Here is a 115,343-nt window from a genome sequence, read left to right on the forward strand (position 1 = left end):
TAATCAAGTCTGAAGAGCTAAAAGCTGATGACGAGAAAGTGAAAGCGATTATCGAAGAAATGGCGACAGCATACGAAGATCCATCTGAAGTTATTGCTTACTACGAGCAAAACCAACAGATGATGGACAACATGCGTAACGTTGCTCTAGAAGAGCAAGCTATCGACGCTATCATCGCTAAAGCACAGGTTTCTGAAAAAGAAGTTAGCTTCAACGAGCTAATGAACCAGCAACCAGCTGCTTAATCAGCAAGTTCTCGCGTAGAAGGTTGACTTAGCGTTAACTATTCTGCTAACAATGGTCCGCATGATAATAATCATCCGGGCCATTTATTTTAGGGACATAAGAATATGAGCTACCAAGAAAAAAATGCAATGTCGCCAATTATGAACGCACTCGTACCAATGGTGGTTGAACAAACTTCCCGTGGTGAACGTTCTTACGATATTTACTCGCGTCTGCTAAAAGAGCGAATCATTTTCTTGACTGGTCAAGTCGAAGACAACATGGCGAACCTAGTGGTTGCCCAACTTCTTTTCCTTGAGTCAGAGAACCCAGATAAAGATATTTTCCTATATATCAACTCGCCGGGTGGCAGTGTGACTGCGGGTATGTCTATCTACGACACTATGCAGTTCATCAAACCGAACGTAAGTACCTTATGTACTGGTCAAGCTTGTTCAATGGGTGCTTTCCTATTAGCGGGTGGTGCACCAGGCAAGCGTTACGTCCTTCCTAACTCTCGCGTCATGATTCACCAACCACTAGGTGGCTTCCAAGGCCAAGCATCTGATATTCAGATCCACGCACAAGAGATCTTGTCTATTAAGAGCAAGCTGAACACGTTGCTTGCAGAGCACACTGGTCAACCTATGGAAGTGATTGAACGAGACACGGATCGCGATAATTTCATGTCTGCAGAGCAAGCAGTTGAATACGGTCTGGTTGATGCGGTATTAAGCCATCGCAGCTAGGAATTGATAGTAATTGTTTAGCGCAATTCGGCTTAAATTGATATACACTCAAATCATAAAGAGTAAAGGCTAAGAGGTTAGCGAATGACAGACAAAAGCAAAGAGAGTGGTAGTGGTAAGCTTCTTTACTGCTCTTTCTGCGGTAAAAGCCAGCACGAAGTTCGCAAGCTAATCGCCGGTCCATCCGTCTATATTTGTGATGAATGTGTCGACTTATGTAATGACATTATTCGTGAAGAAATCAAAGATGTTCTTCCTAAGAAACAATCTGAGGCACTACCAACGCCAAGAGAGATTCGTGAACATCTAGATGAATACGTGATTGGTCAAGATTACGCTAAGAAAGTGCTAGCGGTAGCCGTTTACAACCACTACAAGCGTTTACGTAACGGAGATACGACAAGTGAAGGTGTTGAGCTTGGTAAAAGTAACATCCTTCTGATCGGTCCTACGGGTAGTGGTAAGACGCTATTGGCCGAAACACTGGCTCGTCTCCTAGATGTACCTTTCACAATGGCAGATGCAACAACACTTACCGAAGCGGGTTACGTTGGTGAAGACGTTGAAAACATCATCCAGAAGCTTCTGCAAAAATGTGACTACGATGTAGCAAAAGCAGAGCGTGGCATTGTGTACATTGATGAGATCGACAAGATTTCACGTAAGGCTGAGAACCCATCTATTACGCGTGACGTATCGGGTGAAGGTGTTCAGCAAGCGTTACTAAAACTTATCGAAGGCACAGTTGCTTCTGTTCCACCACAAGGTGGTCGTAAGCACCCTCAGCAAGAGTTCCTACAAGTAGATACATCGAAGATTCTATTTATCTGTGGTGGTGCGTTTGCAGGCCTTGATAAAGTGATTGACCAACGTGTCGCGACGGGTACTGGTATTGGCTTTGGCGCAGAAGTTCGCTCTAAAGACGAAAGTAAGACGGTGGGTGAGCTATTCACTCAAGTTGAACCAGAAGATTTAGTGAAATACGGTCTTATCCCCGAGTTTATCGGTCGTCTGCCAGTAACAACAACACTGACAGAGCTGGATGAAGATGCACTAATCCAAATTTTGTGTGAGCCTAAGAATGCACTTACTAAGCAGTATGCGGCATTGTTTGAACTCGAAAATGCAGAATTGGAATTCCGCGAAGATGCACTGCGAGCTATTGCGAAAAAAGCAATGGAACGTAAAACAGGTGCACGTGGTTTGCGTTCTATCTTAGAAGGCATTTTGCTTGAAACCATGTATGAATTGCCATCAATGGATGACGTCAGCAAAGTAGTTATCGACGAGTCAGTAATTAAAGGTGAATCAGATCCACTTCTGATTTACAGCAACTCTGATAACCAAGCTGCAGGTGCAGAATCTTAATCAGATTCACATAAATTACTAAATCAAAGAAGGAGGCTATCAAATGCCTCCTTTTTTTTATTCTTTCATTGAATCCAACCAATTAGCCCCCATATACTGCTCATAAGACTAAGCGGAAGAGAGAAGAATATGAACTTGGAACGTTCCGAACGTATCGAGATCCCCGTACTGCCTCTAAGAGATGTAGTCGTTTACCCGCACATGGTAATCCCTTTGTTTGTTGGTCGAGAAAAATCGATCGCTTGCCTAGAGGCAGCAATGGATAACAACAAGCAAGTGCTGCTAGTAGCTCAAAAAGAAGCAGAAACAGATGAGCCAACAAAAAACGACCTTTTTGAGGTAGGTACTGTCGCGACCATTCTACAGTTACTTAAACTGCCAGATGGTACAGTGAAAGTATTGGTTGAAGGTCAGCAGCGCGCTCAGATTCATCAATTGACGGATGACGAATTCTTTGTTGCAGATGCAGAGTATTTAGTAACAGAACAGATTGATGAACGCGAAGAAGAAGTGATTGTGCGCAGTGCGATCAATCAATTCGAAGGTTTCATCAAGCTCAATAAGAAAATCCCACCGGAAGTTCTAACTTCTCTTAATGGCATCGAAGGTGCAGCTCGTCTTGCCGATACAATTGCTGCGCACATGCCTTTGAAGCTTGTTGATAAGCAAACTGTGCTTGAAACATTAGATGTTGGAGAGCGTCTAGAGTTCCTAATGGGACAAATGGAATCAGAAATCGACTTGCTACAAGTTGAGAAGCGTATTCGCACTCGCGTTAAAAAGCAGATGGAAAAATCTCAGCGTGAGTACTATCTGAATGAGCAAATGAAAGCGATTCAGAAAGAGCTGGGCGAAACAGAAGATGGTGTCGATGAGTTTGAAGCTCTGAAGCAAAAAATTATCGACTCCAAAATGCCGAAAGAAGCGCGTGAAAAGACAGAACAAGAGCTACAAAAGCTTAAGATGATGTCGCCGATGTCAGCGGAAGCGACGGTTGTTCGTGGTTACATCGACTGGATGGTAGGTGTTCCGTGGAACAAACGCTCAAAAGTGAAGAAAGATCTTGCGAAGGCAGAAGACATTCTTAACGAAGACCATTATGGTCTAGAGCGTGTTAAAGAGCGCATTCTTGAGTATTTAGCGGTTCAAAACCGTATTAATAAGTTGAAAGGTCCGATCCTTTGCCTTGTTGGTCCTCCGGGCGTAGGTAAAACCTCGCTAGGTCGCTCAATTGCGGCAGCGACTGGCCGTAAATACACCCGCATGGCACTGGGTGGCGTGCGTGACGAAGCAGAAATCCGCGGTCACCGCCGTACTTACATTGGTTCTATGCCGGGTAAGCTAATCCAAAAAATGTCGAAAGTTGGTGTGAAGAACCCACTGTTCTTGCTTGATGAAATCGACAAGATGTCTTCAGACATGCGCGGTGATCCGTCATCTGCTTTGCTTGAAGTCCTAGACCCAGAACAAAATAGCTCGTTCAATGATCACTATCTAGAAGTGGATTACGATCTGTCAGACGTTATGTTTGTTGCTACGTCTAACTCAATGAACATTCCAGGACCTCTACTGGATCGTATGGAAGTGATTCGTCTTTCTGGTTATACAGAAGATGAGAAGCTGAATATCGCTAAGCGTCACCTTGTTGATAAACAAATTCAGCGCAATGGCCTAAAACCGGGTGAAATTGATATCGATGATTCTGCGATCATCGGTATTATTCGCTACTACACACGAGAAGCGGGTGTACGTAACCTTGAGCGTGAGATCTCGAAGGTTTGTCGCAAGGCGGTTAAAAATATTCTTCTGAATAAGAATATTAAAACGGTCAAAGTGACGATGGATAACTTGAAAGAGTTTTTAGGTGTTCAGCGTCATGACTACGGTAAAGCTGACGAAAGCAATCGCATTGGTCAAGTTACTGGTCTTGCTTGGACGGAAGTAGGCGGTGATTTGCTGACAATCGAAACCCAGTCAATGCCGGGTAAAGGTAAACTTACTCAAACGGGATCACTTGGCGATGTTATGCAAGAGTCGATTCAAGCTGCGATGACAGTGGTTCGTTCTCGTGCTGAAAAACTGGGTATTAACTCTGATTTTTATGAAAAACGTGATATTCACGTCCATGTACCTGAAGGTGCAACGCCAAAAGATGGCCCTAGTGCGGGTATTGCAATGTGCACGGCATTAGTGTCTAGCTTGACGGGCAACCCTGTTAAAGCAGAAGTTGCCATGACGGGTGAAATTACTCTACGAGGCGAAGTGCTTCCAATTGGTGGCTTGAAAGAGAAACTGCTTGCGGCACATCGTGGTGGAATTAAAACGGTGTTGATTCCTAAAGACAACGAACGTGACCTGGAAGAAATCCCTGATAACGTCATCGCAGACCTGAAAGTTATTCCAGTACAATGGATTGATGAAGTCCTGAAAGTTGCGTTGGAACAAGACCCTACAGGGGTAGACATTGCGCCTGTAAAATAGTGATGTGTAGCAAAAATAAGTAAAAGATTACGCTGATAACCTGAAAAAGGCTTGTCAGCGTTTTTTTTGAAGGCTAACGTTAGCCACTAAAGCTTCAGGCCTTGTTGTGTAAGGGATTGTCGCTAATTTGAAATGAAATGGAACGAAAAGCTACCGTGAATAATTACAACAGGTAGCGCAAAGGGGAATCACAGTGAATAAAACACAATTAGTAGAAAAAATTGCAGAAAACGCAGATTTATCTAAAGCATCAGCTGGTCGTGCTCTTGATGCATTTATCGACGCGGTAGGCGACACTCTACAGTCTGGCGATCAGGTTGCTCTAGTGGGTTTTGGTACGTTCAGTGTACGTACTCGCGCGGCGCGCACAGGCCGTAACCCTAAAACAGGTGAAGAGATCCAAATCGCAGAAGCGAAAGTTCCTTCATTCAAAGCTGGTAAAGCTCTGAAAGACGCTTGCAACTAATAGAATCGCACAATTTAGCGTTTTTAGAGAACCTTTTTAATTTATGCGCATCATACTGATGCGCATTTCTTTTTCTGATATTATCGCGCTATTCATTTTTGGTTTTAGTATTTAGCATTTTCAATCAGTGTATTAAGGCTGAGTTGTTATGCGAGCGGAGAGTAGTTTAAGTATGATGGATCGATTACGCGAAGGCGTTAACAGCATCGCGGTTAAAATTATCCTAGGACTTATCATCCTATCATTCGTATTTGCTGGTGTTGGTAGCTACATCGTTGGTGGTACTGGTAACACTGCAGCAAAAGTTGGCAATGTAGAAATTGGTCGTGGTGAGTTTGAGCAAGCGTATCAAAATGAACGCAATCGCATGCAAGCCCAGCTAGGTGATTATTTCTCAAACCTATTAGCAGACCCTAGCTATGTAGAAACTTTCCGCAAGTCTGTGTTGGATCGCATGGTTAATGACGTTTTGCTTGAGCAGCATGCAGAATCTTTAGGGTTACGCGTCAGCGACAGTCAAGTACGCAAGATGATTCTTGATATGCCTCAATTCCAGGTTGATGGAAAATTTGATCAAGATATCTATCAAACATCGCTGCGTCGTGCTGGTTTTAACCCTGAAAGCTTTGCTGAATATTTGCGCCGTGACCTCGTGCGTAATCAACTTCTCACTGCAATCCAAGCAAGTGATTTTTCACTTCCAGGGGAAGTGGAACTTCAGTCTAAATTGCTGACTCAAACTCGTGAAATCAAGAAAGTTACATTACCTCTTGCAGATTTCGCAGCTGATGTTGAGCTATCAGAAGATGACATCAACGCTTTCTATGAAGAAAATGCTGAACGTTATACGCGCCCTGAGCAAGTTAAAGTTGCGTACATTGAGCTTGCTGCTCAAAAACTAAAAGACAGCATCAACATTTCCGAACAAGAGGCGAAGCAGTATTACGAGGAGCACCTAGACAAATACTCTTCAGCAGAGCAGCGTAGTGTAAGCCATATCCTTGTAGAAGGTGATGACAAAGAAAAAGCACAAGCTATTCTTAATGAACTTAACGCAGGTGCAGATTTTGCTGCATTGGCCGAAGAGAAGTCAGATGACTTTGGTAGTGCGTCAGAAGGCGGCTCTCTAGGCTTCATTGAACGTGATGTCATGGACCCAGCTTTCGAAGAAGCCGCATTTTCACTACAGAGCGTTGGTGATATGACGGGTCTAGTTAAGTCAGGTTTTGGTTACCACATCATTAAGCTTGACGAGATCAAAGCGTCTGTTGCGAAGCCATACGCTGATATGGTTGCTTCTATCAAAGCAGAGTTAAGAAATCAGAAAGGGGTTGACCAGTTTTACGAGCTTCAAAGCGAGCTAGAGAAGATTGCATTCGAATACCCTGACTCGTTGGATGATGCAGCTCAAGCAATCGACGCAGAAATCACTACAACCGATTTTATTTCTCAAGTCGATGCTCCAAAGTTACTAAGTTCTCCAGCAGTCCTTCAAGCAATTCTTAGCCCTGAAGTTAAAGAAGACGGCTTGAACTCTGAAGTTATTGAGGTTGCACCTGAGCATGTAATCGTTGTGCGAGTGGAGGATATCCGTGAGGAGACCGTTCTTCCACTAACTGAAGTACGCGATGAAGTAACAGATACGTTAGCGAAAGTTAAAGGTGAGCAAGCGGCTATTGAATTGGCTGAAAAACTAATGGCTCAACTGCAGGAAGGGAAAGAAGCATTACTGGCGGAAAACAATCTGTCTTTTGGTGAGAGTGAAGTTATTGATCGTAGCTCGAGCCTAGCGAGTACAGTTTTCTCCATGCCTAAGCCTGCTGCTGGTAAGGCTGAATACGCGCAAGCTAAAGAATTGAACGGTGACATTGTGCTTGTTGAGCTGACCAAGGTAAATGAAGAAGTCGACTCTCAATTTAATAAACAGGTTGGCGAACAGCTAATGCAGATGAGTGCTCAACAAGAGCTTTCAGGTTTAATTAGCATTTTGCGTAAAACCATCGATATTGAGTACTTTACTGTGAGTCAATAGCATTTAATTATGTAATTGATATATCAAATATTACGGGCCGCATTTGTGGCCCGTTTTGTTTTTATTGGGATAACATTTTATTCGATAGGGAGGTCAGTATTCTGGCTCAATTGAGTCAATATTGAAGAAGGTAAACCTCCATGTTAAACAGATTATTGCTACTACTGACACTTACTTTTGCCGTTCCTTTTGCCATGGCGCAGAGTGATGTGACAAAAGAAGAGAAATACGCTGGAATTGAGATTACAGTAAATGTTAACCAAGCGTCGGCACAAGAACTTGCTGATCTGCTTTCTGGTGTGGGAATCAAGAAAGCTGAAGCTATTATTGAGTATCGTAAACAAAATGGTGACTTCAAAAATGCTGATGACTTAGTCAATGTAAAAGGCATTGGGTCAGCTACTCTAGAAAAAAACCGAGAGCGAATTGAGTTATAACTAAATACAAGAGCGCCTGGCGCTCTTTTTTGTATCTGCTACAAATCCTTCCTAGCACCAAGGTTCGATAACCTCTATAATTTCTCGCCGAATAAGATCAGCATGTGCGCTGAACAATAACTAAGGTGGAGTTAAACATGTCCTCTCATACGCCGGTCGTGACCGTTGATGGACCAAGTGGTGCGGGTAAAGGCACTCTGTGTATGCTTCTTTCAAAGAAGCTTGGTTTTCACTTGTTAGATTCGGGTGCTATTTATCGCGTTCTTGCACTAGCAGCAATTCACCATGGTGTGGATCTTGAGTCTGAAGATGCACTTGTCCCTCTAGCTACCCATTTAGACGTACAGTTTGTGGCGGAAGGAGACTTAGTCAAAGTCATCCTTGAAGGTGAAGACGTGTCACGAGAATTGCGCAAAGAAGAGACAGGCATGGCCGCATCAAAAGTGGCGGCACTTCCTCGTGTGCGAGAAGCTTTACTCCGCCGCCAGCGAGCATTTGCAGATGGCGTTGGACTAGTGGCTGATGGTCGCGATATGGGTACGGTTGTTTTTCCTCAAGCCGAAGCTAAAATATTCCTAGATGCGAGTGCAGAAGAGCGAGCTAATCGCCGCCTTAAACAGTTGCAACGCAAAGGGTTAGATGGTAAATTTGATGACCTTTTGTGCGAGATCCAAGAGCGAGACGACCGCGATCGTAACCGCCCAGTGGCACCATTACGCCCTGCAGAGGATGCTTTATTACTCGATTCGACCTCTATGAGTATCGACGAAGTGGTAGAAAAAGCACTACAATATATTGAATCTAAGCTAGTAGCCTAGGCTGCTAGGTCAGAGCGTCGGTCGCAAGGATGATGACTGGCGAAGTTAATAACCCCATGCGGTAGGACACCCGTGGACGTTTAATTTATTGAAGATTAAATAATGACTGAATCTTTTGCTCAACTCTTTGAAGAGTTTCTAAACGAAACAGAATTCCAACAAGGCAGCATCGTTAAAGGTACTGTAGTAGCTATCGAGAACGGTTTTGTTCTTGTTGACGCTGGTCTTAAGTCTGAATCTGCTATCCCTGCTGAACAGTTCAAGAACGCTGCTGGCGAACTTGAAGTTGAAGTTGGCGCTGAAGTAGACGTAGCTCTAGACGCTGTTGAAGATGGTTTCGGTGAAACTCAACTTTCTCGTGAGAAAGCTAAGCGTCACGAAGCTTGGATCGTTCTTGAGAAAGCTTACGAAGAAGCTGAAACTGTTGTTGGTATCATCAACGGTAAAGTTAAAGGCGGTTTCACTGTTGAACTAAACGGTATCCGTGCTTTCCTTCCAGGCTCTCTAGTAGACGTACGTCCTATCCGTGACACTGCTCACCTAGAAAACAAAGAGCTAGAGTTCAAAGTTATCAAACTTGATCAGAAGCGTAACAACGTAGTTGTATCTCGTCGTGCAGTTATCGAATCTGAGAACAGCGTTGAGCGTGATGAGCTTCTAGAAACTCTACAAGAAGGCGCAGAAGTTAAAGGTATCGTTAAGAACCTTACTGACTACGGTGCGTTCGTAGACCTAGGCGGCGTTGACGGCCTACTACACATCACTGACATGGCTTGGAAGCGTGTTAAGCACCCTTCTGAAATCGTTAATGTTGGTGACGAGATCCAAGTTAAAGTTCTTAAGTTTGACCGTGAGCGTACTCGCGTATCACTAGGTCTTAAGCAACTAGGCGAAGATCCATGGGTAGCAATCGCTAAGCGTTACCCAGAAGGTCACAAACTATCTGGTCGCGTTACTAACCTAACTGACTACGGCTGTTTCGTTGAAATCGAAGAAGGCGTTGAAGGTCTAGTACACGTTTCTGAAATGGATTGGACTAACAAGAACATCCACCCATCTAAAGTTGTTAATGTTGGCGACGAAGTTGAGGTTATGGTTCTTGAAATCGACGAAGAACGTCGTCGTATCTCTCTAGGTCTGAAACAGTGTAAAGCTAACCCATGGCAATCTTTCGCTGAAGCGCAAGCTAAAGGCGACAAAGTTACTGGTAAGATCAAGTCTATCACTGACTTTGGTATCTTCATCGGTCTAGAAGGCGGCATCGACGGTCTAGTTCACCTATCTGACATCTCTTGGAACGTTCCAGGTGAAGAAGCAGTACGTGAATACAAGAAAGGCGACGAAATCTCTGCAGTAGTTCTAGCAGTAGACGCTGAGCGTGAGCGTATTTCTCTAGGCGTTAAGCAAATGGAAAACGACCCATTCAACGCTTACGTTTCTGAGAACAAGAAAGGTGCTCTAGTCAATGGTACAGTTACAGCAGTAGACGCTAAAGGCGCAACTGTAGAACTTGAAGAAGGCGTAGAAGGTTACATCCGCGCATCTGAAGTTGCTCGTGACCGTGTAGAAGATGCTTCTCTAATCCTAAGCGTTGGTGACAGCGTTGAAGCGAAGTTCACAGGTGTAGACCGTAAGAACCGCGTAATCAACCTATCTATCAAAGCTAAAGATGAAGCTGAAGAGCAAGAAGCAATGGCTTCTCTGAACAAAGCAGACGATGCTTCGTTCGGTAACGCTATGGCTGACGCTTTCAAAGCAGCTAAAGGCGAATAATTTAATCGCTTTTTAAAAAAAGGAGCCGAAAGGCTCCTTTTTTATGTTTAGTCCTAAGTGAGTAGTAATACCAATCTGCGCAAATCATTTTTCAGAATTGTATTTTAGTCTAGGCAAGTTGCTCAGTTTTTGACTAAAATTAAAGGCAAGTGTTTGTTGGAATTGGTATTACTTACTATAATAAGTGATAAATTACTCTATGAGGGAAACTATGACTAAGTCTGAGCTAATCGAGAGACTCTGCGCTGAGCAAACCCACCTTTCAGCAAAAGAGATTGAAGATGCTGTTAAAGATATTTTAGAGCATATGGCTTCAACATTGGAAAGCGGAGACAGAATAGAGATTCGTGGGTTCGGTAGTTTCTCTCTTCATTACCGTGAGCCTCGTGTAGGGCGTAACCCAAAAACTGGGGATAAGGTAGAACTAGAGGGTAAGTACGTACCTCACTTTAAGCCAGGTAAAGAACTTCGTGAGCGAGTTGATATCGGCTAGATAGTAAAATTACTGATAAAATAGCGGCATGCGTTAGTCATGCCGCTTTTTTATTGACTAAATTTCAGAGATAGGCATGGTTTGTTTTGTGGTTTTACTGCATAATCGTAGCAGCAGAAACATGCTTAGGTGATGGAACATGAAAATTATAAAAATCGTTGTTGTATTAGCTCTATTTTTGATTGCACTAGCTTTAGGTTCACAAAATCAGGATGTCGTGAACTTCAATTATCTGATCGCGCAAGGTGAGTTCCACCTTTCAACGTTATTAGGTAGCGTATTCATTGTCGGTTTTATCTTAGCTTGGATTGTATTTGGTAGCTTACACCTCAAATCGCAGCTTCAAGTGCGCAAGTTGAAAAGACAGCTTAAAAAGCTAACACCCTCTGCAAATGAGTCTGAGCAATCTAAAGCTTAAGCGTTAGTGATAGGCAGGCTTCCCACTAGATGTTAGAAATACTCTTCTTGTTATTACCAATCGCTGCAGCATACGGTTGGTATATGGGTAATAGAAGTGCCCAACAAGACAAGCAGAATCAATCCAATCAAATATCCCGTCAATATGTGACGGGCTTGAACTTGCTACTGTCAGATCAGTCTGATAAAGCAGTTGATCACTTTATTGAGCTTCTTCAAGTCGATAACGAAACGATTGATACGCATCTCGCGTTAGGTAATTTGTTTCGTTCACGTGGGGAAGTTGATAGAGCTATCCGTATTCACCAGAACTTAATTTCTCGTTCTGGTCTTACCATTGACCAAAAAAATATAGCCCTTCAGCAATTAGCGAAAGACTATATGGCGTCAGGATTCCTTGATAGAGCTGAGAAAATATTTGAACAATTGGTCGAAGAGCCGGATCACAAAGAAGCGGCTCTCGGTCAATTAGTGTCTATTTACCAGCAAACTCGAGAGTGGGCCAAAGCCATTCATTACGCTTCGTTGCTTGTAAAGTTGGGGCGAAAACGGATGAAAAACAGCATCGCGCATTTTTGGTGTGAGCTCGCTATGCAAGAAAAGGCAGAAGGCAATGATGCTAAAGCTTTGCAGAATTTTAAGAAAGCGCTTGTAGAAGATCCTAAATGTGTTCGCGCCAGTATGGCCCTGGGGAAAATATACCTAGAGTCTGAAGACTACTCGAACGCGATAAAGTATATGGAGATGGTGCTTGAGCAAGACAGCGACTTTGTCAGTGAAGTTCTTCCTACTCTTGCAGACAGTTATTACCACTTAGGCCAAGAAGACGAGTTATTAGAATTCTTGCGCCAATGTATAGTGAGCAAAGCAGGGGCGTCAGCGGAGCTTATGTTGGCACAGCTAGTTGCACAGCACGAAGGCGCGGGAGCAGCCCAAGAGTTATTGACGCGCCAACTGGTGAAGAACCCAACGATGAAAGGTTTTTACCGCCTGATGGATTATCACTTGGCCGAAGCCGAAGAAGGGCGCGCGAAGGCAAGTCTTGATACATTGCAGAAGCTAGTTGGAGAACAATTAAAAGTTAAGCCTCATTATCGTTGTCGAAAGTGCGGTTTTTCTACGCATTCGCTGTATTGGCATTGCCCATCATGTAAAGGATGGGGGACGATTAAGCCTATTAGAGGGCTTGATGGTGAATAAGTATTCCGGTTGGTTTATCCAATCATAAAATGGCAGCGGTGATCCCGCTGCTTTTTTTAGGCACGTTACATGTAAGTTAGGAGATGAAATGAACGACCAAAAAGTTATTGTTGCACTAGATTACGACAATCAAGCAGATGCACTTGCTTTTGTCGATAGAATTGATCCAAAGTCTTGCCGCCTTAAGGTGGGCAAAGAGATGTTTACTTTGTTTGGTCCAGATTTCGTTAAAGAGCTACACAAGCGTGACTTTTCAGTATTTTTAGATTTGAAATTTCATGACATTCCAAATACTTGCTCAAAAGCAGTACGCGCGGCAGCTGAACTGGGCGTTTGGATGGTGAATGTCCACGCAAGTGGCGGTGAAAGAATGATGACTGCTTCACGTGAAATCTTAGAGCCATATGGGAAAGATCGCCCACTGCTTATCGGTGTGACTGTACTGACTAGCATGGAGCAAAGTGATTTAGCAGGGATTGGTTTAGATATTGCCCCTCAAGAGCAGGTTATTCGCCTAGCAGCCTTAACTAAAAACTCAGGTTTAGATGGGGTGGTGTGTTCTGCACAAGAAGCAACAATGCTTAAAACTCAGCTTGGTCAAGAGTTTAAATTAGTAACTCCGGGCATTCGTCCTGCAGGTGCTGCAGTTGGCGATCAAAAACGTATTATGACCCCAGTTGAAGCTGTTAACTCTGGATCGGACTACTTAGTTATTGGGCGTCCAATCACACAATCTGAAGATCCAGCTGCAGTTCTAGCTTCTATTAATGACGATTTGAAACATAATTGTCACAAATAAATCTTCTGAATATATGCACCTAAACAAGCATGAAAAATGACGTAAACGTTTAGGTGTATTTAAATTTGGTTAAATACTCTAAAAATTTAAATATCCCCACCTTTGTGGTCCTTTTCTGACCAAAATAAACACTAGATTTTCTTTAAAATATCAATATTCTTGAACTCTATAGCTGTTTGCGACTCCTTTAGCAGAGTAATGTGTATTTATCATTTAGTTCAGTTACGCAAAGTATGAACTACGTCGATAAAATACAAGGTGTTAACTAATAATAATTCTATAACTGCTGGTTATGATTTAAGGTTTTCGTCGCTCAGATTCTAAAAACCACATATATTAGAACAGTTTAAAATTTATTCGGTTACAGGATGTAACTTATTTATAGTAATTGGTACGGAGTACTTCCAATTGTTAGCATATATATTACGGCGTCTATTGTTAGTAATACCTACATTCCTTGGTATTACCATCCTAATCTTTGCCATCACTCGTTTTGTTCCTGGCGGTCCAGTTGAGCGGATGCTTGCCAACATGCAATCCGTGTCTGAAAGCGCATCAATGAATGTCGCAGGTAGCAGTTCCGCATTATCTGAAGACCAAATAGCAGAATTAAACGCGTTTTACGGTTTAGATAAACCTGTTCTTGAATCATATTTAGAATGGTTATCGAAAATTATTGTATTGGACCTTGGCGAGTCTACGCGATATTACGAGCCTGTTAGCGAGATGATAGCTGAGAGACTGCCTGTCTCACTCTTTTATGGCGGAATGACCTTTTTTATAAGCTACTTTATTTCCATTCCTCTCGGTTATTACAAAGCTATTAAACACGGGTCTGTATTTGATTCCTCGTCCTCTGTACTGATCTTTATAGGTTATGCTCTGCCTGGGTACGTCGTTGGCGTCTTTTTAATTACCGTATTTGCCTACAACCTTGACTGGTTTCCTATGGGTGGTTTCGTTGGTGATGATTTTGATGACTATGAAACGTTCTTAGAGCAGTTCAAAGACATCATGTGGCATGCAATCCTGCCTTTGATTTGTTATCTGATTGGTGATTTTGCCACGCTAACAATGACGATGAAGAATAATCTGATGGAGAATATTTCCGCCGATTATATTAGAACTGCCATCGCCAAAGGTTTACCTTTTAAAACTGCTGTACGGAAACATGCGCTACAAAACAGCTTGATTCCTATCGCCAGTCATTTCGGTAACTCCTTACTCTTTTTCATGACAGGTTCGTTCCTTATTGAAGTTATTTTTAATATCGATGGAATAGGTTTATTGGGATATGAATCCATAATGGAAAGAGACTATCCAGTGGTAATGGGGATTGTCGCTATCAACGCGGTAATGTTGATGATTGGTAATATCTTATCGGATCTTTGTGTGGCTTTAGCAGATCCAAGAGTGAGGTTCGGTTCATGATTATCCAATTGACTCCTTTAACTCAGAAAAAAATCAAACACTTTAAAGAGATTAAGCGTGGATACTGGTCGCTAATCATTTTAACAACCTTATTGGTGTTATCGCTATTTGCAGAGTTGTTAGTCAACAGCAAAGCACTGGTGGTTAAATACGATGGCGAGTGGTCGTTCCCTGTATTTAGCGATGTTCGGACAGGTAATGAGTTTGGGCTTAATTATTCCAGTGAAGTGGATTACCGAGCACTTAAAATACAGTTCGAAGAAGATGATGGCGATAACTTTGTATTAATGCCTTTGGTGCCATGGAATCCCTATGAGCAAGACTTTAGTGGCGATTATCCACCATTAGCGCCGAGTGTCGACACACAGCACTATTTGGGTACAGATGTGATTGGCAGAGACATATTAGCGCGTCTTGTGTATGGATTTCGCATTGCTATGGGCTTCGCGCTCCTAACAATGGCCATTTCTTACGCAATCGGTACGGTAGTTGGCTGCTCTATGGGCTTTTTCGGTGGACGATTTGACCTGTTTGTCCAGAGGCTAATAGAGGTCTGGTCGATGGTGCCATTCCTATATGTGATCATGATTTTGGTGTCGATTACACAACCAACCTTTACTTTATTTGTTGCTATTAACGTGCTGTTTGGTTGGATGGGGATGACTTGGTACATGAGAACCATGACCTACAAAGAGTCGGCTCGTGAATATGTTATGGCTGCCAGGGCGTTAGGCGCTTCTACACTCAGAATTCTGCTAAAGCATATTCTACCTAATACTATGGTTATGATCGTGACGTTAGCGCCTTTTACAATTGCAGCCAATATCACAGCACTAACTGCATTGGATTATTTGGGGCTGGGATTAATGCCACCAACGCCAAGTTGGGGAGAGTTACTTCAGCAAGGAAAATCAAACTTAGATGCACCATGGATTGTCACTTCCGTTGTGACGTCAATTGTCGCGGTACTAGTAATGGTGACCTTTATTGGTGAAGCAATCCGCGCCGCATTTGACCCGAAAAAATTTACACGATACGTGTAACACAAAACAAGACAGGGAATTCAAAATGAAGAAATTATTAGTTGCTTCAATTTTATCAGCGCTGGGAACAAGCGCTTATGCAGCAGACCTTCCGCAAGGTCTTGATTGGCAAACGAATTGGGATGAGCCCTTATTCGCGTCTGCTGAAGCAAAGCGCGGTGGTACGTATCGAACCCATATTCTTAGCTTTCCGCAAACATTAAGAAGTGTGGGGCCTGATTCTAACTCCGGTCTAAGAGCATACTTCTTGGATGACGTACCAAATCTAGTCAGCAAACATCCTGATACATTAGAGTGGATTCCTTCGCTTGCGAACGAATGGGCTTTTGGTGATGACAACAAAACGGTTTACTTCAAGTTAAACCCAGCCGCTAAATGGTCGGATGGCAAGTCTGTGACGGCGGATGATTTTGTATTTATGCTGAAGTTTTATCGCTCAAAAGACATTATCGCGCCTTGGTACAATGAGTATTACAGCAACGTTATAGCGGAAGTGAAAAAATTCGACGATCTTACGTTCTCGGTAACCAGTGGCATCGAGAAAAACCCAGAAGATCTACTCTATACGCTTGGTAGCTTAGTACCTCGACCCGCTCATTTTTACGCGAACCCTTCAAAGGACGAAAACGGCGACGGTATAGATGATAATTTTGTCCGTAAGTATAACTTTAAAAGTGAACCAACAACTTCCGCCTACTATCTAGACAAGGTGAAAAAAGGTAAGCAACTGACCTTCAAACATGCAGGTGATGATTGGTGGGGCTACAGCAACCGTTATTATCAGAATCGCTATAACGTAGACAAAATACGAATTAAAGTGATCCGAGATAACGATATTGCGATGAAGCACTTTGAAAAAGGCAACTTAGACGCCTTTAGTTTGTTATTACCTTCACTATGGCACGAGAAAACAAGCTCAGAGCCTTATAAGCAAGGCTATATCCATAAATTCTGGGGCTACAACCAAATGCCGCAAGGTGCTGGTGGTTTGTGGATGAATACTGCGCAGCCGCTGTTGTCAGATGGTGAACTGCGTAAAGGCATCATGCTTGCCACTGACTATGATGGCATGATCGAAAACATTACCCGTGGGGATTACTCACGCAAACCGCATGCGATGGGTTTTGGTCACGGAAACTATGATCTGCCTAATCCGAAGCCATCAAAGTTTGATCCTGAAAAGGCAGCCGAGCATTTCGCGAAGGCGGGATTCGATCAAATTGGCCCTGATGGCATACGCGTAAATGCTAAAGGAGAGCGCTTGAGTTTTGGCATCACTTACGGCCGCAACTCTTGGACGCCTCGGATCGCATTTCTTAAAGAGCAGGCTAAATTAGCAGGGTTGGAATTTACCCTGAATCTTGTCGATGGTTCAGCGGCCTTCAAATACATCCTTGAAAAGAAGCATGAACTGGCATTTCTGAATATGGGGACTGCTGATGTTCCGGCCTATTGGGAATACTTCCATAGCGTTAATGCGAATAAACCACAGACAAATAACCATACGAACTTTAGCTCTCCACGCCTCGATAAATTAATTGAGCAATACAAAACGGAGTTCGATCTCGCGAAGAAACAAGGTTTGTCTCACCAGATCCAGCAAGAAATTACCACAGCTAATGTGATTGTACCTGGTTACATGGTTCCGTATGCGCGTGAAGCTCACTGGCGTTGGATTAAGTTCCCAGAGCAAGCAATGACTAAGCGAACTGCCAACATGTTCCCGATTGACCGTACTTTCGGTCTGCACACCTTCTGGATAGATACAGAGGCGAAGAAAGAGACCAAAAAAGCCATGAAGCAGGGCAAAGCGTTCCCTGAGGTGACGGTAGTGGATGAACGATACAAGCTATAGCTTGCGAGGATCAGGAAGATGAGCAGTGAAGTAGTACTGAGTGTGAAAAACTTAGAGACTGAATTCTTAACAGACAATGGACCAGTTCAAGTCCTCCACGGTGTGAGTTTTGATGTCAAGAAAGGGCGCACACTGGGATTGGTTGGGGAGTCTGGATGCGGTAAGAGCGTTACCTCAATGTCCATAATGGGTTTATTGCCTAAGCCATATGGCCGGGTGGTTGGCGGTGAAATCTTATACCGTGGTAAAGATTTGGTTTCTCTGCCTGCTGAAGAAATGTATGCCATGCGTGGTGATCGCATTTCAATCATCTTCCAAGATCCGATGACGGCTTTGAATCCAGTGCATACAGTGGGCAAGCAGATCATGGAAGTACTTGAACTTCATCGCCCTGAGCTAGCAAAAACAGAGCAAAGACAATATGCCTTGAAGATGCTGGAAAAAGTCAAAATACCTATGCCGGAAAAGCGCATTGATGAGTATCCACATAATTTATCTGGCGGTATGCGACAGCGCGTTATGATTGCGATGGCCTTAGCGTGTAAGCCAGATATTCTCATCTGTGATGAGCCTACCACCGCGTTGGATGTGACTGTACAGGCCTCTATTCTGGAGCTTATGCGAGAGCTTCAAGAAGAAACAGGAATGGCAATGATCTTCATTACTCATGATCTAGGGGTCGTGGCGGAAATTTGTGATGACGTGGCTGTCATGTACGGAGGAAAAATTGTCGAAAAAGCTGATGTGTTCGATCTATTCGATAATCCACAGCACCCATATACCAAAAGATTAATGGGGCTTATGCCGAGTTTAGAACATGAACCCAAGCAAATGATCGATATACAGCCGATTGATCCAAGTATGTTCCAGAGTAATTAGGGGTGAGTGATGCAAGAAGTATTAAGGATTGAAGGCTTAAAGCAGCACTTTGTTTCTGGAAAAAGATTGTTTTCCAAAGGTTACACGGTCAAAGCCGTTGATGGTGTTTCTTTTTCTTTAGAGCAAGGAAAGACCTTGGGTTTAGTGGGTGAGTCTGGTTGTGGGAAAAGTACTTTAGGGAGAACAATACTAAAGTTATTTGAACCAACAGCAGGCAGTATTTATTTCGAAGGAAAAGATATTACCAAACTGTCTCCGAAGGAGATGCGCCCTTTGCGTAAAGATATGCAAATTGTATTTCAGGATCCAATGGAATCCCTTAATCAAAGGCATACCATAGGCATGATCTTAGAGGAGCCTTACATTATCCATAATATGGGAAGTGATAAGGAGCGAAAACAGTGGGTTTTGGAGTTACTGGATAAGGTGGGCTTACCACGTGAAGCCATTAATCGCTATCCACATGAGTTTTCTGGTGGTCAGAGGCAGCGTATTGGTATCGCTCGTGCGATAGCTTTAAAGCCAAAACTATTAATTTGTGACGAGTCTGTATCCGCACTAGATGTTTCAGTACAAGCTCAAATAATTAATTTATTACTGGCACTACAGAAAGAAATGAATCTTGCCATTATATTTATTTCACATGACTTATCCGTAGTAAGGCAAGTTTCCGATGACGTGGCAGTAATGTATTTTGGTAAAGTCGTCGAATATGGCCCTGCGTTAGAAGTATATAACTCGCCAGAGAATGAATATACAAAAAAACTATTATCAGCAATACCTATAACACACCCTAGCCAAAGACAACGACGCTAGGTATAAAAATAATAAAGTAAAAATTAGCTTTTTCGCTTGAGAAATATTTATCGGAAATAAGGAGAATTATTTCTGATGGTTGTTATTTGCCTTTATAAAGCAAATAACACATGGAACGCTCGTAATGAGTTTAATATTTCATGGAAGTAATCTATGCAACACACAACAAAGTGGGACAAAAGAGTAACTGCGCTCGCTGTCTTAGCTTTATTTTCCTCATCTGTTTATTCTGAGGAAAATAAGGTTAATAACGGTGAGCAGCACTCAATATTAGATAATATTGGTGGTAGTTTCTCTCTTGCTTACAACACAAATATATATAGCCCTAACGACTACCGCTCCGTAAGAAGTCTCTCATGGAATGGAAGTTTAAATTATGGGTTCACAGATAATATTACCGGATATATTTCGTCCGGAGGGTACAGAGCATACGAAAACGAAACAGGAGATTTTGCAACAGATAGCATTATTGGCGCGAGTTATTCTAACTTATTCACTTTTGGTGAAACAGGAAAGGTTGGATTACGCGGACAATTAACGATACCGACTTCTGAAACATCTCGCGATACGGAGCTTTATACATCGCTACGAGTAGATGTACCGATTAGTTTTGAAATGCTAGGCGGGAATTACTCAGTTTCTCCTCGTGTTAGAAAAAACTTTTATAAGTTCAAAACTATGAACGGTCGTGTGCTTACAGAGTGGGTGTATTCGCTTTCAGTTGGTGCGAATTATCAGTTTGACAAATTGACTCTAGGGGCGTCAGCGCTTGGAGGAAATGGAATGAGTTATAAGGGGAACCGAAGTAAGCAATTTACTTATGGTGCTTCTGTATTTAGCTCATACCAGCTCGCCGATAACTGGTCAGCTTCTTTATCTGCTTCCACAGCAGGCTTCTATACAGATGCTGAGCGCGGCACGTTGGGTGATATCGATTTATTTGATGAGGATAAAGCGACTTATACCGCTCAACTTAGTTTTTCTTTCTAAGGATATAAAAATAACAATAGGATGACATTATGCATTTTAAGAAAATAGCATTGGCAACGGCTATATCCAGCATATTGGCTGGCTGTGGTGCAGATGACCAAGCGTACGACACATTATCTAAACCAGAAAACTCGTTCCGAAAAACGGACGTTAAAACCGATCAAGTTTACCTGTACATGCCTTCAATGGCGAATGCGCCAAGGTTTGCTGGCTCAATGGCACCTTTTATGCAGGGGCAAGAAAAGTTAGTTACGCTTTCCTTTGAAGCGGGACAAGACAACTCTGATTCCGGCGAGCTAAAAGTTCGCATGGTCAGTCCTGATGTGATCAGCCAAGGTGAAATTGACGAAGGTGAGCTAGGGCGTTGGATTGAAAGCCCAGATGATACAAGTCTTGTATTATCCATCCCGGTTGATTATGTCGATTACCAATGTAAAGAGAATGACTATAACGAATGTACTAACAAAGAAGAGAAAGTCGACAACAACGAGACTCGTTGGCAAGACCGTCGCTTCTTCGAGCCTAGTTTTGAAGATGTCAAAGTTGCTGAAGCAACTTGGAATGACCTGTTTACATTCGCAAATGGTTGTTACACCAAAGTAGGTAGCCCTAGGGTTGCTGCGAACCCAAGCATCTCCTGGAAAGGTTACGAAGTAACTAAAGATGGCGTGATTAACTTTGAAGTTAAACAAGACTACCGCATTACAAATAACTGGCGTTGTATGTTTAACGCTCTTGAGAAGACAGACTATGATATGGATAAGTTGTCGTTTACGGCTTCTCAGTTCTATTCTCTAGTTCCGCTTGATTTGGTTCGTTCTCCGTCAAATGAGTATGAACCAATTGTTTATGCTAAAGGTGATGAAGATACTTTCGGCTTCTTTGCCAACGAAGTAGGTCGACCTGATCCTTCCTATGTCGGTGGTAACTTTGACCAGAAGTTTAGCTACTTACACCGTTTTAACCCAAACCTAGAGTTCATCGACTACCATTTAGCGAACAACTTTGATCAAAACGATGAAACACGATTCTTCAAGCAAATTACTAAAGACGTAATTGATCGTATTAACCCTCAGTTGGAAAAAGTGGGTGTACCAAAGATCCGCCTCCATGAGCCATCAGGTAAATTGTCTGGTGACTTGCGCTACAATGTTATCAATCTAATTGATGAGCCACTAGACAATGGTTTAGCGGGTTACGGTCCTTCGGCAGCAAACCCACTAACGGGCGAAATTGTTCACGCACACGTTAACCAGTATTCAGGTGTTCTTCGTTCTATCTCAGACAGACTGTGGGATCGCATCGCTCTTGACTACAATGAAGATCGTGTACAGCTCGTTAAAGATCCAAATGCTGTAGAGACTGAGACTGAGACTGAAGCTAGCTCGGTATCGTCAAGCTCCAGTCCTGTTCAAACACAGCAGGTGACTGCTGATTCAATCACTTCTGATGTCGGTTCTGTGGTTGAGTTTGATTATGCAAAAATGGAGACTGAAACTCTTGCAGACGTAATGTTGGCTGTAAAAGAAGAGCTGGAAGTTGCAGAAGAGGACTTAACTCTTGAAGATATGAGCGCATTGCAAGAGTTGGAAACCCGTCTGTGGGCTGAAAACAATATGTATCCAGTTTCTTCTCTGCGCGCGGGCGTAAAGCTTAAAACATTACCAACGTCTATTGGTGGGAAAACATTCAACTACCAAGACCCATCACTTTGGAATGGCACTGTCGGTGAGGTTGGTAACCTCAAAAAGTGGGATGAATTGACAGAAGCTCAGCAAGAAGAGATTAGTTTATTCATTGTAGGCGTATTCTATGCCAAAACTCTTGTTCACGAACTAGGGCATAACTTAGGTTTGCGTCATAACTTTAAAGGTAGTAATGATGAACCTAACTACTTTAAACCTGAAGAACTGGAAGATCATGGCCTGAAAATTGTGCCGCGTTATTCATCAATTATGGACTACAACCCATCAATGATGAATGCACTGCCAGTATTTGGTCCATATGATTTGGCTGCACTACGTTTTGGCTATAAACGTGAGGTAGAAGCTACAGCGCAGGTCACCACCACTGATAACGAGGTCAAGAACGAAACGATCTACCTTGACGCAGGTCAATACGATGCAAGCTTGCGTGCAGATGTTTTAGACCCATATAAACAACCTTCTGCGTTATTGAGCGATGGTACGGTTAAAGCTCTAAAAGCTGAATATCCAGTGACTCCAATGCGTGACTTTGACTTCTGTACTGATGGAAATGTTAGCCTAAACGATAATTGTAACCGTCACGACGAAGGGCGCAGTGTCGAAGAAATTATGGATTATAAGCTAGAAGCTTATAATGATAACTACTATATCCGCACGATTCGTGGAATGAGTAATGACTTCGATGAGCAAAGCATCATGGATTATGCAGCTTCACGAGAGCGTCAATTCCAAGACTGGAGAAACTTCCTTCACAATTACGATCGTTACCGTGAGCTCGCACTTGGCTTTGAACTTACACACGCTCAAATGCTAGGTTTACCATTTATCTTTACCGATGTATGTCAAGGGAATCCGACGCAATGGCCATACACAGTGTATTGTGGCGCACCAAAAGCGGTTGATAAAGCTCGTGACGCGCTGGTGAATATCTTGATTACACCAGACCACACGTGTGAAATCGAAAATGCGGATGGTTCATTTACGTATAAGAAACTTGCAGATATCATCTCAAACTACTCTATGCGTAATAATTTCCCTGTGAACTATGTTCCTACATCATGTTTTGATGACACGGTAATTGCGTCTCTAGCTGCTGGGGAGAAAGTGATCGGTGAAGTGGGTAAATTCCTCAATAGTGGTAGTGCACCTCGCCCAGCCCCAGTGAACAACTACTCGAACTACATTGACTACATTGGTCATTGGCCGGATAAGTTGGCAGCAGCGAGTGTTCTTGTGGATAGAATCGGCACACGTCGTTCTACATCGCGTTCTATCTCGTCTCTTATTGAACTCCCAGAAACGACGGGGGTAGATAGTCAAGGGTTCTTTACTGTTTTCCCTAAAGGTGATTTATTGCTAGATACGCTTATCCTCGGTACTGGTAATTTATATAAAAACTTCCAAGATGCAGAAGGTAACTACCGCCCAGCGGAGGGTGATTTCACCGCAATTACATGGGATGACATGATTGAAGCAATGCCTTACTACGATAGCTTCCCTATCAGGCATAAGTTTGCGTTACCACGTTTCGGTAAAACGCCACTAAACAAAGCGATTTTGACTGCAATGACAGTAACTGCAACTGACCAGACGAGCGACCAGCGTGATGAAGTGTTTGCTCGCAAGATCACAATGCGCAGTGAACCTGTTGGGCCATCAAATTCGTTACGCGAATTCAAGCGTTCAAATGGTGCAACGTACTATGCAACGCCAGAAAACACTTATGCATGGTATATGCTTGGGTTTAAGGCTGACCTTGAAGCTCTGCGTATGGCTGAAGCCGCGAATGAAGATTTAACGTCTGTTGAACTTTCAGTTATTAACCTAGCAGACTTCCAAGGTGTTGAAAAACGTAAAGCGTTAGACAAGCAGTACGCTTACCAGCTTCAATCTTTGGAAAACCTACCAGTTTATAACCGAATTAATGATTTGAGACATGACCTAAAGGCACACTAAGCAAGTTAAGATGTACACCTAACTAAAAATCCCCCTGTAATAGGGGGATTTTTTATAGTTAAAGCCAATTAGGCAGGTACACCGCTATGGAACTTAAAGTCGTTATCGGGGGATGAAATCAGCTCAGCTTCTAATTTGCCAAAGTAATTCACTCGTTCAGAAATATCTTTACCTGCGATTTCTTCGGCAAGAGTCAGGTAGTCTTGGTAGTGACGTGCTTCAGAGCGGAGTAATGACACATAAAACTTCGCAATGTCTTTGTCCATATGCGGAGCAAGTTTCGCAAAACGCTCACATGAACGCGCTTCGATGTAGGCGCCGATAATCAGTTTGTCGATCAACGTTTGTGGCTCATGAGTGGTCATTTCTGACAGTAATCCCTTTGCATAACGACTTGCTGGTACAGGCTCGTAGGCAATGCCACGACTCTCCATGATCTCAAGAACCTGATAAAAATGGTGCAGCTCTTCTTTAATAAGCAATACCATCTTATCGATTAAATCTTGACTGTAAGGCGAATTAGATTTTGCCATGATTGCTTTGGAGATATTGCTTTTACCCTTCAGCGTCTCTAGGCTGCCTGTTTTGCGGTAGGCAAAATCTTCATACGGCTTAAACCAGTCTAGAAGGCTGTTAGCGCTACTTTTATCCACCGCGTATTTACGGATCAAATACATAGCCGATTGACCCGCCTTCAGCTCACACAGCAAGTGATCAATGAGGACGGTTTTCAGGTTTTCGGGCTTTTTCGCTTCATTTACCCAAGCATCAGGCGTTGAGCATTGTAGGAAGGCGTTGATAGGTTCTAGTAGGGAGTCGTAGGTTTTCAGGTCAATCATGCTGTCACTTTGTAAATAGAAAAGGCCGCCGTAGCGACCTTTGAAACGAAACGTTTGAAATTATATTACCACTTTTTCTTTTCACCAAAGATAACATCCATATCGTCACGACGTTCTTTTTGGGCGATTTGATGAAGCTCTTCAGCGTTTTTATTCTGGCGTTTTTGCTCTAGTTCATCATGCATGGCTTGCAACTTCTCTCGTGCTTGATTGGAGTAGTTATCATTTTTAGTGCTAAGCGCATCAATCCCTTTTTTCAACAGTTGAAGTGCTGTACCCGGCTGCCCGCGTACAATCGCATCGTTAGAGCGTTTAATGACATTTTCAATATTGATACGAATCTGAATGGTTTCTAAACGTGCATTTTCTGCCACATAAGCTTGAGTTTCAAAGCGGCCTTTATTGTGTTCGCTACGAATGGTATCTCGCAGTCTTTTCACAAGCTTAAGCATCATGATGGCTTGCTTATCGCTGCTTGGTACTTTAAATGCAGCATTGTCGTTGCCTTTAAAAGTTTCTTCAAGCTGGGTGATCTGTTGTTTAACGTTATCGACGCGTTGCTCCAAATGTTTATTCTTTGGATCTAGGTCAAGCATGTTTTGCAAGGCATCTAGGATGCGCGTGTTCAAACATACTAATAAATCTTTACTGTAGGGCAGGTGGTGAGCATGGCCAATGAGTTCTTCTGTTGCATCAATGATTTGAATGTAGCGTGAAGACTCGTGCTTTTTTGCCGCTTCTACTTTGACCTTGTACTGCAGCATGATGTTATAGCCAAGAACCAAGACCAGTAAGATGGCAATTAAAGCTATGATTAAACCAATATTCATAAATTCCGTATCTTATGTTTTTTTGATGGCTAGCAGACTAGGATACACGATACTGCTAACTCTCTACACCGATTTTCCGCATTATGTCTTACTCGACGACATTTCTTAATGAAAAATGTCAATTGGCTAGTGAGAATGAGTAATTGATTGCAAAACATCCTATTAGAACGATCAAGTTACTAGTTTAGTCACGCTAATTAGTCATTGGACTACCAATTTTTATGCAGAGGCATTATAACTAAATATTATAAAATATGATGTAATACTCGTGATGTATCGCTAAGGGAGTGCGGGTTAGGAATGAAATTACAGCAATTGAAGTATATTGTTGAGGTCGTTAATCACAACTTGAACGTATCAGCAACCGCTGAAAGCCTGTATACCTCTCAGCCAGGGATAAGTAAGCAGGTGCGTTTGCTTGAAGACGAACTAGGCATTCAAATTTTTGAGCGTAGCGGTAAACACCTAACGCAAGTGACGAATGCTGGCGAAGATATCATCCGCATTTCTCAAGAGATTTTGAGCCGCGTTGAAAGCATAAAAGCTGTTGCTGGTGAGTATACGCATCCTGAAATGGGTACGCTAAATATCTCTACCACCCATACGCAAGCCAGATACGCACTTCCCGAGGTGATTAAAGGCTTCACCGCTCGTTACCCCAAAGTATCATTACATATGTATCAAGGCACGCCTTCTCATATGTCTGAAGCGATTGCGAAAGGTATCGCTAACTTTGCCATCGCGACTGAAGCACTGCATCTTTATCAAGACGCGATCATGCTGCCTTGTTATCACTGGAACCGCTCGATTGTCGTGCCGAAAACTCACCCATTGGCGCAGAAAGAGCATGTTAGCATCCAAGATCTCGCATCTTATTCGTTGGTTACGTATGTAATTGGTGCATCGGGTCATTCTGAGTTAGATACGGCTTTCCATAAACATGGACTGACACCGAGAGTAGTCTTTACCGCAACCGATGCGGATGTCATCAAAACGTATGTTCGTATGGGGCTGGGTGTTGGTGTAATTGCCAGTATGGCTATTGATACTGAGAAAGACACCGATCTTGTGGCGATCGATGCAAGCCATATATTCGGTGTGAGCACCACAAGCATTGGGTTCCGTCGTGGTACTTTCTTAAGATCCTACATGTATGACTTTATCGAGCGTTTTGCGCCTCACCTTACTCGACCTGTTGTGGAGCAAGCTTTGTCACTCAAATCAAATGCTGAAATAGAAGCGATGTTTAAAGATATCGAGTTGCCAGTTCGCTAACCTCTATCAAACGTCTCGACTTCCCTCTAAAATACGCGCGCAGTTAGGGGGAAGCATGCAACAGCGATTTAAAACACTCGATACACTTTTACAAATTCAACAAGAGCTTTGGCGCTTTGAGCCATTTTTTCAGAGTTTAAATGATCAGCTTCCGTGGGCAGAACAGCACCCTAAGCTGTGTGATTGGCTCAATTCGTTAACCAGTGAGCAAATTGACGAGCTGAAAGGTGATACACCTAAGCTGGTGGATTCTATTGCAACGCACCTTCCAAACATCCATTCTCTTATTTCACTGAGCAACCTTGAGCGTATTTCTCTAAAAGGAATAGAATTAGAGCGGGGTGTGGACTCCGGTGTGCCTGGTCGAAAGTTGACACAGATCGTTGCTATGGGGGAGGCGGCACTAACCCACCATAATGGGAGCGAGTGGCTAGAGTGGTGTTCAGGCAAAGGATTTCTTGGCCGTATTTTAGCCAGCCAAAGCCAGCAAAAAGTGACAAGCTTTGAATATCAACAGCCGCTATGTGATTCAGGCCAGGCTCAAGCAGACAGCCAAGGGTTGCCGATGACTTTTGTTCAAGGTGACGCGTTAACCGAGTCGGCTGAAAACGTTCTTAATCAACATCAACACGCGGTGGCTCTACATGCTTGTGGCGATCTCCATGTGTCACTCATCAAGAAAGGAGTAAGCCGAAACCTGCCTGCAATGACAATTTCTCCGTGCTGTTACCACCTCATTCAATCCGACCAGTACGAAGCGTTATCGCAATTGGGTAAAGCATCCAAGCTAAAACTCATTAAATCGGAGCTGCGAATCCCGCTTCAAGAAACCGTTACGGGCGGGGAACGCGTAAAAAGACATCGTTTCGAAGAGATGCGCTTTCGTCTCGGGTTTGACTTATTACTCCGTTCGGAGTGTGGTTTTGAACACTACGAGCCTGTGCCGAGTATTAAAAAGTCGATGTTATCTGAAGGGTTTAAAGCGTTTTGCCAATGGGCTGCGGCGCAAAAGAAAATTGCTCTGCCAGACGTGGATTTTAATGCGTATCTGGAACAGGGAGAAAGGCGCTATTGGCATATGGAGCGCCTAAGCCTAGTGCAGCAAGTCTTTAGAAGAAGCATAGAACTTTGGCTGGTCTTAGATAAGGCCATGTACCTAGAACAAGAAGGCTATCACGTGACGGTTAAAGAATTTTGTTCTAAATCGGTTACGCCCCGCAATATATTGATTCAAGCTGAAAGAGAGTAAAACCGCGAGAAGTTACTTTTGTTGTGATGTTGTTAAATCCTGCTTCCCTTTCCTGCAACTTATTGGTAATAATGATTGTTATGAACACTAAATGTGCAATTTAAATAATAAATCTACAAATAATATCGCACACAACATCACAACAATTTGCTGAATTCAAGGAGCTAAGATGAAAGCAGGAAAAGTTATTGCGACCGCAGTATTAGCAGGGGCTGCACTTCTCTCTTCAACCAGTATCATGGCTAAAACAGCCAAAGTTGCTGTTTCACAGATCGTAGAACACCCAGCGTTGGACGCTACCCGTCAGGGACTCGTAGATGGTTTAAAAGCAAAAGGATACGAGCAGGGTAAAAATCTAGAATTTGACTATAAAACGGCGCAGGGTAACCCAGCGATTGCGGTACAGATTGCACGCCAATACGTGGGTGAACAGCCAGATGTATTGGTTGGTATTGCAACCCCGACAGCGCAAGCATTGGTGTCTGCGACTCGTTCGATTCCCGTTGTGTTCACTGCAGTTACCGATCCCGTAGGCGCGAAACTGGTGAAACAGCTTGAACAACCTGGGCAAAATGTTACTGGTCTTTCTGACCTTTCTCCTGTTACTCAGCATGTTGAACTTATCAAAGAAATCTTACCAAACGCTAAGTCTATTGGTGTGGTCTTCAACCCAGGTGAAGCTAATGCTGTCGCGTTGGTGGATCTCCTTAAACAAAGTGCGGAAGCGCATGGTCTGAAAGTGGTGGAAGCAACTGCGCTAAAAAGTGCTGATGTCCAATCAGCGACACAAGCTATTGCAGACAAATCTGATGTGATTTATGCCCCAACTGACAATACAGTGGCAAGTGCGATCGAAGGAATGATTGTGGCGGCAACTCAATCGAAAACACCGGTATTGGCAGGTGCGACGTCTTATGTCGAAAAAGGTGCCATTGCCGGCCTAGGTTTTGATTACTACCAAGTGGGTGTACAAACAGCAGAGTACGTAGCTGCGATTCTTCAAGGTAGTGAGCCTGGCTCGCTAGATGTGAAAGTAGCCGAGGGTTCTGATCTGGTTGTGAATAAAGCAGCGGCAGACAAATTGGGTATGACTATCCCGCAATCTGTACTTGATCGCGCAACCAGCGTGAAGTAATCCCCCTAAATCAGGAGAGCACAGGTCTGTGTTCTCCTGTCCTCTAGCAGAAAAGGGAGTTTGTATGTCTGCTTTTGCATTTTTTGGGGCACTGGAAATTGGGTTGTTATACGGCTTGGTTGCTCTGGGTGTCTACCTGACTTTTCGCGTTCTCGACTTTCCTGATTTAAGTGTTGATGGCAGTTTTCCAATGGGCGCTGCGGTGGCGGCAACCGCCATTGTTGCGGGTATCAACCCTTGGGTCGCGACAGGCATGGCCATTATTGCCGGTGCTATGACTGGTTGGGTGACCGCATTTCTTGCCGTTCGCTGCGGTATTCTCCATTTGCTTGCATCTATCTTAACCATGATCGCGGCATTTTCGATCAATATTCGCATCATGGGACGCCCTAACGTCGCGCTGCTGGGTGAAGAAACCATTCTGACACCCTTTGAAACCATGGGTGACCCAATGCTAATACGTCCCCTCGTCGTGGGACTTTTAGTATTGATCTCTGCTTGGTTTGTCGTGCGTCTACTCAACAGTGATTTCGGCCTAGGCCTGAGAGCAACGGGTGTCAATGCGCGGATGGTTAAAGCACAAGGTGCAAGTACAGCTTTTTATACTTATTTTGGCTTAGCACTTTCTAACGGTTTTGTTGGGTTTTCCGGGGCGTTGTTTGCACAAACAAACAGTTTTGCTGATGTAACCTCTGGGGTTGGGACGATCGTTGTGGGCTTAGCGGCGGTGATCTTAGGTCAAACGTTGATTCCAGGACGCAAGATTTGGGTTGCTGTGCTCGCGGTCGTTCTCGGCTCTGTGCTTTACAGGCTTGCCGTTGCGTTTGCTTTAAGCTCAGGCATGTTTGGTTTGCAAGCGTCTGATTTGAACCTAGTGACAGCCGTTCTGGTTGCATTTGCTCTGATCGCACCAAAAATCAAAGGTAACTTGAAAGCAAAAAAGGCTAATACTCCTGTTAAAGAACAACAGGCAGTAGAGGGAAGTAAGAAATCAGGAGATGTTGCATGATTCGGCTGGAAAATATTCAAGTTACTTTTAATCCGGGCACCATTCTTGAAAATAAAGCGCTTAGAGGCGTCTCGCTTGAAGTCCCTGAGCATCAATTTTTAACGGTAATCGGTTCCAATGGTGCGGGGAAGTCGACACTGCTTGGTGCCGTGACGGGTGAAACGCCCATGGTCGGTGGCAAGGTGATCATTGATGAGCAGGATGTGACACGGCAAAGTGTCGATCAGCGAGCCAAGCAATGTGCACGAGTTTTCCAAGATCCTTTAGCGGGTACTTGTGGTGAACTAACCATCGAAGAGAATATGGCGCTCGCTTACATGCGTGGTAAAAGACGTGGCTGGAGTTTGTCATTATCGGCCCAACGCAGAAAGCTCTTTCAAGAACGGATCAGTATTCTTGGTCTTGGGCTTGAAGATAGGCTAGGAGACAGTATCGGTTTGTTGTCTGGTGGGCAACGCCAAGCGGTGAGTCTTGTCATGGCAACGCTCTCAGACAGTAAGCTTCTCTTGTTGGATGAACACACGGCTGCGCTGGATCCTCGCATGGCGGCTTTTATTATCGACTTAACCAACACGATCGTGAAAGAGTTTAACCTGACGGTAATGATGGTGACGCACTCGATGAAAGACGCGCTCGCATGTGGTGACAGAACCGTGATGCTCCACCAAGGCGAGATTGTTTTGGATGTAGCGGGGGACCAGCGAGCAAATATGCAAGTGCCGGATCTACTGGAGATGTTCTCGAAAGTCAGAGGGGAAGAGCTGGCCGATGATAGCCTTCTGCTTAACTAAAGGAATATTGTCCTAATTAAAAGCAACAAGCCCATCATTTCAATGATGGGCTTGTTTTATATCGAAGCGGACAAAGTGAAACTCGCTTTACGCTGCGGCCAATTGCTTTTGATACTCGGTAATATGTTCAACAATCGGCTCTGCTTTATTGAAGGTTCGAATATCACGGAACAGGGCCGCCGCTTCAGGGTACTCTTGGCGTAAGTAAGAGAACCACTGCTTAACGCGGTTTGGATAGTAAAGGCCTTTATCGCCTTTCATTTCGTATTGAGAGTAAACCAGCAAGAGCTTCACAACTTCCGGCCAAGGCATCGCAGTATGGTTATGCTTTACCACATTGCCTAGGTTGGGAACGTTAAACGCACCGCGGCACACCATCAATGAATCCACCCCGGTGGTGTCGATACAAGCTTGCCCATCTTCGTAGTTCCAAATTTCACCATTGGCAATCAATGGAATGGAAAAGCGTTGGCGAATTTGGCCAATATAGTCCCACTTGATCTCACTGGCTTTGTATCCACCGGTTTTGGTGCGCGCATGAACCGTCAGCTCATTAGCACCGGCTTGCTCCACGGCATCAACAATTTCGAAGCAATCTTCAGGGTTTTCCCAACCAAGGCGGATTTTCGCGGTCACGGGAATATTACTCGGAACGGCGTCACGACAGGCTTTAACGACACGATGAATAAGCTCTGGATGCTGTAGCAGTGCCGCGCCACCTTTGCTCTTATTCACAAGCTTAGCCGGGCAGCCAAAGTTCAGATCAATACCTTTTGCTCCCAGTTCAGCTGCTTTTATCGCATTTTCTGCCATCCAGTGTGGGTCTTGCCCTAACAGCTGGATATGAACAGGGACGCCAGATTTGGTTTGGGATCCTTGAAGCAGTTCTGGGCATAGACGGTGAAATACGTGATCAGGCAGCAACTGATCGACGACCCGAACAAACTCAGTGACACACAAATCATAGTCATTGATATCGGTTAAGATCTCACGCATCAAATGGTCTAATACGCCCTCCATCGGGCCAAGAACTACTCGCATATAATAAACGCCTTTATTCACGGAGGCGTGATTTTAGAGGTAACGCAAGCAAAAGTCACTGAGTAGCGAAGATCTGAGCGCAAATCTTTTCTTTATCTCTCGATAAGCCAGCCAGTGGCCCGAGGGCTTACATAAGGTTATAATGCGCCGTTATCCGTGAATCACTAGAAGTAAATAATGAAGTATCAACTACTGACACTGCCTGAGTCATACTGCCAAGAGTCACCATATTTTCTGGAAGGTTTAACATTAGCAGCCAACATGACAACCAAGCCGCTTGCGCCGGAAAGCTGGCTGGCCAATGTGTTTGCAGAGCATGCTAATGACGTAAGAAAATTGGTGGAAGAGCACATTACTCATCAATACCACGTGTTAAAGAGAAATGAGTACTCACTGACTGAGCTGCTTGACTCACAAGAGAAACGTGAACAACTTGCTGATGTCGCGGAAGGCTTTATGACATTGTGGCCAACGGTTGAAGAGCAGTGGCAAGATGTGCAAATCGGTGATGGCACTGTGCGTATGATGCAAGCTATGCTGACCTCATTTATGCTGGCGATTGACGAAGAGCAAACTCAAGCACAAATGAAAGCATCTGGTATTGAAATACCACCATCGCTGACGGATTTTGTTGACCAGCTTGATCTTATGATTGCAGAGGTGGCTCACGCGGCTGATGAAGTGATGGTCGGTGCGAAATCGCAAAGCGTTAACCCTTTTAAAGACATTGGTCGCAACGATGAGTGCCCATGCAGCAGCGGTAAAAAATTCAAGCAATGCTGCGGGAAATAGAACAAAGTTAACTTTTCTCGGTCAAACTTATCCGTAATAGAAGCTATAAACGCGTTATCTGCGTCTAAAAAGGATACAAATAATGAAAAAACTAGCCGCGTTGCTATTGATGAGTTGTTCAGTTTTTGCCGCACCTAAAGATGAACTGAACCAACGCCTACAACAAACAGAAGGCTTCAGTGCAGACTTTTCTCAGCAGGTGATAAGCCCAGAAGGCGATGTTGTGATGGAAGGAGAAGGGGAGGTCGAAATTTCTCGCCCAAGCTTGTTCCGTTGGACAACCACGACACCGGATGAGAATGTACTGGTTTCAGATGGCAAAACGCTGTGGTACTACAGCCCGTTTATTGAGCAAGTCAGTATTTACTGGCAAGAGCAAGCGACAGAACAAACCCCGTTTATCTTATTGACCCGTAACCGTGCCAGTGATTGGGAAAACTATCGTGTCTCTCAACAAGGCGATGTATTTACACTGATACCAACGGCAGTCGACTCAAACCAAGGTAAGTTTGAGCTCGAGATTGATAAAAAAGGGGCGGTGAAAGGGTTTAGTGTCATCGAGCAAGATGGCCAAAACAGCACGTTCAAGTTCAATAATATTGACCTAACCAAGCCGAAAGCAGATCGTTTTACCTTTACTATTCCAAACGGTGTTGAGGTAGACGACCAAAGGAATTAACAGTGAGTAACTACTCGTTAGACTTTTCAGGGGACGAAGATTTTCGTCCCCTTGCTGCTAGAATGCGTCCACAAAATTTGGAGCAATACATTGGGCAGCAACACATACTTGGCCAAGGTAAGCCACTGCGCAGAGCATTAGAAGCGGGCCACATTCACTCAATGATCTTGTGGGGACCGCCGGGCACAGGTAAAACTACCCTGGCAGAAGTGGCCGCGAACTACGCGAATGCAGAGGTAGAGCGAGTCTCAGCCGTGACCTCTGGCGTGAAAGAGATCCGCGCTGCGATAGAGAAAGCGCGTGAAAACAAAATGGCTGGGCGACGCACTATCTTATTTGTGGATGAGGTGCACCGATTCAATAAATCCCAGCAAGATGCGTTTTTACCGCACATTGAAGATGGCACCGTGACATTCATTGGCGCGACGACAGAAAACCCTTCTTTTGAATTAAACAACGCACTGCTTTCTCGTGCGCGTGTGTACAAACTGACTTCTTTAGCCAAAGAAGACATCAGTCAAGCCTTAGACCAAGCGATTAATGATACCGAGCGTGGCTTAGGTCAGGTGAAGGCCGAGTTTGTCGACAATGTCCTCGATAGGTTGTCAGAGTTGGTGAATGGTGATGCGCGTATGTCGCTGAACTACCTAGAACTTCTGTACGATATGGCTCAGGAAAATGATCAGGGCGCCAAACGCATCACGCTGCAGCTCCTAGCCGAAGTGGCTGGTGAGAAAGTATCCCGTTTCGATAACAAAGGTGATATTTGGTACGACTTAATCTCAGCGGTGCATAAATCCATTCGTGGCTCAAACCCTGATGCTGCTTTGTATTGGTCGGCGCGTATGATTGCCGCAGGCTGTGACCCGCTCTACATCGCTCGCCGATTACTTGCGATAGCATCTGAGGATGTAGGCAATGCGGACCCACGAGCGATGCAAGTGGCGTTATCGGCATGGGATTGTTTTACACGTGTCGGCCCTGCAGAAGGTGAACGCGCCATTGCCCAAGCGATTGTCTATTTAGCCTGTGCGCCGAAAAGTAATGCGGTATATACCGCTTGGAAACAAGCACTAAGCGATGCTCATAATCATCCAGAGTATGAAGTACCACCGCATTTGCGAAATGCACCAACCAACTTGATGAAAGATTTGGGCTACGGTGCTGAGTATCGTTACGCGCATGATGAGCCCGGCGCATACGCGGCGGGTGAGCAGTATCTCCCGCCAGAAATGAGCGATACGCGCTACTATTATCCGACTAATCGTGGTTTAGAAACGAAAATTGGCGAAAAGTTAGATTACTTGGCTAGTTTGGATGCAAAAAGCCCACAAAAGCGCTATGAATAAGCGCCTTTTTTGGATACATTTATTTGGTAAATTTTTTTAGCGTATGAGCATGATGCTTATACGCCACTTCACAACTAAAAAGCATAGGATTAACAATGCTGGATTCTAAATTACTTCGTACAGAGCTGGATGAAACAGCTGCAAAACTGGCACGTCGTGGCTTCACGCTAGACGTCGAGACAATCCGTAACCTTGAAGAACAACGTAAGTCCATTCAAGTAGAAGTTGAGAATTTACAATCCACGCGTAACTCCATCTCCAAGCAAATCGGCCAAAAAATGGCGGCTGGTGACAAAGAAGGTGCAGAAGAGATCAAGAAGCAAATCGGTACACTTGGTAGCGATCTAGACGCGAAAAAAGTTGAACTTGACGCAGTAATGTCTCAACTTGAAGAGATCACTCTATCTGTTCCAAACCTGCCTGCTGATGATGTGCCAGACGGTAAAGATGAAGAAGACAACGTTGAAATCTCTCGTTGGGGCGAGCCTAAAACTTACGACTTTGAGCTTAAAGATCACGTTGATCTAGGTGAAATGGGCGATGGTCTAGACTTTGCTAGCGCGACGAAAATTTCAGGTGCTCGTTTCATCGTCATGAAAGGTCAATTTGCTCGTCTACACCGTGCAATTGCACAGTTCATGCTAGATCTTCACACTGAAGAGCACGGCTACACAGAAATGTACGTGCCTTACCTAGTGAACTCTGACAGCTTGTTTGGTACTGGTCAGCTACCTAAGTTTGGTAAAGACCTGTTCCACACAGAACCACTAGAAGAAAAAGTGAATGACGAAGAGCCACGTAGACTATCGCTTATCCCTACGGCAGAAGTGCCAGTAACGAACATGGTACGTGACACGATCTCTGACGAAGCCGATCTACCGCTTAAGATGACGGCGCATACACCATGTTTCCGCTCTGAAGCCGGTTCTTATGGTCGTGATACTCGTGGTCTGATCCGTATGCACCAGTTCGACAAAGTTGAGCTTGTACAAATCACCAAGCCAGAAGAATCAATGGATGCGCTTGAAGAGCTGACAGGTCATGCTGAGAAAGTTCTACAATTGCTAGAGCTTCCTTACCGTAAAGTGGTTCTATGTACGGGTGACATGGGCTTCGGTGCTCGTAAAACTTACGACCTTGAAGTTTGGGTTCCAGCACAAGAAACGTACCGTGAGATCTCATCTTGCTCAAACATGTGGGATTTCCAAGCTCGTCGTATGCAAGCGCGTTTCCGTCGTAAAGGCGAGAAGAAACCTGAGCTTGTTCACACTCTAAACGGTTCTGGTTTGGCGGTAGGTCGTACAATGGTTGCGATTCTTGAAAACAACCAAGAAGCTGACGGCCGTATCGCTATCCCAACTGCATTACAGAAATACATGGGTGGCGTAACGCACATCGGTTAATCGCAAGATTGGTTTTTATACACGATTAGCTAAAGTAAAGGCGACTCTTAGGAGTCGCCTTTTTAGTCTAGGTCTTAAGGGGGTAAAGACGCTAGCCTAATGGGTTACGACGCTTGATAGAGTGCTTGCATCGTTTCTCTTACCACTTGCTCTGCGGGTTTCGGGTTATGCCCGAGATGCTCGATAGAGTCTTGTAGCTCAAAGATAAACTTGTGCTTGAGTGTGCGCTTTACATTACTTCGGATGATTCTTGGACGGGTGTTCGTTTTCAGTGCTTCCGCTTCTGCTTGGTCGACCAAAGCATAAATCTCTTCTTCATTCAGGAGCTTCGGCGCAATCAAATCAGGGTTCACTTCGCGTGCAATCTCAATGATTTTGTCTGTGGTTACGGTTTCTGTGTTCGCTAATACGTAGCGCTTTCCTTTGACGCCATATCGCGCTGCATTGATCATACCTTTTACTACGTCATTGACGTCGATCGGACTTAAGTATAATTCGTAAAGAAAAGGCATTTTCCCGTTTACGATGGCGGAAAAAGCGTCCAAAGATTCAGTGCTTGGTTGGTACTCCCCACCTAAAATTGTTGATGGAAGTACCGAGACCATATTGAGCTCCAATTCTTGTGCCACTTTCCACGCTTCTTGCTCTGCTAAGGTTTTGGCGCGGCAGTATGGATTGATTTGATCTGATACATTGTAGCCTTCAACGATGATCTCGTCAGAGGCATTGCGTTTGGTTTGCTCCAATGCGGCGATAGAGCTCACATATACTACGCGCTTTACGCCAGCCTCTTTCACGGCCTCAAGGATGTTGCGGGTACCGACGAGGTTTGGCTCAACAATTTCCGCTTCTTCATCTTCTGCCCAGTGCTTAAATACGGCAGCCACCTGATACAAGGTATCAACACCGTTAAGCGCTCGGAGCAAAGAGTTTTTATCGAGTAAGTCACAATACACGATATCGCAATCCACCCCTTGTAACGATTTGGCTTTGTCCGTGCTCCTGACACCTGCACGGACGTGATCTCCCTGCCTAACCAATGCTCTGACTAAGTTATTCCCGACATGGCCATTTGCGCCAGTGACTAAACATGTATTCATTGTATTCTCCTTGAAAGAAAGTCATCAATTGATCATTCAGTATTTGGCGGTTTCCAACTGGCTAAAGTCAGGGGGAGCTTGCCACCAGCCGCTATTAGCTACGGGGTTATCTAGCAATACTTGTTCACCAAAAATTGGGGTAAGTATTTGAACATCGCGCTTTGCTGCAATATCAGAGACTCGTGATAAAGGCTCGTGCCAAGCATGCATAGATAAGTCGAATGTGCCGTTGTGTATGGGGATCATCACCTTGCCGCGTAAGTCTAGGTGAGCTTTCACGCTCTCTTCGGGCATCATATGAATGGTTTGCCACAAACGGTTGTAGGCGCCAGCTTCAATCAAAGTGAAATCAAAAGGACCGTAACGCTCACCGATTTCTTTAAAGCCAGAGAAGTATCCGCTATCGCCACTAAAAAAGATCCGACGTTGGTTGCCGATGATGACCCAGCTCGACCAGAGGGTAGTGTCTCGGTCAAAAAGGCTACGACCAGAAAAGTGTTGAGAAGGCGTAGCGATCAATTCAACGCCTTTTATGGTGGTTGTTTGCCACCAATCGAGCTCGATAATATTGTCGTGGCTGACACCCCAGCGCTGAAGATGGCTACCGACTTTAAGGGGAGTAATAAAAACACCCACTTTATCTTGAATAGTTTGGATTGTGTTTTTGTCCAGGTGATCGTAGTGGTCATGGCTGATCACTACGACATCAATAAGCGGAAGGTCTTCGGCTGAAATAGGTGAAGGGTGGAAGCGCTTTGGGCCAGCCCATTGAACAGGAGAAGCCCGTTCACTTAGTACAGGGTCGGTTAGAACCCATAGACCATCAATTTTCATCAATAGTGTGGAGTGCCCTAGGCGGAATAGACAGTCTTCGTTGGCGCTGCAAAGTTGATCGGCAGCAATAGGCTTTATGGGGAGTAAATCGTCAGGGGTTCTATCTACCTTGGGGGCGGTTAAGAACGCGAGCACGATTTTGGCTGTGTCCCCAAGGCTAGAGGAGTAACGCGTCTCGCTATTGTGAAACTTACCATTTTCATTCTGCATACTTGGTATTGCCATGAGTAAACTCCCAAACACGATTGCGATAATCCATTTCATATTTTTATCGTCACAAAAGTAAACTGTACGGTGTAGTTTACTTAATGTTTTTGAAAAGTAAACTACAGAGTGTAAAATTTATGCTTAACGCACCGTGAATGAATATTGAGTTGTATGACTGAAATTAAATTGAGTCGAAGTGAGCTAAAGCGTCAGGCCATCGTAGACGCAGCAATCGAAGCATTTAGAGAAGAAGGGGTCCAGGCGACAAGCATGGATAAACTGGCGAAATTGGCTAATGTCTCAAAGCGCACCATCTATAACCATTTTGAAAACAAAGAATCTTTAGTGCTGCACTTACTTGCAGAGTTATGGCAGCGATCCATTATGGAAACCGAAGTGGTCTATGACAGCAAAGAGCCATTAGATACTCAATTGTCCAAGTTACTGCGAAAAGAGCTGGAGTTTTATTCCTCTCCTCAATATCAAGACTTAGCACGTGTAGCGTTTGATTACCTGTTTAGTAACCCAGGGATCTTACAAGAGGAACTGCAGAAGCTCTCAGAGAAAGAAACGGCGGTGTATCGGTGGATTATTGCCGCAAGAGATGATGGAAAGCTCATTGAACTTGATGCCAATATTGCTAAAGAGCAATTACACAGTTTGATTAAAGGGAGCGCGCTTTGGCCTCAGTTAGTCCGTCTGAGAGAGGCTTTGACAGACAAGGAGAAAGCCAGCCTAGTGGAGGAAACCACGCGTATCTTTCTTGCACGCTATGCTAATAAGTAGGCTTGTATAAAAAAGCCAGCAAGGTGTTTGCTGGCTTTTTGTTATTTGGACGGAAGAGTTAAATACTCATTTCACCGCGCAGTACTTGCTGCATTTTCACTTTGACTTGTTCGTAAGACAGGTCCTGGCTGAGTAAGTAGTGCAGTTTTGCCAATGCCGCTTCTGGTGTCATATCGTAACCACTGATGACGCCTGCTTCGGCAAGGGCGCAGCCTGTTGCATATCCACCCATGTTGACTTTACCCGCTAAGCACTGAGTCAGGTTGACCACTATCACGCCACGTTCTGATGCATCTCTCAGGTGCCCTAATAGCTCAGGGTTTTGTGGTGCATTGCCGACGCCAAATGTCAGTAGAATCATCGCGTTGACAGGTTGCAGCAGTGTATTGCGGATCACTTCATGTGAAATTCCAGGGTACATGGTGATAACACCGATCGGCTGCGGTGTAATGTCATGCACTTTAAATTCGCCTTCAGGCTCCGCACCCACTTGAACATCATTGCTGATTTGGATGTTGATACCCGCTTCCAACAAAGGGGGAAGGTTCGGTGAAGTGAATGCGTTGAAGCCGTCCGCGTGAGATTTAGTGCTGCGGTTGCCGCGCATCAGTTTGTTGTTGAAGAACAACGTCACTTCATTGATTGGGTAGTTGGCCGCAATGTGTAAAGCATTCAGCAAATTGGCTTGTCCGTCAGAGCGTAGCTCTGCCAAAGGAATTTGCGAACCAGTCACAATAACGGGTTTGCCTAAGTTCTCTAGCATGAATGACAGGGCAGAGGCTGTATACGCCATGGTGTCTGTACCGTGGAGAATAACGAAGCCATCATATTTATCGTAATTGTTACGAATATCATCAGCAATTTGCTGCCAGTCTTTTGGCGTCATGTCTGACGAGTCGATCAGTGGCGCATATTCATGGATTGTGAATTCTGGCATTTCTGGGCGGTGGAACTCCGGCATGCTTGCCAGTTGTTTTTCCATAAATCCTGCCACTGGAACATAGCCATGATCATTCGACTTCTGCATACCAATGGTGCCGCCAGTGTAAGCGATATAAATGTGTTTTCTTGCCATTGCTTAGAAACCAATCATTGTAGGGGGAACAGAGGTGGGAGATTATATAGCAATCGACGCCAATAAAAAGGGGCATCCCACACTGGAATGCCCTCAATCACACTATAAGTAGAGTAAAACTCTGTTGCATATATTTATGCTGCTACAGGTCAGATCACTCAACCAAACAATTTAAACAAAACGCGTACTGACCTTTTGGATCATTGAAGTTTTGTAGTAGGTCCGCATCTGCGCTCATTTGGTTCACAATCGGCTGCATAGAGGATGGCAGCATAGACGTGACATCCAAATTTAATGAGACCTTAACCTGATTCATCAGCTCATGGATGAACTGCTGTGCAGGTGACAGTGGCTCTTCAACCCAGTAGATGTTGTAGCTCTCTAGATCTGCCAGATTAGCGGCCAGCTTCACTGCGTCATCAAAATCACCAATCGTATCGACCAGACCATGGTTCAGTGCATCTTGGCCCGTCCAAACTCGACCTTGCGCCACTTTGTCCAATTGCTTAATTGGAATATTGCGGTTTGAGCTAACTAGGTTGGTAAAACGCTTGTAGCCATGTTCAATACCCAACTGAAATGCTTCCGATGCGCCTTCAGAAAGACCTGTGGTCAAACCTACATCAGAGAATGGTGAAGTGCCGACACCATCTGTATAGATCCCCAGTTTATCGAGCCCTTTTTCAAAGGTCGTAATGACACTGAAGATGCCGATAGAACCTGTCAGCGTGGTTGGTTGGGCCACAATCTGATCGGCACTCATTGAAATCCAGTAACCGCCTGACGCCGCTAGGCTAGACATTGACGCGACGACAGGCTTGCCTGCTTCTTTAAGTGCTTCAATTTCATTACGAATCACTTCTGATGCGAAAGCACTGCCTCCTGGGCTGTCTACGCGTAAAACCACCGCTTTCACTTTATGGTCGTTACGAGCTTGACGAAGCAGGGATGCAACCGTATCACCCCCAGCAGTGCCAGCAGGGTGGGAACCGTCCATGATGGCTCCGCTTGCTATCACGACAGCAACGTCATCCGCCGCCATATCAAACTTAGGCATCATTGTTTGCTGGTAGCTGTAGTAATCAATATGGTTGTAGCTATCTTCACCATTGCTACCAAATACTTCGGTGAGCTCGGCTCTGACTTGCTGACGTGTTGCCAATTTATCGACTAAGCCGATATTGAGTGACAGCGCCGCTAAATCACCATCGTTCTTTTTCAGCAGTGACAAGAATGACTTCATGTCAGGTGTTAGCGTTTCTGGGGCTATTTGGCGGTTAGATGCAATATCGTCAACATATGCGCCCCAAAGTTGTCCTAGCCAACGTGAAGCAGACTCTTTCGCTTCTTGAGACATATCATCACGAATAAACGGTTCAATGGCTGACTTGTAAGTGCCTACTCTGAACACATGCGTATTGACGTTGAACTTCTCTAGGAACGTTTTGTAGTAAAGAGAATAGGCACTGTAGCCTTTCAGCATCACCGCACCATCAGGCGCTAGGTAAACGTCATCTGCGTAGCTTGCCAGGTAGTATTGGCTTTGATTATAAAAATCACCAACAGCGTAAACAGGCTTGCCTGAAGTTTTAAACTCATTCAGTGCCTTAGCAATATAGCGCAGCTTAGTTAGGTTCGTTTCAGGAAGGTCACGTAACGCAAGCACTAAGCCGGTGACTTTATCATCGTCTTTGGCGTAGCGAATGGTTTCTACAACATCAAACAAGACGTTTTCTTTTGGCAACTCTTGACCTAAGAGTGAGCCTGTAAACGAATCCATTGGGTTCACGTAACGTGGCTGTTCGACCAAAGGCCCAGATAAGTTCAGGATCAGAGCGGATGCTTTGGGTACTTGTGGCGCAGTCGGAGCCGCATGAAAGTAAACAAAATAAATAACCGCGATAGTTACTAAAAAAAGAAGGTTTGCTAGGGCGAGTCGGGTAAAGGTGATCAGTTTCCAGATCCCTTTAAAGAACATCCCTATAAACTTAAATAGTGTTTTCATTTAATCTCCGCTGCGCGCGTCGCAGTTTAAGGCTTAACCGTTGTAAGACCTTATAAATTCAGAAAAGTTACATCCTACTTAAACAAGTATAAGCGCACAACCGTAAGATTGATCGGTGTTACATAAATGTAAACGGTTGTTTGATTTTTATAACAAAGACTTTTATTGTGGTCAGACCATAATAACAAACGGAAGTGATGTCTGCCATGTACCCAAATCTATTAAAGCCGTTGGATCTAGGTTTTACCCAGATTAAAAACCGAGTCTTGATGGGCTCAATGCATACCGGACTTGAAGAACATAAAGAAGGCCTAGGGAAGCTCGCCGCCTTTTATGCTGAGCGAGCAAAAGGTGGCGTAGGCCTGATTGTGACGGGTGGTTTTTCGCCCAATCTGCGTGGTCGACTGCACCCGTTTAGTGCCGAGTTCAGTAAACCTAAGCATGCTAAAGCTCACAAGGTGGTCACGCAGGCAGTGCACGAACATGGTAGCAAGATCGCGCTACAACTTTTGCATGCAGGTCGTTATGCCATGCACCCCTTTTCTCAAAGCGCGTCATCAATTAAAGCACCGATTGCTCGTTTTGCGCCTAGTGAAATGAGTGTGCGCCAAATTCACAAGACCATCGAAGCTTTTGCCAATAGCGCTGCTTTAGCGCAGCAGGCAGGGTATGACGGCGTGGAAGTAATGGGATCAGAAGGTTATCTGATCAACCAGTTTATCTGTAAACGGACCAATATGCGTTACGACGAGTGGGGTGGCAGCTACGAAAATCGTATCCGTTTTCCGTTAGAAATCGTCAAGGCGATCCGTCAAGTTGTGGGGGAAGAATTCATCATTATCTTCCGCTTATCCATGCTGGATCTCGTCGAAGAGGGCAGCACATTTGATGAAGTGATCCAGTTAGCGAAAGAGCTCGAAAAAGCCGGAGTGACTATCATCAATACAGGTATTGGTTGGCATGAAGCGCGAATTCCCACCATTGCCACGCAAGTGCCTCGTGGTGCCTTTACTTGGGTAACTGAGAAAGTACGTCCTCACGTGAGCGTACCCATCGTAACGTGCAACCGAATCAATACGCCTGAAGAGGCCGAACGTATTTTGGCGGGTGGTCAAGCCGATATGGTATCAATGGCGCGCCCGTTCCTCGCGGACCCTGAATTTGTCATCAAAGCGGAAAATCAGCAGTCGCATTTGATCAACACTTGTATTGGCTGCAATCAGGCATGCTTAGACAATGTGTTTAAAGGAAAGCGCGCCAGTTGCTTAGTTAATCCATTGGCCTGCCGAGAAGATGAGCTGAAAATTACCCAGACACAAGCGGCGAAAAACATTGCAGTGGTCGGGGCTGGGCCTGCCGGCTTAGCGTGTGCGACGACGCTTGCCAAACGCGGGCATCATGTTGATTTATTTGAGCGTAACGATCGCATTGGTGGTCAGTTCCGATTGGCGATGCAGATCCCAGGTAAAGAAGAGTTTCGAGAAACCATCCGTTACTTCGCGAATCAAATAGATGAAACGGGTGTGAAGCTGCATTTGGAAACAGAAGCGAACTTCGATTTATTGTCTGAGTATGACGAAGTCGTCATGGCGGCGGGTGTTGAACCGCGTAAAGTTGCGATTGAAGGAATTGATAACCCAGAAAAAGTGGTCGATTACCAAACGCTTATTCGAGATAAAACGTTTGTTGGCAATAAAGTCGCAATAGTTGGTGCTGGTGGTATTGGTGTCGATGTCGCGACCATGCTAACAGAGCCCGCTGCACATAACCTTGACGATTGGCTGCATGAGTGGGGCATTGATAAAGAAATCACGCATCCGGGTGGTTTGTACCCGTATCCTGATTCTGTGAGTGATAAAACCGTGTGGGTGCTGCAGCGCCGTAAAGGCCGTGTCGGTAAGGGGCCGGGTAAGACCACGGGGTGGATCCACAAACGCACATTAGAAAAGCGAGGCGTGCATTTGTTAGGTGGTGTGAGTTACGAAAAAATCGATGCTCAGGGGTTACACATTTCCATTGATGGTAACCAACAATTGCTTGATGCCGATAAAGTGGTGATTTGTGCCGGACAGGAGTCCGTGCGCCCGTTTGAAGACAAATGGGAGCAACTAGAAGGTAAGCTTCATGTGATTGGTGGTGCGGATTACGCAGGCGAATTAGACGCGGTAAGAGCCATCCGTCAAGGGGTGGAATTGGCGAGTAAGCTTTAGAATATACAGATAAAATAAGACCTCCGAAATGGGAGGTCTTTTTGTATCAATGCTCGGTTAAATCGTGAAAGGAACGCGTTATAGAATCACGGTTTTGTTGCCATAAACAAACACATGATCATTCAGCACTTTGTTGAGCGCTTTGCTCAGCACGTTTTTTTCCACATCGCGTCCAGCCTGGGCCATATCATGTGCGCTAAACGTGTGATCAACCGGGATCACGTCTTGTTTAATGATTGGGCCTTCATCCAAATCATTAGTGACGAAATGTGCGGTTGCACCGATGATCTTAACCCCACGTTCGTACGCTTGCTGGTAAGGTTTCGCACCAATAAAGGCTGGCAAGAAACTGTGGTGGATGTTAATGATCTTGTGATGGTATTTCTCAACGAAAGACGGCGTTAGAACGCGCATGTATTTGGCGAGTACCAAATAATCCGCCTCATATTGGTCAACCACTTCGAGCACTTTCTGTTCATGTTCTTCACGGTTCAAGCCTTCGTGTGACACGTGATGATAAGGAATATCGAACTTCTCGGTTAAGTTTTGCAACGTGTCGTAGTTTCCGACCACAGCGGCAATCTCAACATCGAGGCTACCGTCGTAGTTCTTCATTAGGATATCACCGATACAGTGTGCTTCTTTGGTCACTAAAATCACAATGCGTTTGCGTGCGGAGCTAATCAGTTTGTAATTGGCATTTTCAGGTAGTGCTTGGCTAAGGTCTGCGAGAAATGTCTCGTCGTTAAAGTAACCTTCAAGTTCCGTACGCATGAAAAAGTGGCCACTGGTGTTATCTACAAACTCATTGTTGTGAATGATATTCAGTTGGTGTTTGTAACAAATATTAGTGATCTTTGAAATAAGACCTGGGGCGTCAGTGCAGTGCGTGAGTAGCGTTTTCTTTTCCATTTATATAGATACTTCCATGAATGATTTTTTGTTGTGTTTTTTAGATTTTCTTAGGGCTTCGAACGAAGAAGTCTCTTAAATCCTAAAAGTAACAATTAAACTAATATTGACGTGGTTTCAACAAATAATCGTCATGGTCGCTTTTTATTTGTCGCTTTCTTATCTGGGACGGTAAGTGAGTGAGCTCTCCCGACGAATGTTCATTCTTATTCGCACGCCGTCATCAAAGCTGCCATAATCCACTTCTTAGATTTGCAGACCCTAAAGACCCTTTTTCGATGATCTCCAAAACTTTCTCTTCCGATGGCGCATTAGGAAAAGCCATTCCGGGCTTTCAACCTCGTCAGGCTCAGTTGGATATGGCTGAAGCGGTTTCCAATGCGATAAAGCAAAACACGCAGTTAGTGGTTGAAGCTGGAACAGGAACAGGTAAAACATTTGCCTATTTGGTGCCTGCTTTACTAAGCGGGAAGAAAACCATCATCAGCACTGGGTCAAAAAACCTTCAGGAGCAGTTGTTCCACCGTGATTTACCGCTTATGACTAGCGCCTTGGGATTTTATGGTCAAGTGGCGCTGTTAAAAGGTCGGGCGAACTATTTGTGTTTAGACAGATTAAGTCGGCAAATGTTGGAAAGTCACGGCAATAATGCGGACCCTGCATTGTTGAGCCAGCTAGTTAAAGTGCGCTCTTGGGTGAGTGAGACAAAAACGGGCGATCTAGGGGATTGTGATGCGATCGCCGAAGATAGCCCAGTGATCCCGACCATAACCTCCACCAACGACAACTGCTTAGGCAAAGAGTGTCCGAGTTATCAAGACTGCTTTGTGTTGAAAGCGCGTAAAAAGGCAATGGAGGCGGATGTGGTCGTGGTTAACCACCATTTATTCCTCGCTGACCTCGCCATTAAAGAAACAGGATTTGGAGAGCTGATCCCAGAAGCAGACGTGTTCATTTTTGACGAAGCCCATCAGTTGCCTGATATCGCCAGCCAGTACTTTGGGCAATCATTGTCTAGTCGTCAGATCCAAGAACTGTCAAAAGATATCGAGATTGGTTATCGAACCGAAGCGAAAGATATGCGCCAACTACAGAAAGTGGGTGAGAAATTACTGCAATCGGCGATGGATCTGCGCATTACTTTGGGAGAACCGGGCTTTCGCGGCAACTGGCGTGAAGCGATCAAGTCTCCTTCCATTGCACGTGAGTTGGAACGGTTGCAAGAAGCACTCGATTTTGCGCTTGAGGTGTTGAAGTTGGCTCTTGGAAGAAGCCAATTGCTCGACAGTGCTTTCGAACGAGCGAATACAATCCAAGCGCGATTGCAGCGTGTCTGTGATGTTTCTATTACGGGATATTCGTATTGGTTCGACACCACGCCGCGCCACTTCAGTCTCCACATCACGCCGCTTTCTGTTGCGGATAAATTCCACGAGCAGATCGAGCTTAAGCAGGGTGCTTGGATTTTTACTTCTGCGACGCTGGCGGTTAACGGTGATTTTGGCCACTTTACATCTCGGCTGGGGTTAAAACCGCAACAACAGCTCTCGTTACCCAGCCCGTTCGATTACCAAAGTCAGGCAAGGCTTTGTGTCCCTCGTTATTTGCCAGAGCCAAATAGCCCAGGGCTAGCAGACAAGCTAGTGCGAATGCTGTCACCAGTGATTGAACGCAACCAAGGGCGGTGTTTCTTCCTTTGTACCTCGCACAGCATGATGAGAGAGTTGGGAGAGCGCTTTCGTGAAACGTTGACCGTACCCGTCCTTATGCAAGGTGAAACCAGTAAACAGAAAACATTGGCCGAGTTTATGGAGCTGGGAAATGCGTTGTTGGTCGCCACTGGCGCTTTTTGGGAAGGGATAGATGTTAGAGGTGATGCACTGAGCTGTGTTATCATCGACAAATTGCCGTTTACCGCGCCTGATGACCCACTACTGAAAGCACGCATAGAAGATTGCCAACTAAAAGGCGGTGATCCGTTTGCTCAAGTTCAGATCCCTGATGCAGTCATTACACTCAAGCAGGGCGTCGGGCGGTTAATCCGAGACAAGAAAGACAAAGGTGCGTTGATTATTTGTGATAATCGACTGGTAACCAGAGAATACGGCGGCGTATTTCTAGCGAGTTTACCGCCGATTCCGCGCACCAGAGACTTGGGTGTGGTGGAAGACTTTCTTGACCATATTTTAGAAACAACAAACGAATAATTTAGAGATTTCAATGAGCGCTAAGATCCTTGCCCTAGATACTGCGACAGAAAACTGTTCAGTGGCTCTTTTAGTTGATGAGAAAGTGTATGTACGCAGTGAAGTTGCACCAAGAGACCATACCAAAAAGATTCTGCCAATGGTGGACGAAGTATTAAAAGAAGCTGGCGTAGCACTGGCAGACTTGGATGCATTGGCATTTGGTCGTGGCCCTGGTAGCTTTACTGGTGTACGTATTGGTATCGGTATTGCTCAGGGCTTAGCATTTGGCGCTGATCTGCCAATGATAGGCGTCTCGACGCTAGAAGCTATGGCTCAGGGTTGTTTCCGTAAGCACAATGCAAGCCATGTAGCATGTGCGATTGACGCACGCATGAGCGAAGTCTATTGGGGACGTTTTGTACGTCAGCAAGATGGAACTTGGGCGCAGTTTGATCAAGAGCAAGTGATTCCACCAGCAGTATTGGCTGAGCAAAGTCAGGCTGACGAACACGTTTGGTCGACAGCGGGTACGGGTTGGGACGCGTACGGTGAAGCGTTGGCGGGTTTAAAGTTCAATCGTGAAGGCAGTGATGTTCTATTCCCAGATGCGGAAGATATTGTCCAAATTGCGAAACTTGAGCTGGAGAAAGGCAACACTTTAGATGCGGAAGAAGCAAGCCCAACATATCTTCGTGACACCGTGGCGTGGAAAAAGCTGCCTGGTCGTGAATAATTGAGTTAGACGGATAGTATGGTTTCAATTAACGGATTACCTTCTTCTGTACCTGGCCCCAATAGGGCTAATAAGGCCAATAAGAAGAATGAGGTCAAGAAGTCAGAACAAAAGAGCGCAGTTGGCCAGCCTTCTAAGGTGGCGAATGCGGTCGCTCATACTATCCGTCATGTCAACGAGTCAGACATTCATAAAGCGCAAGTTCAGTATGATCTCCCAGAAGGGCGAGGGCGCAAGGCGATGGAAGAGTACATGAGCGTTATGAATCAATCGAAACGTGATGAACTCTCAATGATGATGGGTGTCGATATTTATATATAGTTCTTTCACTTTAAAGGTGGTGACATCATGAAAGCACACTCCTTGCTGCCTCACTCGCTTCTCAAAGCCATCGTTATCTGCACGGCATTTTTATTGAGTGCTTGCGGTTCCCTTCCTGAAAACCTCAAAACAGAGAATGCCAACGTGGTGACTGACTACGATCAATGGCTGTCTACTCCATCTACGACCGCAGAAGTTCGACTTGGTGGTGTGATCGCTGGGGTGACCAATCTAGAGCAGTCAACACGGGTTGAAATCGTTAACCTGCCGATAAGCTCAATTGGCAAACCGGATATCGATAAAGAGCCGCAAGGGCGATTTATTGCCTATATCAAAGGGTTCGCAGATCCCGTCATGTTGGCCGAAGGGCGTTTAATTACTCTACTTGGTCAAAGTCAGTCCAAGGAACAAGGCAAGGTGGGAGAGTTTACTTATGACTTTCCAGTGATGGAGGCAAAAGGCTACCATCTATGGCGTATTGAAGAAAAAATCATTGTTCATGACATTGATAGTGGATTGTATCCTTGCCGTAGTTTCTATTGCAGAGATCTACGGTTTGGCACTCGACAGGGAAAAGTTATTCAGGAAGTGAAATGACGTTTACGACGACACGTTACGAATTGCACGATGGTTTCATCGAAGCGATAGAGTATGGAGACTGCAAAACGGCCGAAATCTCGGTCGTTTTTTTGCATGGGTGGCTAGATAACTCGGCCAGCTTTTACACCGTTATGGAAGGGCTGTTTGGGCAAGCCCCGAACTTGCATCTTTGCGCAATCGATTTACCAGGCCATGGCCATTCAAGCCATAAAACTCACAATAATTTCTATCCATTTCATGACTATATTGACGATATTTATCAGTTTTTGGTTAAGTTTTCTCCAAACAGAGTTGTGTTAGTCGGCCATTCACTTGGTGCTTTGGTCGCAAGTTGTTATAGTGCCGCCTTTCCTGAACAAGTCAGTGGATTGGTTCAGATAGAAGGTTACGGTCCTTTGGCGGAAAAAGAGAGTGAAACCGTTTCTCGATTAAGAGAAGGGGTATTAAGCCGTCAGAGAATTCGTAAAAAACCGGCAAGAGCATTCCCATCTAAACAAGATGCTGTAGAGAGACGGGCCAAGGTAAATCATATTTTGCCTGAGCTGATTGAACCCATTGTCTCACGTGGGTTAGTTGAGCGTGATTCGCAATGGTTTTGGCGACACGACGTTAAGCTGCAAAGTCAGTCTCTTTATCGAATGTCGTTGGAACATGCACACTCCATTCGCCAGCACATTACCTGCCCTCAGGTAGTGATTCTCGGTGAGCAAGGCTTTTCTCATTTGCATAGCTTTCAACAAGATGCCTCTGAAACGATTCAATTTGAATGGGTTTTAGGGGGGCATCACTGCCACCTTCAATCTCCATCTAGAGTAATTGACCTAATTTTTGGCTTAGTTAACAAAATTTAAACAAGTGTTCGGGTGTTTCGTGCCCAGACATCTTGCCTGTGGTGTAATAGTCGGCATCAAAAACACGGCGTTTCGTCGACAACTGCCCGCTTATTTCGAGGAGTATTACCGTGGATAAACCTTGGTTATCACGTTATCCAAGCGATGTGCCTGAGCACATCAACCCAGATCAGTATCCATCACTGGTTGAAATGTTTGAACAGTCAGTACAAAAGTACGCTGACCAGCCTGCGTTTATGAACATGGGCTCGGTAATGACATTCCGTAAGCTAGAAGAGCGTAGTAGGGCATTTGCGGCCTACCTGCAAAATGAATTGAAATTGCAGAAAGGTGATCGCGTTGCGCTGATGATGCCAAACCTACTGCAATACCCAGTGGCTTTGTTTGGTGTACTACGCGCGGGATTGATCGCGGTAAACGTGAATCCTCTGTATACCCCACGTGAGCTAGAACACCAGCTCAATGATGCGGGCGCTAAAGCGATTGTTATCGTTTCAAACTTTGCCAATACGCTTGAGCAAATCGTAGATAACACGCCTGTTAAGCATGTGGTACTGACCAGCCTTGGTCAGATGCTGCCTCGCGCGAAGGGCACGATTGTCGATTTTGTGGTGAAGTATGTGAAAGGCATGGTGCCTAAATATGATTTACCTGGGGCGATTTCAATGCGTAAGGCCTTGCGCCAAGGACGTCGTCTGCAATATGTGAAGCCATTTATGTCGGGCGAAGATATTGCCTTCTTGCAATATACTGGTGGCACAACAGGGGTTGCTAAAGGGGCTATCCTGACTCACCGCAATATGATTGCTAACGTGATGCAGGCCAAAGGCGCGTATGGCCCCGTTTTGTCTGAAGGTCGTGAACTGGTTGTGACGGCGCTGCCGCTTTACCACGTGTTTGCTTTAACGGTGAACTGTTTACTGTTTATTGAAATGGGTGGGCGCAACTTACTGATCACTAACCCGCGTGATATTCCTGGTTTCATAAAAGAGCTGCAAAAACACCCGTTCACAGCAATTACGGGTGTAAACACCTTGTTTAACGCGTTAGTGAATAATGAAGATTTCCACGAACTCGACTTCAGTAATTTGAAGCTTTCCGTCGGCGGCGGTATGGCAGTTCAACGTGCGGTGGCTGAGCAGTGGCAAAAAACGACAGGTATACATCTTCTGGAAGGTTATGGTTTAACCGAGTGTTCACCGCTTGTAACCGGTAACCCATACGATCTGACGGCATATACAGGCGCAATCGGCTTACCTGTACCGTCAACAGAAGTTCGTATTGTTGATGATGAAGGAAAAGCGTTACCTAATACAGAGGTAGGCGAGCTTCAAGTTCGTGGTCCTCAAGTAATGCAAGGCTACTGGCAGCGCCCTGAAGCGACCAAAGAAGTGATTGACGCTGATGGTTGGTTATCAACTGGTGATATCGTCAAGTTCGATGAAGAAGGGTTAATTCATATCGTCGATCGCAAAAAAGACATGATCTTGGTGTCAGGCTTTAACGTGTACCCGAATGAAATCGAAGACGTGGTGGCCCTGCACGGAAAAGTGCTAGAAGTTGCGGCAATTGGACAGGAACATCCAGTTTCTGGTGAAGTGGTCAAGATCTATGTCGTGAAACGCGATCCTAGCGTAACGAAAGAAGAGATCATTACGCACTGTCGCCAGCACCTAACGGGTTACAAAATACCTAAGCTGGTGGAGTTCAAAGAGGATTTGCCTAAAACAAATGTTGGTAAGATTTTGCGTAGGGAGCTACGTGAAGAAAACGAAGCGAATCTAGCCAAAGCACAGCAAGGCTAACTAGCCAAGCAGATCGCATGGATAAATGATAGAATGCCGGCAAACACGTGTCGGCATTTTTGTATCCGGCGTATTCAACCTCACAGTGAGAATTTAGTGAACTACCAAATCATCACCCAATCAAAACAATTAGAAACGGTCTGTTTGCAGGCAAGGGACACTGACATCGTTATGTTGGATACCGAGTTTGTACGTACACGAACTTATTATCCTCAGTTAGGACTTATTCAACTTTTTGATGGCGAGCATTTGTCATTGATAGATCCTACTGTGATTGAAGATATGAGTGCATTTGAGCAGCTCCTAAAAGACACATCAGTGCTTAAAGTTCTGCACGCGTGTGGTGAAGATCTTGAAGTATTCCAAAACAGTTTTGGCTGCTTGCCCCTCCCTATGGTGGATACTCAAGTGATGGCCGCCTTTTTGGGCCATGGCCTTTCTACTGGGTTCGCATCGCTGGTAGAGTCCTTTTTAAATGTAGAGCTGGATAAAAGTGAGTCGAGAACAGACTGGCTAGCAAGGCCTCTGACAGACAAGCAATTGGACTATGCTGCGGCGGATGTGTTTTATCTGTACCCACTTTATGAAAAGTTGGCCCAACAAGTCACTGACGCTGGCTGGTGGGAAGCCGCGCAGCAAGAGAGCGAATTGCTTGCTTCCAAACGGGTAAAAAACATTAACCCAGAAATGGCGTACCTTGATATCAAAGGCGCTTGGCAGCTTAAACCTCGAGAGCTCGCTATTCTTAAACCATTAGCGACATGGCGCCATAAAGAAGCGATACGTCGTGATTTGGCATTGAACTTTGTTTTTAAAGAAGGGGATTTGCTAACCGTAGCGCGGCTTGGGCTCCAGAACCGTCAAAGAATGGAGCAAGAAGGGATAGACCCTCGTGCGATCGGTCGACATGCGAGTCGGATTATCGCCATCGTAAAATCAGCCTGCCAAACACCTGCAGAAGAATACCCAGAAAAGATTGAACGCTTGATGGATATGCACGGTTACAAACAGTTGTTTAAAAAGTTAAAAGATGAAGTAAAACATGCTTCTCAAACAACTGGCCTTGCAACTGAGTTTTTGGCATCGAAGAAACAGCTTAACCAGTTTATCAGTTGGGTCTGGAAAACAGATCGAGATCCAGCCAAGCTGCCAGATGTGATGCAAGGATGGCGACTCGAAATACTAGGCGAGAAGCTAAATAAACTCATGTAAAGCATACAAAAAGGGCTTCCAGTTGGAAGCCCTTTTTATTATAAATTACGGAATTGGATACGCGACGAATTAGCCCGCAAGGATATCCGTTGCTACTTTATAGCTTGGGTCTTCTTTCACGTTGATTTCAATTAAGCTGCCCGCTTTGTCTAGAAGCTTACGACAATCAGGGCTCAAGTGACGTAGGTGTAACGTTTTGCCTACCGCAGAGTATCTTTCTGCAAGAGTTTCAATCGCCTCAATAGCTGAGTGGTCTGTCACTCGTGAGTCAGCAAAATCGACGATGACGTCTGATGGGTCTTCTTGAGCATTAAATAGCTCCAAGAAGTTTGCCGTCGAGCCGAAGAAAATAGGGCCGTGAATTTTGTACTCTTTAGAACCTTCCTCGTTGATACACGTATCTGCGTAGATGTGCTTTGCGTGTTGCCATGCAAACATTAGGGCAGAAACGATAACGCCGACAGCAACGGCTACAGCAAGGTCAGTGAGAACTGTAACGACGGTAACCAATACGATAACGAAGAAATCTTGTTTTGGTACGCGACGCGCCAGTTTGAATGTCGCCCACTCGAAAGTACCAATAACAACCATAAACATAACACCAACCAGTGCTGCCAATGGGATCATTTCGATAAGCGCTGATGCAAACAGAATGAACATCAGCAGTGCTACTGCAGCAACGATGCCTGATAGGCGACCACGACCACCTGAATTTACGTTGATCATTGATTGACCGATCATCGCACAGCCACCCATTGCGCCAAATACCGAACAGGTCATGTTAGCCATACCTTGACCAATACATTCGCGGTTTGATTGACCACGCGTATTCGTCATCTCATCCAGTACTGTGAGTGTCAGTAGCGACTCAATCAGGCCGATAGCCGCAAGAATAATGGCGTAAGGCAAAATGATTTGTAGAGTTTCAAGGGTAAATGGAACCATCGGGATAGAGAAGGTTGGCAAAGAACCCGCCAGTGTTGCTGCCTCATCACCAGACATTGTACGTAGGAAGTCAACCACTGTACGTGTTTCAAGATCTAGACCTACAACCAAAGCTGTTACCGTAACAATAGCCACAAGAGAAGAGGGTACTGCGGTAGTGAGTTTTGGTAAGAAGTGAATGATAGCCATTGTTAGAGCAACTAAGCCTAGCATTAGCATCATTTGGCCTTGTGGTAGCCACGTTAGCATGCCATTGATATCAGGTGCTTTGAACTGACCAAGTTGAGCTAAGAAGATCACGATCGCTAGTCCGTTCACGAAGCCAATCATGACTGGGTGCGGCACGATACGGATGAATTTACCGAGTTTGAAAATACCCGCTGCAATTTGCAGGATACCAGCGAGCATAATTGCCGCAAATAGGTATTGAACGCCATGGCTTGCAACCAGAGAAACCATAACAACAGCCATTGCGCCTGTTGCACCAGAGATCATACCTGGACGACCACCAAAGATAGAGGTGATTAAACCAACGATAAAGGCAGCGTATAAACCAACCATAGGGTCTACGCCTGCTACGAAAGCAAATGCGACAGCTTCAGGAACCAATGCCAACGCAACGGTTAGGCCTGAAAGCACATCATTTTTTACAGAGTGCTTAGAAAATTGTGGGAATTCAAACATGCTTGCTCAGTTATGCTAAGTGTTTAAGTGTATTCTGAATAACGGCCTTGCAACCCCAAGAAGCAAAAATGCGATATAAAAGAGCGGATAAAACAAAGCGTGCGTTTCAGATCGAGTCGGCGAATGCTACCGAAAAGTGTGATTAAGTTCAAGAATGAACCAAATTTTGACCAATTTTTGTGAAAATACAATGAAGACCAAGTCATAAAACAAAAAAACAGCCCCTGAAGTCAGGGGCTGTCTTAATTGCTAAGGCCTAGGTTAGAAACCTTGAGGCTTGGTCATTGCCGCGCTCGCCTGGGTTTTTGCAACCTGGCTACCCGCACCTTTGCCTTGGTAACGGTTTTCACGTAATGGGGCTGCTACTACCGTGATCTCTTTCATTTCTGTTGAGCCAGGTGCTTTCGCCATAGAGGCAGAAGCATGACCTTTAAATGAAGGAGCAGGCATTGTAGGTGCTTTTTCTTCAACAGGTGTTGGTTGTTCTACTTGAACTTGCTCTACTGGCTCAGTAGCCGCTGTTTCAACAGTTTTTGCTACTTCTACCGGTGTTTCAACAATCGGTTGAACCACTTCTTCAGCAGCTTTTACTGTTTGCGCTTCTGTTTCAGGTTGTTCATGACGAACGATCACTTTACCCATTGCCATCTCTGGGCAGGCAAAACCACCTAGAGATACCTTAGTGTCCACGGTTTCTGCTTGAGCCGCTTTGTCTGCCTTCGGTTGAGGCTTAGCAGCAGGTTTAGTTAAACCATAGCTCGGCATTACTTTACCCATTGCCATTTCAGGTGATGCTACACCACCTTTGCGTAGGCGGAATGGGTTAGGGCGACGATCGCGACCACGACGACGACGTTGACCACTTGCACGTAGGTGACGAGGCGAACGGCGATTACGGCGTTGTTTCGTCTGCTCTGCTTCTTGAGCTGGCGCTTCTGTATTTTGCTCTACAGATTCTGTAACGGCTTCAGCTTTTGCTTCTTTCGCTACTTCTTGTGCCTGAGGTTGTACTTGCTGATCTTTAATACGAACTTGTTTAGTCAACTTGCGACGTTGGCGACGTTCTTTAACCTTCGCAGTTTTTTCTTCGCTGCGAGCTGGCTTATCAGACTGTTGGGCCTCAGCTGCTAGTTTTAGACCTTCTTCCTCAACCTTGCTTGCTTTCACATCGTCACGTTTGTTACGACGTTCTTGCTTAGGCTTACGGTTCGGTTGCTTACGCTCGTTAGCAGGTTTACTTTCTACTGCAGTTTCGTCGCGCTGTGGTTTAGGCTTGCGTCTGTTATCGCGTTTATCTTCTCGCTTATCTTCACGGTTTTCGTTGCGGTTATCACGAGTGTTACGGCGACGTTGATCGTTGCGGTTACGACGATTACGGTTGTTACGCTGGCCTTCTTTCTTCTCTGGTTTCTCTTGCTTCTCTTCCACTTTTTCTTCAGTGTCAGAGCTTGAACCAGAGCCGAATAGGAAGTTACCTAGAGCTTTGAACAGGCGGCTAACAAGGCCAGGTTTTGCTTCCGTAACTTCAACTTTCTTCTCGACGGCTTTAGCTTTTGGCTGCGGCGTTGGAGCAGACTGAGCAGGAGCTGCAAAGCCTTTCAGCGCAGGCTCTTCAATCTTCTTCGGTTTAGCTTCAGTCTCTGGAACCTCACGGCCTTCCGCTTCTTTCATTGCTTCCAATTTCTTAGGAAGTAAGTAAGACAGTAGGTCGAACTCTTCACCTTCACGTACACGAATGACGTCAAAGTGAGGTGTTTCCATCTCTGAATTAGGGACAACCGTAATCTTAACTTCTTGGTTGCGTTCAATATGATTAACCGAACGGCGTTTTTCGTTAAGCAGGTATGAAGCGATTGGCACCGGTACCACGGCCAGCACTTGTGCTGTATTGTCTTTTAGTGCTTCTTCTTCGATCAAACGAAGTACAGAAAGCGCTAAAGATTCATTATCACGCACGACACCAGTACCCGTACAGCGAGGACAAATGTGGTGGCTTGCTTCTGCAAGAGAAGGGCTAAGGCGTTGACGCGACATTTCTAGTAAGCCAAAGCGAGAGATGCGGCCAATCTGTACGCGAGCACGGTCCATGCGCACTGCATCACGCAGGCGGTTTTCTACTTCACGTTGGTGACGAACTGGTGTCATATCGATGAAGTCGATCACGACCAAGCCACCTAAATCACGTAGGCGAAGCTGACGCGCGATCTCATCAGCAGCTTCTAAGTTAGTGTTTAGCGCGGTTTCTTCAATATCACCGCCCTTTGTTGCACGGGCCGAGTTGATATCGATAGATGTCAGAGCTTCTGTTGGGTCAATGACGATTGAACCACCAGATGGCAAACGCACTTCACGCTGGAAGGCTGACTCGATTTGGCTTTCTATTTGGTAGTGGCTAAACAGCGGCACTTCACCGTCGTACTTCTTCACTCGATTAACGAAGTCTGGGCGTACTAGGCGAATGTGCTGTAGAGCACGTTCATAAATGGTGTTGCTATCGATTAGAATTTCACCGATATCACGGCGCAAGTAATCGCGTATAGCGCGAACAATAACGTTACTTTCTTGGTGGATCAGGAAAGGCGCTGGGTTCTCATCAGAGGCTTGTTTTATCGCACCCCAATGGTTTAGAAGAACGTTTAAATCCCACTCCAACTCTTCTGCACTTTTACCGACACCAGCAGTGCGGACGATCAAGCCCATACCTTGTGGCAGTTCTAGAGTGCTCAGAGCCGCTTTTAGTTGAGTACGCTCATCACCTTCGATACGGCGAGAGATACCACCAGCACGAGGGTTATTTGGCATAAGAACCAAGTAACTACCAGCAAGAGAAATGAAGGTTGTTAATGCAGCCCCTTTGCTACCACGCTCTTCTTTTTCAACTTGTACGATGACTTCTTGGCCTTCCGTTAGCACTTCTTTAATGCTTGGACGGCCTTGATAGGTATAACCTTCAGGGAAGTATTCGCGGGCAATTTCTTTGAGAGGGAGGAAACCGTGTCTTTCTGCACCATAGTCTACGAAAGCTGCTTCCAGACTTGGTTCGATGCGAGTGATACGTCCTTTGTAGATATTTGCTTTTTTAGATTCATGACCAGGGCTTTCGATATCCAAATCGTATAAGCGCTGCCCATCAACTAAAGCAACACGCAACTCTTCTTTTTGAGTTGCGTTGATTAACATTCTTTTCATTGATAAATCTCGTTGTCATTCTATGTCTGCTCTTGTTGCCTTTGTGTCTTTCACGGTGCCAGATCCCATGGCTTAATTTGTGCAGCCTCCCGGCTGGAGGGATGCTCTAGGGCACGTCAGTCTCACAAGCTAGTAACGCATGTAAGCCGCAATGTTGGCGGAAATACTCAACATGAAAGTGAATGCTATACCATTAGCCAGCGGCGTTTATTTGCGGGGAAATCTTTGTAAAGGCATGATGAGTTTTGCAATTAGAATAACTCGTTGGTTGCAATTCATGCCTATCTATTAAGATGTTCCCTGTGCAATGTACTCACTATCTAGTCAATGGCATTGGCATACTGAGTAGGGCTACAAGATTGCTAATGTCGAAAATGTCTTACGCCGTGTGCTGCATTTTGCTAAATTAGCGGGCTACTCATTTGTTCGCTCTAAAATGATTGGGTTTGTTTAAAAGGCAACCTAATCAATTATTGCAGGTGTGAACTATAGCAGTACCCAATAAACTCAGCAATCTGCTTTATTATAAATCACTAAAAAACCTAGTTTTATTTTTAATAAGTGACTGTATTTAAAGCATTTACGAAATCTTTTTTGATATAAGCTATTGAGTTGGTGATTTTTTATCCTTATCTGGATGGAAATTCACTCTTAAAGATAAAATAACCCGTCTGTTGCGTATAAAATGTGAATCTACGCAGGGTTGAGTGTTAGAATGACGGAATGAGCGAAATTAGAACAAAAGTCCAGTTTGTTGACATCGATGATGATATGGCTGGCCAGCGGATTGATAACTTTCTGCGTAACCAATTGAAAAGCATCCCAAAAAGCATGGTTTACAGGATCTTGCGTAAGGGTGAGGTACGTGTAAATAAAAAGCGTATTAAAGCTGAATATAAACTTCAGGCAGGCGATTTAGTTCGTATCCCGCCTGTGACCATAGCAGAAAAAGCAGAAGAAGTGGCACCAAGCACCAAGCTCAACAAGGTAGCGGAGCTGGAGCATATGATCATCTACGAAGACGATCATATGCTGATTCTCAATAAACCTTCAGGAACAGCGGTGCATGGTGGAAGCGGTTTAAAATTTGGCGCAATTGAAGCGCTGCGCGCACTCCGACCTCAAGCACGTTTCTTAGAGCTAGTGCATCGTATAGACCGTGATACATCGGGTATTCTTCTTGTGGCGAAAAAGCGTTCGGCATTGCGTCATTTGCAAGCACAGTTCCGCGAAAAAACAGTCAAGAAATTCTACTTTGCTTTGGTTATGGGAGAGTGGAAGAACAAGTGCAAGGTTGTAAATGCACCACTGCTTAAAAATGAAGTGAATAGTATCGTGCGCGTTAACCCAAATGGTAAGCCGTCTGAAACGCGCTTTAGAGTCATTGAGAAATTTCCAGATGCAACGCTTATTCAAGCGAGTCCTATTACAGGTCGAACCCATCAGATTCGTGTACATACCCAATATACAGGGCACCCAATAGCTTGGGATGACCGTTACGGTGACCGACGTTTTGATGCGTATACAGGTAAAGTAGGATTGGATCGATTATTTCTTCATGCTGCTAACATTAAGTTTCAACATCCGTCAAACAATGAATGGATGGAAATTAATGCACCAATGGAGCCTAAACTTGAAAAAGTATTAGAAGGGCTCCGAAAGCTAAGGTAGCTGCTAGCTAAGGTAGCTGCTACTAGCTAAGGTAGCTGCTACTAGCTAAGGTAGCTGCTAATAGAAAGGGAGCCTTGTCGCTCCCTCTGTTTAATAGGCTGAATTAACCAGTTTGACTTATAGTACACTGACTCCTTGAGTCTCAAGCATGTCAACTAAGTCTATTAACGGCAGTCCAACAAGCGTATTCGGGTCTTTGCCTTCCAACTTTTCAAACAACGCAATCCCTAAGCCTTCACTCTTGAAACTACCAGCACAGTAGTAGGGTTTTTCCTTCTCAACATAGTTTTCGATCTGTTGTTGGCTTAATGAGCGAAAATGAACTGAAAATGTATCGACTCTAACATCAGTATTGCCAGTCTCGGTGTTGTGCAGTGCAAGCCCGGTGAAAAACTGAATGGTCTTACCGCTTTGCTCTGTCAGTTGCTTGATCGCGTTTTTGGGGGTGAGTGGCTTACCGATGATTTCGCCGTTGATAACACAAACTTGGTCGCTACCAATCACGAGGCTAGGTTTGTCGGTATGGCAAGATTCAGCTTTTCCCTTCGCTAAACGCTCGACGAGAGTGAAAGGAGTCTCGTTATCTATAGGCGTTTCATCGAAATCTGGTGACATTGTTTCGAAAGAAAGTGAGAGCTTGTTGAGCAACTGTTGGCGATAAGGCGAAGTAGAGGCTAAAACTAGTTGGTAATTTGGCATTTTTATTTACAATCAACAGACGACTTATAAGTAGCTTAATCGATCTAATGGTCGAGATCCTAGCTATCTCAGTGATAAGGAAAAAAAGTACAACTTTTTGCCCTTTTTCTTTGACTATAAACGAATTGGAAGATAGAATTCGCGCCCTATGCAAAAGGTAAAAATACCGCGAACGGTTGATCCGGCAAGAACTGCTCAAAAGCGACTTGATTTTGAAGGTATCATTCAAATGAGTCTCTTTAAGCGCTTAGAGGAATCGGTCGAAGGCGTTAAACGCGACGCTCAAGTGTCATTGTCATTTGGGTTAGATGAACAGCGACTTGTTGTTATCTCTGGTAAAGCTAACATCGAAGTTGATTTAGAGTGTCAACGCTGTAACGAGGTTTTCACACACTTGTGTGAAGTCGAATTCACTTATACGCCGTATTATAGCGAAAAAAGTGAAGAAGACGCACCGGAAGAGTACGATTTGGTAGATCTGAACGAGTACGGTGAAATTGACCTGATACAGTTGGTTGAAGACGAGTTCATTCTAAACTTGCCTCAAATTGCGATGCATGACGAAGCGGACTGTAGCGTTAATTCAGATAACATGGTGTTTGGTGAGATTCCAGAAGAAATTGTGGAAGAAAAGCCGAATCCATTTGACGTTTTAAAAAGCTTAAAGAAGTAATTCTTTAAGGATTAACACAGGAGTAGGGTCCATGGCCGTACAGAAAAACCGTAAAACACGTTCTAAGCGTGGTATGCGTCGTTCACACGATGCCCTAACTACAGCTGCACTTTCTGTTGACGCAACTTCAGGTGAAACTCACCTACGTCACAACGTGACTGCTGAAGGTTACTACCGCGGCAAGAAGGTTATCAACAAGTAAGGTTGACCTTTGCAATATATAACCGTTGCACTTGATGCAATGGGCGGGGATTTCGGTCCTCGCGTTACAGTGCCTGCCGCCGTGCAGGCACTGTCGCATTTCCCAGAGCTAAAAGTGGTCCTATTAGGTGATCAAACTGCGATCACATCTCAATTATCATCCCTTGGTTGTAAGCCAGATACTCGTTTGCGTATCCAGCATTGTGACCGGGTGATCTCCAACTCAGAAAAACCCTCTCTCGCACTTAGAAATAGCCATGGTACCTCTATGGCCGCTGCTATTGACGCTGTCGCCCAAAGTAAAGCCGATGCGTGTGTCAGTGGTGGTAATACCGGTGCACTTATGGCGTTGTCTCGTTTTCGTCTTAAATTATTACCGGGTATTGAAAGGCCAGCCTTGATTTCTGCCTTACCGACGGCCACGGGCAATAAAACCTGGATGCTTGATCTTGGTGCCAATGTTTCTAGTGACGCGGACTCTTTGTTTCAGTTTGCTGTGATGGGTAGTGCTTTAGCCGAGCAGAATTTACAAAGACCACCACGAGTCGCTATTCTCAACATTGGCGCAGAAGAAATAAAAGGCAATGACCTTGTTAAGCGCTGTGCAGAAATGCTGTCGAATACTCAATCGGTTAATTTTGTAGGCTACATAGAGGGTAATCAATTATTACACGATGCTGCAGACGTTGTTGTCTGTGATGGGTTTGTTGGCAATGTTTGTTTAAAAGCTTGTGAAGGTACTGCCCAGCTTTTTATAGATAAGTTGAAATCGAGTATGATCTCCTCATCTATAAAGGGTTGGATTGCAAGAAAATTATTTTCTGGCCTATTTAATGAGCTAAAAACATTGAACCCCGACCAGTATAACGGCGCAAGTTTGCTAGGATTGCGCGGCATTGTCATAAAAAGCCACGGAAGCGCTGATGTAGAAGCGGTTACCAACGCGATTGGTGAAGCTCTGCACGAGGTCAAACGACAAGTACCAAGCCGTATTAGCGATCGTTTGGAAGCGGTTTTACTCGAGAGGCACTATTAGTCTTCATGTATAGCAAAATTTTAGGTACTGGCAGCTACCTGCCATCTCAGGTGCGAACTAACGCAGATCTAGAGAAAATGGTAGATACAAGTGATGAGTGGATTGTCGCTCGCACTGGTATTAAAGAGCGTCGCATCGCTGCTGAAAACGAAACCGTTGCGGATATGGGCTATATCGCGGCTAAAAACGCCATCGAGATGGCGGGTATTGATAAAAACGATATCGATCTTATTATTCTAGCAACCACCAGCGGTAGTCACACTTTCCCTTCATCGGCATGTCAGGTACAAGCTAAGCTTGATATCAAAGGTTGCCCCGCATTTGACTTAGCTGCGGCTTGTTCAGGCTTTGTATATGCTCTTTCAGTTGCAGATCAGCACGTTAAATCAGGCATGTGTAAAAACGTGCTTGTGATTGGCGCAGATGCATTGTCAAAAACATGTGACCCAACGGATCGTTCAACTATCATTCTATTTGGTGATGGTGCAGGTGCCGTTGTGGTAGGCGCAAGCGAAGAGCCAGGTATCTTATCGACTCACATCTACTCAGATGGTCGATTTGGTGAATTACTGAGCCTTGAAGTGCCAGAGCGTGGCAAAGATGCAGATAAATGGCTGCACATGGCCGGTAATGAAGTGTTCAAAGTAGCAGTGACTCAGTTGTCGAAGCTGGTAAAAGATACACTGGCTGCGAATGATATGCACAAGTCTGAACTGGATTGGTTAGTGCCGCACCAAGCGAATTACCGCATCATTTCTGCGACAGCGAAAAAGCTGTCTATGTCGCTAGATCAGGTTGTTATTACTTTGGATAAACACGGTAACACGTCTGCGGCGACCGTTCCGTCTGCTCTCGATGAAGCGGTGCGCGATGGCCGAATTAAGCGTGGTCAAACGCTTCTTCTTGAGGCATTTGGTGGTGGCTTTACCTGGGGTTCAGCTCTGGTTAAGTTCTAAAACCAACCGAATTTAAATTTAAGATGCCTATATGGCATCTTTTCTTTCTTACTTTGTTTTAAGGAAAAATATATGAGCAACTTTGCTATCGTATTTCCAGGTCAGGGCTCTCAAGCTGTTGGTATGCTTGCTGACCTTGGCGAACAGTATGAAGTAGTTAAACAAACTTTCGCAGAAGCATCTGAAGCACTAGGTTATGACCTATGGGCGCTTGTTCAGAATGGTCCAGCGGAAGACTTAAACCAAACATTCCGTACTCAGCCAGCTCTTCTTGCTTCTTCTGTTGCTATTTGGCGTGTATGGCAAGAACTCGGTCTAGAGCAACCAGCAAACTTAGCTGGTCACAGCCTTGGTGAGTACTCAGCACTTGTATGTGCAGGTGTTATTGATTTCAAGGAAGCGATCAAACTGGTTGAACTACGTGGTCAACTAATGCAAGAAGCCGTACCAGCAGGTACAGGTGCGATGTACGCAATCATCGGTCTTGGCGATGATGCTATCGCGAAAGCATGTGAAGAAGCAGCGCAGGGTGATGTTGTTTCACCAGTAAACTTCAACTCACCAGGCCAAGTCGTTATCGCAGGTAGCAAAGATGCGGTAGAGCGCGCAGGTGCACTGTGTAAAGAAGCCGGCGCAAAACGTGCTCTTCCACTTCCTGTTTCGGTACCGTCTCACTGTGCGTTGATGAAACCAGCAGCAGACAAGCTAGCAGTTGCTTTAGAAGAAATTCAATTCAATGCACCTCAGCTTCCTGTTATCAACAACGTAGACGTTGCTGCTGAAACAGATCCTGCAAAAATTAAAGAAGCGTTAGTACGTCAACTATACAGCCCAGTGCGTTGGACCGAGACTGTTCAACTGATGAGCGAGCAGGGCGTAGAGAAACTACTAGAGCTTGGTCCCGGTAAAGTTCTTACTGGCCTAACAAAACGTATTGTGAAGACACTGAGTGGCGCAGCAGTGAATGACACTGCATCACTAGACGCTGCTAAGTAAACTCGAAGGAACAATAATCATGATGAACCTAGAAGGCAAAATTGCCCTAGTGACTGGCGCAAGCCGTGGTATCGGTCGTGCTATCGCTGAACTGCTTGTTGAGCGTGGTGCAACGGTTATCGGTACAGCAACCTCTGAAGGTGGTGCTGCAGCGATCAGTGAATACCTAGGCGAGAATGGTAAAGGTCTGGCACTGAACGTAACAGATGTTGACTCTATTGCTGCGACTCTAAAGACAATTAATGATGAGTTTGGTGCGATTGATATCTTGGTGAACAACGCAGGTATCACGCGTGACAACCTACTTATGCGTATGAAAGACGATGAGTGGAATGACATCATCGATACAAACCTGACGCCAATCTACCGCATGTCGAAGGCAGTTCTACGCGGCATGATGAAAAAGCGTGCAGGCCGCATTATTAACGTTGGTTCTGTTGTGGGTACTATGGGTAACGCTGGTCAGGCAAACTACGCCGCAGCTAAAGCGGGTGTAATTGGCTTTACTAAATCGATGGCGCGTGAAGTAGCGTCTCGTGGCGTAACCGTAAACACCGTGGCACCAGGTTTTATCGAAACCGATATGACTAAAGCGCTTAACGAAGACCAACGTGCGGCAACATTATCAAATGTTCCTGCTGGTCGTCTTGGCGACCCACGTGAAATTGCGTCAGCTGTTGTATTCCTAGCTTCTCCAGAAGCTGCGTACATTACAGGTGAAACTTTGCATGTAAATGGCGGTATGTACATGGTTTAATTGGCTGAATAAGCAGAAAAGGTGCACTTTTTCGTGAACATGCACCCAAATCACTGCATAATTGGTCAATTAACTTATAATGTCACTCATCCTGTTAGGGATTGTCATCAAAATAGCCTATATTTGGTGATAAATGGCATTAACTTGCGCAACATTTGTGCATGATATAAGTCAAAAATGTATTGAATTTCGGTTAAATTCGCTAAAATTGTGGTTTGACCAGCAAGGACCCCCTTGCAACTTTCAATAGTTCGAATAAACTACGGAATCATCGCATTGAGCGAAATCTGTAAAGGAAAAGAAAAATGAGCAACATCGAAGAACGCGTAAAGAAAATCATTGTTGAACAGCTAGGTGTAGACGAAGCTGAAGTTAAAAACGAAGCTTCATTCGTTGACGATCTAGGTGCTGATTCTCTAGACACTGTTGAACTAGTAATGGCTCTAGAAGAAGAATTCGACACTGAGATTCCAGACGAAGAAGCTGAGAAGATCACTACTGTTCAAGCTGCAATCGACTACGTGAACAGCGCTCAGTAATATCTCTCCCAGGCGGCCTTCTGGCCGCCTGTGTTTTTCTTAACTCTTCTATCCTCTCATAGAATCATTTCAATCCCGGAGAATAAAATCGTGTCCAAGCGTCGTGTTGTTGTCACTGGCATGGGTATGTTGTCACCGGTAGGCAACACTGTAGAATCATCTTGGAAAGCCCTGCTAGACGGTCAAAGCGGTATCGTTGATATCGATCATTTCGATACTGAGAACTTTTCAACTCGCTTTGCAGGCCTTGTAAAAGATTTTGACTGCACAGAGTACATGTCTAAGAAAGATGCTCGTAAAATGGATTTATTCATTCAATACGGCATTGCAGCGGGCATCCAAGCTCTAGATGACTCTGGCTTACAAATTACTGAAGAAAACGCAGCTCGTGTTGGCGTAGCGATTGGCTCAGGCATCGGCGGTCTAGACCTAATTGAAAAAGGTCATGCAGCTCTTGTAGAAAAAGGTCCCCGTAAAGTAAGCCCATTCTTCGTACCGTCAACCATCGTAAATATGGTTGCAGGTAACTTATCTATCATGCGCGGTCTTCGCGGTCCAAATATCGCGATCTCGACGGCGTGTACAACTGGTCTTCATAACATTGGCCATGCAGCTCGTATGATTGCATACGGCGATGCAGAAGCAATGGTAGCAGGTGGTGCTGAAAAAGCATCAACACCTCTAGGTATGGCTGGTTTTGGTGCAGCGAAAGCACTGTCTACTCGTAACGATGAGCCGCAGAAAGCTTCTCGCCCTTGGGATAAAGACCGTGATGGTTTCGTCCTAGGCGATGGTGCCGGTATCATGGTGCTAGAAGAATATGAGCAGGCAAAAGCTCGTGGCGCTAAGATTTACGCAGAAGTTGTTGGCTTCGGTATGTCTGGTGACGCTTACCACATGACTTCACCAAGTGAAGATGGTTCAGGTGGCGCGCTAGCGATGGAAGCAGCAATGCGTGACGCAGGTATCACTGGTACTCAAGTGGGTTACGTGAATGCTCACGGTACTTCAACACCTGCTGGTGATGTTGCCGAAATCAAAGGTGTTCGCCGAGCTCTAGGTGAAGAAGGTGCGAAACAAGTGAAAGTTTCTTCAACCAAATCTATGACTGGTCACCTACTGGGTGCAGCCGGGTCTGTTGAAGCAATCATCACTGTTATGTCTCTTGTTGATCAAATTGTTCCACCAACGATTAACCTAGATAACCGCGATGAAGGTCTGGATGATATCGACCTTGTTCCACATACTGCTAAGAAAGTAGATATGGAATACGCAGTTTGTAACTCTTTCGGTTTTGGTGGTACAAACGGTTCGCTAGTCTTCAAAAAGATCTAACGAGCATCTTAGCAAAATATGTTAAAACGGCTTAGTACTTCGGTATTAGGCCGTTTTGTTATTTAGGTGGAAGTAAAAGTGTATTGGGTAAATGGACAATTAACCGATTCAATCTCGCTAAGCGATCGTTCGTTTCAATACGGTGACGGGTGTTTTACTACCATGCTCACTGTTAATGGTGTGATCAGTCATTGGGATAAGCATATCCAACGTATGGAAGCGTGCCTTGATGCTCTTCAAATTTCTCTCCCGGACTGGAATATGGTTGAAAAGTGGCTGGAGAAAGCCGCTTATTCACAGGGGAAAGCAGGGTTGAAGCTGCACATCAGCCGAGGTGAGGGAGGGAGGGGATATAGCCCTACTCAAGTGACCTCACCAAATGTTACTATTAGCGCCTTTCATTTTCCTGCTCATTATGAAAAATGGTGCCGTGAAGGTGTCAACCTTGGCATATGCCACAAAAGGCTAGGTATAAATCCAATGCTGGCAGGCCATAAACACAATAACCGTCTTGAGCAGATATTAATGAAAGCGGATATCGAGCAACAAGGGTACAGCGATGGCATCGCTCTAGACTGCGAGGGTCACGTTGTGGAAACAACCATGGCGAACGTGTTCTGGTGTCGCGATGGTAAGTTGTATACGCCAACCTTGACCAAAACTGGAGTCGCTGGTGTCATGCGTCGCGTTGTACTCGAACAGGCCTCTAAAAAGGGGCTATTGGTCTGCGAAGGGGAGTATACCCTCAGTGATTTACTGACAGCGGACGAAGTTTTCATCACCAACTCGATACTTGGCGTCGCACCAGTTACCGCGATTGCAGAGCAACGCTACGCTATTGGACATATAACTAAAACAATTCAGGAGACCCCCTCTTGTGATTAAAAAGATCACTCTTTTCTTACTATTGCTCGCTGTCATTGCGGCGGCAGGCTATGGGTATGTTACTAAGCAGGTTGAGCAATACGTCACTCAGCCGATGCAACTAGAGCAAGAGCGCATTTTTACGCTAAAACCAGGAACAAGCTTTAATCGAGTGCTGTTTGAACTTTCTGAGCAAGGGTTTGTTAACGAAAGCAAATTCTCTAAGTTAGTTGGACGACTCTATCCTGAGCTAACGCAGTTGAAAGCGGGTACTTATTTACTGGAACCAGAACTCAACCTGACTGAGGCGCTTAAGTTGTTTAAGTCAGGCAAAGAGCACCAGTTCGCTATCACTTTTGTTGAAGGCTCCACCTTTAAAGAATGGCGCGAAGCATTAATCGAAGCTTCCCACCTGGAACATGTGATTTCAGGTTTAAGCGAAGTAGAGATTGCTAAAGAGCTAGGTCTTAAACACGAAAAACTAGAGGGTTTACTCCTAGCTGAGACGTATCACTATACGTTCGGAACTTCAGATCTTGATATCTTACAAAGAGCATCCAATAAACTTCAGCAAGTCTTGGATCAACAATGGGAGAAGAGACAAGAGAAGCTTCCGATCAAAACACCATATGAAGCGTTGATACTCGCCTCCATTATTGAAAAAGAGACAGCAGTTGAAGAGGAACGTGAACGCGTTGCATCTGTCTTTGTCAATCGACTTAACAAACGCATGCGGTTACAAACCGATCCGACCGTTATTTACGGAATGGGGGATAAATACGATGGTAATATTCGTAAGAAAGATCTGCGAACCCCTACCCCTTATAACACCTATGTGATCTCAGGTTTGCCACCGACTCCAATCGCAATGCCTGGTGAGGCTTCCATCGCTGCAGCATTAAACCCAGAGCACAGTAAATACCTGTATTTTGTCGCAAGCGGTAAAGGCGGACACGTATTCTCTAAGTCACTGGCCGAGCACAATCGCGCGGTACGTGCTTACCTAAAACAGTTAAGAAGTAACAAATGAAACAAGCTAAATTCATCGTCATAGAAGGCCTAGAAGGCGCGGGGAAAAGTACCGCGATCAATGCAGTACTTGAAACGCTAAAGCAAGCTGGCATCGAGAGTATTCGAAACACACGTGAGCCTGGCGGTACGGCCTTAGCTGAAAAGCTTAGAACCCTAGTGAAGCAAGAGCATGAAGGGGAAGAGCTGCAAGATATGACGGAACTTCTTCTCATGTATGCAGCACGAGTGCAGCTAGTTGAAAACGTGATTAAACCGGCTCTTAGGCAAGGCGTGTGGGTTGTTGGTGATCGCCATGACATGTCTTCACAGGCTTATCAGGGTGGGGGGCGTCAGATCGCTAAAGAAACCATGCAAGCACTCAAGCAGACCACACTGGGTGATTTTAAACCGGACTTGACGCTATACCTTGATATTGACCCGAGGATTGGTTTAGAGCGTGCACGCGGTCGTGGTGAGTTAGATCGTATTGAGAAGATGGATATGAGCTTCTTTGACCGCACGCGCGAACGTTATCTGGAATTAGCTAACCAGGATGATAGCGTGCTCATCATTAATGCAGCGCAAGATATTGATCACGTTGCCGCTGATATTAAATCTGCATTAGAGTCTTGGCTGGAAGCATAATTATGACTCAGCTTTACCCTTGGTTAGAAAGCATTTGGCAAGAGTGGCAAGCCAGTTTAGAAGCCGACAGATTCTCGAATGCTTCCATTCTCTCTGTCGACAATGGTCTTGGCGCTGAGAAGCTCGTGGAACGCTTTGCTCGTAGCGTAATGTGCAGTAACTACGCCACTGAAGCTTGTGGTTTTTGTCACAGTTGCCAGCTTATGAGCTCAGGCAGTCACCCAGACTACCATGTCATTAAGCCAGAGAAAGAAGGCAAGACGATAACCGTTGACCAAATTCGTCATTGTAACCGGTTAGCTCAAGAGTCTTCCCAGCTTGCGGGTATCCGTCTTTTTATTATCGAACCAGCGGAATCGATGAATGAGTCTGCGGCCAACGCTTTACTCAAAACGCTCGAAGAGCCGTCAGGTAATTGTCTCTTCCTGTTGGTTACCTACCGGGCAAACGCACTATTGCCGACGATTGTGAGTCGTTGCCAGCAGTGGTCAATAACCAACCCAGACTCGGTGTCGGTAGCAAATTGGTTAGCGAAGCAACAAGCGAAAGAAGTGCCCGCTTATGCTGCTCACATCAATAACAACGCGCCTTTAAAAGCTCTCGAGTTTGCTAATCAGGGTAATGTTGAGCACTATCAACAGTTCGAAAAACAGCTCATTGCTTTGGCCAAAGGGCAAGGGGATGTGATTAAACTCGCTAAAGAACTGGCAGCAAATCCAACCGAATACTTACCATGGATGTGGTATTTGCTGACAGATGCGCAAAAGGTGCATTTCGGGTTAAACGAGCCGTTTTTTACTCCGGGTTCTGGAGCGTTAGCGCAATGTCTGAGCTACGATGTACTGTACCAGCAGGCATTGACTTTGAGCGCTTTGATTGAGCAACTCAGAGAACATCCTGGACTCAATAGCGAGCTCCTAATTTTAGACTGGTTATTTAAATTCAACGAGGAATCATGTTTGTAGACTCTCATTGTCACCTAGACAAATTAGATTATCAGGAACTGCACACAGGAATCGAAGATGTTATCGCGAAAGCTAAGGCTGCCAATGTGACGGATTTGCTTTCGGTTGGCGTTACTCTGGACTCTTTTCCTAACATGCTTGAAATGATCAAACCTTATGAGAATGTCTATGCATCTTGTGGTGTTCATCCATTAGATGTGGAAAGTGACTTCTCATTAGATACTCTGCATAAGTACGCAGCGCATCCACGCGTTGTTGCTATCGGTGAAACAGGGCTTGATTACCACTATCAGCCTGAAACTGCTGACTTGCAAAAACTGAGATTTGAGCAACAAGTCGATTTGGCGGTTAATGTAGACAAGCCTCTTATTATCCATACCCGCAATGCAAGGCAAGACACATTAGATATCCTTAAAAATGGTCATGCGGAAAAGTGTGGTGGGGTGATCCACTGCTTCACAGAAGATTTGCCTTTTGCGCAAGCGGCGATGGAGCTTGGCTTTTACATCTCTATTTCAGGGATCGTCACATTCAGGCAAGCGACAGAATTAAAAGAAGTGGTGAAAGCGCTGCCGCTTGAAAGGTTACTGATTGAAACGGATTCGCCATACCTTGCGCCCGTTCCTCATCGTGGAAAACAGAACCAGCCAGCTTATGTAGTCGAGGTCGCGGCGTATATTGCGCAATTGAAAGGCGTCTCGCTGAGTGAAGTAGGAACAAAAACCACTAAAAACTTCAAAAGTCTTTTTTTGAAGCGTGAAATATAAAATGTATGTAAAAGGAGCGAGAGCTCCTTTTTTTATTCCTTGAAGAACTATGTAAACCATTACTTTATTATTTTTACCACTATTATCAACTTTATTGATAAAAAATACCCAGATTGTAATTTTGTTACGTGAAATAACAATGCGCTCTATTTTATTCACTGAATGAAATTAATATGTTTAAGTTATTTATTTTTAAAAAACAATAACTTAAACTAGTTGCAATGCCCTTTTTCTCCCGATTTCAACTGTGATCCACCTATTAGTTTGAAACTAAATTTCGTAAGTCGCTAGTAACCCTGTTCAGCATCAATATATATTTAGAGCCGGAAAATATAATGACATATGTGGTTACATTTTTGCTGGGTGCTAACATTTAGGCTACGGGGGTGTGCCGTTAGAACCCAATAATTCTTATAAACTTTTCAGGAGCATAAACATGTTAAAGAACGCTTTTGCTAACCTGCAGAAAGTAGGTAAAGCTCTGATGCTGCCAGTATCAGTACTTCCTGTTGCAGGTATTTTACTTGGTGTGGGTGCGGCTAATTTCAGCTGGCTGCCAGAAATTGTTTCTAATCTAATGGAACAAGCGGGTGGTTCAGTCTTTGGCCAAATGGCACTTCTATTTGCGGTAGGTGTAGCTCTAGGCTTCACAAACAACGATGGTGTATCAGGTCTTTCTGCTATCGTTGGTTACGGCATCATGGTTGCTACGCTAAAAGTGATGGCATCTGTAATGGGTGTTGACAGCATCAACACTGGTGTTTTAGGTGGTATCCTAGCGGGTGGTGTGGCTGCTTGGTCATTCAACCGTTTCTTCAAAATTCAACTACCAGAATACTTAGGTTTCTTCGCTGGTAAACGCGCAGTGCCAATCATTACTGGTTTCCTTTCTATTGCCCTAGGTGTGGTTCTGTCATTTATTTGGCCACCGATCGGCGCGGCAATTGCTTCATTCTCTGATTGGGCTGCACATCAAAACCCAGTAACGGCATTCGGTATCTACGGTATTGTTGAACGTTCACTGATCCCATTCGGCCTACACCACATCTGGAACGTACCATTCTTCTACGAAGCAGGTACTTGTGTGAACGGTGCAGGTGAGACTGTAAACGGCATCATGACTTGTTTCCTAACTGCGGACGATGCATCTCGTGCGGCAGGTAACGGTTTCGGTCAGCTAGCAGGTGGTTACCTATTCAAGATGTTTGGTCTACCAGCAGCAGCATTTGCAATTGCACACTGTGCTAAGCCAGAAAACCGTGCGAAAGTAATGGGTATCATGGCTTCTGCGGCTCTGACTTCATTCCTAACTGGTATCACAGAGCCAATTGAATTCTCATTCCTATTCATTGCACCTGTGCTTTACGCTATCCACGCTGTAATGGCTGGTCTAGCTTACGTGCTAACTAACTCTCTAGGTGTTGTACACGGCCACACATTCTCTAACGGTTTCATTGACTTTGTTGTTCAATCGCCACGTGCAGAGAACATGCTACTTCTAGTTGGCCTAGGCATCGCTTACGCAGTACTTTACTACGTTGTATTTACTTTCGTTATCCGCGCTCTAGACCTTAAGACTCCAGGTCGTGAAGACGAATCTGCAGACGAAGCAGTAGCAACTGGTTCTGAACTAGCAGGTGAGCTTGTCGCAGCATTCGGTGGCAAAGCAAACATTACTAACCTAGATGCTTGTATTACACGCCTACGTGTCTCTGTTGCAGATACTGAAGTTGTAAACCAAGACAAGTTGAAGCAACTAGGTGCCGCTGGTGTTGTAGTTGTATCAGGTGGTGTTCAAGCTATCTTTGGTACTAAGTCTGATAACCTTAAAACTGAGATGGATGAGTGGATTCGTAACCAAGGTTAATGGTCACTCAATCTGATTGAAAAGGAGGCGTTATGCCTCCTTTTTTGCATTTTAAGCCTAGTAAAAAGTCAATCAGAAAGAAGAGTATTATAATTAATTGAGTTGCGACTCACTTGCTGAGTGAGAGTCTATTTTCGCTGTCTAAACGCTGACCTAGTTCTGACATCTTTTCATGGTGAACATTGATAATTTTTAGTGATTGGATTTGCGCTTTCATAGGAGATTGAAATGAAAAAGATTATCGTACCGGCAGCATTGTGTTCGCTTTTTGCCCTAAACTCTTTACCTACTTTTGCTGAAAGCACTATGCCACAAGGTTTGTCGGCTGGTATGGCTTGGGACCAAGGTTTAAGTGCGGTGTTGGAAATCGAAGATCAGTACCGTTTTACCGTGGGTAACGATGGTGCTGCGTTTGACTACCTATTTAAGAAAGGTAGCTTCAACGCGAACACGCCGTTGACTTGGTATGTTGGTGTTGGTGGCTGGGGTAGCTGGGATGATGACGAGTTTGGACCTCGTGTGCCACTTGGTGTCGACTGGGCGTTCAGTCCGGGCTGGAACATGTACGGACAAGTACATCCGGAGCTGGATCTAGACTCAGGCCCTGATTTGCAAATTGGTGCGGCATTAGGTGTAACTTACTCTTTTTAATTTCACAATGAGGCAGCGAGTGCTGCCTCATTTATTTTGGCTCAAAAACGCAAAGTTACCCCTGCATTGGCGGAGAGTTGGTTCATCCACGAGGTATCAAAACGGATGATGCATGAATCTGAACCTGTTGTAGGAAGGTTGCACACACCAGATGTGTCATTGTCTACTACCGTACCTAACCATCGCAGCTGAGTGTTGAGCGCGAGCGAATCTGTCATATTAAACTCTAACCCACCCATTATCGACGCTGAAAAACCAACTTCATTTTCAACCCAGTCAGCGTCCACATAAGACGCACCTAAACCAGCGCCTATATACGACGAAATGTTGTTGTTCAAAGGATAATAAATACTGCTTTGGAAGTGCAGGTATTGCAAGTCTGCGTTTACATCCAACTCATCAACGGTTGTAGACTGTCTGGTATAGAAAAAACCGATCCGGCCCTTATCAAAAGTTGTTTCGATGCTTAGAGCAACATTGGACGATGCATCTAAATTGAAACGTTCTCCTCCCAAGCTTTCAACGCGACCACCACCTGTGAAGCCTACCCATGGGCTTACGTACACCTGCGCGGTTGCCGCCCAACTCAAGCCCATTAAGATATGAAAGATGATGAATTTAGTTGGATGTTTCATAGTGCATCTCCTAACTTTAATAGTAGACCTATTAATTGTGATGTTAACGTCATAATTATGTACAGAAAAGAGATATATTCTGAGCATATTTTCTACTGGTGTTGTTTTGTTGTTAATTAATGAGGTTTTTTATGGAACGCGATCTTAAGTTTGCACTTACGGTGGTAACAATCATTTTCACCGTACTGATTGGGTATGGTTTAGTTGCTATCACGTCTGCCTAAGGAAATCTACATGACAAACAGTGGTGCTGTGACCAACACCGCTGTGCAGGTAGATATCGATAGATTCAAAAAGTACACTGGCGGTAAACATGCCTTAGTAGCTCAGGGAGGCGGGCAAAGAGGGATATTTACAGCAGGTGTACTGGATGCCTTCATTCTTTCAGACTTCGACCCCTTTGACGCTTTCTATGGTACATCTGCGGGCGCGCTCAACCTCAGTGCCTTCCTTTGCCGCCAGCGCGGTATTGGTAAATCCTTCATATTAGAACTCACGACATCATCCGAGTTTTTCCATTTGTTCAGTTACATCCGTCGCCGACAGTTTTTGGGGTTAGATTGGGCTATGGACAAAATTACAGATTATCCATACCGATTAGATATTGACCTTGGGCGGCGCGTTTTAGGCAACCGTGAAGCGTATGCAGCGGTGACAGATACTAAACGCTTAATGGATCACTATTTGCCTATGTTGTCGGATGACTGGAAAAAAGTGCTGATCGCAAGTTGTGCGATCCCGAGGTTGTATCACCAAGCCATTGAATTTGACCACGGGACATATATTGATGGGGGAGTCTCCGCGTCGATACCAGTGCAGGAAGCCTGGCGAAAGACAGCGCGCTGTATTGTGGTGATTAGAACGGAAGGGGAGGATCTATTGCCAGAAGAAGAACCTGTTCCGCAAGAAGACCATGTGGAGTGGTTTCGTGATTCATTTAACTCCATTCAAGATCAGTGGCAAATCAAATTATCGCAATGGAAGAATGACTGGAACTCATTTTTTAACGAGAAAGTTGCACAAGCGAAGCATCAAAAAGCGAATCACCATAATTTGGAATCATTAAACGGTGGGCGTTGGCTGTTTGGTGCAGATGATATCTATCGCTTAAGCCATCTCTTGGGGGAAAAGTTTGATGCGGGATTAGCCGATATGCTGATGGTTCACTATCAAACTTATGCTTTAACGCAGAACTTTTTACATTCTCCGCCAGACGATTGCTTTATCGTTCAGATTAAACCAGATAAGCCACTTCGCTCGACCTCTCTTATGAGCGAAAAAGAAGACTTACTGCATGACTACCAAGTCGGGCTTGATGCGGGATACCGTTTTGTCGATATGTACGCCTCTAATGTTCCTAATGTAATTCACTTTGTTAAATAGGGAGCGTTGGCTCCCTATCGTCAATATTATCTACCTGGCGTTAATCTTACGCCGATAATATTCTCATACAGTTGGTTGCCCCTATAACATCCATGACATCCCCTTGAGTAATAATGACCAGGTCACCATCGTTGAGGAGTCCGCGCTGTTTTAGTGTTTCTACTGCCGCCTGTGCTGTCTCTAGTCCCGTTGCCGCTTTAGTGTCGAAATAAACCGGAAACACCCCACGATAGAGCGCGGATTGATTGAGTGTCCCTTCATTGCGTGACAGTGCAAAAATCGGCAAGCCTGAGCTCAAACGTGATGTCATAAGCGCCGTTCGGCCTGACTCGGTCAAAGTAATAATACCTTTGATGCCTCGCATGTGGTTGGCAGCGTACATGGTGGACATCGCAATGGTCTCCTCGCTGTTTTCAAATATTGAATCCATACGGTAGCCAGAGCGATTAATCGCGGCCATTTTTTCAGCGCCGAGGCAGACTTCTCCCATGGAGCGAACGGTTTCCACTGGGTATTTACCTGCCGCTGTCTCACCTGATAGCATCACGGCGTCTGTGCCGTCCAAGACCGCGTTGGCTACATCCATGACCTCCGCTCGAGTTGGCATTGGATTTTCAATCATCGACTCCATCATTTGCGTGGCAGTGATGACCGTTCTATTCAAGCTTCTTGCTCGTCGGATTAACTGCTTTTGCACACCAACCAGTTCCGCGTCACCAATTTCTACCCCAAGGTCCCCACGCGCAACCATAACCGTGTCTGACGCTAAGATGATGTCATCGATGTTTTCTTCGCTGGCAACGGTTTCTGCGCGCTCTACTTTGGCAACCATACGCGCTTCTAGCCCTGCGTCTCTCGCGAGTCGTCGAGCATATTTCATATCCTCACCGTTGCGAGGGAAGGAGACGGCGAGATAGTCCACTTGTAACTCTGCGGCCAGCTTAATGTCGTTTTTATCTTTTTCTGTTAGGGCATCTGCAGAGAGGCCACCCCCTTTTTTGTTGATGCCTTTGTTGTTCGATAATGCCCCACCAATCAGAACTTTGGTTCTCACTTCTGTACCACTAACGCCAACGACTTTAAGTTGCACTCGACCATCATCAAGAAGGAGAATATCGCCGCTGGAAACATCCTGCGGCAACGCTTTGTAATCAAGCCCAACAGAATCTTTTGTGCCTTTTCCTGGCTCCAGCGCGCTATCTAGCATAAAATTGTCGCCAACGTTCAGTTCTACTTTGTCATTTTCAAAGGTAGACACTCGTATCTTAGGCCCTTGCAAGTCACCTAAAATGGCGACATGTGTACCTAATTTAGCGGCGATATTACGAACACGAGTCGCTCTTTGACGGTGATCTTCTGCTTTTCCATGTGAGAAGTTCATCCGAACCACATTAACACCTGCTTCGATCATGGCTTCAAGAACGCCAGGTTTATCGGTCGACGGCCCTAACGTAGAGACAATTTTTGTTCTTCTTTGAGATGAGGTCATTCTGATCTCCTTGATCTGACACTTCTTGGTTAGTAACTAGTTTAGTCTGGGGAACAAAATACATATTTATTTATGCAAAAAAATAGAGTAGTAAATGTGACAAAGGCGGCGCGATTTGATGAAGTACACAAAGAATTATGTTTATACGTGACACTTGTCACGGCTACGTATCAAATCTCTTCACAATTACTTCGCAAAGTAAAAAAATTAGTCGGTTGTTGATATTCGGAGCATCCTATGTACATGGCTCAACCTGGCCATATTGATCATATCAAGCAGGTCAATGCTGGCCGTGTATATAAACTCATTGATCAAAAAGGCCCTATTTCTCGCATTGATTTGTCCAAAGAGAGTGAACTTGCACCAGCGAGTATTACCAAAATCACTCGTGAACTGATTGAAGCGCACTTAATTCATGAAACCACGGTTCAGGAAGCCACCAGTCGTGGCCGTCCAGCTGTTGGGTTGCAAGTGAATAACGAAGGCTGGCAGTTTCTTTCAATGCGTTTAGGTCGCGGCTACTTGACCATCGCCCTCCATGAGTTGGGCGGTGATGTACTGATCGATACCAAAATTGATATCCACGAGATTGATCAAGAGGACGTGTTGGCTAGACTGCTACACGAGATTGAAGAGTTTTTCCAAACATACGCAGACCAACTTGACCGCGTAACGAGCATCGCACTCACGCTGCCTGGTTTAGTGAACTCAGAGCAGGGTATTGTTCTACAGATGCCACACTATAATGTGGAGAACTTAGCGATTGGGCCCGAGATCTTCAAAGCGACAGGGCTTCCGGTGTTTATTGCCAACGATACTCGTGCTTGGGCTTTGGCTGAAAAGCTGTTTGGTCACTCGAAAGAGAACGAAAACTCGGTTCTTATCTCTATTCACCATGGTCTAGGGGCCGGCATTGTCCTCGATGGTCGTGTGCTTCAAGGCCGCCACGGTAACATCGGTGAGCTTGGTCATATCCAGATTGACCCGAACGGTAAACAGTGTCACTGCGGTAATCGAGGTTGTCTTGAAACGGTGGCCAGTTCCCAGGCTATCCGTGATGAAGTGACAGAGCGTATTGCCAACGGCGAAGCCTCATCGTTATCTGAAATAGAAGAGGTATCGGTAGAAGACATTTGTGAAGCGGCGGAGAATGGTGATCCACTTGCGGTTGATGTGGTAGAAAAGCTTGGTCGTTACTTAGGCTCTGCGATTTCTATTGTCATTAACCTGTTTAACCCAGAGAAAATCTTAATCGGCGGTGCAATCAACCAGGCTAAAGAAGTGCTTTATCCTGCGATTCAGAAGTGCATTGAAGAGCAAAGCTTACCTGTATACCACCAAGATCTTGAGTTGGTGGAATCTCGATTCTATAAACAAGCAACGATGCCGGGCGCGGCGTTGATTAAACAAGCCTTGTATGACGGCCTGTTATTGATGAAAGTCATTGAAGGCTAACTTACTCTCTAATCAGTCTTTTCTACGTAGCGATTTCAATATCATATTGGTACTATGCAACACCAATATGATATTGATAATTTTATCGCTCCTAACTTATCGTGTTCGAATTTTGTTGAGATCCTCTCTAATTCAGCATCTTCAAAGGATCCAGATAAAATTTATTGTCTTTGGTATTAGTTTTTATTTTAGTCTTTGATTAAGCTAAACCAGTTTATAACCCATTGGTAGAGAAGCAGTATGTCCGGAGTTTTAAATACCGTCGATCAACGCACGAATCTGGTAGGTGAGAACCGCTTAGAATTGTTGCTTTTTAGTCTGAACAGCAGACAAGTCTTTGCTATCAACGTATTTAAGGTACGCGAGGTTATTAAAGTCCCACCTCTGACCAAGATGCCAGGCTCGCACCATAATATTAAAGGCGTAGCTTCATTACGTGGTATCTCAGTGCCAGTGATTGATTTGCGCAGTGCCATCGGTTTTCCTCCATCTCGCCTAGAAAACCAAGAGCAAAACCTAATTATTACCGAATATAACCGTACCGTTCAGGGCTTTTTGGTTGGTCAAGTGCGCAATATCGTCAACACGGCGTGGACGGAAATTCAGCCACCGCCTAAAACGGCAGGGCGCGCTACCTACCTGACGGCAATAACCCGAATGACAGACGGCGAAAAACAAGAAATTGTTGAGATTATCGACGTTGAAAAGGTTCTAGCGGAAATCATTGATTACGACGTTTCTATTTCGGAAGGTGTGCTTGATGAAGAGCTTGCTGCACAAATGGTTGGTCGCAATGTACTGATTGTCGATGATTCTTCAACCGCACGCTCTCAGATCAAAGGTACTTTGTCTCAGCTTGGTTTGAACATTATTGAATGTCGTGATGGTCTGGAAGCATACCGCACGCTGCAAACCTGGTGTGATAATGGGAAAGATGTCGCCAATGAATTGCTGATGATGATCACCGACGCGGAAATGCCAGAGATGGACGGCTATAAGCTGACCCATGAAGTGCGCAACGATCCGCGCATGAAAGATTTGTTTATCACGCTAAACACCTCGTTAAGCGGCAGCTTCAACGAAGCCATGGTGAAGAAAGTCGGCTGTGACCGATTTATCTCTAAGTTCCAGCCGGATCTATTGGTCGAAGTCGCTCAGGATCGTTTAAGAGAAGTCCTGAAGAAGTAACAAGTAAACCAAAGGGAGCTAAGGCTCCCTTTGGTTTGTTAGTCAGCATGATAAAGATGATGAGTGGTGCGGAAGTGAACCAAGCAAAAAGGCATTTACTCACCGTGGTTTACTGGATATAAAGGACTTGTAATGCTTTTTTGGGTTTTTGCATACATATTTTCTTTAGTATTGATGAATTTACACTCTGTATCTTTTTTCCAAAAGATGAAAAATAAAGTGACTTCAAGAGATAAAGGATTATTTTGTTTTACTCTATGCCTTTACTTATTCTCTTTGGCATCCCTTTCGATGAAGGTGACGTCAATCTTTAATATTAGCGATGCGGCGCAGGTTTACTTGATAGCGAGCGGTGGGATCCCGCTCTTCATCGTTATTTGGTTGGCTGTACCAATAGACGATGAATAAGTGCGGCATGGTTCAGCTATAACGAAAGCGCTCGAACCAGTATCTTTTAGGTCACTTTTTCTTGTTCGATTAAACGAATCAACTTAGCTTGAATCGCGGATAATTAAACCACCATGGATTAATGAAAATCCCGCGATTTGCTCTGTAGTCCTTGCAGCTTCTCTGTCATATCAATTAGCCGTCCGGCGATAATGTGTGTGACTTCGCCTTCGCGTTCTAAAATGCCTTTCACCATGAGCACTTTAGCCGTCAAATAGGCTTGCTTTTGCGCTCTGGCGGTGGCTTGCCACACCACCACATTGATATTGCCGGTGTCATCTTCAAGGGTAAAAAACGTTACACCTGCGGCGGTGCCTGGTGCTTGTTTACCTGTGACGACACCAACTACCGTTACCAACGATTGGTGCGGTTTTTCTACCAGTTCTTGCATACGGCAAAAACGGCCGAGTTGGCCTGCTTGGTCGAGCAAAGTGATCGGGTGCTGATTTAAAGAGAGTCCCGTTGCGGCGTAGTCTTCCAATAAGGTCTGAACGTCTGACGGCGCTTGCACCGTATAAGGTTCCGGCTCTTCTACCTGACTGAATAACGGCAAATCGGATAACGAATCCATCATCGACCAGCGAGTTTGGTAGCGGTTATTGGCGATAGATTGCATCGCATCAGCGGAAGCGAGCAGTTCAATATCACGGCGGCTCAGGCCAATATGTTTCAGTTGTGAGGGATGACTGAACCCTTTGTTCGCGCGGGCTTTTATCAGTTGTCGGCTACTGTCGGGGCTAAAGCCTTTGACTTGTCTAAAGCCAAGACGAATCGCGAGCTGTTGCCCGCATCGCATCACCTGATGATCGTGTAAAGACTGGTTCACGCAAACGGGCAGTATTAACACATTGTGTCGGCGGGCGTCTTGCACTAACTGTGAAGCGCTATAAAACCCCATAGGTAAGCTGTTAAGCAGTGAGGCGTAAAAGGCTTCAGGATAATAGTATTTCAGCCATGCTGAGCAATAAGCCAGAACCGCAAAAGAAGCGGAATGACTCTCAGGAAAGCCGTATTCGCCGAAGCCCATAATTTGGTCAAAAATCCGCTCGGCAAACTCTTGTTCGTAGCCACGGCTGAGCATGCCATCGATCAGCTTGTTCTTAAATTTGACCAAGTCTCCGGTTTTCTTCCATGAGGCCATGGCGCGGCGTAGTTGGTCTGCTTCGCCGCCGCTAAAACCTGCGGCGACCATCGCCAGTTTGATCACCTGTTCCTGAAAAATAGGTACGCCCATGGTGCGTTCAAGCACCTCTTCAACTTCTTTAGAAGGGTAGGTGACGGGCTCGATACCATCACGGCGTTTTAAAAAGGGATGCACCATATCGCCTTGGATTGGGCCGGGACGGACTATCGCAATTTGCACCACCAAGTCGTAGTACGTTTTGGGCTTTAGCCGTGGCAACATGCTCATTTGTGCGCGCGATTCAATCTGAAACACTCCGATGGTATCGGCTTTCTGAATCATGCCGTATACGTCTTTGTCATCCTGCTTGCGGGTAACTTCCGCAATGGATAATTCGGTGTGATGCAGTCGTTTGACCAAGTCAAAGCACTTACGAATAGCGGTCAGCATGCCGAGCGCCAAGACATCAACCTTGAGCAGTTTTAAGCTCTCTAAATCGTCTTTATCCCATTGGATGACAGTTCGATCTACCATCGCGGCGTTCTCGACGGGCACTAGTTCATAGAGTGGCCCAGCGGCAATGACAAAGCCACCCACATGCTGGGAAAGGTGACGTGGAAAGCCGAGTATTTCGTTAACCAGTGAAATAAACTGCTCGCCCTTCATCGAAGATGGCTCTAAGCCAAGCTCGGTAATCTGTGCTTGCCAGCCGAGAGAACGGTCACGGCGGTTCACGTTTTTAATAAAGTAATCGAGTTGGCTCTCTTCTATCCCCAGCGCTTTGCCGACATCGCGTACCGCGCTTTTAAAGCGATACGAGATCACGGTCGCAGCCAATGCGGCGCGTTCACGACCGTATTTTTGGTAGATGTACTGAATCACTTCTTCGCGGCGTTCGTGCTCGAAGTCGACATCAATATCCGGTGGCTCATCGCGCTCTTTACTGATGAAACGTTCAAACAACACCGAGATCTGTCGTGGGTCGACAGCGGTAATCTCAAGACAGTAACAAACCACAGAGTTCGCCGCAGAGCCACGTCCTTGGTAGAGAATCCGGTTTCGCTTGGCGAACATCACAATGTCGTGAATGGTCAAAAAGTAAAACGGGTAATTCAGCTCTTCAATAAGCTCAAGTTCTTTATTAATCGTTTCTTCTATCTGGGCGGTCGTTCCTTCGGGAAAACGAATCGCTTTGCCTTTTTCTACGAGCTTGCGCAGGTAACTCATCGGCGTTTCACCGTCTGGGACTAACTCGCTTGGGTATTCATATTTCAGCTCACTCAAACAGAATTGGCAGCGCTCAGCGATACGCACGCTTTCGTCGAGCCACTCCGGCTTAAACAGCTTGGCGAGTTTGTCTTTACTGCGTAACGTGCGTTCGGTATTGGTGAGTAAGTCGGCTCCCATGTGGTCAACACTGTTGCCGTGCTTAATTGCGGTAAGCACATGTTGCAGAGGTAGCCGCGTGGCAGTGTGCATCAGTACGCCACCACATGCGGTGATTGGCAGAGAAAGCTCCTGCGCAAGACGCTCACAATGCTGTAAGTAGGCTTTGTCTTTGGCATCCAAATGGCGCTGTACGCCGAGCCATAGGCGGTGATTATGGTGCTGTGAGAGCCATTGTCCCCATTTTCTATCACTGGGTTTATCACTCGGAAGCCAAAGTAACAAACAATGTTTTACCGACATCAAATCCCATTCAGAAAGTTGATATTGGCCTTTTTCTGAGCGTCTACGGGCATTGGTGATGATCCGGCATAACTCGGCATAGGCTTCGCGGTTTGGGCAAAGCAACACGACCTGACACTCCTTATTGAGCCAGAACATGCTGCCGATGATCAGCTTTATCGCTAATTGATGTTGATTCATCGCGGTATAGGCACGAACTACGCCTGCGACCGAGCACTCATCGGTAATCGCTAATGAGTGATAGCGGAGAAAGTCTGCTTGCAGGATCAACTCCTCTGCGTGCGATGCTCCGCTGAGAAAAGAAAAGTTGGTCTGACAAAACAGTTCGGCGTATTTCATTATTGTGCTCCGCTAACTGAACAGCCCATGCAGAAACCATTGCCTTTGCTGGTTTCTGAATACCCAAAGCCAGCGGCCTGTTTGACTGCGGGCGATAAAGTAATCACGCGTCATTTCATCACCGTCCCACCAGCCCGTGACAAAGCGTTCTGGGCCTTGGATGATCGAGATTTGCTCGGCCAAAGGTTCTGGTGTCGGCAGCATCATAAACGGGCGCAGACGTTTCACTTGTGGCGTGGTTGGGATGGACGTTCCCAGCTGACAAGAGTCCGGCTGACAAAGTAAGGTCGATTTTTCAGGTCTTGGGTCGCCAGTTAACGCCACTTTTCGTACGCTGTCTTTGCCTAGCTTGGCTTGCAATAAACCAATCAATTCCAACTCACTTTGCTGACCTCTATGACCAGCAAATATATCTTGGCTGGTGGCTTCCAATTCACCACCGCGTATTAACTTCAGCGTCAAGCCGTGTACAGGCGCATCCAGTTTGAGTGATTCCATCGTCAACTGGCATAGACGCAGCCAGCGCTCGGCGTAGTAGTCGCCACAAGCAGAAGTAAAACGAATCTTGCCGTCTGGATAATCTCGTTGGTGCAGGGTGAGCTCTAACTCATAAGCGACTTGGTTACGCAGAGTTAAAAACAACTCCAATTTTTCGAGCAGTTTGGTCAACGGTTTTTCTAACCACTGAATATTCTCGATATCAAACAGCAGCTCTAAGTAACTGTGGAATTTTTCCGGCGGATGATAAAACTCAATCGGGTGCTTAAATTGCCCCAAGAGGCGGCCTACATAGTTCACCAGTTCAATGTCAAAGCGGCGCGCAATGTCTTGCATCGGCAGGCTGAGTAAGTCCTGTAGCGTGTTAACTCCGACACGCGACAGCTTTTCAACTTGCTTGTCTTCTAGCTCGGTAGCGGTCAACGGGAAATGATTAATGGTATTACGGATTTGCGTCTTATCTTGGCTGAGTAACGCTCGTCCTGACTTTGCCAGCAACATGGCCGAAAAAGGGGAAAAGCCGCTCGAATAAAAATAGCGGAAACCAAGTTGATTTAAGTGCCGTGAGACTCGTTGCCAGTACGTCTCTAACCCGCCGTATAACGACAACATATCCGTCGCTTTAAGCAGCAAGCCTTGAGGTGGAAACAACGCGATATCAGACGTGACCATATACAGCCATTGGGCAATGTCATGCAGCGTTTGTTGTTCAATCTTCTCATCATACGGGTGAACTTGAAGCTGGTGGCACAGGGCGCTGGCGCTGCCCAATCCCATACCGTGCTGAATCCCTTGTTCCTCGGCCAGCGTATTACACTGCACCACCTTAAAGCGTGTTGATTCGACGATAGCCAAAGGTTTATCGGACTCGTCAGAATAGAGCGCGTCTAGCTGTAACGCAGGGAAGTGAAGATAGATCCAAACTTGCATGCTTAACCTTGCTTACGCGCCGGAAAAGGAATCACAACCGGATCGGGCTGCTGTAGCGTCAAAGATGGCCATAACGCGCGCATATCGAGCACAAAACTGGCGTGCGGCCAGCCGCCTTTGCGTTTAGTGATGGTTACTTCCACTCCCAAGGCGTGAGGCAGTAGTGTCATGCTCAAACTGACAGGTAAAGAAAACAGACTCTTTCGCTCTGCTTTGAAGAGGAAAGAGAGGCAATTCCCCGTTTCACTCGCGACTTGTAAGCGCCGTGCCTGATGAACTTCCAAGTCGGCTTGCCACAACAATACGTTGCTGCACGCGCCGCTTTTTAGGCATTGCTCGGCAGCCCAAAGTGCTTCTTTCGCCGTTTTGGGGTAGATCAATAGGATCTTATTCGCATCGAGCCCTTCCGCTGACAACTGTTCAGCAGAGAGGTAGCCCGGAGGTTGAATAAAAACAGACAAACGCTCGTTGCTGGTGTGCTTTAAGTGCGGCGTTAATAAGCGCAGCTCGCCAATACCTTGTGGTGTTTGTAGCTCGACTACGCCATGTTTTGGAAAGCCACCCTGTAATTTACGATCGAGAAGATCGTAGCCAGTCGAGTAGTGCTCTTCTGACTCAGGAGTTTGGCTGCCCTGCCAAAGCCATTGTTTCTGCCTAAGATGTTCTATCAATTCATACATAACAAGATACCTGTATATATGTACAGTATAAATTATTATAGAACGACGGCAAGAGATCGGTATATCAGACGGATAAAAAAACGCCTTGTCAGCTGAGAGTTAGCTCACAAGGCGTTGATTCTAAATAATCTTATTGTATGGCGATTATTTTGGTTGTGCGTCGATGCACTGACCATTGACGGCTTTGCCTTCTGGCGCCATCAAGTAGAGGTAAAGTGGCATGATATCCAGTGGTGTTTTCAGTAGCTCTGCGTCTTCAGCAGGGTAAGCTTTTGCACGCATACTGGTGCGCGTACCGCCTGGGTTAATCGCGTTAACACGGATCGTAGTGTCGCTTAGTTCATCCGCTAGGATCTGCATCATGCCTTCAGTGGCAAACTTAGACATCGCGTAAGTACCCCAATAAGCACGGCCACTGTGACCAACGGTTGATGAGGTAAAGACAATACGTGCGTCTTCCGACTTATGTAGCAGAGGGAGCACCGCTTGAGTCATTAGGAACTGAGCTTTAACGTTCACTTGCATGATATCGTCGTAAGTATCTTCGCCGATTTGATCAAATGGGCTAAGCACACCAAGTAGACCTGCGTTGTGAAGTACGCCATCAAGACGACCAAACTGACTTTCGATCGTATCGACCATGTCGATGTAATTCTGCTTAGTTGCGCCTTTCATATCCAGAGGGATAATCGCTGGTTGTGGGTAACCAGCCGCTTCGATTTCGTCGTAGGTTGCTTCCAGCTTTTTCACTGTGCGGCCGAGCAAAATAACCGTCGCACCGTGCTGCGCGTAAGAGATTGCGGCTTGTTTACCAATACCATCACCAGCACCGGTAACGAGAATAACTTTACCTTTCAGGGCATCTGAAGAAACAGCATATTCCACGATGTGTATCCTTTTGTAATGTTCTGCTTTAAGTCTTCGTGACAAGGTGGTTACAATACACTAATTCGCATATGAGGGGATATCACATTGGAATTTTTGTTGGACTATGGGCTGTTTTTAGCCAAGATTGTGACTTTTGTAGTCGCAGTGATTGCGATCTTAGTGATTGCTAAAGCTGTGGGCGGAAAGAGTGGTGCCGCGAAAGGTGAATTGGAAATTACTAACCTAACTGAGCAACACAAACACACCGTTGATCAGTTGGAGCACCACCTGCATGACGACGCGTTCTTAAAAGCGCGTGATAAAGCAGAGAAGAAACAAGAGAAAGAAAAAGCCAAAGCGCGTGAGAAAGAGGTGAAAAAGGCGTCGAAAGAGGGCGACCTAGACGCACAGCGCGAGCCTCACCTGTTTGTTCTGGACTTCAAAGGCAGTATCGATGCCAAAGAAGTGGCTTCGCTACGTGAAGAAGTGACGGCTATTCTCGCGGTCGCGCGTGAAGGCGATGAAGTGCTACTGCGCCTTGAGTCTGGCGGCGGTATGGTTCACGGCTACGGCTTGGCGTCTTCTCAGCTAGACCGCATCAAAGCCGCTGGTCTTCCTTTGACAATTGCGGTGGATAAAGTCGCGGCAAGTGGCGGTTACATGATGGCATGTATCGCAGACAAAATTGTCTCTGCACCGTTTGCGATTGTTGGTTCAATCGGTGTGATTGCGCAGCTACCAAACTTCAATAAACTGCTGAAAAAGCATGACATTGAATTTGAACAGCTGACTGCTGGCGAATACAAACGTACCCTAACTATGTTTGGTGAAAACACCGAAAAAGCGCGTGAGAAGTTCAAAGAAGAGTTGGAAGAAACACACGGATTGTTTAAGAACTTTATCCGTGACCACCGCCCAGAGCTGGACTTGGATAAAGTCGCGACAGGCGAGCACTGGTTTGGTACTCAGGCACACGAGCTAGGTTTAGTCGATGAAATCAAAACTTCAGATGACATCGTAGTCGAAGCGTGTAAAGACAAAACCGTATTGGCGATTCATTACGTTGAGAAGAAAAAACTGGCGTCTAAACTGGCAGGCATTGCCGGCGAAGCCGCAGACAACGTACTGATGAAACTGATCGACCGCGGCCAGCGCCCGATTGTTTAATTACCTCAATGATTGAGATAATAAAAAAGCGCCCATCTGATGATGGGCGCTTTTTTTATTTATTACGAATTAGTTTGCTTGCGCATTGGTTCGTGGTGCTTTTGGTTTAGAAGGTCTGCGAGTTGGCTTTTTCTTCGCTGCACCTGCTTTGCCTTCACCTTGTTTACTTGCACCATTTCCACCTAGTTTAGGACCCAAGTGACGCTTGTTCTTACCAGCTGGTTTATGGCCGCGTGCGTTATCGCCAGAGCGTTGACCATCAGCATGGCCTGTTTTTGGCTTTTTCGGCTTCTTAGGTTTTTTCGGCTTAATAGGGCGCGTATCCAGTTTGGACTCTGGCAACTCGTTTACTGGTTTATAGCCTTCAATTTCTAAACGAGGCAATACTTGTTGAATTAAACGCTCAATCGCAAATAGCTCGCCAGCTTCGTCTGCTTCAACAAGAGAGAATGCGCGGCCGACTTCACCAGCACGGCCAGTACGACCAATTCGGTGTACATAATCTTCTGCGACGTTCGGCAGCTCGAAGTTGACGACTTGAGGTAGCTGAGGAATATCGATACCACGCGCGGCGATATCGGTAGCAACCAATACGCGAACATCACCGGATTTAAAATCGGCTAATGCGCGAGTACGAGCGCCTTGGCTTTTGTTGCCGTGAATCGGTGCCGCAGTGATGCCTTCTTTTTCTAAGAAGAACGCCAAGCGGTTCGCACCGTGTTTGGTGCGGCAGAAAACCAGTACCTGTTTCCAATCGCCGTCTTTGATCAGTTTAACCAGCATTGGCGCTTTTTTACGCTTGTCGGCTGGGTAAATCGACTGTTCAATCGTAACCGCCGTTGAGTTTTCAGGGTTAACTGAAACTTCTACAGGGTCATTCACCAAGCCTTTTGCCAACTCGCGGATCTCCGCTGAGAATGTGGCAGAGAACAGCAGGTTCTGACGCTTAGCAGGCAGCAAGTTGAGGATTTTACGAATGTCGCGAATAAAGCCCATGTCGAGCATGCGGTCGGCTTCATCTAACACCAAGACTTCAAGTTGGTCGAACTTAACCGCGTTTTGCTGAAAAAGATCCAACAAACGACCTGGAGTCGCGACTAAAACATCACAACCTTTACGCAGCTTCAACATTTGCGGGTTAATCTTCACGCCGCCAAATACTACGGTAGATGTCAGGCGTTGGTGACGGCTGTACTTAAATACGTTCTCTTGCACTTGAGCAGCAAGCTCACGAGTCGGGGTTAGGATCAACGCTCGAACGTGATTGCCTTTTACTCGCGTGCCGTTATCTAGGCGTTCAAGAATGGGTAGCGTAAAGCCTGCGGTTTTACCTGTACCTGTCTGCGCTGCGGCCATCACATCTTTGCCTTCTAATACGGCTGGAATGGCTTGCTCCTGAATTGGAGATGGTTTGTCGTAAACCTGTTCTTCAATGGCTTTAAGAATTGGGGCAGAAAGGCCTAACGAGGTAAAACCCATAAATTGATCTCTGTATGAATTGGGGACTGTTCCCAGCAAATTTGTTTGCTGGGAAAAGGGCGTCATTCTGCGCCCTTTGGGTAGGAACATCAACTGAAATTAACGATGAGGGGCTTTCAGTGTTTTGAGTTGAGGCGCGTAATGTGTAGTCACCGCAAATAGAAGCCCACTGATAACACCAAATAAATGCGATTCCACCGCAATACGGGCATTGATCAATTCGCTGGTGGACTGAGATGCCCCCATAGTTAGCTCCCAGGCGACTTTAGCGATAACGCCAATAACTAATAGCCAACTGCTTTTTCTGCCGTCTAAAGCCTCTTTAAGCGCGAAACTGGCGAACAGCCCGTGCAATACGCCAGAAAGCCCAACGTAGCTTGTCATGTCACTCAAGAAATTAAGTAATCCTACAACTAGGCTAAGGACAGATAAAACCAACAACAGCGTGTTTGCCGATGGTTTGAAGATAAAGCTGATCACCCACAGTGCGGCAAGATTCATCCCAAAATGCGCAAAGTTGGTATGGGTAAAGTTTCCTGATAGGATCCGCCACCACTGACCATCTAAAATCAATTGGCGATGCCACTCAGCGAGTGAAAGCATGGGCTCAAACTGAAGCCCCAAGCACACCAAACTGATAGCGATTAACAAAACAAATAAGCGCACACTATGTCCCGATACTGTTCTCAATGTGGAAAGTCACAAAAAGCTTGTATTTGTAAATGGATACAAAGACTAACATCGAATGTTGAGCTGGTCATCTTACAGCATCCGAGTGAAACAAACAGACCCATGGGAACGGCGCGGATCTTAAAGCTCTCATTGGCCAACAGTCACTGTTTTGTTGGAGAGAATTTCAGCGAACATGATGAACTCAATCAACTGCTCAGCGATAGCCAATATCACCACTTTATCCTTTACCCCGGTGAAGGCGCACTGACTCATAACCAAGTGGCTGACAAGCTTGATAACGGTGAAAAAGTGCGTGTTATCTTGCTCGATGGAACTTGGAAGAAAGCTTATAAAATGTGGCAACTATCGAGCAACCTGCATTCTCTACCGTTAATCAAGTTGCCAGAGGATCTGCAAGGCAATTACCGGATTCGCAAAGCGCCGAGCGACAACAGTTTATCGACGGTAGAGGCGGGGTATCACATCTTGTCACTATTGCAGCCTGAGCGTGATTTTTCTCCGCTGATCGAGTCGTTTAATCAGATGATTGAGTTTCAAATCAAACAAATGCCACCCGGTGTTTTTGAGAAGAATTATCTACAGTCATAACAATAGCGTCTAAAATTAATCTCAAGCGCATCGTTGCCACTGGGCAGCTTGTCTGAATATAATGCCGCCGAAAACGTTTGGCTGGGGTATCCGCCATACGTACTTCGTATAATCCCACTGATACGGTGTGGGAGTCTCTACCTGGAACCGTAAACTCCAGATTACGAAGAGTTAAGTGCACTGCGCTTTTCTCTTTGTATGTCACAAATTCATCTCGAGAAAAGCGTTTGTTCATAATCATCTAATGAGGAGACAAGCGTGAACCAAGCTACTTTTATTCATCAACTACCCAAAGTTGAACTTCATCTGCACATCGAAGGCACATTAGAGCCGGAAATGATGTTCCAACTCGCGCAGCGTAATCAAATCGATCTGCCTTTTGCTTCGCCACAAGAAGTCAAAGCCGCGTATGAATTTACCAACTTGCAGTCGTTTTTAGATATTTATTATCAAGGTGCGAATGTGTTGATTGAAGAGCAAGACTTCTACGACCTGACGTGGGCATACTTACTCAAATGCCAGCAAGACAACGTGATCCACACGGAAATCTTTTTTGACCCGCAAACCCATACCGCGCGTGGTATTCACTTTGATACTGTGATTGCCGGTATCGACAGAGCAATGAAAGACGGCCTTGAGCAATTGGGTATCACTAGCCGCATCATCATGTGCTTTTTACGTCATTTAGACGAAGAGAGTGCGTTTGAAGTGTTAGAGATGGCGTTGCCACATAAAGATAAGATTATTGGGGTGGGGCTGGATTCGTCTGAGTTAGGCCATCCACCAGAGAAGTTTGAACGTGTATTCAGTAAAGCACGTGACGAGGGCTTTCTAACGGTGGCGCACGCTGGCGAAGAAGGGCCCGTCAACAATATTTACAATAGCCTTGAGCTGCTTAATGTGTCTCGCATTGACCACGGTGTACGCTGCGCTGACGACGAGCAACTGGTCGCCCTGTTAGCCGAAAGCAAAATGCCGTTGACCGTGTGCCCGTTGTCGAACACCAAGCTGAAAGTGTTTGATGAAATGCGTGACCACAATATTGTTGAGCTGCTGCGCCGAGGTTTGTGCGTCACCATCAACTCAGATGATCCAGCGTATTTTGGCGGTTACATGACCGATAACTTCCTCGCGGTGGCGGAATGTCATGCGTTAAGCCAAGAAGAGCTGGCGCTATTTACGCGCAACGCCATTAACGCCAGTTTTGTCAGTGAGGCGGAGAAGCGTGTGTTGCGTGAAAAGCTGGATGGCTTTGTCGCGACTGCGTAACGCAAAACATTTGTAAGATGCCGTCATTCCAACTTGCTTGCTGGAATGACGGTTACGTTTAATGAGAAGAAAAGAGCTGCTGGTGCAGTCGTTGCGCGTGTCCGTCAGTCATTGACGAGATGTAGTCGGCAATCACTCGGTAACCCGCGCTTTCATCTTTGCGCTCGAGCCATTTCTGGCGAGTTTGTATTGGCAGTAGTCTTTCTGGATCGGCGCTTAACGCTTCAAAGATATCCATGATGATCTGTTGCCCTTTGTACTCGACAACCTGAACGTGTGGCACTTGAATCACATACTCGCTGACGAAGTGCTTCAATATCTCTAATGCTTTATCCATCGTCGGTTCAAGATACGCATTGAATGCCAGCAACTCGCACTCGAATGGCGCGTCGACGGGCTTGATAGAAATACTCGTCAGCAGCGCGTTAACCATTCCGCCAATCGCGTCTTTGCGCTGGAAATGGGTACCAGAGAACAGCATTTCGGTAATCGAAGCGATGTGCTTTTCAAACCAAGGGTCGCCACATTCTGCCAGTTTGCTTGCCGCTCCTTCAATCCACTGATGGCGATTGACCATGCCAAGCACCAAGGCATCTTCCAAATCATGCACGCCATACGCGATATCGTCTGCAAGCTCCATGATCGAGCAGTCGATAGACTTATAACGGGTCTTTTTGTGCTGATGCGGTGCAAGCTTTTCGTCACGCATTTGGCTAAACAGTGCTTTGTCATTTTCACTGAGTGGTTCGAGCATCCAGTCGAATAAATCTTGGTCACAGTTATATAAGCCTTTGGCTGGCATCCACTCGCGAGCACGCAGCTTACGTTGGTGTGAAACGCTGTCAGGCATCACCTCGGCTTGCGTTTCGCTCAGCATAGCAGGGTACTTCACCAGCCCCAGTAAGGTGCGGCGCGCCAAGTTCATGCCAAAGTTTTCTGTGTATGGCTCTAGCTTAGTGACAATGCGAAAGGTCTGCGCATTGCCTTCAAAGCCGCCATGGTCACGCATCATATAGTTGAGCGCGACTTCCCCGCCATGGCCGTAGGGCGGGTGACCGATATCATGCGCAAGACACAGTGAGTCAATCAGGCTGTCGCTGGGTAATAGATCGCGAAACTCAGGCTGTTTCTTTTTTATCTGCGCGACAATGCCTGTCCCCAGTTGCGCGGCTTCGAGCGAATGAGTCAAGCGTGTGCGGTGAAAGTCATCGAAGCTATTGCCATGAACCTGTGTCTTCGCTTGCAAACGACGAAACGCAGCGGAGTGAAGAATACGCGCACGATCGCGTTGATACGGGCTGCGGTGGTCATCTCGACGAATTTTGTGTTCATCATCATGGCGTTCTTGCCATAAGTCGCTGATATGGAACGTCATAAAACAGGTTTCCTGAGTTTTTTCTTACCGTACAACCGATTAGCTGATTTCGTCCAGCGATAATTCAAAGCTAGGCGCAAAAGTGGTGAGAAAGTACTCCATCTCTGGGCTGCTACGTTCTTTTAAGGTGACATCAAGGCGCTTTTTGGCCAAGGCAAATTCATGGTTGCCAGCACTTAACTCTTCCAAGCACTTTAGGTAGGCGCAGATGGTGTCTGCTTGTTTGACGATGATCTCGTCTTCTGGGTGGACAGATTGGGAAACCAGGTAAGGGGCAAAGTCTTCCTGAAACTCCTCCGGCAACATAGACAGCAGGCGTTTCTCTGCGATGGCTTCGATTTTTTTGTATTCTTTGGCAATTTCAGGGTTAAAGTATTTTACGGGCGTTGGTAAGTCGCCAGTCAGCACTTCACTGGTATCGTGGTACATACCAAGCAGAGCAATACGCTCAGGGTTCAGGTTGCCGTCAAACTTTTTATTTTTAATCACTGCTAATGCATGAGCAACAAAGGCAACTTGTAAGCTGTGTTCAGAAATATTTTCAGTGGAGACGGAGCGCATGAGTGGCCAGCGTTGGATCAGCTTCATGCGGGCGAGGTGGGCAAAAAAGTGGCTTTCTTTGGGTTTCTCTTCTGGTAAAAGTTCTGACATAAATCGACTCCGTTACAACAAAAAAGGGCACTCAATGAGTACCCTTTAAGCATATGAAAGTTAGACGCTAATTACTACTGGCTGTAGGTCGACAAGAATCGCTCAAAGCGGCCAATCGCCATTTCTAAGTCTTCCACGTGAGGAAGGGTCACGATGCGGAAATGGTCGGGTTTTGGCCAGTTAAAGCCACTGCCTTGTACCAGCAGCACTTTTTCTTGGACCAAGAAATCAAGCACCATTTGTTGGTCATCTTTGATGTTGTACATCTTGGTGTCGATTTTAGGGAACAAGTACATCGCGCCTTTTGGCTTGACACAAGAAACACCAGGGATTTGAGTGATCAGCTCATACGCGCGATCGCGCTGTTCGAGTAAACGGCCACCCGGCAGGATAAGCTCGTTAATACTTTGATAACCACCCAACGCGGTTTGAATGGCGTGCTGCATTGGCACGTTGGCACACAAACGCATTGAGGAGAGCATTTCCAAACCATTGATGTAACCCTGAGCTTGGTGCTTAGGACCGGTGATAAACATCCAACCGCCACGGAAACCACATACTCGGTATGCTTTTGATAGGCCATTGAACGTCACCACGAGCACGTCTTCAGTGAGTGTGGCAATAGAAGTATGTGTCGCACCATCGTAAAGCACTTTGTCGTAGATTTCGTCGGCGAAAATGATCAGTTTGTGCTTGCGAGCAATTTCGATCACTTCGAGTAGGAAATCACGACTGTAAACCGCACCTGTCGGGTTGTTCGGGTTAATCAGAACAATACCGCGTGTTTTCGGTGTGATTTTCTTTTTGATGTCATCCAGATCTGGATACCAATCCGCTTGCTCGTCACAAAGGTAGTGCACCGCTTTACCGCCTGATAGAGACACAGAGGCCGTCCACAGCGGATAGTCTGGAGCAGGCACCAGCATTTCGTCGCCGTTGTTCAACAGCGCTTGCATCGACATGACGATCAGCTCAGACGCACCGTTACCGATATACACGTCTTCCACATCTAGAGAGCGGATGCCTTTACGTTGGTAGTGCTGCACCACGGCTTTACGAGCAGAGTAGATGCCTTTCGAATCACAGTAGCCCTGAGAGGTCGGTAGGTTACGGATTACGTCTACTAAGATCTCGTCAGGGGCGTCAAAGCCAAATGGGGCGGGGTTACCGATATTCAGCTTCAGTATTTTATGCCCCTCTTCCTCCATGCGCTTAGCATGTTTGAGTACTGGTCCCCTAATGTCGTAGCAGACATTATCGAGTTTTGACGACATCTCGATATTTTGCATTGCGTAAAACCTAAAATTAAATGTATTTCTTTATTAAACTACATCAAAAAATGATTCTTTAGAATAAAAATCTGATTGAATAGGGCTATTTCGATTCTTGTAGCACGCTCATTATCACAGGATTATGCAAAACATTCGAGACAACCTTGATTTGAATAGGGTCTATTAATAGAGTAGCGGTTTAAAATGAATAACAATCCCCATGCATACGAGGCTGATTTGTCATACTTTCATCAAGCCGTAAGTGAGCTGATTGAACGCGTCAAGGTTGTAGAAGACGGTGTTACCCGTTTAGTTCAAATTCTTGAGGAAAAACCTGACTTTGCATTCATAGATTGGCTAGAAGCTCAGCCACTATTCCCTAAGTTTTATTGGCAGTCTCGTGACACGCGTGAAGAAGTGGTCGCACTCGGGCAACTGCATACGTTTGTTGATCCGGCACCCGCTTACGCGATCCTTTCGGGTGATCAGAGAGTTTGGGGCGGTCGTTCCTTTGATGGGCATACGGACAAAAATCGTCGTTGTATGTCGTCACTCTTCTTTTTGCCGCAAATTGAACTGATTCGATTTGACGATCAGTTCTCCCTAGCCGTGAACCTTACGGCGGAAAAACACCGAACGTTGTCAGCGCTGTATAAGTTGCAATACGAGGTTAGTGCGCTTTCTCCCGTCTCCGCCCAAGTCGAGCACATTGAGCATACGCCAAGCAAAGCGCATTGGGGCGAGTTGGTCGAGAAAGTGCTGACGGGTATTGATAACAACGAATTTAAGAAAGTGGTTTTAGCGCGCAAAACGTCGGTCATGTTGGATGAGTCGTTGTGTGCTTCCCAGTTTCTCAAAGCAAGCTATCTACAAAATCATCACAGTTTCCACTTTATGTTGTCACTGGATAAAAAGCACAGTTTTATCGGGTCTACACCAGAACGATTGTACGCTCGGCAAGGGCAGGAGCTTTATACCGAGGCATTAGCAGGCACCATTGGGCGTGGTGCTAATGCGAGCCAAGATATGGAACTAGCCAACTGGCTGGCTAACGACAGCAAAAACCTCAATGAAAACCAATACGTGGTTGATGACATTATTGAGCGTTTGACGCCACATTCTGAAACTGTTTGTGTCGAAGAGGAAGCACGTTTAGTGCGCTTACGTAAAGTACAGCATCTTAAGCGCAGTATTCATGCCCATCTCAAAAAAGGCGTCAATGGTGTTCAACTGCTCAGTGCTTTGCAACCGACAGCGGCAGTGGCGGGATTGCCACGCAAGGAATCGATGGCATTTATTCAGCAACACGAGCCGTTTGCCCGTGGTTGGTATGCTGGCTCAATGGGTTTTATCAGCCATCAGCGTGCAGAGTTTTGTGTGGCGATACGCAGTGCCTTGGTGTTGGGCGAAGAAGTCCAGCTGTTTGCAGGAGCGGGGATCGTCCCAGGCTCTGTGGCCGAGCATGAGTGGCAGGAGCTTGATAAAAAAATGTCGACGTTATTATCTTTGATTTCCGATCACGCGCCGCTTGGGGTCGCATCATAAATGAGCAGTAACCTAATTCATCAAGCCGTCATCAATAGAATTTGGTGTCAAACGATTTTAGAAGAGTTAACCCGTTTTGGTGTTACCGATGTTTGTGTCGCACCGGGCTCGCGTTCGACACCATTGACGCTTGAAGCCGACGAAAACACCAAGTTAACCCTACACACGCACTTTGACGAACGTGGTTTAGGCTTTTTGGCGCTGGGTCTAGCCAAAGCATCACAGCGACCTGTCGCAGTTGTAGTTACCTCGGGCACGGCGGTAGCCAACTTATTGCCCGCGATTGCCGAAGCCAAACTGACCGGAGAAAAGCTGGTGGTGCTGACGGCTGATCGCCCAATCGAGTTAGTCGGGTGCGGTGCTAATCAGGCCATCAATCAATCGGGCATTTTCTCTGAACATGTTTCTGCCGCGCTTGAACTGCCAAGTCCGAGTTTACATACGCCGCTAAAGTGGCTGCTAACGTCGGTCGATCAAGTCATGTTCGAGCAAGCGCAAAAGGGCAGTGCTGTGCACATCAACTGTCCGTTTCCAGAGCCGCTCTACAGTGACCAAGATAAAACGACTTATCAATCTTATATGGATAGTGTGTCTCGCTGGTGGCAAAGCTCGCAGACCTTTACGCATAAGCAGTTTAGGCAAGCGGAACCGAGCATTCAAACTGCCCAGTTTGTATCGAAAAAAGGCGTGTTCATACTTGGCAGTGTGACGTTAGACGAAGCGAGTAAAGCCAAACAACTGGCGGAAAAACTTGGTTGGCCACTGCTGTGCGATCCTCAGTCTGGGCAAACTTCAGCTTGGGCGCACTATGATCTTTGGTTGCAGAACACAGCCCAAGCCGAGGCGCTTAACCAATGTGAATTGGTGATTCAATTTGGCTCGCGCATTATTTCTAAGCGCTTGAATCAGTGGCTCAGCCAGCAAGTTGAGTGCCGAGAGGCAGAGTACCATTACGTCTCTCCAAGCTTTGACCGCAACAACCCCTCGCATTTGATGCAAACTCATCATGTGTGTGATATTTCCTCTTGGCTTGACGCCTTCCGTGCAGCGATTCCTGCATTATTGGTACAGACATCGAATTGGGCAGATGGATTGATCCCATTGTCAAAGCAACTGACGGAGTTGGCCTCGTTACACCTTTCGACGGATACCAAGCTCACCGAAATCGCGGTTGCACTAACGGTCAATCAATTGCCAGAAGAGACGCACATCTTTTTTGGCAATAGCTTGTTTGTCCGTTTGGTGGATATGTTCGGTCGAGTCGATGGGTATGAGGTTTACAGTAATCGCGGCGCATCGGGGATAGATGGTTTAATTGCCACCGCCTCTGGTGTACTTCGCGCTAATTCGCAGCCGACGGTAATTTATCTTGGTGATACGTCGTTACTATACGATTTGAACTCTTTGGCGCTCTTTAGCCGAGCAAGCACGCCAGTGGTTATTGTGGTGACCAATAATGATGGCGGCGCGATTTTTGATCTTTTACCCGTTCCAGAGCAGCAGAAACAAGCTCTTTATCAAATGCCACATGGCTTTGATTTCCAATTTGCCGCTAAGCAGTTTCATTTGGGCTACGCCAAACCGGAAACGGTGGCAGATTATCAAACGTTAATTACAGAGCACCTTGAGCGTGGTCGTGGTGCGCTATTAGTGGAAGTTCAAACACCACCAGAACAAGCTTCCCAGCAACTGAAAGAATTTATCCAACAAGTTTATGCTCTATAGTCGAATTAGTAACAGCTTACGTGACACTTCCGGCCCAGTGGTGGTTTTTCTGCACGGTTTATTAGGTTCAGGCGAGGATTGGCAATCATCTTTGGAACATTTAGGGGATTTGCCAACTATTGCTATCGATCTCCCCGGTCATGGCTTGAGCGCATTAGAATCTTGTAACAGTTTTAGAGATTGTTGCGATCAAATATCTGACGCGGTCCTCACCCAAATTGCCTCTCATCGTCCTATAGTATTGGTTGGTTACTCGCTGGGTGCTCGCATCGCGATGTCAGGCATTGCGCATAACTATTTTCCTTCCTTAAACATCCAGCACTTGATCGTGGAAGGTGGACATTTTGGTTTGCAATGCAGTGAGGAAAAACAGGCACGTTTACAAAACGATAGGAAATGGGCCGAACGATTGAGCAGCGAACCAATCGCTCAGGTTTTGAACGATTGGTATCAGCAGCCCGTATTTAGCTCACTAAAGCATGAGCAAAGACAAGAACTGATCGTTAAACGCAGTGCTAATCTTGGTTCATCGGTAGCGAATATGTTGCTAGCAACATCCCTAGCTAAACAAGAATTTTTACTCGACTTGCTGAAAGAGTCGGACATCACAATCCATTACATTTGTGGTGAAGAAGACAGCAAGTTTGGCCAGTTGGCAAAGCAAAGTGGATTGTCTTTTAGCCCAATCGCGCAGGCCGGGCACAATGTTCATATAGAGCAACCAGAGGCGTTCGCGAACGTTATTTGTACTCAAATCCAAACTCATCTGACACCTTAGTCAAGTGAGTGAGTTAGAGAATTAAACAGGAATCACCATGTCAAAAACAGTCGGTATCTCAGAAGAAGAACTCTATGCTCCAGTCTACTGGAATGACTGCACCGGTGAATATGCAGATATTCAATACCACAAGTCAGAAGATGGCATCGCTAAAATCACGATTGCTCGTCCTCAAGTGCACAATGCATTCCGTCCTCAAACGGTAAAAGAGATGATTAACGCGTTGGCTGACGCACGCTATGACGAAAGCGTCGGCGTGATCATGCTTACTGGTTTAGGCGAGAAAGCGTTCTGTTCAGGCGGTGACCAGAAAATCCGTGGCGATTACGGCGGCTACCAAGATGACTCTGGTACTCACCATCTCAATGTATTGGATTTCCAACGTCAAATCCGTACATGTCCAAAACCTGTGATTGCTTCTGTGGCCGGTTGGGCTGTTGGTGGTGGTCATGTATTGCATATGATGTGTGATCTAACCATCGCAGCAGAGAATGCTCAGTTTGGTCAAACCGGCCCTAAAGTGGGCTCTTTTGATGGTGGTTGGGGAGCCTCTTACATGGCGCGTATTGTTGGTCAGAAGAAAGCGCGTGAGATCTGGTTCTTATGTCGTTTCTACGACGCACAAGAAGCGCTCGATATGGGGCTAGTGAACACGGTGGTTCCTGTCGAAGATTTGGAAAAGGAAACGATCCGCTGGTGTCGTGAAACACTGCAGCATAGCCCAATGGCGCTTCGTTGCCTGAAAGCGGCGCTGAACGCGGACTGTGATGGTCAGGCGGGCTTACAAGAACTGGCTGGTAACGCGACCATGATGTTTTACATGACGGAAGAGGGGCAGGAAGGCCGCAACGCGTTTAATGAAAAGCGTCGACCGGACTTTAACAAGTTCCCTCGTAATCCATAAACCGCACAATTTACAGGTTTTATTTTGATGGCTCCTTAATTAAGGGGCCATCTTCTTGAGTGCGAGAATATAGCAGCGCTCAATTTATCTTGATAACAAAAAGGGAATATTGGTATGAGATCTGCCAAACTGTATCGCTATGAATTGCCGATGGACAGTGGCGTGATACTGCGTGAACAAAGGCTAAAAGTACGCGAAGGGTTCATTGTTGAATTAACAATGGATGGGCAGACAGGTAGAGGGGAAATCGCTCCGCTACCAGGCTTTAGCGTCGAGTCGATGGATGACGCATACTCTCAACTGGTCGAGCAACTGGCGCTTTGGCAGCATGAAAAAGAGATTAATCTCGAAGCTCTTTACCCATCGGTGGCATTTGGTCTTTCAATGGCTCAGTTAGAGCTTGATGGCATTTTGCCAGAAGAAGGTTGCTATCAAGCTGCACCACTTTGCTCTGGTGATCCCGATGAGCTGTTACCTAAACTTAACGCCATGCAGGGTGAGAAAGTAGCAAAGATCAAAGTGGGCCTGTATGAGCCGATTCGCGACGGCATGCTCGTCAACTTGTTCTTAGAGTCCATTCCCGATCTTTCTCTCCGTTTGGATGCAAACCGAGCCTGGACAGCAGAAAAAGCGCAGCAATTTGCTAAGAAGATTGCGCCGTCTTTACGTCAGCGAATCGCATTTATCGAAGAGCCTTGCCAATCGCCGGGAGACAGCTTTTCATTCGCGATAGATACAGGTATTGCGATCGCGTGGGATGAAACATTGCAACACGCTATTAAGGAAGAGCACTTTGCGCTTGAAGATCTTAACGGGGCGAAAGCCATCATCATCAAGCCGACTTTGATTGGCTCAGCAGAGCGTTGTCTCGGTTTGATTGCCAAAGCCAAAGCTCTGGGGATTAAAGCGATCATTAGCTCAAGCATTGAATCGAGCTTAGGTTTGACGCAGCTTGCTAGGTTAGCGCAGTGGCAATTACCGCAAGAAGTCCCGGGGTTAGATACTGTGGGCTTGTTTGCTCAGCAACTTGAAGTGGCTTGGCCTGGCTGTGAGTTGCCGATTGTATCGCTGTCTGATCAAGCGCTTATCTGGCAGTGTTAATGGAACTGAATCAATCACCACTCAAAAGATGGGCTCAGCAGAGCCCATCTTTATTAGCGTTAGTGACACCTCAGTCACAATATACTTGGGCTCAATTGGCTGAAAAAGTGGATAAGGTAGCGGCCTCTTTACTTGCTCAAGGCGTAAAGAAAAATGACGTACTGACTTGTGTCGGTAAAAATAGTCCAGAGCTGCTACTAACCTATCTGGCTTGCCTTGAGATTGGCGCGATCTGTGCGCTTACTATGCTGCAAACAGAGCAAGAGTTAGCGCTTAAACTGAATGCGCTCTATGCCAAGCCTAATCCACCCAAACTCTGGTCAGCCCAATCAAACTCATCATCACATCTATCGAACACTGTCTGCTTTGGTGAGGATAAAGCCAGCGGATTAAAGTCAGGTTATGGTGCAGGGTATAGTGATAGACAATTCGCGTCTATTGTCTTTACCTCCGGCTCGACCGGTGTTCCAAAGGCGGTGGCGCATACCTCTGGGCAACACTTAGCCTCTGCATCTGGTTTGCTGGAAAGGTTTAGCTTTAAGCAAGGTGATACCTGGTTGCTGAGTTTGCCTATGTACCACGTCTCGGGCTTAGCGATTATTTATCGTTGGCTCTATGTTGGCGCAACCCTCAAGGTAGGCAGCGGAAACTTGCTCGAAGACATCACAGGTGCCACTCACGCCTCTTTGGTGTCAACTCAACTCAAGCGGTTATTGGATAGCGAGCAATCCCTTTCTTTAACTCATGTGTTGCTCGGTGGTAGCCATGTCCCGCTTGAAATTAGCCACCTAGCGGCCGCGCAAGGGATTGAAACGTGGTTAGGTTATGGCATGACAGAAGCTGCGTCGACTGTGACAGCGAAGAAAATCGATCAAAGTTACAGCGCAGGTAAAGTACTGCCGAAACGTAAAGTGAGACTAAAAGGGCAACGAATTTATATTAGCGGTGAAACACTCGCGTCTGGTTATTATTTCCAAGGAAGACTCACGCCGCTGGTTGAAAATGACTGGTTTGATAGCAAAGATCTTGGTGAATGGATCAACGATGAACTGAAAATCATCGGTCGAGCGGACAACCTGTTTATTTCCGGTGGGGAGAATATTCATTGCGAAGAGATCGAAGGCGCGTTAAACCTGCACCCAGAGATTATTCAGTCAATTGTTGTTCCGGTCCCTGATGCAGAATTTGGCCACAGGCCTGTCGCGGTCATTCAAACTCGCTCAGAAATCATGCAAGATGAAATTGAGCACTACCTTGGCTCACTGACTCGATTTAAATGGCCAGTGGCGTACTATGCGATGCCGGAGTCACTGCTGGCTGGTGGCATCAAAGTGTCCAGAAGCAAAGTGAAGCAGTGGTTAGAAAGTCAACTTAGTTAATTTCGCAATTTCATAGTCCAAAAGATAATTTAGTCGTCTTATAACTCTATCTCATAATAGTTCGGTTCTAGTATGGAAACGGGTATAAGAAGACGTGATGAAAGCGATTTTAATTGTAGCGATTGTGCTTCAAGTGATTGTTGCGACGCAAAGTGAAGGACTGACACGATCTCTAGCTGAGCTATGTGCTTTTTTGTTGGTGATGGGGCTAGTATTCAACATAAAAAAGCGCGACCCCAAAAGGTCGCGCTAGAGCCAGAAGATCGTTAACTTAACATTAGCCATGCTAGCGATAGGGTGGAAATGAGCACCCACAATGTGACGCCAAACATGAGTGGTTTCGGTCCTGACGATCGGAGTTTATCGACCGAAATTCCACAACCAATCAAGAATAAGCAGACGACCAGTGCGCGTTTAGCCAGCTCAAAAACTCCCTGATACACCACTTCAAATTGTGGCAGCAAGTCACTCACAGCAATCGCAGCGCAATAAAACAAAATGAAGTAGGGAATGGTCACCTTCTTCGAGTCATTACGAAATAGAAACGCACTGAATAGAGCCACAGGAATGATCCATAAGGCACGCGCGAGTTTGAGCGTCGTTGCTGTGGTCAGAGCCTCTTCACCATAGGCCGATGCTGCACCAACCACAGACGATGTATCATGAATTGCAATTGCTGCCCAAGTACCAAACGTGTGCTGGTCTAAATTGAGCGCGTGACCGATCACAGGGAACACAAAAAGCGCGACAGAGTTCAGGACAAACACCGTTGCCAGTGACAAACCAATTTGCTCGTCGTTGGCTTTAATCGCTGGAGATACGGCGGCAATCGCGCTGCCACCACAAATGGCGGTGCCCGCAGAAATTAAGTAGCCAGTCTGCTTATTTAATCCTATTGCTTTGGCAATGAACCAGCCAAAGAGTAGGGTGCCGAAAATGGTTGTTACGATAATGCCGATACCATCGGAAGTGACGGCTAGGGCTTGCTCAAATTGGATACCAAAACCCAAACCTACAATAGAGTAGGCCAGCAGTTTCTTCGTGAACTTGGCAAGGTTTAATTGGGTTGGAACCAGTCCAATCGATGCCAGTAAAAAACCAATGACTAACGCCGTTGGTGAAGAAATAAAGGGAAACAAACAAATTACAAGGGCTATCCAGAATGGGGACTGCTTTTTTAAATTATTCATTATGGCAACAGCTTAAGATCGAAAGAAGCCCTAGTGTAAGGGACTTCTTTCGATAAAGATAATTGAATGATTTGAACACCTGTTCATAAAAGTTGAACAAAAGTGACTAACGCCAATCTCCACGTAAAGTGGACACTTTTTCATGCATCAAGGTGGTGGTTGCTATCTCTGAAGGTACGGGTTCTCCGGCTTCAATCTCTAATTTAGACCAGAAACGTGTTGGCAGTCCTTTACATGCACTCCCTTTGTAACGGCTAAAATAGCTGCCCCAAAGGCCTTTTAGTGCCATTGGAATCACAGGGACAGGGCTACGTTTTAAGATGATATCCATCCCGCGCATAAATTCATTCATTTCGCCATCGGCAGTAAGCCTGCCTTCAGGGAAAATACACACAATATGGCCTTCAGCTAACGCGTGTTCAACCTCATTGAACGCCCTGCGGATCGAGCCTCGGTTGGAAGCAGAGATAGGAATCACCCCCGCGCGCTTTAAGAATCGGCGCAGTATTGGCAGGTTGGCGTAATCTTCTTCCATTACAAAGCGGATCAGGCGAGGGCAAACAGCACTCAGCAGTAAAGCATCCATATAGCTGACGTGGTTACAGACAATCAAAGCGCCACTTTTCTTTGGTAAGTGGTGAAGGTTTTTATGTGTGACTCGGTACATAGTATGAGTTAATACCCAGACTAGGAAGCGAACCACAAAGATAGGTCGTTGCAGGAATAAGTATATCGCCACTATCAAGTTCATCGCCGCAAGTAACATGAATAGCTGCGGAATAGACATTTTGATAACCGTTAAGCACACAATGCCCAATACAGCGCTGCCCACCATAAATAGTGAATTGTAGATATTCAATGCGGCGATGACTTGTGCACGTTCCGTCACTTTTGCCCTTTGCTGCATCAAAGCATAGAGAGGGACAATAAATATACCGCCAGAGGCGCCTAAGAGTAGTAAGTAAACAAACACAGGCCATAAAGGTTGATGCGCTACAAAGTCAGCAAAGGTTTCAAACTCGGGTAGGCTAGATGGAACCGAACTTGCCATTAACCACCCAAAGATAGTAATTCCCAAACTGCCCAGTGGAACAATACCTATTTCTATTCTGTGGTTAGACAGCTTGTCACAGGCCAGTGAACCCACCGCGATTCCGATAGAAAACAGCGCGAGCAAAAACGACACGGCGCTTTCGCTGCCATTAAGATAAATTTTAGTAAAATTAGGAAACTGGGTGAGGTAGGCCGCACCCAAGAACCAGAACCAACTGATGGCCATTAAAGCTTGAAAAGTGGTTCTGTCCGCTTTGGCAATGGCGATGGTCTGCTTTGTTTGTTGGATTGGTCGCCAGCGGAATGTGAGATCAGGAGCACTGGCAGGCGCTTCAGGAATTGAGCGACTTGAAATATAACCCAGTAATGCGAATAGAACTACGGAACCTGCGGCGAGATATTTTGCGTTCTCGGCCGAGGCGATGACGCCCGCCCCTAATGTACCAAGCAAAATAGCCAGAAAAGTGCCTGTTTCAACCAAAGCGTTACCGGGCACTAATTCCTCTTGTTTTAGCTGTTGAGGTAGGAGAGCGTATTTCACTGGCCCAAAAAATGCGGACTGCGTACCCATAAGAAACAGCAGTAGCAACAGGATCAAGTAGCTTTCAGTAATAAAGCCAATCGCTCCTAGGCACATAATGCCAATTTCCGCAATTTTCACTTTACGAATGAACCAAGATTTCTCGTATTTGTCAGCCAGAACACCCGCAGAGGCAGAAAAAAGGAAGAAGGGCAGAATGAATAAGCCAGCTGCAAGGTTGATAAAAAGATTGCTTGAAATAGGTAACACGCCTACGCCAGCAAAAGCGACAAAAAGCAATAAGACATTTTTAAAAATATTGTCGTTAAACGCGCCAAAAAACTGCGTAATAAAGTAAGGCAGAAAGCGCTTCTGCCCTAATAGGGAGGTTTGACTGTTTGGCATGATGACCTAGATTCCTTCAGGGTGCGGTTACCAGTTGGCGAGATAGTTGTCCAGTAAGTTGTCGATGAGCTCTTTGCCATCGATAGGCAGCGAAGCAAAGAATTTGTCGTCGACACTGAGAAGAGTAATACCATGCACACCTGACCATAGAACTCGGCTTGCTTTTAAGACTTCTTCATCGCTGCGTTCAGGCGCAAGGAGCTTTAGAAGATATTCAAGCATGCCAGTCATTTTTCCAATGCGCTCAGCCTGCCATTCTGGGAGGGGTTCTCCATTCATGTTGTGCTCAAAAATGAGCTGCCAGCGGTAAGGGTTCTTGTGGGCGAAATCATGGTAGCAGTAGGCAAGTTTGTATAAAGCGGTTTTAGGATCGTCTTTTTCACATACGGATGAGCGTGCCTCGTTAGATAGCTCGTCCAGTGTTTGTGCAACGGCATGTAGCAATAATAAATTGTAATTACCAAACACGTTAACCAACGTGCTTGGCACGTAGCCGATCATATTTGCGATTTTGCGCAAGCTTAGCTCGTGATATGAATTTTCACTTAAGAATTCCCTTACTGTTTTTAAGGTAAGTTCGATAAGTTCTTCTCTTGTATGATCGTTTCGTCTTGCCATGATAAAATTTTTTAAATGAACAACGTTCAATATTCTAATGAGCGACACCCTATAGCGTCAACTCAGTCACTGACTATTTGCAATATTCTGATACATGTGCGAGCGAGCTTTTAGTTTGCTTACAGTTGTCGAATCTATATTATAAAAGTATAACTAGAATTCAGGCCGTATTTATATTTCGAACGAATACAATCACGAAAGATAAGCGCGCCCTTATACCTCGAAAGAACCCGAAAGGATAAATATGAAACGATTGTTTTCTCTTGTTGCTTTGCTAATGGTTTCTGTTGCCATTACTCCGGTTGCAGAAGCGAAGAAGTTTGGTGGCAGTAAGTCGTTTGGTAAAAGCTACAAAACGGCACCAGCGCCTAAGCAACAAACTCAAAACACCAACACTGTTGGTAAAGATCAAACAACAGCAGCAAAGAGCTCTAGCAAAAAAGGCCTAATGGGCGGTATTTTGGGCGGTCTATTAGCTGGTGGTTTGCTTGCAGCATTCTTTGGCGGCGCGTTTGAAGGTATCCAGTTTATGGATATTCTGATCATTGGCCTTGTTGCTTTCCTGATCTTCAAGCTGATGCGTGGTGTACTTGCCGCGAAGCAGGGTAGTATGAACCAACATCGCCAACAGCCTGCATTTGGCGGATCTGCGCCAAAGTTTGAGCAGCCAAATGTGCATAATTTCGAACAGCCTCAAGGCACACAAGGTGGCTTTGGTTTCGGTACACAAACAGACGTACCACATAACTACCCACCGGGTTTTGACCAAGCGGCGTTTATTAACGGTTCACGCGAGCACTACCGTACCCTGCAAGGCGCATGGAACCATAACCAACTGGACACGATTGAAGAATACGTATCTCCAAGCTTGTTTGAAGATCTAAAAGCCGAACGTGCCAAGTTAGACGGTGAACAACACACCGACGTAATGTATGTAGATGCAGAAATCGTACGTGCTGATTACGACGCGTCTAAAGCTCAGCTTAGCCTGCAGTTTAGCGGTCGCTACCGTGATTCGGTAGAAGGTGTTGAAGAGAACATTGAAGATATCTGGCACCTAGAGCGCGATTTAACCACACCAAACGCACCGTGGTTAATTGTCGGCATCCAAGGTTAAGATACAAGAAATAGAATAAACGCCCGAGTTGATACTCGGGCGTTTTTGTATTGTCTCTGATTCCTACGATTGGTATCAGCTTTAATACTTGTTACTATTTCTAAAACAATCAAGATAATAAGGTGAGTAAAGTGGCTGAATTTAAATACAAGAATTTGTCTCAAGAAGAACAAGACAAGCTAGATGCAGCGGTATTTCGTCGTTTGTTGACTCATTTAGACGACAATAAAGACGTGCAAAACATCGACCTAATGATTCTTGCAGGGTTCTGCCGTAACTGTTTTAGCAAATGGTATAAAGCTGAAGCAGAGAACCAAGGCTTAGAGCTGGATATTGATGACGCGCGTGAACGTGTATATGGCATGACTTACGACGAGTGGAAACAAAACCATCAGCCAGCCGCAACGCCAGAGCAGTTGGCAGCGTTCGAAGCCCGCCAAAATAAAAAGTAAGCGCGCTATTAAAAATGAAACGCCACTCTTGATGGAGTGGCGTTTTCATATCTGGCGTTGTTAACGGTTTAAGAATAATTAATTTATATGTCCAGTGACTTCAAAGCTTTCTAGCTGCGCCGCGTACGGTTGTAAATCACCAATATTCTCTTTCACCCACTCAGGGTTATAGTAAGTGTCTAGATAGCGTTCCCCGCTGTCACACAGCAAGGTTACGATAGAGCCTGTTTCGCCTTTGGCTTTCATTTCGCTTGCTAGCTGCAGGACGCCATATAAATTTGTTCCAGTTGATGCCCCGACTTTACGGCCAAGAATTTTTTCGAGCCAGTGCGCGGTAGCCACAGACGCCGCGTCTGGCACTTTTCGCATTTCATCGATCACTCCAGGAATAAAGCTTGGCTCTACTCTTGGGCGGCCAATCCCTTCTATTTTGCTGCCATGATCGCCCGTTATGTCGGCATTGCGAGATTGAAAATAGTCAAAAAATACAGAGTTGTCTGGGTCAACCACACACAGTTTCGTGTCGAATTTTTGATAGCGAATAAAGCGGCCAATGGTTGCTGATGTACCGCCTGTTCCCGGGCTCATCACGATCCAGGTGGGAACAGGGTGCGCTTCCATCTTCATCTGATTAAAAATCGAGTTGGCAATGTTGTTGTTACCACGCCAGTCTGTTGCGCGTTCTGCATAGGTAAACTGATCCATGTAGTGACCATTTAGCTCTTTTGCTAAACGTCTGGACTCCGCATAGATTTGATCGGAGCGATCGACTAGGTGTGCTTTACCACCGTAAAACTCTATCTGCTCTATTTTTTTACGCGCAGTACATTTGGGCATCACAGCAATAAATGGTAGCCCAAGAAGTCGTGCAAAATAGGCTTCAGACACAGCCGTGCTTCCAGAAGAAGATTCGATGATCGGAGTGTCCGGACCAACCCAGCCGTTACAAATCGAGTACAGAAATAATGATCTTGCCAGCCTGTGCTTTAGTGAGCCAGTTGGGTGTGTACTTTCATCTTTCAGATAGATATCAATGCCATCGACACTGGGTAAATCTAACTTGATCAGATGGGTGTCAGCGCTACGTTGATAATCCGCTTCAATCTTTCTTACCGCATCATTAATCCAATTGTGATCAGTACACATAGGGGAACTCCATAAGACTTATTATGTTGATAATTTATCTACTAGGCTGGAGAAAAGCTTTGCTATATTTGCTCAGTTTTGCTTAATTTAGAGAAAATATTTCTCTTATATTGATGGGGTATAGATGGATTTAGATAAAACTGATAGGAAAATCCTCAGCTTGCTGCAGCAAGATGGCACACTGTCACTGAGTGATTTGGCAGAAGCGGTGAACTTGACCACCACGCCATGCTGGAAGCGTCTGAAAAAGCTGGAAGAGTCAGGAGTGATCGAAAAAAGAGTGGCTTTGCTGAACCCTGAAAAGTTGGATCTTTCGTTTACGGCGTTTGTATTGGTTAAAACCAGCGACCACTCCCACGAATGGTACAGTAAGTTTGTTTTAACAGCGTCGGAGTTTCCAGAGGTAATGGAGTTTTATCGTATGGCCGGCGAATACGACTACATGATGAAAGTGCTAGTGAAAGATATGCAAAGTTTTGATCGCTTTTACAAGAAGCTGGTGAACTCTGTAGAGGGTATTTCTAACGTGACGTCTACTTTTGCAATGGAACCACTCAAGTACACAACGGCATTACCACTGGGCGGAGAATAAAGCTCCCCGCCAAGTTGTAGACTTTATTTAGTAAAACGCATTACGCCTTCTTGTACTGCTGTCGCGACCAGATCTCCTGCACGGTTGTAGATTTCGCCGCGTACTAAGCCACGAGTATTGCTCGCTGTTGGGCTATCAATTACATACAGTAACCATTCATCCATCTTAAATGGTCGGTGGAACCAGATAGAGTGGTCGATGGTGGCCACTTGGAAATTGGGTGTCATCAGAGACACACCATGTGGGTGGAGCGCTGTCACTAAAAAGCCCCAATCGGATGCGTAACCTAACAAGTATTGGTGGATTAGGTGGTCATCAGGCACTTCGCCGTTGGCTTTAATCCAAAGATATTGTTTTGGTTCTACTTTCTCAGGTTTTAACGGGTTAACCACTGTTACTGGTCGTATTTCGATCGGCTTTTCGCCGCAAAAAACACGTTTTATGTTTTCAGGCAGGTTATGCGCAATGCGAGCAACCAGCTCTGATTCCGAAGCGTAGTTTTCTGGCCCAGGGATGTCAGGCATGGTGTTCTGGTGTTCAAAACCCGGTGCTTCACCGTGATACGATGCGGTTAAATAAAAAATCGGTCGACCATTTTGAACCGCTTTAACACGGCGTGTGCTAAAGCTGCGCCCATCTCGAAGGTTCTCGACATCATAGATGATGGGTTTTTCTGAGTCTCCTGGATACAAGAAGTAGCTATGGAAGGAGTGGACAGTACGATCGGGGTCAACGGTATAACGAGCGGCAGAAAGCGCCTGGCCAATAACCTGACCGCCATAAACTTGCGGTAAGCCTAGGTTTTCACTTTGGCCTCGAAATAGGCCTTCTTCTAACTTCTCTAATTGCAGCAAATCCAGCAGTTCGCTGAGTGGCTTACTCATCAATGATCCCCTCTTTACTATTATCTAACCGATTATTTTACGCACTTTAGCGATAATATAAACAGATGTTTGAGCACAATGTCATTAAGGACCTTGTTGCGTTAAAAAGCTGTCAACACTTCACTTGATTCGATGACTTAGCACAGAACACTATCTATAATTTCTTTAAATTTAATGATTTAAGAGAGGCTTTATGAAAAAGGCACTAGCACTTGTAATGTCAGTGGTATTGGGCGCGGTTTTAATGGGGTGCCAAATGTCTGAAGAACAAGTAAAAGAAGCAAAGATGGACTCCATCACGGGGACGGTATTCTATCGTGAGCGTATCGCGCTGCCAGACAATGCCGTCGTGACCGTGAAGTTGCAAGACGTGTCTTTAGCGGATGCACCAGCCAAGGTGATCGCAGAACATAAGTTTGAAACGAATGGCGCTCAAGTCCCGTTTGATTTTGTGCTGGCATACGACACTGCGAAAATTGAAGCGCGTAATCGCTATAGCGTTAGCGCGCGCATTGAGGTTGATGGCAAGCTTAGGTTTATTACAGATACGTCTTATCAAGTGATTACTGATGCCAACACTACGGATAACGTCAACTTGCGTTTGATCTCAGCGGCACGATAATCCCCTTTAATATTATTATGAATAATGGCGGCTACATTGGTCGCCATTTGTATTTTCTCAGGTTTAGCTTTCCTTCAGGTGTCACTTCAACCCCTTCTTCAATGAGTTTATCCCGCTGTCTTTTTAAATCATCGCCTTTAAGTGAAATTTTCCCTTGGCTATTAATGACGCGAAACCAAGGCAATTTGCTGTCTTTTGGTAAGTTTCCTAAAGCCTTTCCAACATGCCGTGCATATCCGGGGTAACCCGCAAATTTCGCAATTTCACCGTAAGTTGTTACTTTTCCACGCGGAATTTGGTGAATTACAGCAAAGATTTGCGCTAAAAACTGGTCCATAATGAATTTGTCCTTGGTATAAAAGTTCCAGGAAGGGATAAGGAGAGGGCATGGTATTTTCTACATTTCAGTTCATTGTGACAACTCTATTAGCGGTGGTATGTGCACGGGCTATCAGCTTAAGTGAAGGTGATATTCCGGTGCTTGCTTTACTCATACCTGCTCTTTGGGTATTGCCTCAGGGAGGCATTGTAGGGCTGGTGCTTATGGCCGCTATGACCGCTTACGGTTTAACCTTGCCGTATCAACCTATCGCGTTATCTGTAAGCGTATGGGTGTTATTTCCATTATTGATGGTTGTTTTCTCTAAGCGAAGCAGCTTGGGTGTTTTGTTAACCTCTGCGTTGATTGTTGTCACGCTGCAAGTCGGGATTATGGTGACACAGATTGGCGGGAAGCTCGCTGGTGAACCAATAGTCACGGTAATCCAGCTTTTGACCGTTGTTGTTATTTGGTGGGCGGCGAATCATTGGAAACCTTCGAATAGACACAGTTGGTGGGTGTTGGGACTCATTCTTCCTCTTTGGATTGCAGACTTGTCATACGCCGCGTTGGTGGCGTTGTCGGTAACAGGTATTATTGCCTCTATGGAGAGTTTGTCGAAGTTAAAGAGCTTCAAATGGTCTAAATTGTTGTGTTGGACTTTGCCCACAGTTGGTTTTGCCGCTTTAGTCGTTTCTCCAAGTGTCGAAGTTCCTAACCCCGTTTTTGTTGTTTGGCTTTGCTTACTAGCGACAGCCTGGATGACGGATTACATCTTACGAAGTGTTGAAGAAGAGCAAGATGTATGAATTGTAAAGCTTAATGACCAAGGCTTTCATTTCAACGTGAATGTAAAATACACAAAAATTTCGGTTTATGGTTACTTACCAAGCAGTTAAACTAAAAATGTCATTTTTCTTTGGTAACGCGCTTGAAATACAGGGTGGGATGCTTGATAATCCTCATCACTCCTTAGCGATGCTAAGGAAAACGAATCTATGGAGGCTCTGGTCCTCCCGCAACAATAGCTCGTGAACTCGGTCAGGTCCGGAAGGAAGCAGCCGCAGCGAGTGACTTGTGTGCCGGGATGTGGCTGGGGCTTCCACCCCTTGGAAAAGCCGCTTTTATTAGCGGATTTTTGCTATCTGAAATTTCGCAAAGTCTAATATTTTATCCGTACAGGCATTCACGATTAGGTCGTTGCGGCCAATCTTTAGAGTGTGCCGTGTTTGCGGGTAAGCATAATTACGAAAATCTTCTCGATCGTGTTAACACAACGCATTAACATACACCAAAGTCTTTATTTTCAAGTGGTAATTTATGTCTTGTCCTCCATGCCCCAACTGTCAATCTGAGTATGTATACCAAGATCAGAGCAACCTTGTGTGCCCTGAATGCGGCCATGAATGGAATCCCTCAGATGTTGAAGAAGCATTCAGTGTTCATGATGCAAATGGCACACTTTTGGCGGAAGGTGACAAAGTAACGCTCGCCAAAGATCTCAAAGTTAAAGGTAGCTCGCTGGTACTAAAAATTGGTACTAAAGCGGTTGTTAGACGGATTGTTGAAGGCAAGGATCATCAACTCGACTGCAAAGTAGATGGAACAGGCGAGATGATGGTGACAGCCAAATTTGTAAAGAAAGCCTAAGCTATACTGATCGCTCATTATTCTTCGCTTTTCCCTATTGTCGGCTGGTGGTGTGCATTTTGAATCACGTTCAATGTGTCACGCACCAGCTTTTGCGTTTGTTGTTTGAGTAAGCGAACAAAATGCACCTCGATATCGTTTAGTGAAACGGTTTCGGGTGTTACGAGATACATCTCTGTAACGGGTAGTGATTCGTATGGTGGTAGCGGCCACAATAATCCCTGTGCCACGTAGGGCTTCGCGCTCTCAACGGTGAGTGCGCCAAAACCGATACCCGCCATTATCATGCGGCGAACTTCCTCTAGGTTTGATGAAACCGCAACGAGCTTCCCCCAAAATTGTTGTTGTTCGCGAAAGTGCGCAATGGCATCCAACCCCTCCCCAGGCTGGTCACTTTCAAACGAGATATAAGGTAAGCCTTTAATCTCTTCTAGCGTCAGATCATCGCGGCCAAAGTAAGGGTGAGTGCGCCCGCAATAAAAGCCCATTTGTTCGTAACCGAGAAAATCACAGCGAATGCCTGTTTTGGCAATTTTCTTGTTGCTTAATCCAATCCTTAATAATCCATCCGCAACGTGGCTGACGATATCGGCGCTAGGGTGGGTATTCACATTAAAAATGACGTTAGGAAATAGTGAGTGGTATTGCGTCAGAGTGGCATCAAACGCAGTACATTGCAGGTGGCTGGCGATTTCAATGATCAATTCCCCTTGAATATTATCCGTTTGATCGACGAATTGATCGGCCATATTGCCGATGATTCGGCTGACCGAAGAGGCATACTCGTACACACGCATCCCGTGAAGAGTGAGAGAAAAAACGCCTTTTTTGCGCAAAATTAGTCGCTTGTCTACGTGTTCTTCAAGCCGCTTTAATGCATTGCTGACACTGGGCTGGCTGAGAGATAGCTTACGGGCTGCGGCGCTGATACCGCCTTCGTTAACGATGGTTAGAAAGGTATACAGCAAGTTCCAGTCTAGGTTACGCAGCAGTCGGTCTTTCGCATTAAGCATGGGGTTCGTTCCTTGAATTTCTTATCCATAGCGACAGGCTATGTATATCATACTTATTCATCATTTTGGATATTAACGTTTTTTTAACATACTCAATAACGTCCTTGTAATCGTTTGCTGAAATGAAAGGAAGTCGTTTTCACAGTGAACGAGAGTCCAGAATTCAACCATAACAAAACTAGAAGGGAATCCATGATGGCAAAAGGAAAATTATTAGGTGCTTTGCTTGCTAGCTCAGTGGCGTTGACTGCATCAGTCAGTGCCAGCGCGGAAACGATTAGAATTGGCACCGAAGGCGCATACCCTCCATTTAACTATTATACGTCAGACGGTCAGTTGGCTGGGTTCGATATCGAAATTGGTAAAGCACTCTGTGCAGAGATGAAAGTGGAATGTGAGTTTGTTGCGCAGGATTGGGATGGCATTATTCCAGCGCTTTTGGCGGGTAAATACGACATGATTCTTGCCTCGATGTTCATTACTGATGCGCGTAAAAAGCAGGTCTCATTTAGTGAACCTTACCAGGCTTCTGCGATGACTTTTGTTGTCGATAAACGCTCGGGAATCAAAGATGTTTCCCCTGAAGCGATGAAAGGGATGATTATTGGTGCGCAAGGCTCGACTACACAAGCCGAGTATCTACTGGCGAAGTACCCAGACTCAGATGTGCGTTTATACCCAACGCAGGATGCAGTGAACCTTGATTTGGTGAGTGGTCGTATTGATGCTCAGGCAGGCGATATTATGCCGATGACCGACTGGTTGAGCTCTGAAGATGGTGCATGCTGTACAAAAGTGGGTGAATTGATTACTGATCGTGAATACGTGGGTGACGGTGTGGGCATCGCATTGCGCAAAGAAGACCAAGCTCTTCGTCAGCGTGTTGATCAGGCATTGGCAAACATCATCAAAGAGGGCACTTATCAGAAAATTAATGACGAGTTCTTTTCGATTAACTTGCTGACGCTTAAATAAGCTGGCCTCAATGTGGCGGCTTTGGTCGCCACTGAGTTGTAAATCATAAAGAGAGCAACGTGATGGATTATCTGACGTATCTGAGTTTAGGTGATAGTGGCTGGGGTGACGAGCTGCTGAAGGGACTGGTTGTCACTCTTGGCTTAGCACTGTGTGCTTTACCTGTAGGGCTGGTTATAGGAACAGGCGTGGCGGCACTGTCGATCAGTGTGAACAAAAGCTATCGCTGGTTTGCCAATGTCTACACGACGGTTCTGCGTGGCCTCCCGGAGCTATTGACGCTATTCATCATCTACCACGGGGTCGGTCTTCTTATCAACAATACGCTGAAATGGCTTGATCCGAGTAACGGCTTTTTCGAGTTGAATCCATTTGGTGCGGGCGTTATTGCATTGGGCTTAGTATTCAGCGCTTATGCAGCGGAAGTGTTGCGCGGCGCATGGAAAGCCATGGATAAAGGCCAGCGTGAGGCTGGATATTCGCTTGCGATGACCCGAATGCAGATCTTTTGGTTTATCGAGC

104 protein-coding genes, 1 other RNA gene and 1 riboswitch (2 of these 106 cut by a window edge) are annotated in these 115,343 nt (G+C 45.5%); of the genes, 76 read left to right on the forward strand and 29 right to left on the reverse strand.

The genetic code is table 11. From position 1 onward, the window contains the following. From tig to VNE01S_RS00640, 20 genes are all read left to right on the forward strand, one after another. Positions 1–245: the final stretch of a trigger factor gene (gene tig, locus VNE01S_RS00545; RefSeq protein WP_053396433.1), read on the forward strand. 1,060 nt of this gene lie to the left of the window's left edge; 245 of the gene's 1,305 nt are visible here — the last part of the coding sequence; the start codon falls outside the window, past its left edge; its stop codon occupies positions 243–245. A 105-nt stretch (positions 246–350) separates the two neighbouring features. Further along, positions 351–974 carry an ATP-dependent Clp endopeptidase proteolytic subunit ClpP gene (gene clpP / locus VNE01S_RS00550; protein WP_053396432.1) on the forward strand — a complete coding sequence of 208 codons (624 nt, stop codon included), beginning with the start codon at positions 351–353 and terminating at the stop codon, positions 972–974. An 84-nt stretch (positions 975–1,058) separates the two neighbouring features. After that, positions 1,059–2,342: an ATP-dependent protease ATP-binding subunit ClpX gene (gene clpX, locus VNE01S_RS00555; RefSeq protein ID WP_053396431.1), complete on the forward strand. Its 1,284-nt coding sequence runs from the start codon at positions 1,059–1,061 to the stop codon at positions 2,340–2,342. 129 nt (positions 2,343–2,471) lie between these two features. After that, the gene (lon, locus tag VNE01S_RS00560) at positions 2,472–4,823 is read left to right on the forward strand and encodes an endopeptidase La (RefSeq protein ID WP_053396430.1); all 2,352 of its coding nucleotides are present in this window, start codon (positions 2,472–2,474) and stop codon (positions 4,821–4,823) included. A gap of 193 nt (positions 4,824–5,016) precedes the next feature. Beyond that, complete coding sequence (gene hbs / locus VNE01S_RS00565) at positions 5,017–5,289, forward strand: non-specific DNA-binding protein Hbs (RefSeq protein WP_053396429.1); 273 nt, start codon at positions 5,017–5,019, stop codon at positions 5,287–5,289. Positions 5,290–5,461: 172 nt separating this feature from the next. After that, positions 5,462–7,321 carry a peptidylprolyl isomerase gene (gene ppiD / locus VNE01S_RS00570; RefSeq protein WP_053396500.1) on the forward strand — a complete coding sequence of 620 codons (1,860 nt, stop codon included), beginning with the start codon at positions 5,462–5,464 and terminating at the stop codon, positions 7,319–7,321. 194 nt (positions 7,322–7,515) lie between these two features. Further along, positions 7,516–7,758: a ComEA family DNA-binding protein gene (locus VNE01S_RS00575; RefSeq protein WP_245649862.1), complete on the forward strand. Its 243-nt coding sequence runs from the start codon at positions 7,516–7,518 to the stop codon at positions 7,756–7,758. A gap of 137 nt (positions 7,759–7,895) precedes the next feature. After that, positions 7,896–8,576 (forward strand): (d)CMP kinase, encoded by a 681-nt coding sequence (cmk, locus tag VNE01S_RS00580; protein ID WP_053396427.1) that lies wholly within the window; start codon positions 7,896–7,898, stop codon positions 8,574–8,576. 102 nt (positions 8,577–8,678) lie between these two features. Next, complete coding sequence (gene rpsA / locus VNE01S_RS00585) at positions 8,679–10,349, forward strand: 30S ribosomal protein S1 (RefSeq protein ID WP_053396426.1); 1,671 nt, start codon at positions 8,679–8,681, stop codon at positions 10,347–10,349. 211 nt (positions 10,350–10,560) lie between these two features. Continuing rightward, positions 10,561–10,842, forward strand: a complete 282-nt coding sequence (gene ihfB / locus VNE01S_RS00590) for an integration host factor subunit beta (protein WP_053396425.1) — start codon at positions 10,561–10,563, stop codon at positions 10,840–10,842. A gap of 139 nt (positions 10,843–10,981) precedes the next feature. Continuing rightward, positions 10,982–11,260, forward strand: coding sequence for a LapA family protein (locus VNE01S_RS00595; RefSeq protein ID WP_053396424.1), 279 nt, complete (start codon positions 10,982–10,984; stop codon positions 11,258–11,260). A 29-nt stretch (positions 11,261–11,289) separates the two neighbouring features. Next, positions 11,290–12,459, forward strand: coding sequence for a lipopolysaccharide assembly protein LapB (gene lapB / locus VNE01S_RS00600; protein ID WP_053396423.1), 1,170 nt, complete (start codon positions 11,290–11,292; stop codon positions 12,457–12,459). A gap of 88 nt (positions 12,460–12,547) precedes the next feature. Then, positions 12,548–13,258 (forward strand): orotidine-5'-phosphate decarboxylase, encoded by a 711-nt coding sequence (pyrF, locus tag VNE01S_RS00605; RefSeq protein WP_053396422.1) that lies wholly within the window; start codon positions 12,548–12,550, stop codon positions 13,256–13,258. Between the two features lie 408 nt (positions 13,259–13,666). Beyond that, positions 13,667–14,689, forward strand: a complete 1,023-nt coding sequence (locus tag VNE01S_RS00610; RefSeq protein ID WP_082331695.1) for an ABC transporter permease subunit — start codon at positions 13,667–13,669, stop codon at positions 14,687–14,689. After that, entirely contained in the window at positions 14,689–15,732 is a 1,044-nt protein-coding gene (locus VNE01S_RS00615; protein WP_156309867.1) for an ABC transporter permease, read from the forward strand. The genes VNE01S_RS00610 and VNE01S_RS00615 overlap by 1 nt, the downstream gene beginning before the upstream one ends. A gap of 25 nt (positions 15,733–15,757) precedes the next feature. Beyond that, complete coding sequence (locus tag VNE01S_RS00620; RefSeq protein WP_053395776.1) at positions 15,758–17,587, forward strand: extracellular solute-binding protein; 1,830 nt, start codon at positions 15,758–15,760, stop codon at positions 17,585–17,587. Between the two features lie 18 nt (positions 17,588–17,605). Next, positions 17,606–18,466: an ABC transporter ATP-binding protein gene (locus tag VNE01S_RS00625; protein WP_082331694.1), complete on the forward strand. Its 861-nt coding sequence runs from the start codon at positions 17,606–17,608 to the stop codon at positions 18,464–18,466. Positions 18,467–18,475: 9 nt separating this feature from the next. Further along, entirely contained in the window at positions 18,476–19,282 is an 807-nt protein-coding gene (locus tag VNE01S_RS00630; protein WP_082331693.1) for an ABC transporter ATP-binding protein, read from the forward strand. A 153-nt stretch (positions 19,283–19,435) separates the two neighbouring features. Continuing rightward, positions 19,436–20,272: a hypothetical protein gene (locus tag VNE01S_RS00635; protein ID WP_053395775.1), complete on the forward strand. Its 837-nt coding sequence runs from the start codon at positions 19,436–19,438 to the stop codon at positions 20,270–20,272. Positions 20,273–20,301: 29 nt separating this feature from the next. Next, positions 20,302–23,934, forward strand: coding sequence for a zinc-dependent metalloprotease (locus VNE01S_RS00640; RefSeq protein ID WP_053395774.1), 3,633 nt, complete (start codon positions 20,302–20,304; stop codon positions 23,932–23,934). 68 nt (positions 23,935–24,002) lie between these two features. Here VNE01S_RS00640 and miaE read toward each other — a convergent pair whose 3' ends face one another. Then, a complete protein-coding gene (gene miaE / locus VNE01S_RS00645) occupies positions 24,003–24,773 on the reverse strand; it encodes a tRNA isopentenyl-2-thiomethyl-A-37 hydroxylase MiaE (protein ID WP_053395773.1) in 771 nt (256 codons plus the stop codon). Between the two features lie 65 nt (positions 24,774–24,838). Further along, positions 24,839–25,603, reverse strand: a complete 765-nt coding sequence (locus tag VNE01S_RS00650) for a hypothetical protein (protein ID WP_053395772.1) — start codon at positions 25,601–25,603, stop codon at positions 24,839–24,841. Positions 25,604–25,903: 300 nt separating this feature from the next. On the opposite strand from VNE01S_RS00650, the gene cysB reads away from it, so the two are divergent. The 5 genes from cysB to VNE01S_RS00675 all read left to right on the forward strand — a co-directional run bounded on the left by cysB (position 25,904) and on the right by VNE01S_RS00675 (position 31,062). Then, on the forward strand, positions 25,904–26,878 hold the full coding sequence (cysB, locus tag VNE01S_RS00655) for an HTH-type transcriptional regulator CysB (RefSeq protein WP_053395771.1): 975 nt from the start codon (positions 25,904–25,906) through the stop codon (positions 26,876–26,878). A gap of 55 nt (positions 26,879–26,933) precedes the next feature. Then, positions 26,934–28,127: a methyltransferase gene (locus VNE01S_RS00660; RefSeq protein ID WP_053395770.1), complete on the forward strand. Its 1,194-nt coding sequence runs from the start codon at positions 26,934–26,936 to the stop codon at positions 28,125–28,127. Positions 28,128–28,296: 169 nt separating this feature from the next. After that, on the forward strand, positions 28,297–29,262 hold the full coding sequence (locus VNE01S_RS00665) for an ABC transporter substrate-binding protein (RefSeq protein WP_053395769.1): 966 nt from the start codon (positions 28,297–28,299) through the stop codon (positions 29,260–29,262). A 64-nt stretch (positions 29,263–29,326) separates the two neighbouring features. Beyond that, positions 29,327–30,271, forward strand: coding sequence for an ABC transporter permease (locus VNE01S_RS00670; protein WP_053395768.1), 945 nt, complete (start codon positions 29,327–29,329; stop codon positions 30,269–30,271). Further along, entirely contained in the window at positions 30,268–31,062 is a 795-nt protein-coding gene (locus VNE01S_RS00675; protein WP_053395767.1) for an ABC transporter ATP-binding protein, read from the forward strand. The genes VNE01S_RS00670 and VNE01S_RS00675 overlap by 4 nt, the downstream gene beginning before the upstream one ends. An 87-nt stretch (positions 31,063–31,149) precedes the next feature. On the opposite strand, the gene dusC is transcribed toward VNE01S_RS00675, so the two are convergent. Next, positions 31,150–32,103, reverse strand: coding sequence for a tRNA dihydrouridine(16) synthase DusC (dusC, locus tag VNE01S_RS00680; protein ID WP_053395766.1), 954 nt, complete (start codon positions 32,101–32,103; stop codon positions 31,150–31,152). Between the two features lie 177 nt (positions 32,104–32,280). Here dusC and VNE01S_RS00685 point away from each other — a divergent pair, with 177 nt between their 5' ends. From VNE01S_RS00685 to serS, 4 genes are all read left to right on the forward strand, one after another. Next, entirely contained in the window at positions 32,281–32,895 is a 615-nt protein-coding gene (locus VNE01S_RS00685) for an SEC-C metal-binding domain-containing protein (RefSeq protein WP_053395765.1), read from the forward strand. An 82-nt stretch (positions 32,896–32,977) separates the two neighbouring features. After that, positions 32,978–33,574: an outer membrane lipoprotein periplasmic chaperone LolA gene (gene lolA / locus VNE01S_RS00690; RefSeq protein WP_053395764.1), complete on the forward strand. Its 597-nt coding sequence runs from the start codon at positions 32,978–32,980 to the stop codon at positions 33,572–33,574. Positions 33,575–33,576: 2 nt separating this feature from the next. Beyond that, positions 33,577–34,923 carry a replication-associated recombination protein A gene (locus VNE01S_RS00695; RefSeq protein ID WP_053395763.1) on the forward strand — a complete coding sequence of 449 codons (1,347 nt, stop codon included), beginning with the start codon at positions 33,577–33,579 and terminating at the stop codon, positions 34,921–34,923. Positions 34,924–35,018: 95 nt separating this feature from the next. Next, entirely contained in the window at positions 35,019–36,326 is a 1,308-nt protein-coding gene (gene serS, locus VNE01S_RS00700; protein WP_053395762.1) for a serine--tRNA ligase, read from the forward strand. A gap of 104 nt (positions 36,327–36,430) precedes the next feature. Here the strand turns inward: serS and VNE01S_RS00705 are convergent, their stop codons facing one another. Together VNE01S_RS00705 and VNE01S_RS00710 are read right to left on the reverse strand one after the other, a co-directional pair. Continuing rightward, entirely contained in the window at positions 36,431–37,426 is a 996-nt protein-coding gene (locus tag VNE01S_RS00705) for an NAD-dependent epimerase/dehydratase family protein (protein WP_053395761.1), read from the reverse strand. Positions 37,427–37,462: 36 nt separating this feature from the next. Next, the gene (locus VNE01S_RS00710; protein WP_053395760.1) at positions 37,463–38,485 is read right to left on the reverse strand and encodes an MBL fold metallo-hydrolase; all 1,023 of its coding nucleotides are present in this window, start codon (positions 38,483–38,485) and stop codon (positions 37,463–37,465) included. Positions 38,486–38,638: 153 nt separating this feature from the next. Between VNE01S_RS00710 and VNE01S_RS00715 the strand changes: the two genes are divergently transcribed. Next, complete coding sequence (locus VNE01S_RS00715; RefSeq protein ID WP_053395759.1) at positions 38,639–39,253, forward strand: TetR/AcrR family transcriptional regulator; 615 nt, start codon at positions 38,639–38,641, stop codon at positions 39,251–39,253. A 58-nt stretch (positions 39,254–39,311) separates the two neighbouring features. On the opposite strand, the gene ansA is transcribed toward VNE01S_RS00715, so the two are convergent. Both ansA and sppA read right to left on the reverse strand, forming a co-directional pair. After that, positions 39,312–40,328: an asparaginase gene (gene ansA, locus VNE01S_RS00720; RefSeq protein ID WP_053395758.1), complete on the reverse strand. Its 1,017-nt coding sequence runs from the start codon at positions 40,326–40,328 to the stop codon at positions 39,312–39,314. A gap of 154 nt (positions 40,329–40,482) precedes the next feature. Then, complete coding sequence (gene sppA / locus VNE01S_RS00725) at positions 40,483–42,333, reverse strand: signal peptide peptidase SppA (RefSeq protein ID WP_053395757.1); 1,851 nt, start codon at positions 42,331–42,333, stop codon at positions 40,483–40,485. Positions 42,334–42,539: 206 nt separating this feature from the next. Between sppA and VNE01S_RS00730 the strand changes: the two genes are divergently transcribed. Next, positions 42,540–44,543, forward strand: a complete 2,004-nt coding sequence (locus tag VNE01S_RS00730; protein WP_053395802.1) for an NADPH-dependent 2,4-dienoyl-CoA reductase — start codon at positions 42,540–42,542, stop codon at positions 44,541–44,543. Between the two features lie 78 nt (positions 44,544–44,621). On the opposite strand, the gene purU is transcribed toward VNE01S_RS00730, so the two are convergent. Continuing rightward, positions 44,622–45,455: a formyltetrahydrofolate deformylase gene (gene purU, locus VNE01S_RS00735; RefSeq protein ID WP_053395756.1), complete on the reverse strand. Its 834-nt coding sequence runs from the start codon at positions 45,453–45,455 to the stop codon at positions 44,622–44,624. Positions 45,456–45,733: 278 nt separating this feature from the next. Here purU and yoaA point away from each other — a divergent pair, with 278 nt between their 5' ends. The 7 genes from yoaA (at position 45,734) to rnd (ending at position 53,166) form a co-directional block, all read left to right on the forward strand. Then, positions 45,734–47,662 carry a DNA repair helicase YoaA gene (gene yoaA / locus VNE01S_RS00740; protein WP_053395755.1) on the forward strand — a complete coding sequence of 643 codons (1,929 nt, stop codon included), beginning with the start codon at positions 45,734–45,736 and terminating at the stop codon, positions 47,660–47,662. A gap of 13 nt (positions 47,663–47,675) precedes the next feature. After that, the gene (gene tsaB, locus VNE01S_RS00745; protein WP_053395754.1) at positions 47,676–48,377 is read left to right on the forward strand and encodes a tRNA (adenosine(37)-N6)-threonylcarbamoyltransferase complex dimerization subunit type 1 TsaB; all 702 of its coding nucleotides are present in this window, start codon (positions 47,676–47,678) and stop codon (positions 48,375–48,377) included. Between the two features lie 18 nt (positions 48,378–48,395). After that, the gene (locus tag VNE01S_RS00750; RefSeq protein WP_053395753.1) at positions 48,396–48,698 is read left to right on the forward strand and encodes a hypothetical protein; all 303 of its coding nucleotides are present in this window, start codon (positions 48,396–48,398) and stop codon (positions 48,696–48,698) included. A gap of 27 nt (positions 48,699–48,725) precedes the next feature. Further along, positions 48,726–49,295 (forward strand): Slp family lipoprotein, encoded by a 570-nt coding sequence (locus tag VNE01S_RS00755; protein ID WP_082331691.1) that lies wholly within the window; start codon positions 48,726–48,728, stop codon positions 49,293–49,295. Further along, positions 49,292–50,149 (forward strand): alpha/beta hydrolase, encoded by an 858-nt coding sequence (locus VNE01S_RS00760; protein WP_053395752.1) that lies wholly within the window; start codon positions 49,292–49,294, stop codon positions 50,147–50,149. Before VNE01S_RS00755 ends, VNE01S_RS00760 begins: the two co-directional genes overlap by 4 nt. A 110-nt stretch (positions 50,150–50,259) precedes the next feature. Continuing rightward, on the forward strand, positions 50,260–51,954 hold the full coding sequence (fadD, locus tag VNE01S_RS00765) for a long-chain-fatty-acid--CoA ligase FadD (protein WP_053395751.1): 1,695 nt from the start codon (positions 50,260–50,262) through the stop codon (positions 51,952–51,954). A gap of 96 nt (positions 51,955–52,050) precedes the next feature. After that, positions 52,051–53,166 carry a ribonuclease D gene (rnd, locus tag VNE01S_RS00770; RefSeq protein ID WP_053395750.1) on the forward strand — a complete coding sequence of 372 codons (1,116 nt, stop codon included), beginning with the start codon at positions 52,051–52,053 and terminating at the stop codon, positions 53,164–53,166. 69 nt (positions 53,167–53,235) lie between these two features. Here rnd and VNE01S_RS00775 read toward each other — a convergent pair whose 3' ends face one another. Together VNE01S_RS00775 and rne are read right to left on the reverse strand one after the other, a co-directional pair. After that, positions 53,236–54,795, reverse strand: coding sequence for a SulP family inorganic anion transporter (locus VNE01S_RS00775; protein WP_053395749.1), 1,560 nt, complete (start codon positions 54,793–54,795; stop codon positions 53,236–53,238). A 261-nt stretch (positions 54,796–55,056) separates the two neighbouring features. Next, entirely contained in the window at positions 55,057–57,984 is a 2,928-nt protein-coding gene (gene rne, locus VNE01S_RS00780) for a ribonuclease E (RefSeq protein ID WP_053395748.1), read from the reverse strand. A 723-nt stretch (positions 57,985–58,707) separates the two neighbouring features. On the opposite strand from rne, the gene rluC reads away from it, so the two are divergent. Then, on the forward strand, positions 58,708–59,655 hold the full coding sequence (rluC, locus tag VNE01S_RS00785; protein WP_053395747.1) for a 23S rRNA pseudouridine(955/2504/2580) synthase RluC: 948 nt from the start codon (positions 58,708–58,710) through the stop codon (positions 59,653–59,655). 117 nt (positions 59,656–59,772) lie between these two features. Here the strand turns inward: rluC and VNE01S_RS00790 are convergent, their stop codons facing one another. Beyond that, positions 59,773–60,354: a Maf family protein gene (locus VNE01S_RS00790; RefSeq protein WP_053395746.1), complete on the reverse strand. Its 582-nt coding sequence runs from the start codon at positions 60,352–60,354 to the stop codon at positions 59,773–59,775. A gap of 148 nt (positions 60,355–60,502) precedes the next feature. Between VNE01S_RS00790 and yceD the strand changes: the two genes are divergently transcribed. The 15 genes from yceD to VNE01S_RS00865 all read left to right on the forward strand — a co-directional run bounded on the left by yceD (position 60,503) and on the right by VNE01S_RS00865 (position 73,617). Then, positions 60,503–61,027 carry a 23S rRNA accumulation protein YceD gene (yceD, locus tag VNE01S_RS00795; protein ID WP_053395745.1) on the forward strand — a complete coding sequence of 175 codons (525 nt, stop codon included), beginning with the start codon at positions 60,503–60,505 and terminating at the stop codon, positions 61,025–61,027. 31 nt (positions 61,028–61,058) lie between these two features. Further along, the gene (gene rpmF / locus VNE01S_RS00800; RefSeq protein WP_014232495.1) at positions 61,059–61,229 is read left to right on the forward strand and encodes a 50S ribosomal protein L32; all 171 of its coding nucleotides are present in this window, start codon (positions 61,059–61,061) and stop codon (positions 61,227–61,229) included. 9 nt (positions 61,230–61,238) lie between these two features. Beyond that, a complete protein-coding gene (gene plsX / locus VNE01S_RS00805) occupies positions 61,239–62,264 on the forward strand; it encodes a phosphate acyltransferase PlsX (RefSeq protein ID WP_053395744.1) in 1,026 nt (341 codons plus the stop codon). Between the two features lie 5 nt (positions 62,265–62,269). Beyond that, positions 62,270–63,220, forward strand: a complete 951-nt coding sequence (locus VNE01S_RS00810) for a beta-ketoacyl-ACP synthase III (RefSeq protein WP_053395743.1) — start codon at positions 62,270–62,272, stop codon at positions 63,218–63,220. Positions 63,221–63,292: 72 nt separating this feature from the next. Beyond that, entirely contained in the window at positions 63,293–64,216 is a 924-nt protein-coding gene (gene fabD / locus VNE01S_RS00815; protein ID WP_053395742.1) for an ACP S-malonyltransferase, read from the forward strand. Positions 64,217–64,238: 22 nt separating this feature from the next. Next, entirely contained in the window at positions 64,239–64,973 is a 735-nt protein-coding gene (gene fabG / locus VNE01S_RS00820; protein WP_053395800.1) for a 3-oxoacyl-ACP reductase FabG, read from the forward strand. Between the two features lie 305 nt (positions 64,974–65,278). After that, positions 65,279–65,512, forward strand: a complete 234-nt coding sequence (gene acpP / locus VNE01S_RS00825) for an acyl carrier protein (protein WP_004406112.1) — start codon at positions 65,279–65,281, stop codon at positions 65,510–65,512. A gap of 90 nt (positions 65,513–65,602) precedes the next feature. Further along, entirely contained in the window at positions 65,603–66,847 is a 1,245-nt protein-coding gene (gene fabF / locus VNE01S_RS00830) for a beta-ketoacyl-ACP synthase II (protein WP_053395741.1), read from the forward strand. 78 nt (positions 66,848–66,925) lie between these two features. Beyond that, positions 66,926–67,732 carry an aminodeoxychorismate lyase gene (gene pabC / locus VNE01S_RS00835; protein ID WP_053395740.1) on the forward strand — a complete coding sequence of 269 codons (807 nt, stop codon included), beginning with the start codon at positions 66,926–66,928 and terminating at the stop codon, positions 67,730–67,732. After that, a complete protein-coding gene (mltG, locus tag VNE01S_RS00840; protein ID WP_053395739.1) occupies positions 67,725–68,741 on the forward strand; it encodes an endolytic transglycosylase MltG in 1,017 nt (338 codons plus the stop codon). The genes pabC and mltG overlap by 8 nt, the downstream gene beginning before the upstream one ends. Beyond that, positions 68,738–69,367, forward strand: a complete 630-nt coding sequence (gene tmk / locus VNE01S_RS00845) for a dTMP kinase (protein ID WP_053395738.1) — start codon at positions 68,738–68,740, stop codon at positions 69,365–69,367. Before mltG ends, tmk begins: the two co-directional genes overlap by 4 nt. A gap of 2 nt (positions 69,368–69,369) precedes the next feature. Continuing rightward, positions 69,370–70,332: a DNA polymerase III subunit delta' gene (locus VNE01S_RS00850; protein ID WP_053395737.1), complete on the forward strand. Its 963-nt coding sequence runs from the start codon at positions 69,370–69,372 to the stop codon at positions 70,330–70,332. Next, on the forward strand, positions 70,323–71,099 hold the full coding sequence (locus VNE01S_RS00855) for a TatD family hydrolase (RefSeq protein ID WP_053395736.1): 777 nt from the start codon (positions 70,323–70,325) through the stop codon (positions 71,097–71,099). The genes VNE01S_RS00850 and VNE01S_RS00855 overlap by 10 nt, the downstream gene beginning before the upstream one ends. 436 nt (positions 71,100–71,535) lie before the next feature. Beyond that, positions 71,536–72,966 carry a PTS glucose transporter subunit IIBC gene (ptsG, locus tag VNE01S_RS00860; RefSeq protein ID WP_053395735.1) on the forward strand — a complete coding sequence of 477 codons (1,431 nt, stop codon included), beginning with the start codon at positions 71,536–71,538 and terminating at the stop codon, positions 72,964–72,966. 228 nt (positions 72,967–73,194) lie between these two features. Beyond that, positions 73,195–73,617, forward strand: coding sequence for a hypothetical protein (locus VNE01S_RS00865; protein WP_053395734.1), 423 nt, complete (start codon positions 73,195–73,197; stop codon positions 73,615–73,617). 41 nt (positions 73,618–73,658) lie between these two features. On the opposite strand, the gene VNE01S_RS00870 is transcribed toward VNE01S_RS00865, so the two are convergent. Continuing rightward, the gene (locus tag VNE01S_RS00870) at positions 73,659–74,252 is read right to left on the reverse strand and encodes an outer membrane protein (protein ID WP_053395733.1); all 594 of its coding nucleotides are present in this window, start codon (positions 74,250–74,252) and stop codon (positions 73,659–73,661) included. A gap of 131 nt (positions 74,253–74,383) precedes the next feature. On the opposite strand from VNE01S_RS00870, the gene cydH reads away from it, so the two are divergent. Beyond that, positions 74,384–74,476, forward strand: coding sequence for a cytochrome bd-I oxidase subunit CydH (gene cydH, locus VNE01S_RS19250; protein ID WP_156309858.1), 93 nt, complete (start codon positions 74,384–74,386; stop codon positions 74,474–74,476). Positions 74,477–74,486: 10 nt separating this feature from the next. Further along, on the forward strand, positions 74,487–75,635 hold the full coding sequence (locus VNE01S_RS00875; protein ID WP_053395732.1) for a patatin-like phospholipase family protein: 1,149 nt from the start codon (positions 74,487–74,489) through the stop codon (positions 75,633–75,635). Positions 75,636–75,681: 46 nt separating this feature from the next. On the opposite strand, the gene pyk is transcribed toward VNE01S_RS00875, so the two are convergent. Then, entirely contained in the window at positions 75,682–77,124 is a 1,443-nt protein-coding gene (gene pyk / locus VNE01S_RS00880; RefSeq protein ID WP_053395731.1) for a pyruvate kinase, read from the reverse strand. 237 nt (positions 77,125–77,361) lie between these two features. On the opposite strand from pyk, the gene mlc reads away from it, so the two are divergent. Both mlc and VNE01S_RS00890 read left to right on the forward strand, forming a co-directional pair. Continuing rightward, positions 77,362–78,579 carry a sugar metabolism global transcriptional regulator Mlc gene (gene mlc, locus VNE01S_RS00885; RefSeq protein ID WP_053395730.1) on the forward strand — a complete coding sequence of 406 codons (1,218 nt, stop codon included), beginning with the start codon at positions 77,362–77,364 and terminating at the stop codon, positions 78,577–78,579. Between the two features lie 240 nt (positions 78,580–78,819). Then, on the forward strand, positions 78,820–79,767 hold the full coding sequence (locus VNE01S_RS00890; RefSeq protein WP_053395729.1) for a chemotaxis protein CheV: 948 nt from the start codon (positions 78,820–78,822) through the stop codon (positions 79,765–79,767). A gap of 526 nt (positions 79,768–80,293) precedes the next feature. On the opposite strand, the gene VNE01S_RS00900 is transcribed toward VNE01S_RS00890, so the two are convergent. The 4 genes from VNE01S_RS00900 to VNE01S_RS00915 all read right to left on the reverse strand — a co-directional run bounded on the left by VNE01S_RS00900 (position 80,294) and on the right by VNE01S_RS00915 (position 86,358). Continuing rightward, complete coding sequence (locus VNE01S_RS00900) at positions 80,294–83,365, reverse strand: error-prone DNA polymerase (protein WP_053395727.1); 3,072 nt, start codon at positions 83,363–83,365, stop codon at positions 80,294–80,296. A 12-nt stretch (positions 83,366–83,377) separates the two neighbouring features. Continuing rightward, positions 83,378–84,793, reverse strand: a complete 1,416-nt coding sequence (locus VNE01S_RS00905; protein WP_053395726.1) for a Y-family DNA polymerase — start codon at positions 84,791–84,793, stop codon at positions 83,378–83,380. A 2-nt stretch (positions 84,794–84,795) separates the two neighbouring features. Further along, on the reverse strand, positions 84,796–85,473 hold the full coding sequence (gene imuA / locus VNE01S_RS00910) for a translesion DNA synthesis-associated protein ImuA (RefSeq protein ID WP_053395725.1): 678 nt from the start codon (positions 85,471–85,473) through the stop codon (positions 84,796–84,798). Between the two features lie 144 nt (positions 85,474–85,617). Continuing rightward, on the reverse strand, positions 85,618–86,358 hold the full coding sequence (locus VNE01S_RS00915) for a YciK family oxidoreductase (protein WP_053395724.1): 741 nt from the start codon (positions 86,356–86,358) through the stop codon (positions 85,618–85,620). Positions 86,359–86,445: 87 nt separating this feature from the next. Here VNE01S_RS00915 and sohB point away from each other — a divergent pair, with 87 nt between their 5' ends. After that, the gene (sohB, locus tag VNE01S_RS00920) at positions 86,446–87,507 is read left to right on the forward strand and encodes a protease SohB (protein ID WP_053395723.1); all 1,062 of its coding nucleotides are present in this window, start codon (positions 86,446–86,448) and stop codon (positions 87,505–87,507) included. A gap of 69 nt (positions 87,508–87,576) precedes the next feature. On the opposite strand, the gene VNE01S_RS00925 is transcribed toward sohB, so the two are convergent. Both VNE01S_RS00925 and rrtA read right to left on the reverse strand, forming a co-directional pair. After that, the gene (locus VNE01S_RS00925; protein WP_053395722.1) at positions 87,577–88,986 is read right to left on the reverse strand and encodes a DEAD/DEAH box helicase; all 1,410 of its coding nucleotides are present in this window, start codon (positions 88,984–88,986) and stop codon (positions 87,577–87,579) included. Positions 88,987–89,085: 99 nt separating this feature from the next. Then, positions 89,086–89,652 (reverse strand): rhombosortase, encoded by a 567-nt coding sequence (rrtA, locus tag VNE01S_RS00930; protein WP_053395721.1) that lies wholly within the window; start codon positions 89,650–89,652, stop codon positions 89,086–89,088. Positions 89,653–89,655: 3 nt separating this feature from the next. On the opposite strand from rrtA, the gene VNE01S_RS00935 reads away from it, so the two are divergent. Together VNE01S_RS00935 and VNE01S_RS00940 are read left to right on the forward strand one after the other, a co-directional pair. After that, positions 89,656–90,267 carry a tRNA-uridine aminocarboxypropyltransferase gene (locus VNE01S_RS00935; protein ID WP_053395720.1) on the forward strand — a complete coding sequence of 204 codons (612 nt, stop codon included), beginning with the start codon at positions 89,656–89,658 and terminating at the stop codon, positions 90,265–90,267. An 84-nt stretch (positions 90,268–90,351) separates the two neighbouring features. Further along, a riboswitch (purine riboswitch) is annotated at positions 90,352–90,451 on the forward strand. A 74-nt stretch (positions 90,452–90,525) separates the two neighbouring features. Continuing rightward, positions 90,526–91,536, forward strand: coding sequence for an adenosine deaminase (locus VNE01S_RS00940; RefSeq protein WP_053395719.1), 1,011 nt, complete (start codon positions 90,526–90,528; stop codon positions 91,534–91,536). Between the two features lie 58 nt (positions 91,537–91,594). Here VNE01S_RS00940 and VNE01S_RS00945 read toward each other — a convergent pair whose 3' ends face one another. The 3 genes from VNE01S_RS00945 to VNE01S_RS00955 all read right to left on the reverse strand — a co-directional run bounded on the left by VNE01S_RS00945 (position 91,595) and on the right by VNE01S_RS00955 (position 94,851). Further along, positions 91,595–92,911 carry an anti-phage deoxyguanosine triphosphatase gene (locus VNE01S_RS00945; protein WP_053395718.1) on the reverse strand — a complete coding sequence of 439 codons (1,317 nt, stop codon included), beginning with the start codon at positions 92,909–92,911 and terminating at the stop codon, positions 91,595–91,597. A gap of 39 nt (positions 92,912–92,950) precedes the next feature. Next, entirely contained in the window at positions 92,951–93,562 is a 612-nt protein-coding gene (gene yfbR / locus VNE01S_RS00950; RefSeq protein ID WP_053395717.1) for a 5'-deoxynucleotidase, read from the reverse strand. Positions 93,563–93,636: 74 nt separating this feature from the next. Beyond that, the gene (locus tag VNE01S_RS00955) at positions 93,637–94,851 is read right to left on the reverse strand and encodes a pyridoxal phosphate-dependent aminotransferase (protein ID WP_053395716.1); all 1,215 of its coding nucleotides are present in this window, start codon (positions 94,849–94,851) and stop codon (positions 93,637–93,639) included. A gap of 219 nt (positions 94,852–95,070) precedes the next feature. On the opposite strand from VNE01S_RS00955, the gene VNE01S_RS00960 reads away from it, so the two are divergent. The 6 genes from VNE01S_RS00960 to menE all read left to right on the forward strand — a co-directional run bounded on the left by VNE01S_RS00960 (position 95,071) and on the right by menE (position 102,265). After that, the gene (locus VNE01S_RS00960) at positions 95,071–96,378 is read left to right on the forward strand and encodes an isochorismate synthase (RefSeq protein WP_156309863.1); all 1,308 of its coding nucleotides are present in this window, start codon (positions 95,071–95,073) and stop codon (positions 96,376–96,378) included. Next, a complete protein-coding gene (menD, locus tag VNE01S_RS00965) occupies positions 96,379–98,103 on the forward strand; it encodes a 2-succinyl-5-enolpyruvyl-6-hydroxy-3-cyclohexene-1-carboxylic-acid synthase (protein WP_053395714.1) in 1,725 nt (574 codons plus the stop codon). Next, positions 98,093–98,881 (forward strand): 2-succinyl-6-hydroxy-2,4-cyclohexadiene-1-carboxylate synthase, encoded by a 789-nt coding sequence (gene menH, locus VNE01S_RS00970; protein ID WP_053395713.1) that lies wholly within the window; start codon positions 98,093–98,095, stop codon positions 98,879–98,881. Before menD ends, menH begins: the two co-directional genes overlap by 11 nt. A 37-nt stretch (positions 98,882–98,918) precedes the next feature. Next, positions 98,919–99,785: a 1,4-dihydroxy-2-naphthoyl-CoA synthase gene (menB, locus tag VNE01S_RS00975; RefSeq protein ID WP_053395712.1), complete on the forward strand. Its 867-nt coding sequence runs from the start codon at positions 98,919–98,921 to the stop codon at positions 99,783–99,785. 114 nt (positions 99,786–99,899) lie between these two features. Continuing rightward, on the forward strand, positions 99,900–100,886 hold the full coding sequence (menC, locus tag VNE01S_RS00980; RefSeq protein ID WP_053395711.1) for an o-succinylbenzoate synthase: 987 nt from the start codon (positions 99,900–99,902) through the stop codon (positions 100,884–100,886). Further along, entirely contained in the window at positions 100,886–102,265 is a 1,380-nt protein-coding gene (gene menE, locus VNE01S_RS00985) for an o-succinylbenzoate--CoA ligase (protein WP_053395710.1), read from the forward strand. Before menC ends, menE begins: the two co-directional genes overlap by 1 nt. 266 nt (positions 102,266–102,531) lie before the next feature. On the opposite strand, the gene VNE01S_RS00990 is transcribed toward menE, so the two are convergent. The 3 genes from VNE01S_RS00990 to VNE01S_RS01000 all read right to left on the reverse strand — a co-directional run bounded on the left by VNE01S_RS00990 (position 102,532) and on the right by VNE01S_RS01000 (position 106,051). Continuing rightward, positions 102,532–103,455 carry a YeiH family protein gene (locus VNE01S_RS00990; RefSeq protein ID WP_053395709.1) on the reverse strand — a complete coding sequence of 308 codons (924 nt, stop codon included), beginning with the start codon at positions 103,453–103,455 and terminating at the stop codon, positions 102,532–102,534. 106 nt (positions 103,456–103,561) lie between these two features. Further along, positions 103,562–105,433 carry an MFS transporter gene (locus tag VNE01S_RS00995; protein ID WP_053395708.1) on the reverse strand — a complete coding sequence of 624 codons (1,872 nt, stop codon included), beginning with the start codon at positions 105,431–105,433 and terminating at the stop codon, positions 103,562–103,564. Between the two features lie 27 nt (positions 105,434–105,460). Beyond that, the gene (locus tag VNE01S_RS01000) at positions 105,461–106,051 is read right to left on the reverse strand and encodes a TetR/AcrR family transcriptional regulator (protein ID WP_053395707.1); all 591 of its coding nucleotides are present in this window, start codon (positions 106,049–106,051) and stop codon (positions 105,461–105,463) included. Between the two features lie 244 nt (positions 106,052–106,295). Here VNE01S_RS01000 and VNE01S_RS01005 point away from each other — a divergent pair, with 244 nt between their 5' ends. Together VNE01S_RS01005 and VNE01S_RS01010 are read left to right on the forward strand one after the other, a co-directional pair. After that, positions 106,296–107,168 carry a Tim44 domain-containing protein gene (locus VNE01S_RS01005; protein ID WP_053395706.1) on the forward strand — a complete coding sequence of 291 codons (873 nt, stop codon included), beginning with the start codon at positions 106,296–106,298 and terminating at the stop codon, positions 107,166–107,168. 131 nt (positions 107,169–107,299) lie between these two features. Then, positions 107,300–107,620 carry a DUF1244 domain-containing protein gene (locus tag VNE01S_RS01010; RefSeq protein WP_053395705.1) on the forward strand — a complete coding sequence of 107 codons (321 nt, stop codon included), beginning with the start codon at positions 107,300–107,302 and terminating at the stop codon, positions 107,618–107,620. 78 nt (positions 107,621–107,698) lie between these two features. Here the strand turns inward: VNE01S_RS01010 and VNE01S_RS01015 are convergent, their stop codons facing one another. Next, complete coding sequence (locus tag VNE01S_RS01015) at positions 107,699–108,766, reverse strand: PLP-dependent cysteine synthase family protein (RefSeq protein WP_053395704.1); 1,068 nt, start codon at positions 108,764–108,766, stop codon at positions 107,699–107,701. Positions 108,767–108,890: 124 nt separating this feature from the next. On the opposite strand from VNE01S_RS01015, the gene VNE01S_RS01020 reads away from it, so the two are divergent. Then, entirely contained in the window at positions 108,891–109,358 is a 468-nt protein-coding gene (locus VNE01S_RS01020) for an Lrp/AsnC family transcriptional regulator (RefSeq protein WP_053395703.1), read from the forward strand. 23 nt (positions 109,359–109,381) lie between these two features. Here VNE01S_RS01020 and tesB read toward each other — a convergent pair whose 3' ends face one another. Continuing rightward, positions 109,382–110,242 (reverse strand): acyl-CoA thioesterase II, encoded by an 861-nt coding sequence (gene tesB / locus VNE01S_RS01025; protein WP_053395702.1) that lies wholly within the window; start codon positions 110,240–110,242, stop codon positions 109,382–109,384. A gap of 193 nt (positions 110,243–110,435) precedes the next feature. Between tesB and VNE01S_RS01030 the strand changes: the two genes are divergently transcribed. Next, positions 110,436–110,864, forward strand: a complete 429-nt coding sequence (locus tag VNE01S_RS01030) for a YbaY family lipoprotein (RefSeq protein WP_053395701.1) — start codon at positions 110,436–110,438, stop codon at positions 110,862–110,864. A 31-nt stretch (positions 110,865–110,895) separates the two neighbouring features. Here the strand turns inward: VNE01S_RS01030 and VNE01S_RS01035 are convergent, their stop codons facing one another. Continuing rightward, positions 110,896–111,201 carry a DNA base-flipping protein gene (locus tag VNE01S_RS01035; protein WP_053395700.1) on the reverse strand — a complete coding sequence of 102 codons (306 nt, stop codon included), beginning with the start codon at positions 111,199–111,201 and terminating at the stop codon, positions 110,896–110,898. 50 nt (positions 111,202–111,251) lie between these two features. Between VNE01S_RS01035 and VNE01S_RS01040 the strand changes: the two genes are divergently transcribed. The 3 genes from VNE01S_RS01040 to VNE01S_RS01050 all read left to right on the forward strand — a co-directional run bounded on the left by VNE01S_RS01040 (position 111,252) and on the right by VNE01S_RS01050 (position 112,833). Next, on the forward strand, positions 111,252–111,992 hold the full coding sequence (locus VNE01S_RS01040) for a VP0952 family biofilm-associated protein (protein WP_053395699.1): 741 nt from the start codon (positions 111,252–111,254) through the stop codon (positions 111,990–111,992). 196 nt (positions 111,993–112,188) lie between these two features. After that, positions 112,189–112,285, forward strand: an RNA gene (ffs, locus tag VNE01S_RS01045) — signal recognition particle sRNA small type. A gap of 218 nt (positions 112,286–112,503) precedes the next feature. Continuing rightward, on the forward strand, positions 112,504–112,833 hold the full coding sequence (locus VNE01S_RS01050; protein ID WP_053395698.1) for a zinc ribbon domain-containing protein YjdM: 330 nt from the start codon (positions 112,504–112,506) through the stop codon (positions 112,831–112,833). 17 nt (positions 112,834–112,850) lie between these two features. Here VNE01S_RS01050 and VNE01S_RS01055 read toward each other — a convergent pair whose 3' ends face one another. Continuing rightward, positions 112,851–113,846, reverse strand: coding sequence for a LysR family transcriptional regulator (locus tag VNE01S_RS01055; RefSeq protein ID WP_053395697.1), 996 nt, complete (start codon positions 113,844–113,846; stop codon positions 112,851–112,853). Between the two features lie 195 nt (positions 113,847–114,041). On the opposite strand from VNE01S_RS01055, the gene VNE01S_RS01060 reads away from it, so the two are divergent. Both VNE01S_RS01060 and VNE01S_RS01065 read left to right on the forward strand, forming a co-directional pair. Further along, a complete protein-coding gene (locus VNE01S_RS01060; protein WP_053395696.1) occupies positions 114,042–114,821 on the forward strand; it encodes a transporter substrate-binding domain-containing protein in 780 nt (259 codons plus the stop codon). A 62-nt stretch (positions 114,822–114,883) separates the two neighbouring features. Continuing rightward, positions 114,884–115,343: the 5' portion of an ABC transporter permease gene (locus VNE01S_RS01065; protein WP_053395695.1), read on the forward strand. It continues 257 nt past the right edge of the window; the window shows 460 of its 717 coding nt (coding positions 1–460); it begins with the start codon at positions 114,884–114,886; its stop codon lies off the right edge, out of view.

The organism is Vibrio nereis NBRC 15637 (assembly GCF_001591105.1).
Classification (GTDB): domain Bacteria; phylum Pseudomonadota; class Gammaproteobacteria; order Enterobacterales; family Vibrionaceae; genus Vibrio; species Vibrio nereis.

Excerpts from the sequence above, each read along its gene's own strand:
- VNE01S_RS00890 (WP_053395729.1), top strand. The coding sequence starts at position 78,820 with ATGTCCGGAGTTTTAAATACCGTCGATCAACGCACGAATCTGGTAGGT.
- ptsG (WP_053395735.1), top strand. The coding sequence starts at position 71,536 with ATGTTAAAGAACGCTTTTGCTAACCTGCAGAAAGTAGGTAAAGCTCTG.
- VNE01S_RS00790 (WP_053395746.1), bottom strand. The coding sequence starts at position 60,354 with ATGCCAAATTACCAACTAGTTTTAGCCTCTACTTCGCCTTATCGCCAA.
- VNE01S_RS00625 (WP_082331694.1), top strand. The coding sequence starts at position 17,606 with ATGAGCAGTGAAGTAGTACTGAGTGTGAAAAACTTAGAGACTGAATTC.
- fabG (WP_053395800.1), top strand. The coding sequence starts at position 64,239 with ATGAACCTAGAAGGCAAAATTGCCCTAGTGACTGGCGCAAGCCGTGGT.
- VNE01S_RS01035 (WP_053395700.1), bottom strand. The coding sequence starts at position 111,201 with ATGGACCAGTTTTTAGCGCAAATCTTTGCTGTAATTCACCAAATTCCG.
- VNE01S_RS00995 (WP_053395708.1), bottom strand. The coding sequence starts at position 105,433 with ATGCCAAACAGTCAAACCTCCCTATTAGGGCAGAAGCGCTTTCTGCCT.
- VNE01S_RS00855 (WP_053395736.1), top strand. The coding sequence starts at position 70,323 with ATGTTTGTAGACTCTCATTGTCACCTAGACAAATTAGATTATCAGGAA.
- VNE01S_RS00905 (WP_053395726.1), bottom strand. The coding sequence starts at position 84,793 with ATGCAAGTTTGGATCTATCTTCACTTCCCTGCGTTACAGCTAGACGCG.
- clpX (WP_053396431.1), top strand. The coding sequence starts at position 1,059 with ATGACAGACAAAAGCAAAGAGAGTGGTAGTGGTAAGCTTCTTTACTGC.
- VNE01S_RS00595 (WP_053396424.1), top strand. The coding sequence starts at position 10,982 with ATGAAAATTATAAAAATCGTTGTTGTATTAGCTCTATTTTTGATTGCA.
- lolA (WP_053395764.1), top strand. The coding sequence starts at position 32,978 with ATGAAAAAACTAGCCGCGTTGCTATTGATGAGTTGTTCAGTTTTTGCC.
- VNE01S_RS00900 (WP_053395727.1), bottom strand. The coding sequence starts at position 83,365 with ATGAAATACGCCGAACTGTTTTGTCAGACCAACTTTTCTTTTCTCAGC.
- VNE01S_RS00620 (WP_053395776.1), top strand. The coding sequence starts at position 15,758 with ATGAAGAAATTATTAGTTGCTTCAATTTTATCAGCGCTGGGAACAAGC.
- imuA (WP_053395725.1), bottom strand. The coding sequence starts at position 85,473 with ATGTATGAATTGATAGAACATCTTAGGCAGAAACAATGGCTTTGGCAG.
- VNE01S_RS00865 (WP_053395734.1), top strand. The coding sequence starts at position 73,195 with ATGAAAAAGATTATCGTACCGGCAGCATTGTGTTCGCTTTTTGCCCTA.
- VNE01S_RS00670 (WP_053395768.1), top strand. The coding sequence starts at position 29,327 with ATGTCTGCTTTTGCATTTTTTGGGGCACTGGAAATTGGGTTGTTATAC.
- VNE01S_RS00945 (WP_053395718.1), bottom strand. The coding sequence starts at position 92,911 with ATGACGTTCCATATCAGCGACTTATGGCAAGAACGCCATGATGATGAA.
- VNE01S_RS00875 (WP_053395732.1), top strand. The coding sequence starts at position 74,487 with ATGACAAACAGTGGTGCTGTGACCAACACCGCTGTGCAGGTAGATATC.
- VNE01S_RS00575 (WP_245649862.1), top strand. The coding sequence starts at position 7,516 with ATGGCGCAGAGTGATGTGACAAAAGAAGAGAAATACGCTGGAATTGAG.
- VNE01S_RS00760 (WP_053395752.1), top strand. The coding sequence starts at position 49,292 with ATGACGTTTACGACGACACGTTACGAATTGCACGATGGTTTCATCGAA.
- lon (WP_053396430.1), top strand. The coding sequence starts at position 2,472 with ATGAACTTGGAACGTTCCGAACGTATCGAGATCCCCGTACTGCCTCTA.
- VNE01S_RS00810 (WP_053395743.1), top strand. The coding sequence starts at position 62,270 with ATGTATAGCAAAATTTTAGGTACTGGCAGCTACCTGCCATCTCAGGTG.
- serS (WP_053395762.1), top strand. The coding sequence starts at position 35,019 with ATGCTGGATTCTAAATTACTTCGTACAGAGCTGGATGAAACAGCTGCA.
- VNE01S_RS00710 (WP_053395760.1), bottom strand. The coding sequence starts at position 38,485 with ATGGCAATACCAAGTATGCAGAATGAAAATGGTAAGTTTCACAATAGC.
- VNE01S_RS01000 (WP_053395707.1), bottom strand. The coding sequence starts at position 106,051 with ATGGCAAGACGAAACGATCATACAAGAGAAGAACTTATCGAACTTACC.
- VNE01S_RS01050 (WP_053395698.1), top strand. The coding sequence starts at position 112,504 with ATGTCTTGTCCTCCATGCCCCAACTGTCAATCTGAGTATGTATACCAA.
- ansA (WP_053395758.1), bottom strand. The coding sequence starts at position 40,328 with ATGGCAAGAAAACACATTTATATCGCTTACACTGGCGGCACCATTGGT.
- purU (WP_053395756.1), bottom strand. The coding sequence starts at position 45,455 with ATGGAAAAGAAAACGCTACTCACGCACTGCACTGACGCCCCAGGTCTT.
- VNE01S_RS00685 (WP_053395765.1), top strand. The coding sequence starts at position 32,281 with ATGAAGTATCAACTACTGACACTGCCTGAGTCATACTGCCAAGAGTCA.
- VNE01S_RS00635 (WP_053395775.1), top strand. The coding sequence starts at position 19,436 with ATGCAACACACAACAAAGTGGGACAAAAGAGTAACTGCGCTCGCTGTC.
- rne (WP_053395748.1), bottom strand. The coding sequence starts at position 57,984 with ATGAAAAGAATGTTAATCAACGCAACTCAAAAAGAAGAGTTGCGTGTT.
- menC (WP_053395711.1), top strand. The coding sequence starts at position 99,900 with ATGAGATCTGCCAAACTGTATCGCTATGAATTGCCGATGGACAGTGGC.
- VNE01S_RS00955 (WP_053395716.1), bottom strand. The coding sequence starts at position 94,851 with ATGCAAAATATCGAGATGTCGTCAAAACTCGATAATGTCTGCTACGAC.
- acpP (WP_004406112.1), top strand. The coding sequence starts at position 65,279 with ATGAGCAACATCGAAGAACGCGTAAAGAAAATCATTGTTGAACAGCTA.
- VNE01S_RS00640 (WP_053395774.1), top strand. The coding sequence starts at position 20,302 with ATGCATTTTAAGAAAATAGCATTGGCAACGGCTATATCCAGCATATTG.
- fabD (WP_053395742.1), top strand. The coding sequence starts at position 63,293 with ATGAGCAACTTTGCTATCGTATTTCCAGGTCAGGGCTCTCAAGCTGTT.
- ppiD (WP_053396500.1), top strand. The coding sequence starts at position 5,462 with ATGATGGATCGATTACGCGAAGGCGTTAACAGCATCGCGGTTAAAATT.
- pyrF (WP_053396422.1), top strand. The coding sequence starts at position 12,548 with ATGAACGACCAAAAAGTTATTGTTGCACTAGATTACGACAATCAAGCA.
- miaE (WP_053395773.1), bottom strand. The coding sequence starts at position 24,773 with ATGATTGACCTGAAAACCTACGACTCCCTACTAGAACCTATCAACGCC.
- rluC (WP_053395747.1), top strand. The coding sequence starts at position 58,708 with ATGAGCGAAATTAGAACAAAAGTCCAGTTTGTTGACATCGATGATGAT.
- VNE01S_RS00870 (WP_053395733.1), bottom strand. The coding sequence starts at position 74,252 with ATGAAACATCCAACTAAATTCATCATCTTTCATATCTTAATGGGCTTG.
- VNE01S_RS01040 (WP_053395699.1), top strand. The coding sequence starts at position 111,252 with ATGGTATTTTCTACATTTCAGTTCATTGTGACAACTCTATTAGCGGTG.
- VNE01S_RS01060 (WP_053395696.1), top strand. The coding sequence starts at position 114,042 with ATGGCAAAAGGAAAATTATTAGGTGCTTTGCTTGCTAGCTCAGTGGCG.
- VNE01S_RS00730 (WP_053395802.1), top strand. The coding sequence starts at position 42,540 with ATGTACCCAAATCTATTAAAGCCGTTGGATCTAGGTTTTACCCAGATT.
- tesB (WP_053395702.1), bottom strand. The coding sequence starts at position 110,242 with ATGAGTAAGCCACTCAGCGAACTGCTGGATTTGCTGCAATTAGAGAAG.
- sppA (WP_053395757.1), bottom strand. The coding sequence starts at position 42,333 with ATGAAAACACTATTTAAGTTTATAGGGATGTTCTTTAAAGGGATCTGG.
- yceD (WP_053395745.1), top strand. The coding sequence starts at position 60,503 with ATGCAAAAGGTAAAAATACCGCGAACGGTTGATCCGGCAAGAACTGCT.
- pyk (WP_053395731.1), bottom strand. The coding sequence starts at position 77,124 with ATGACCTCATCTCAAAGAAGAACAAAAATTGTCTCTACGTTAGGGCCG.
- menE (WP_053395710.1), top strand. The coding sequence starts at position 100,886 with ATGGAACTGAATCAATCACCACTCAAAAGATGGGCTCAGCAGAGCCCA.
- lapB (WP_053396423.1), top strand. The coding sequence starts at position 11,290 with ATGTTAGAAATACTCTTCTTGTTATTACCAATCGCTGCAGCATACGGT.
- VNE01S_RS00630 (WP_082331693.1), top strand. The coding sequence starts at position 18,476 with ATGCAAGAAGTATTAAGGATTGAAGGCTTAAAGCAGCACTTTGTTTCT.
- rpmF (WP_014232495.1), top strand. The coding sequence starts at position 61,059 with ATGGCCGTACAGAAAAACCGTAAAACACGTTCTAAGCGTGGTATGCGT.
- VNE01S_RS00660 (WP_053395770.1), top strand. The coding sequence starts at position 26,934 with ATGCAACAGCGATTTAAAACACTCGATACACTTTTACAAATTCAACAA.
- cydH (WP_156309858.1), top strand. The coding sequence starts at position 74,384 with ATGGAACGCGATCTTAAGTTTGCACTTACGGTGGTAACAATCATTTTC.
- tmk (WP_053395738.1), top strand. The coding sequence starts at position 68,738 with ATGAAACAAGCTAAATTCATCGTCATAGAAGGCCTAGAAGGCGCGGGG.
- cmk (WP_053396427.1), top strand. The coding sequence starts at position 7,896 with ATGTCCTCTCATACGCCGGTCGTGACCGTTGATGGACCAAGTGGTGCG.
- clpP (WP_053396432.1), top strand. The coding sequence starts at position 351 with ATGAGCTACCAAGAAAAAAATGCAATGTCGCCAATTATGAACGCACTC.
- VNE01S_RS00850 (WP_053395737.1), top strand. The coding sequence starts at position 69,370 with ATGACTCAGCTTTACCCTTGGTTAGAAAGCATTTGGCAAGAGTGGCAA.
- ihfB (WP_053396425.1), top strand. The coding sequence starts at position 10,561 with ATGACTAAGTCTGAGCTAATCGAGAGACTCTGCGCTGAGCAAACCCAC.
- rpsA (WP_053396426.1), top strand. The coding sequence starts at position 8,679 with ATGACTGAATCTTTTGCTCAACTCTTTGAAGAGTTTCTAAACGAAACA.
- VNE01S_RS01030 (WP_053395701.1), top strand. The coding sequence starts at position 110,436 with ATGAAAAAGGCACTAGCACTTGTAATGTCAGTGGTATTGGGCGCGGTT.
- VNE01S_RS00715 (WP_053395759.1), top strand. The coding sequence starts at position 38,639 with ATGACTGAAATTAAATTGAGTCGAAGTGAGCTAAAGCGTCAGGCCATC.
- menH (WP_053395713.1), top strand. The coding sequence starts at position 98,093 with ATGCTCTATAGTCGAATTAGTAACAGCTTACGTGACACTTCCGGCCCA.
- VNE01S_RS00665 (WP_053395769.1), top strand. The coding sequence starts at position 28,297 with ATGAAAGCAGGAAAAGTTATTGCGACCGCAGTATTAGCAGGGGCTGCA.
- VNE01S_RS01015 (WP_053395704.1), bottom strand. The coding sequence starts at position 108,766 with ATGTGTACTGATCACAATTGGATTAATGATGCGGTAAGAAAGATTGAA.
- VNE01S_RS00755 (WP_082331691.1), top strand. The coding sequence starts at position 48,726 with ATGAAAGCACACTCCTTGCTGCCTCACTCGCTTCTCAAAGCCATCGTT.
- VNE01S_RS00750 (WP_053395753.1), top strand. The coding sequence starts at position 48,396 with ATGGTTTCAATTAACGGATTACCTTCTTCTGTACCTGGCCCCAATAGG.
- mlc (WP_053395730.1), top strand. The coding sequence starts at position 77,362 with ATGTACATGGCTCAACCTGGCCATATTGATCATATCAAGCAGGTCAAT.
- VNE01S_RS00925 (WP_053395722.1), bottom strand. The coding sequence starts at position 88,986 with ATGGGTTTTACCTCGTTAGGCCTTTCTGCCCCAATTCTTAAAGCCATT.
- menD (WP_053395714.1), top strand. The coding sequence starts at position 96,379 with ATGAGCAGTAACCTAATTCATCAAGCCGTCATCAATAGAATTTGGTGT.
- VNE01S_RS01005 (WP_053395706.1), top strand. The coding sequence starts at position 106,296 with ATGAAACGATTGTTTTCTCTTGTTGCTTTGCTAATGGTTTCTGTTGCC.
- VNE01S_RS00775 (WP_053395749.1), bottom strand. The coding sequence starts at position 54,795 with ATGTTTGAATTCCCACAATTTTCTAAGCACTCTGTAAAAAATGATGTG.
- VNE01S_RS00990 (WP_053395709.1), bottom strand. The coding sequence starts at position 103,455 with ATGAATAATTTAAAAAAGCAGTCCCCATTCTGGATAGCCCTTGTAATT.
- menB (WP_053395712.1), top strand. The coding sequence starts at position 98,919 with ATGTCAAAAACAGTCGGTATCTCAGAAGAAGAACTCTATGCTCCAGTC.
- VNE01S_RS00650 (WP_053395772.1), bottom strand. The coding sequence starts at position 25,603 with ATGAATATTGGTTTAATCATAGCTTTAATTGCCATCTTACTGGTCTTG.
- dusC (WP_053395766.1), bottom strand. The coding sequence starts at position 32,103 with ATGCGAGTAGTTCTTGGCCCGATGGAGGGCGTATTAGACCATTTGATG.
- VNE01S_RS01020 (WP_053395703.1), top strand. The coding sequence starts at position 108,891 with ATGGATTTAGATAAAACTGATAGGAAAATCCTCAGCTTGCTGCAGCAA.
- yoaA (WP_053395755.1), top strand. The coding sequence starts at position 45,734 with ATGATCTCCAAAACTTTCTCTTCCGATGGCGCATTAGGAAAAGCCATT.
- VNE01S_RS00675 (WP_053395767.1), top strand. The coding sequence starts at position 30,268 with ATGATTCGGCTGGAAAATATTCAAGTTACTTTTAATCCGGGCACCATT.
- VNE01S_RS00705 (WP_053395761.1), bottom strand. The coding sequence starts at position 37,426 with ATGAATACATGTTTAGTCACTGGCGCAAATGGCCATGTCGGGAATAAC.
- yfbR (WP_053395717.1), bottom strand. The coding sequence starts at position 93,562 with ATGTCAGAACTTTTACCAGAAGAGAAACCCAAAGAAAGCCACTTTTTT.
- cysB (WP_053395771.1), top strand. The coding sequence starts at position 25,904 with ATGAAATTACAGCAATTGAAGTATATTGTTGAGGTCGTTAATCACAAC.
- VNE01S_RS01055 (WP_053395697.1), bottom strand. The coding sequence starts at position 113,846 with ATGCTTAATGCGAAAGACCGACTGCTGCGTAACCTAGACTGGAACTTG.
- VNE01S_RS00935 (WP_053395720.1), top strand. The coding sequence starts at position 89,656 with ATGTCCCGATACTGTTCTCAATGTGGAAAGTCACAAAAAGCTTGTATT.
- tsaB (WP_053395754.1), top strand. The coding sequence starts at position 47,676 with ATGAGCGCTAAGATCCTTGCCCTAGATACTGCGACAGAAAACTGTTCA.